The sequence below is a fragment of the Anaerostipes butyraticus genome (assembly GCF_016586355.1).
Classification (GTDB): domain Bacteria; phylum Bacillota; class Clostridia; order Lachnospirales; family Lachnospiraceae; genus Anaerostipes; species Anaerostipes butyraticus.
Map to the genome: position 1 here is coordinate 57,672 of NZ_BLYI01000023.1, position 81,667 is coordinate 139,338.

87 protein-coding genes and 1 pseudogene (1 of these 88 running past the window's edge) are annotated in these 81,667 nt (G+C 44.6%); 64 read left to right on the plus strand and 24 right to left on the minus strand.

The window, feature by feature from the left end; genetic code table 11:
* Window positions 1-576: the end of a DUF6382 domain-containing protein gene (locus JMF81_RS04060; protein ID WP_201310188.1), read on the plus strand. The gene continues 594 nt to the left of window position 1, outside the view; only the last 576 of its 1,170 coding nucleotides appear in the window; its start codon lies beyond the left edge, outside the window; its stop codon occupies window positions 574-576.
* A 50-nt stretch (window positions 577-626) separates the two neighbouring features.
* Window positions 627-1,553 carry a rhomboid family intramembrane serine protease gene (locus JMF81_RS04065; RefSeq protein ID WP_201310189.1) on the plus strand — a complete coding sequence of 309 codons (927 nt, stop codon included), beginning with the start codon at window positions 627-629 and terminating at the stop codon, window positions 1,551-1,553.
* On the opposite strand, the gene JMF81_RS04070 is transcribed toward JMF81_RS04065, so the two are convergent.
* The gene (locus tag JMF81_RS04070) at window positions 1,504-2,196 is read right to left on the minus strand and encodes a sensor histidine kinase (RefSeq protein WP_243282532.1); all 693 of its coding nucleotides are present in this window, start codon (window positions 2,194-2,196) and stop codon (window positions 1,504-1,506) included. The two genes, JMF81_RS04065 and JMF81_RS04070, sit on opposite strands and share 50 nt — an antisense overlap.
* Window positions 2,197-2,360: 164 nt before the next feature.
* Between JMF81_RS04070 and dnaX the strand changes: the two genes are divergently transcribed.
* The 11 genes from dnaX to guaA all read left to right on the plus strand — a co-directional run bounded on the left by dnaX (window position 2,361) and on the right by guaA (window position 13,418).
* Entirely contained in the window at window positions 2,361-3,956 is a 1,596-nt protein-coding gene (gene dnaX / locus JMF81_RS04075; protein ID WP_201310190.1) for a DNA polymerase III subunit gamma/tau, read from the plus strand.
* A 56-nt stretch (window positions 3,957-4,012) separates the two neighbouring features.
* A complete protein-coding gene (putP, locus tag JMF81_RS04080; RefSeq protein WP_201310191.1) occupies window positions 4,013-5,578 on the plus strand; it encodes a sodium/proline symporter PutP in 1,566 nt (521 codons plus the stop codon).
* Between the two features lie 48 nt (window positions 5,579-5,626).
* Window positions 5,627-5,980, plus strand: a complete 354-nt coding sequence (locus JMF81_RS04085; protein WP_201310192.1) for a YbaB/EbfC family nucleoid-associated protein — start codon at window positions 5,627-5,629, stop codon at window positions 5,978-5,980.
* A gap of 6 nt (window positions 5,981-5,986) precedes the next feature.
* Window positions 5,987-6,583: a recombination mediator RecR gene (gene recR, locus JMF81_RS04090; protein WP_201310193.1), complete on the plus strand. Its 597-nt coding sequence runs from the start codon at window positions 5,987-5,989 to the stop codon at window positions 6,581-6,583.
* Between the two features lie 347 nt (window positions 6,584-6,930).
* A complete protein-coding gene (locus tag JMF81_RS04095) occupies window positions 6,931-7,347 on the plus strand; it encodes an HIT family protein (protein WP_201310194.1) in 417 nt (138 codons plus the stop codon).
* Window positions 7,348-7,356: 9 nt separating this feature from the next.
* Window positions 7,357-7,953 carry a flavin reductase family protein gene (locus tag JMF81_RS04100; RefSeq protein ID WP_201310195.1) on the plus strand — a complete coding sequence of 199 codons (597 nt, stop codon included), beginning with the start codon at window positions 7,357-7,359 and terminating at the stop codon, window positions 7,951-7,953.
* Window positions 7,934-8,437 (plus strand): shikimate kinase, encoded by a 504-nt coding sequence (locus JMF81_RS04105; protein WP_201310196.1) that lies wholly within the window; start codon window positions 7,934-7,936, stop codon window positions 8,435-8,437. Before JMF81_RS04100 ends, JMF81_RS04105 begins: the two co-directional genes overlap by 20 nt.
* 91 nt (window positions 8,438-8,528) lie before the next feature.
* Window positions 8,529-9,824, plus strand: a complete 1,296-nt coding sequence (locus JMF81_RS04110; protein WP_201310197.1) for a UDP-N-acetylglucosamine 1-carboxyvinyltransferase — start codon at window positions 8,529-8,531, stop codon at window positions 9,822-9,824.
* A 16-nt stretch (window positions 9,825-9,840) separates the two neighbouring features.
* The gene (locus JMF81_RS04115) at window positions 9,841-10,482 is read left to right on the plus strand and encodes a phosphate-starvation-inducible PsiE family protein (protein WP_201310198.1); all 642 of its coding nucleotides are present in this window, start codon (window positions 9,841-9,843) and stop codon (window positions 10,480-10,482) included.
* Between the two features lie 126 nt (window positions 10,483-10,608).
* The gene (gene metK / locus JMF81_RS04120) at window positions 10,609-11,793 is read left to right on the plus strand and encodes a methionine adenosyltransferase (protein WP_201310199.1); all 1,185 of its coding nucleotides are present in this window, start codon (window positions 10,609-10,611) and stop codon (window positions 11,791-11,793) included.
* 77 nt (window positions 11,794-11,870) lie between these two features.
* On the plus strand, window positions 11,871-13,418 hold the full coding sequence (gene guaA / locus JMF81_RS04125) for a glutamine-hydrolyzing GMP synthase (protein WP_201310200.1): 1,548 nt from the start codon (window positions 11,871-11,873) through the stop codon (window positions 13,416-13,418).
* Between the two features lie 77 nt (window positions 13,419-13,495).
* On the opposite strand, the gene JMF81_RS04130 is transcribed toward guaA, so the two are convergent.
* From JMF81_RS04130 to JMF81_RS04140, 3 genes are all read right to left on the minus strand, one after another.
* Entirely contained in the window at window positions 13,496-14,677 is a 1,182-nt protein-coding gene (locus tag JMF81_RS04130; protein ID WP_015573092.1) for a site-specific integrase, read from the minus strand.
* Window positions 14,678-14,714: 37 nt separating this feature from the next.
* Window positions 14,715-14,906, minus strand: coding sequence for a DUF3173 domain-containing protein (locus JMF81_RS04135; protein WP_015573093.1), 192 nt, complete (start codon window positions 14,904-14,906; stop codon window positions 14,715-14,717).
* A 376-nt stretch (window positions 14,907-15,282) separates the two neighbouring features.
* Window positions 15,283-15,600 (minus strand): helix-turn-helix domain-containing protein, encoded by a 318-nt coding sequence (locus JMF81_RS04140; protein WP_015573094.1) that lies wholly within the window; start codon window positions 15,598-15,600, stop codon window positions 15,283-15,285.
* A 197-nt stretch (window positions 15,601-15,797) separates the two neighbouring features.
* Between JMF81_RS04140 and JMF81_RS04145 the strand changes: the two genes are divergently transcribed.
* The 11 genes from JMF81_RS04145 to JMF81_RS04195 all read left to right on the plus strand — a co-directional run bounded on the left by JMF81_RS04145 (window position 15,798) and on the right by JMF81_RS04195 (window position 26,440).
* Window positions 15,798-16,004 (plus strand): 2-ketoisovalerate ferredoxin oxidoreductase, encoded by a 207-nt coding sequence (locus JMF81_RS04145; RefSeq protein ID WP_201310201.1) that lies wholly within the window; start codon window positions 15,798-15,800, stop codon window positions 16,002-16,004.
* A 429-nt stretch (window positions 16,005-16,433) separates the two neighbouring features.
* Complete coding sequence (locus JMF81_RS04150) at window positions 16,434-17,573, plus strand: transposase (protein WP_201310202.1); 1,140 nt, start codon at window positions 16,434-16,436, stop codon at window positions 17,571-17,573.
* 10 nt (window positions 17,574-17,583) lie between these two features.
* Window positions 17,584-18,627, plus strand: a complete 1,044-nt coding sequence (locus JMF81_RS04155; RefSeq protein WP_243282533.1) for a YqaJ viral recombinase family nuclease — start codon at window positions 17,584-17,586, stop codon at window positions 18,625-18,627.
* Window positions 18,627-19,043, plus strand: a complete 417-nt coding sequence (locus JMF81_RS04160) for a DUF7768 domain-containing protein (protein WP_015573099.1) — start codon at window positions 18,627-18,629, stop codon at window positions 19,041-19,043. Before JMF81_RS04155 ends, JMF81_RS04160 begins: the two co-directional genes overlap by 1 nt.
* Window positions 19,006-21,240 (plus strand): SF1B family DNA helicase RecD2, encoded by a 2,235-nt coding sequence (recD2, locus tag JMF81_RS04165; protein ID WP_201310204.1) that lies wholly within the window; start codon window positions 19,006-19,008, stop codon window positions 21,238-21,240. The genes JMF81_RS04160 and recD2 overlap by 38 nt, the downstream gene beginning before the upstream one ends.
* A gap of 82 nt (window positions 21,241-21,322) precedes the next feature.
* Window positions 21,323-22,261, plus strand: a complete 939-nt coding sequence (locus JMF81_RS04170; protein ID WP_201310205.1) for a hypothetical protein — start codon at window positions 21,323-21,325, stop codon at window positions 22,259-22,261.
* A 61-nt stretch (window positions 22,262-22,322) separates the two neighbouring features.
* Complete coding sequence (locus JMF81_RS04175) at window positions 22,323-23,537, plus strand: CHC2 zinc finger domain-containing protein (protein ID WP_201310206.1); 1,215 nt, start codon at window positions 22,323-22,325, stop codon at window positions 23,535-23,537.
* A complete protein-coding gene (gene srtB, locus JMF81_RS04180) occupies window positions 23,534-24,307 on the plus strand; it encodes a class B sortase (protein ID WP_201310207.1) in 774 nt (257 codons plus the stop codon). The genes JMF81_RS04175 and srtB overlap by 4 nt, the downstream gene beginning before the upstream one ends.
* 84 nt (window positions 24,308-24,391) lie before the next feature.
* On the plus strand, window positions 24,392-24,829 hold the full coding sequence (locus tag JMF81_RS04185; protein WP_201310208.1) for a hypothetical protein: 438 nt from the start codon (window positions 24,392-24,394) through the stop codon (window positions 24,827-24,829).
* A gap of 23 nt (window positions 24,830-24,852) precedes the next feature.
* Window positions 24,853-25,050 (plus strand): hypothetical protein, encoded by a 198-nt coding sequence (locus JMF81_RS04190; RefSeq protein WP_015573104.1) that lies wholly within the window; start codon window positions 24,853-24,855, stop codon window positions 25,048-25,050.
* Between the two features lie 175 nt (window positions 25,051-25,225).
* On the plus strand, window positions 25,226-26,440 hold the full coding sequence (locus JMF81_RS04195) for an IS256 family transposase (RefSeq protein WP_087175595.1): 1,215 nt from the start codon (window positions 25,226-25,228) through the stop codon (window positions 26,438-26,440).
* A 275-nt stretch (window positions 26,441-26,715) separates the two neighbouring features.
* Here the strand turns inward: JMF81_RS04195 and JMF81_RS04200 are convergent, their stop codons facing one another.
* Window positions 26,716-27,201 (minus strand): helix-turn-helix domain-containing protein, encoded by a 486-nt coding sequence (locus JMF81_RS04200; RefSeq protein WP_201310209.1) that lies wholly within the window; start codon window positions 27,199-27,201, stop codon window positions 26,716-26,718.
* A gap of 287 nt (window positions 27,202-27,488) precedes the next feature.
* On the opposite strand from JMF81_RS04200, the gene JMF81_RS04205 reads away from it, so the two are divergent.
* Both JMF81_RS04205 and JMF81_RS04210 read left to right on the plus strand, forming a co-directional pair.
* Entirely contained in the window at window positions 27,489-28,421 is a 933-nt protein-coding gene (locus JMF81_RS04205; RefSeq protein ID WP_201310210.1) for a ParM/StbA family protein, read from the plus strand.
* 4 nt (window positions 28,422-28,425) lie between these two features.
* Window positions 28,426-28,827, plus strand: coding sequence for a hypothetical protein (locus tag JMF81_RS04210; protein ID WP_201310211.1), 402 nt, complete (start codon window positions 28,426-28,428; stop codon window positions 28,825-28,827).
* Window positions 28,828-28,957: 130 nt separating this feature from the next.
* Here JMF81_RS04210 and JMF81_RS04215 read toward each other — a convergent pair whose 3' ends face one another.
* Entirely contained in the window at window positions 28,958-29,302 is a 345-nt protein-coding gene (locus tag JMF81_RS04215) for a helix-turn-helix domain-containing protein (RefSeq protein WP_087416661.1), read from the minus strand.
* 410 nt (window positions 29,303-29,712) lie between these two features.
* On the opposite strand from JMF81_RS04215, the gene JMF81_RS04220 reads away from it, so the two are divergent.
* Complete coding sequence (locus JMF81_RS04220) at window positions 29,713-30,153, plus strand: sigma-70 family RNA polymerase sigma factor (protein ID WP_201310212.1); 441 nt, start codon at window positions 29,713-29,715, stop codon at window positions 30,151-30,153.
* Window position 30,154: 1 nt separating this feature from the next.
* Window positions 30,155-30,343 carry a helix-turn-helix domain-containing protein gene (locus JMF81_RS04225; protein ID WP_201310213.1) on the plus strand — a complete coding sequence of 63 codons (189 nt, stop codon included), beginning with the start codon at window positions 30,155-30,157 and terminating at the stop codon, window positions 30,341-30,343.
* 120 nt (window positions 30,344-30,463) lie between these two features.
* Here JMF81_RS04225 and JMF81_RS04230 read toward each other — a convergent pair whose 3' ends face one another.
* Window positions 30,464-31,456: a helix-turn-helix transcriptional regulator gene (locus JMF81_RS04230; protein ID WP_243282534.1), complete on the minus strand. Its 993-nt coding sequence runs from the start codon at window positions 31,454-31,456 to the stop codon at window positions 30,464-30,466.
* Window positions 31,457-31,651: 195 nt separating this feature from the next.
* On the opposite strand from JMF81_RS04230, the gene JMF81_RS04235 reads away from it, so the two are divergent.
* The 5 genes from JMF81_RS04235 to JMF81_RS04255 are packed head-to-tail and all read left to right on the plus strand — an operon-like array spanning window position 31,652 to window position 37,982.
* The gene (locus JMF81_RS04235) at window positions 31,652-32,233 is read left to right on the plus strand and encodes an MptD family putative ECF transporter S component (RefSeq protein ID WP_087283947.1); all 582 of its coding nucleotides are present in this window, start codon (window positions 31,652-31,654) and stop codon (window positions 32,231-32,233) included.
* Window positions 32,233-32,970, plus strand: a complete 738-nt coding sequence (locus JMF81_RS04240) for an energy-coupling factor transporter transmembrane component T (RefSeq protein ID WP_201310214.1) — start codon at window positions 32,233-32,235, stop codon at window positions 32,968-32,970. Before JMF81_RS04235 ends, JMF81_RS04240 begins: the two co-directional genes overlap by 1 nt.
* 4 nt (window positions 32,971-32,974) lie before the next feature.
* Window positions 32,975-34,489 carry an ABC transporter ATP-binding protein gene (locus JMF81_RS04245; RefSeq protein ID WP_201310215.1) on the plus strand — a complete coding sequence of 505 codons (1,515 nt, stop codon included), beginning with the start codon at window positions 32,975-32,977 and terminating at the stop codon, window positions 34,487-34,489.
* The gene (locus JMF81_RS04250; RefSeq protein WP_201310216.1) at window positions 34,486-36,231 is read left to right on the plus strand and encodes an ABC transporter ATP-binding protein; all 1,746 of its coding nucleotides are present in this window, start codon (window positions 34,486-34,488) and stop codon (window positions 36,229-36,231) included. Before JMF81_RS04245 ends, JMF81_RS04250 begins: the two co-directional genes overlap by 4 nt.
* 14 nt (window positions 36,232-36,245) lie before the next feature.
* Window positions 36,246-37,982, plus strand: coding sequence for an ABC transporter ATP-binding protein (locus tag JMF81_RS04255; protein ID WP_201310217.1), 1,737 nt, complete (start codon window positions 36,246-36,248; stop codon window positions 37,980-37,982).
* Window positions 37,983-38,117: 135 nt separating this feature from the next.
* On the opposite strand, the gene JMF81_RS04260 is transcribed toward JMF81_RS04255, so the two are convergent.
* Window positions 38,118-39,455 (minus strand): IS110 family RNA-guided transposase, encoded by a 1,338-nt coding sequence (locus JMF81_RS04260; protein WP_201310218.1) that lies wholly within the window; start codon window positions 39,453-39,455, stop codon window positions 38,118-38,120.
* 366 nt (window positions 39,456-39,821) lie between these two features.
* Here JMF81_RS04260 and JMF81_RS04265 point away from each other — a divergent pair, with 366 nt between their 5' ends.
* The 3 genes from JMF81_RS04265 to JMF81_RS16635 all read left to right on the plus strand — a co-directional run bounded on the left by JMF81_RS04265 (window position 39,822) and on the right by JMF81_RS16635 (window position 42,484).
* Window positions 39,822-40,481 (plus strand): response regulator transcription factor, encoded by a 660-nt coding sequence (locus JMF81_RS04265; RefSeq protein WP_201310219.1) that lies wholly within the window; start codon window positions 39,822-39,824, stop codon window positions 40,479-40,481.
* Window positions 40,472-41,836 (plus strand): sensor histidine kinase, encoded by a 1,365-nt coding sequence (locus tag JMF81_RS04270; protein WP_201310220.1) that lies wholly within the window; start codon window positions 40,472-40,474, stop codon window positions 41,834-41,836. The genes JMF81_RS04265 and JMF81_RS04270 overlap by 10 nt, the downstream gene beginning before the upstream one ends.
* 399 nt (window positions 41,837-42,235) lie before the next feature.
* Window positions 42,236-42,484 (plus strand): winged helix-turn-helix domain-containing protein, encoded by a 249-nt coding sequence (locus tag JMF81_RS16635; protein WP_330611466.1) that lies wholly within the window; start codon window positions 42,236-42,238, stop codon window positions 42,482-42,484.
* 182 nt (window positions 42,485-42,666) lie between these two features.
* Here JMF81_RS16635 and JMF81_RS04280 read toward each other — a convergent pair whose 3' ends face one another.
* Complete coding sequence (locus JMF81_RS04280; protein WP_201310221.1) at window positions 42,667-44,418, minus strand: IS1182 family transposase; 1,752 nt, start codon at window positions 44,416-44,418, stop codon at window positions 42,667-42,669.
* 423 nt (window positions 44,419-44,841) lie between these two features.
* Here JMF81_RS04280 and JMF81_RS04285 point away from each other — a divergent pair, with 423 nt between their 5' ends.
* The 10 genes from JMF81_RS04285 to JMF81_RS04330 all read left to right on the plus strand — a co-directional run bounded on the left by JMF81_RS04285 (window position 44,842) and on the right by JMF81_RS04330 (window position 53,675).
* Entirely contained in the window at window positions 44,842-45,453 is a 612-nt protein-coding gene (locus JMF81_RS04285) for a TetR/AcrR family transcriptional regulator (RefSeq protein ID WP_201310222.1), read from the plus strand.
* 72 nt (window positions 45,454-45,525) lie between these two features.
* Entirely contained in the window at window positions 45,526-46,128 is a 603-nt protein-coding gene (locus tag JMF81_RS04290) for an MptD family putative ECF transporter S component (RefSeq protein WP_201310223.1), read from the plus strand.
* 2 nt (window positions 46,129-46,130) lie between these two features.
* Entirely contained in the window at window positions 46,131-46,877 is a 747-nt protein-coding gene (locus tag JMF81_RS04295) for an energy-coupling factor transporter transmembrane component T family protein (RefSeq protein ID WP_201310224.1), read from the plus strand.
* Window positions 46,878-48,356: an ABC transporter ATP-binding protein gene (locus JMF81_RS04300; RefSeq protein ID WP_201310225.1), complete on the plus strand. Its 1,479-nt coding sequence runs from the start codon at window positions 46,878-46,880 to the stop codon at window positions 48,354-48,356. It begins immediately after the preceding gene.
* Window positions 48,353-50,116: an ABC transporter ATP-binding protein gene (locus JMF81_RS04305; protein ID WP_201310226.1), complete on the plus strand. Its 1,764-nt coding sequence runs from the start codon at window positions 48,353-48,355 to the stop codon at window positions 50,114-50,116. Before JMF81_RS04300 ends, JMF81_RS04305 begins: the two co-directional genes overlap by 4 nt.
* Entirely contained in the window at window positions 50,113-51,861 is a 1,749-nt protein-coding gene (locus tag JMF81_RS04310; RefSeq protein WP_201310227.1) for an ABC transporter ATP-binding protein, read from the plus strand. The genes JMF81_RS04305 and JMF81_RS04310 overlap by 4 nt, the downstream gene beginning before the upstream one ends.
* A gap of 24 nt (window positions 51,862-51,885) precedes the next feature.
* Window positions 51,886-52,473 carry an MptD family putative ECF transporter S component gene (locus JMF81_RS04315; RefSeq protein WP_201310228.1) on the plus strand — a complete coding sequence of 196 codons (588 nt, stop codon included), beginning with the start codon at window positions 51,886-51,888 and terminating at the stop codon, window positions 52,471-52,473.
* Between the two features lie 45 nt (window positions 52,474-52,518).
* Window positions 52,519-52,881: a metal-dependent transcriptional regulator gene (locus JMF81_RS04320; RefSeq protein ID WP_243282535.1), complete on the plus strand. Its 363-nt coding sequence runs from the start codon at window positions 52,519-52,521 to the stop codon at window positions 52,879-52,881.
* Window positions 52,882-52,891: 10 nt separating this feature from the next.
* A complete protein-coding gene (locus tag JMF81_RS04325) occupies window positions 52,892-53,281 on the plus strand; it encodes a metal-dependent transcriptional regulator (RefSeq protein ID WP_201310229.1) in 390 nt (129 codons plus the stop codon).
* A complete protein-coding gene (locus JMF81_RS04330) occupies window positions 53,271-53,675 on the plus strand; it encodes a winged helix-turn-helix domain-containing protein (protein ID WP_015573119.1) in 405 nt (134 codons plus the stop codon). The genes JMF81_RS04325 and JMF81_RS04330 overlap by 11 nt, the downstream gene beginning before the upstream one ends.
* Window positions 53,676-53,823: 148 nt before the next feature.
* Here the strand turns inward: JMF81_RS04330 and JMF81_RS04335 are convergent, their stop codons facing one another.
* Window positions 53,824-54,561 (minus strand): ATP-binding protein, encoded by a 738-nt coding sequence (locus tag JMF81_RS04335; RefSeq protein WP_087173043.1) that lies wholly within the window; start codon window positions 54,559-54,561, stop codon window positions 53,824-53,826.
* Window positions 54,548-55,384 (minus strand): Mu transposase domain-containing protein, encoded by an 837-nt coding sequence (locus JMF81_RS04340; protein WP_118445387.1) that lies wholly within the window; start codon window positions 55,382-55,384, stop codon window positions 54,548-54,550. Before JMF81_RS04340 ends, JMF81_RS04335 begins: the two co-directional genes overlap by 14 nt.
* 227 nt (window positions 55,385-55,611) lie before the next feature.
* Between JMF81_RS04340 and JMF81_RS04345 the strand changes: the two genes are divergently transcribed.
* From JMF81_RS04345 to JMF81_RS04355, 3 genes are read left to right on the plus strand one after another with little or no spacing between them, the layout of a single operon-like run.
* The gene (locus JMF81_RS04345) at window positions 55,612-57,354 is read left to right on the plus strand and encodes an IS1634 family transposase (protein ID WP_087177758.1); all 1,743 of its coding nucleotides are present in this window, start codon (window positions 55,612-55,614) and stop codon (window positions 57,352-57,354) included.
* A 17-nt stretch (window positions 57,355-57,371) separates the two neighbouring features.
* Window positions 57,372-57,596: a hypothetical protein gene (locus tag JMF81_RS04350; RefSeq protein WP_162611184.1), complete on the plus strand. Its 225-nt coding sequence runs from the start codon at window positions 57,372-57,374 to the stop codon at window positions 57,594-57,596.
* Between the two features lie 35 nt (window positions 57,597-57,631).
* Window positions 57,632-58,177 (plus strand): hypothetical protein, encoded by a 546-nt coding sequence (locus tag JMF81_RS04355; protein ID WP_087177672.1) that lies wholly within the window; start codon window positions 57,632-57,634, stop codon window positions 58,175-58,177.
* On the opposite strand, the gene JMF81_RS04360 is transcribed toward JMF81_RS04355, so the two are convergent.
* Both JMF81_RS04360 and JMF81_RS04365 read right to left on the minus strand, forming a co-directional pair.
* On the minus strand, window positions 58,150-58,947 hold the full coding sequence (locus JMF81_RS04360) for a DDE-type integrase/transposase/recombinase (protein WP_201310230.1): 798 nt from the start codon (window positions 58,945-58,947) through the stop codon (window positions 58,150-58,152). The genes JMF81_RS04355 and JMF81_RS04360 overlap by 28 nt on opposite strands.
* A gap of 189 nt (window positions 58,948-59,136) precedes the next feature.
* Window positions 59,137-59,979 (minus strand): hypothetical protein, encoded by an 843-nt coding sequence (locus JMF81_RS04365; RefSeq protein ID WP_201310231.1) that lies wholly within the window; start codon window positions 59,977-59,979, stop codon window positions 59,137-59,139.
* A gap of 467 nt (window positions 59,980-60,446) precedes the next feature.
* Here JMF81_RS04365 and JMF81_RS04370 point away from each other — a divergent pair, with 467 nt between their 5' ends.
* The 5 genes from JMF81_RS04370 (at window position 60,447) to JMF81_RS04390 (ending at window position 63,880) form a co-directional block, all read left to right on the plus strand.
* Window positions 60,447-60,677, plus strand: coding sequence for a DUF5348 domain-containing protein (locus JMF81_RS04370; RefSeq protein WP_087162982.1), 231 nt, complete (start codon window positions 60,447-60,449; stop codon window positions 60,675-60,677).
* A gap of 19 nt (window positions 60,678-60,696) precedes the next feature.
* Complete coding sequence (locus JMF81_RS04375) at window positions 60,697-61,002, plus strand: hypothetical protein (protein ID WP_201310232.1); 306 nt, start codon at window positions 60,697-60,699, stop codon at window positions 61,000-61,002.
* Window positions 60,999-61,487, plus strand: coding sequence for a hypothetical protein (locus JMF81_RS04380; RefSeq protein ID WP_201310233.1), 489 nt, complete (start codon window positions 60,999-61,001; stop codon window positions 61,485-61,487). The genes JMF81_RS04375 and JMF81_RS04380 overlap by 4 nt, the downstream gene beginning before the upstream one ends.
* Window positions 61,488-61,724: 237 nt before the next feature.
* Window positions 61,725-62,561 carry a tyrosine-type recombinase/integrase gene (locus JMF81_RS04385; protein WP_330611462.1) on the plus strand — a complete coding sequence of 279 codons (837 nt, stop codon included), beginning with the start codon at window positions 61,725-61,727 and terminating at the stop codon, window positions 62,559-62,561.
* Window positions 62,562-62,635: 74 nt separating this feature from the next.
* Window positions 62,636-63,880: an ATP-binding protein gene (locus JMF81_RS04390; RefSeq protein WP_201310235.1), complete on the plus strand. Its 1,245-nt coding sequence runs from the start codon at window positions 62,636-62,638 to the stop codon at window positions 63,878-63,880.
* 93 nt (window positions 63,881-63,973) lie between these two features.
* Here the strand turns inward: JMF81_RS04390 and JMF81_RS04395 are convergent, their stop codons facing one another.
* Together JMF81_RS04395 and JMF81_RS04400 are read right to left on the minus strand one after the other, a co-directional pair.
* Window positions 63,974-65,272, minus strand: a complete 1,299-nt coding sequence (locus JMF81_RS04395; RefSeq protein WP_201310236.1) for a sensor histidine kinase — start codon at window positions 65,270-65,272, stop codon at window positions 63,974-63,976.
* A complete protein-coding gene (locus tag JMF81_RS04400; protein WP_087282385.1) occupies window positions 65,265-65,954 on the minus strand; it encodes a response regulator transcription factor in 690 nt (229 codons plus the stop codon). Before JMF81_RS04400 ends, JMF81_RS04395 begins: the two co-directional genes overlap by 8 nt.
* Before the next feature lie 162 nt (window positions 65,955-66,116).
* Here JMF81_RS04400 and JMF81_RS04405 point away from each other — a divergent pair, with 162 nt between their 5' ends.
* From JMF81_RS04405 to JMF81_RS04425, 5 genes are read left to right on the plus strand one after another with little or no spacing between them, the layout of a single operon-like run.
* Window positions 66,117-66,626 (plus strand): hypothetical protein, encoded by a 510-nt coding sequence (locus JMF81_RS04405; RefSeq protein ID WP_201310238.1) that lies wholly within the window; start codon window positions 66,117-66,119, stop codon window positions 66,624-66,626.
* Between the two features lie 16 nt (window positions 66,627-66,642).
* On the plus strand, window positions 66,643-67,863 hold the full coding sequence (locus JMF81_RS04410) for an ABC transporter permease (protein ID WP_087282381.1): 1,221 nt from the start codon (window positions 66,643-66,645) through the stop codon (window positions 67,861-67,863).
* Window positions 67,864-67,867: 4 nt separating this feature from the next.
* The gene (locus tag JMF81_RS04415; RefSeq protein WP_201310239.1) at window positions 67,868-69,313 is read left to right on the plus strand and encodes an ABC transporter permease; all 1,446 of its coding nucleotides are present in this window, start codon (window positions 67,868-67,870) and stop codon (window positions 69,311-69,313) included.
* 11 nt (window positions 69,314-69,324) lie between these two features.
* Window positions 69,325-69,957 carry an ABC transporter ATP-binding protein gene (locus tag JMF81_RS04420; RefSeq protein WP_201310240.1) on the plus strand — a complete coding sequence of 211 codons (633 nt, stop codon included), beginning with the start codon at window positions 69,325-69,327 and terminating at the stop codon, window positions 69,955-69,957.
* The gene (locus JMF81_RS04425) at window positions 69,935-70,429 is read left to right on the plus strand and encodes a winged helix-turn-helix domain-containing protein (protein ID WP_087282377.1); all 495 of its coding nucleotides are present in this window, start codon (window positions 69,935-69,937) and stop codon (window positions 70,427-70,429) included. The genes JMF81_RS04420 and JMF81_RS04425 overlap by 23 nt, the downstream gene beginning before the upstream one ends.
* A 37-nt stretch (window positions 70,430-70,466) precedes the next feature.
* On the opposite strand, the gene JMF81_RS04430 is transcribed toward JMF81_RS04425, so the two are convergent.
* The 9 genes from JMF81_RS04430 to JMF81_RS04470 form a co-directional block, all read right to left on the minus strand.
* Window positions 70,467-70,700, minus strand: coding sequence for a hypothetical protein (locus JMF81_RS04430; RefSeq protein WP_201310241.1), 234 nt, complete (start codon window positions 70,698-70,700; stop codon window positions 70,467-70,469).
* A 7-nt stretch (window positions 70,701-70,707) separates the two neighbouring features.
* Complete coding sequence (locus JMF81_RS04435; RefSeq protein ID WP_201310242.1) at window positions 70,708-71,376, minus strand: macro domain-containing protein; 669 nt, start codon at window positions 71,374-71,376, stop codon at window positions 70,708-70,710.
* Between the two features lie 20 nt (window positions 71,377-71,396).
* On the minus strand, window positions 71,397-72,128 hold the full coding sequence (locus tag JMF81_RS04440; protein WP_201310243.1) for a YodL domain-containing protein: 732 nt from the start codon (window positions 72,126-72,128) through the stop codon (window positions 71,397-71,399).
* Between the two features lie 66 nt (window positions 72,129-72,194).
* Window positions 72,195-72,641, minus strand: coding sequence for an LPD11 domain-containing protein (locus JMF81_RS04445; RefSeq protein WP_201310244.1), 447 nt, complete (start codon window positions 72,639-72,641; stop codon window positions 72,195-72,197).
* 15 nt (window positions 72,642-72,656) lie between these two features.
* Window positions 72,657-73,181, minus strand: a complete 525-nt coding sequence (locus tag JMF81_RS04450; protein WP_243282536.1) for an NADAR family protein — start codon at window positions 73,179-73,181, stop codon at window positions 72,657-72,659.
* Between the two features lie 59 nt (window positions 73,182-73,240).
* Window positions 73,241-73,489 (minus strand): hypothetical protein, encoded by a 249-nt coding sequence (locus tag JMF81_RS04455; protein ID WP_054353166.1) that lies wholly within the window; start codon window positions 73,487-73,489, stop codon window positions 73,241-73,243.
* A gap of 3 nt (window positions 73,490-73,492) precedes the next feature.
* Complete coding sequence (locus JMF81_RS04460) at window positions 73,493-74,182, minus strand: DUF3990 domain-containing protein (RefSeq protein WP_201310245.1); 690 nt, start codon at window positions 74,180-74,182, stop codon at window positions 73,493-73,495.
* A 170-nt stretch (window positions 74,183-74,352) separates the two neighbouring features.
* Entirely contained in the window at window positions 74,353-76,350 is a 1,998-nt protein-coding gene (gene ligA / locus JMF81_RS04465; RefSeq protein WP_201310246.1) for an NAD-dependent DNA ligase LigA, read from the minus strand.
* A gap of 36 nt (window positions 76,351-76,386) precedes the next feature.
* A complete protein-coding gene (locus JMF81_RS04470) occupies window positions 76,387-77,289 on the minus strand; it encodes a DUF5688 family protein (protein ID WP_201310247.1) in 903 nt (300 codons plus the stop codon).
* 409 nt (window positions 77,290-77,698) lie between these two features.
* Here JMF81_RS04470 and JMF81_RS04475 point away from each other — a divergent pair, with 409 nt between their 5' ends.
* The 5 genes and pseudogenes from JMF81_RS04475 (at window position 77,699) to JMF81_RS04495 (ending at window position 81,577) form a co-directional block, all read left to right on the plus strand.
* Window positions 77,699-78,973, plus strand: coding sequence for a DNA polymerase Y family protein (locus JMF81_RS04475; RefSeq protein ID WP_201310248.1), 1,275 nt, complete (start codon window positions 77,699-77,701; stop codon window positions 78,971-78,973).
* Window positions 78,974-78,985: 12 nt separating this feature from the next.
* Window positions 78,986-79,303 carry a hypothetical protein gene (locus JMF81_RS04480; protein ID WP_201310249.1) on the plus strand — a complete coding sequence of 106 codons (318 nt, stop codon included), beginning with the start codon at window positions 78,986-78,988 and terminating at the stop codon, window positions 79,301-79,303.
* A 27-nt stretch (window positions 79,304-79,330) separates the two neighbouring features.
* Complete coding sequence (locus JMF81_RS04485) at window positions 79,331-79,912, plus strand: SOS response-associated peptidase (RefSeq protein ID WP_201310250.1); 582 nt, start codon at window positions 79,331-79,333, stop codon at window positions 79,910-79,912.
* A 239-nt stretch (window positions 79,913-80,151) separates the two neighbouring features.
* Window positions 80,152-80,374 (plus strand): annotated as a pseudogene (locus JMF81_RS04490) (helix-turn-helix domain-containing protein).
* A 90-nt stretch (window positions 80,375-80,464) separates the two neighbouring features.
* Window positions 80,465-81,577 (plus strand): hypothetical protein, encoded by a 1,113-nt coding sequence (locus JMF81_RS04495; RefSeq protein ID WP_201310251.1) that lies wholly within the window; start codon window positions 80,465-80,467, stop codon window positions 81,575-81,577.
* Window positions 81,578-81,667 lie beyond the last annotated feature (90 nt).

Consider the following 81,667-nt stretch of genomic DNA (forward strand, 5'->3'; position numbering starts at 1 on the left):
AACAGGACAGTTCTGGTGAAAGAAATCATTTTGGTAATTCTGTCTTTTTTATGCATTGGAATCGCTGCTTTTTTCACTGTAAAGCTGATGGTCTATGGTCTGTATTACAAGTTTGTTCTGGGGTTTCTCGGAGCTGTTTTGGGATTTGGAGTGGATGCTGTCTGTCTGCTTAAGATCTTTAAGGAAGAAAATTCAGAAGAAGAGATGGAAGAGGAAGAGACAGAGTTTACGAGAAAGCTGACAGAAGATGATCAGAAAACGGTTCTTTTGCTGGAACTGCCCATGGGATATTTAAGAAAGACAGATCAGGATGAGCGGATTGAGCTGACAGGAAAAGAGTTTGTTATAGGCAGTCAGGAAAGAGGGACCGATTATCAGTTAAAAGAGGTGGGAGTCAGCAGGAGGCATGTCCGGTTTTGGGAAGAAGAGGGGGAAGTATGGGCAGAAGACCTGAACTCTACCAATGGTACGAAAGTGAATGGAAAAAGAATTCAGAGACAAAAACTGAACCATGGAGATGTTGTTGTCATTGCAAGAGAGGAGTTTTGCTATGAAGAGGCAGTTGGGACATTCTGATAAATGTGGTACAATAAGCAAAATATTGAATCAGAATGGGAGAGTGCAGAATGTATCAGAAAATCATAGAACTGCTGCGGATCCATGGATATATAAAAAATGAAACGGCGGCTGGTCCGGTTTATGTAAAAACCATAGGAAAGAGCAGCAAAGGCGTTTTTGTATCATATGATGAAAATCCGGATGGAAGCAGGGTGACTCAGGAAGAAATAGAAGATATGATACGCGAAGGAAAACGGATGCTCGGAGATCAGACGCCGGTCATGGTTATTTTATTGTCGGAGCATGGAAATCATGTATTTCTGGATCCGGAACATCAGTTTGACGAGCTTTACGGGCCGGTTTCCGCTGTCCTTCAGAGCAGCAGGAAAATACAGCCGGAAAAAGAAAAGCGGACATGGGCGGCTGGAACTTATAAGGCAACAATTTTAATTTTTGCGGTGAATCTGATTCTGTTTATTTTGTCAGAAGTATATGGGGACATTGTTTACTATATGGGCGCCAGCCGGCCGGATCTGGTGCTTTATGATCACCAGTTTTACCGGCTTCTTACGTCCAATTATCTGCATTTTGGTTGGGATCATTTTTATGGAAACATGGTAACTCTGATCATTCTTGGAACGTTCCTGGAGAGGATCATGGGCAGCCTGTCTTATTTCCTTTTATATACCGGTTCCGGGATTCTGGGATCACTGATTTCCGCATTTTATTATGAGGCGGCTGGAGAAATCGCCTGGAGCGCGGGAGCCTCCGGAGCGATTTACGGCATTATCGGCGGTCTGATCGCGCTCCTCATTTTCCAAAGAGAGAGAATCCGGAGGATTGATGGAAGATGGCTGGCGTTTGTCGTATTTGGAAGTTTATTTCACGGATTTCAGAGTGTGGGAACTGACAACGCCGCTCATATCGGAGGATGTGTCAGCGGATTTATACTGGCAGTGCTTCTACACGTTCTGTGGACGGGAAAACAAGGGTAAATGTAGTTCCGTGATTGAGGGCAGAATCCATATGGATTTTGATATGAAGTTCTTCGGCAATCTCGTGAACGACCGACAGGCCGATCCCGTTTCCTTTTGGGATAAAGGAAACACCCCGGTAGAAAGCCCGTGCCTGCTGTTCCCTGGTCATGCCGATGCCGGTATCGGATAAATTCAATACGATGTGCCCTTGTTCCCGGCTCAGGGTAACTGTAATATTTGGCGCCTGACTGGCGCCTTTTTTTCGTTTGATTGCTTTTACCGCGTTGGACACCAGATTATGAAACATCTGGAGCAGTTTTGCCTTGGCTCCGTACACATAATACGGACCTGGCGAGTCGGTCTGGAGGCGGAAGTGAATGTGTTCACGGTCCATCTGATAAGACCAGGATGACTGGATCTCGTGGAACAGGTCAACCAGGTCCAGAGGTTCCATGGCAGCGGATGTGGTGTCAGAAGGCCTGAGAGTCTGCCGGATCATTTCAAACAGCGAAGCAAAGTCCTCCTTCATCTTCAGCCAGTGCTCGTCTTTCTTTAATGTGATATTTTCGTTCTCTATGTACTGCAGCTGGCCGTAGATCAGGGTCAGACTGTTCTTTATCTCATGTGAAAATGCAGCAAGTTCATAAGATTTGTTCATCATTTTCATTCTCCTGTTTTTTCTTTCTGTTTTTATTATGAAGAAATTAAAAATCACTTTCAATGAAAACAGTGGGTAAAAGTTCGATGGTTTTTTCCCTTTTACAATATCTGCGATTATGGTACAATAGCAGAAGCGAAAAAACTGGAAAGAAAGGGGCATGCGCCATGTCTTATATGGCTTTATATCGAAAATTCCGGCCGACGACTTTTGACGAAGTGAAGGGACAGGATCATATTGTTACGACGCTGAAGAATCAGATCAGGACCGGAAGAATTGGCCACGCATATCTGTTTTGCGGAACCAGAGGAACCGGAAAGACCACGGTTGCCAAGATTCTGGCGAAAGCCGTCAACTGTGAGAATCCACAGGACGGGGAACCGTGCAATGAATGCGAGACCTGTCGTGAAATTATAGAGGGAAGCTCCATGAATGTGATGGAAATTGATGCAGCTTCCAACAACGGCGTAGACAACATCAGAGATATCAAAGAACAGGTACAGTATTCACCGGCTTCGGGAAAATACAAAGTGTATATCATCGATGAGGTGCATATGCTTTCCATAGGAGCGTTTAACGCCCTGTTAAAGACTCTGGAAGAACCTCCGGAATATGTGATCTTTATTTTGGCGACAACAGAAGTACACAAGATTCCAATTACGATACTGTCCAGATGTCAGAGGTATGATTTCCATCGGATCACTACAGATACCATCAAACGGCAGCTGGCGGATCTTATGGAGCAGGAACAGGTGGAAGTGGAAGATAAAGCGCTGGAATATATCGCCAGAATGGCAGATGGATCCATGCGTGACGCCCTCAGTCTTCTTGACCAGTGCATCGCTTTTTATTTAGGAAAGAAACTGACGTATGATAATGTACTGGAAGTGCTCGGTACAGTGGATATCCAGGTATACAGCCGTCTGCTGGATTACATTATGGAAGAAAATATTTCAGATATGATGGATCTTTTGGATGATGTGTCCAGTCAGGGACGGGAATGGTCACAATTTATCACAGACTTTCTGTGGTATCTGAGAAATCTGCTGCTGGTCGGAAAAGGAACCGCGGCAGGTGAAGCACTGGAAGTTTCTACGGATCAGCTGAAGCTGCTCCAGGAGAAAGCAGCGGGCATAAAAGAAAACACATTGATCCGCTATATCCGTATTTTGTCAGATCTTTTGAATGAGCTGCGCTATGCCACATCCAAGAGGATTTTAGTTGAGGTAGAACTGATGAAGATGTGCAGACCGCAGATGGAAACAGATCAGAACAGTCTGCTGGAGAGGATTCGGCAGATGGAAGAAAAAATGAAGGAATTAATAAAAAACGGAGTCCGGGTGCAGCAGGAGCCTGTTTCAGTTTCCGCAAAACCGTCACCGCAAAAAAGCGTGGAGGAGCAGAAACAGACTCTGGAAGAACGTTTGCCAAAGGCAAAGGCAGAAGAACTGACGGATCTGATCAGACACTGGAAAGATATCAGAAGAAATCTGTCGCCGCAGATGAAGTTTGCGCTTCAGAAAGCAAGCCTGATGGTAAATACAGAAGGAACTGCGTTGAAAATCATGTTTCCAAAAGAAATGAATGTGGAGAGCGGATATCTGCTGGAGAAGCCAGAGCGGATTGAAACTCTGAAACAGGAAATCAGCCGGCAGACCGGCCGGGAAATCGAGCTGGAAGTCGGAATACTGGATCAGTCAAAATCAGAGGAAGATATGATCGATCTGGGATGCATCCATATGGATGTGACAATTGAAGACTAAGGCAGAATGGAGTGTGCGTGCACACTTCATTTGCTTAAAAAAGCAGGAGGATTAAAATGTCGGGAGATACACTAAAGATATTGTTTGCGATGATCGGATATATGCTGGTTGTCATCGGAATCGGCTTATATTTCGCAAAACGTGCGCAGGCAAATTCAGAAAATTACTTTTTAGGAGGCCGTTCCCTTGGACCGTGGGTTGCGGCCATGAGCGCAGAGGCGTCAGATATGAGCGGATGGCTGCTGATGGGACTGCCAGGAGTCGCATACTGGTGCGGACTTGCAGATGCCGCATGGACAGCGGTCGGACTGGCGCTGGGAACTTATGTTAACTGGCTGATCGTAGCAAAACGTCTGAGAAGATATTCAGCGGTTTCCGGAGATGCCATTACGGTGCCGGACTTTCTGAGCAACCGTTTTCATGAAGACAGAAAGATCATTCTTGCGATTTCCGCAATTTTTATTTTGATCTTTTTTACTGTTTACGCAGCAAGCTGTTTTGTTACCTGCGGAAAACTGTTTTCTACTTTATTCGGACTTTCTTATCATTCCATGATGATTGCAGGAGCCGTGTTTGTTGTAGTCTATACGTTTATCGGAGGATTTCTTGCAGAGAGCGCTTCTGATTTTATGCAGGCAGTAGTCATGGTAATCGCGCTGCTGACGATCCTGATTCTTGGAACATCCGCAGCCGGAGGTCTTGACGCAGTGATCGCCAACGCAAAAGAAATACCGGGATATTTCTCTATGACATCCATTGCGACACCGGAAACGGATGCCGCAGGAGTTCAGAATGTTGTCGGAGGAATTCCTCAGTTTGGAGGAGCAGGAAGCTATGGGCTTCTGACCATTATTTCCACACTTTCCTGGGGGCTGGGCTATTTTGGAGTGCCGCAGGTACTTCTCCGGTTTATGGCAATCCGGAAAGAAGAAGAACTGAAGAAATCAAGAAGGATCGCGACTGTATGGTGCTTTATCTCTCTGTCAGCAGCCGTTATGATCGGACTGATCGGAAGGGCGTTATTCCCTGCAGAGACCAGTCTGCTGACAGCAGGTGGAGCAGAAAATGTATTTGTGGTTCTTTCACAGGCACTGCTTCCGGCTGTAATGGCAGGAGTTATTATGGCAGGAATCCTGGCAGCAACGATCAGTTCTTCTGATTCTTATCTTTTGATCGCGGCATCCGCGTTTGCGAAAAATATTTATGAGGGAATCATGAAAAAAAATCAGGCAGATGATAAAGTGGTTATGAAAGTATCACGTATTGTACTGCTTTTGATCGCATTGATCGGTATTGTGATCGCGTGGGATGAAAACAGTGTGATTTTCTCCATCGTATCCTTTGCGTGGGCAGGATTCGGAGCAACGTTCGGTCCGGTTATGCTGTTTTCACTGTTCTGGAAACGAATTAACCGCGCAGGAGCGATTGCGGGAATGCTTTCCGGAGGAATCATGGTATTTGTATGGAATCGGTTTTTAAGTCCGCTGGGAGGAGTGTTCGCAATCTATGAACTGTTCCCGGCATTTGTGATTTCCTGTATCGTCATTGTGATCGTATCTCTCTGTACCAAAGAACCGTCAGAGCAGATCATAAAAGAATTCGAGCAGGCGGCAGGAAAATAAAAACGGCAGTGATTTAATTGATATAAAAATTTTCAGGAGGGAAATGAAATGGCAAAAAGAAGAGGCGGAATGCCTGGAATGGGCGGCAACATGAATCAGCTTATGAAACAGGCCCAGAAAATGCAGAAACAGATGGAAGATACAACAAAAGAATTAGAGGAGACCACATATGAAGCAACAGCCGGCGGCGGAGTTGTGAAAGTAGTTGTTTCCGGAAAGAAAGAAGTTGTTTCCGTGACTCTGGAAGAAGAAGTGGTAGACCCGGATGATATTGAAATGTTAGAAGATCTTATCGTTGCAGCAACCAATGAGGCTCTTCGCAAGATGGAAGAAGATTCCCAGGCGCGTATGGGCAAGATTACCGGAGGCTTAGGAGGAATGGGCGGCGGATTCCCATTCTAAAGTGATATGGAATATTACAGCAATCAGATTACGCAGCTGATCGAAGAACTGGGAAAACTTCCGGGAATCGGACCGAAGTCCGCAGGACGCCTGGCCTTTCATATTATCAATATGCCGAAGGATCAGGTAAAGAAGCTTTCTGATACGATCATCAGCGCAAAAGAAAATGTGCATTACTGCAAAGAATGCTGCACGCTGACAGATCAGGAAATCTGTCCGATCTGTGCCAGCGATGAAAGAGATCACAGCACGATCATGGTGGTGGAAGACACAAGAGATCTGCTGGCCTATGAAAAAACAGGAAAATATAACGGAGTTTATCACGTGCTTCACGGAGCGATTTCTCCAATGCTTGGAATCGGACCGGATGATATTCGTCTCAAAGAACTGATGGCAAGACTTCAGGGAAATGTGAAAGAACTGATCATTGCGACCAACTCAAACCTGGAGGGAGAAACAACAGCGATGTATATCAGCAAGCTGGTAAAACCGACGGGAATCAAAGTCAGCAAGATTGCCAGCGGAGTTCCGGTAGGCGGAGATCTGGAGTATATTGACGAAGTGACGCTGCTCCGGGCTTTGGAAGGACGTACAGAAATTTAAAGAAAAAGGAAGAATCCAAAAAAGTGATTCTTCCTTTTTTTCTGCGGTTAATTTCGGACAAAGAAAAAACCGGCTTGCGCCGGTTTTTTCTCTTAAAACAATAAGGAGAGGATTTTCATCCTCAAGAGGGGTAGGATTTGAAAGTATTAACTACTTTACGATGTTTATTATAAAACAAAAATGTGAACAAAAAGTGAACTTTTGTAAGAAATTTTAAAAAAATGCATATTATATTTACAACGTATTAAATAAAAAAGAATTCTCTCAGGTTTCTTGAAAAAAAAGAAGCAATAAGATAAAATACATCACAGATACAGACACATAAAGCAGAAAGGAAGTTACAGAACATGAAAAAAGAAGATTGCGTTTTTTGTAAAATTGTGAATGGTGACATTCCGTCTAATACGATTTATGAAAATTCAGAGTTCAAAGTTATCATGGATATTTCACCAGCGACAAAAGGTCATGTACTGGTTCTGCCGAAGGAACATTTTAAAGATATCTATGATATTGATGCGGAGACAGCAGGAAAGTTATTCCAGCTGGCAGCGGTCGTAGCAAGGGCATTAAAAGAAGTACTGCACTGTGATGGACTGAACATCATCCAGAACAATGGAGAAATCGCAGGACAGACCGTATTTCATTTCCATATGCATCTGATTCCGCGCTATGAAGGCGATGATGTAACAGTAAAATGGAAAGAACATTCCATGGACGCGGAAGAGATGGATCAGCTGCGCAAAGATATCCGCAAAGCGTTGTAGGAGAATGTCATGAGCAAGATTTCATGGAAACCAGGTAATATGATTTATCCTCTGCCGGCAGTGATGGTCACCTGCCGGGACAGAGGAGAAGATAATGTACTGACGATCGCATGGACAGGAACGATCTGTACGAATCCTCCGATGACTTACATTTCAGTCAGGCCGGAGAGACATTCTTATGATATGATCAAGAACAGCAAAGAATTTGTAATCAACCTGACGACAAAGGCTCTGGCAAAAGCGACTGATTTCTGCGGCGTACGTTCAGGAAGAGATATGGATAAATTTAAAGAACTGGGTCTGGAAAAGGAAGAGGCGCAGGCAGTAGACGCGCCGGTACTGGCAGCAAGTCCGGTAAATATTGAGTGCCGGGTCGAAGAGATCATTCCGCTGGGATCTCATCATATGTTTGTGGCAAAAGTTGTGAATATTATGGTAGACGATGAATATATGGAAGAAAACGGAAGATTTGCCCTGGAGAAGACGAATCCTCTGGTTTATTCCCACGGCGGTTATTTTGAGACAGGAAAACAGTTAGGAACATTCGGATATTCGGTAAGGAAGAAAAAGAAGAGGAAAAAACAGCATGGCGGGAAAAGAAAATAATTATACGTTAATTGGGATGCCGGGCGCCGGGAAAAGCACCATCGGCGTGCTTCTTGCCAAGGCATTAGGCTGTGAATTTATTGATACTGATCTGGTGATTCAGCAGAGGGAAGGAAAACTGCTGAAAGAGATCATTGCGGATGCCGGCAATGATGGATTTAAAAAGATTGAAGAAGAAGTAAATGCTTCCATAGAAGCCAAAGGAGCCGTCATCGCTCCGGGAGGCAGCGCGATTTACAGTGAGAAAGCGATGAAGCATTTCAGAGAAATAGGAAAAGTAATTTATTTGAAACTGTCTTTTGAGTCTGTGAGAAAACGTCTGGGAGATTTAAATGCCAGAGGTGTTGTATTAGAGAAAAATCAGACGTTATATGACCTGTATTGTGAGAGGACGCCGCTGTATGAAAAATACGCGGATCTGACTGTAGAGCTGGATGGACTGGATATTGGCAGCTCATTGGAAAAAGTATTTGAAAAGCTATAAAGTTATGTTATAATGTAGAATGTATGATTTTAAAAATAATTACCAAAAGATGAAATTAAGGTTTAATAATATAGATTAATTGAGGTGTATCATGAAACAATATGTCATTAAAGGCGGAAACCCGCTGGTTGGAGAAGTAGTCATCGGCGGAGCAAAGAATGCAGCACTGCCGGTTTTGGCAGCAGCAGTTATGACCGATGGAAAATGCATGATTGACAACATGCCTGATGTAAGAGATATAAATGTACTGCTCCAGGCAATGGAAGGAATTGGAGCAACGATTGATAGAACTGGAAAACATGAAGTAATTATCAGTGGAAAAGGAATTCACCCAGAGTGTGATGTAGACAATGAATATATTCGAAAAATCCGCGCGTCTTATTATCTGATAGGAGCGCTTCTTGGAAAATATAAGAGAGCAAGAGTTGCTCTTCCGGGCGGATGCGAAATTGGAAGCCGTCCGATCGATCAGCATATTAAGGGATTCAAGGCCCTTGGAGCAGAAATAGAGATTGAAAATGGAATGATCAGCGCGAAAGCGGAAGAACTGAGAGGATGTCACATTTACATGGATGTTGTCTCTGTGGGAGCGACAATCAATGTCATGATGGCAGCGTCTCTGGCAAAAGGAGATACCATCATTGAAAACTCTGCGAAAGAACCGCATGTGGTAGATGTTGCAAACTTCTTAAACAGTATGGGAGCAAAGATTCGCGGAGCCGGTACAGATGTGATCAAAATCCGCGGAGTAGAGCGGTTTGGAGACTGTCAGTACTCTATTATTCCGGATCAGATCGAGGCCGGAACATTTATGACAGCCGCAGTGGCTACAAAAGGTGATATTACGATCAAAAATGTCATTCCGAAGCATCTGGAAGCAATCAGCGCGAAGCTGACAGAAATTGGAGCGCAGGTAGATGAATTTGACGACACTGTCCGTGTATCAGCGACAAAACGTCTGGAATCTACCAATATTAAAACGCTGCCATATCCGGGGTTCCCGACCGATATGCAGCCTCAGATGGCAGTTACACTGGCTCTTTCCAACGGAACCAGTGTCATTTCAGAGAGCATTTTTGAAAACCGATTCCGTTATGTGGATGAATTGACAAAGATGGGAGCCACCATCCAGGTTGATGGAAGAACTGCCATCATCACAGGAGTGGAAGGCTTTACCGGCGCTGACGTGGAAGCTCCGGACCTGAGAGCAGGAGCGGCTCTGGTCATCGCAGGACTGGCGGCCAAAGGATTTACAACTGTCAGCGAGATTGGATATATTTCCCGCGGTTATGAAGATTTCGAAAAGAAACTGAGAAGTCTCGGCGGAGAAATCAAAATGGTCAATGATGAAAAAGAAATTGCAAAATTCAAATTGAAAATAGGATAAGAGGAGAATTGCCTTCATGAGACAATATCTGAAGAATGAAGTGTTCAAGATTTCAAAATGGGTGGAACTGATATTATCGGCAATCATAACCATTGCGGTGATCGGGGGAACCATATGGCTGGTACGGGATCTGATCCAGCTTATGATGGAACATCCGGGAACAGATGAGATTTACCGGTTCGTAGGAGTGGCATTTAATCTGGTGATCTGCATTGAGTTTATCAAAATGCTCTGCAAACATACACCGGATACACTGGTGGAAGTTCTGATGTTTGCCATTGCCCGTCAGATGATCGTGGAACATACGACGCCGCTTGAGAATCTGCTTGGAATCCTGGCCATTGCGATTTTATTTGCGATCAGAAAATTTTTGTTTGGAGAATTTGATGATGTGGATAAAACCATTTTCCTGCCGTCACAAAAGATTGCAGATATCAATCAGCTGATTCATGTGGGCATTCCGGAAGAATTTCAGGGAGAGACCCTGGAAGATTTAATGGAAGAATATGTTGAAAAGGGAGAACGAGGATTTCAGGTAGGGCAGTGTTATTTTTTCCTGGGCGGAGCTTTGCGCGTTGAAAAAGTGATCAACGGACGAATTGCGGAGATTGAGGTTATCCGAGACCGGTCAGTTCCGTTTATGCCAAAAGAACATTAGGTCCGAAATGATTCGGGCCTTTTCTTTATCTCAGAATCCTTCTGGAATTTTATGAGATAAAAATAAAGAAATATAAAAATCGAAACAGTTCAGTTGTTTCAGTAAAATCAGCAGAAAGGATAAGATATGGATAAGTTACTATTTACATCTGAATCTGTAACAGAAGGTCATCCGGATAAAATCTGTGACCAGATTTCAGATGCCATTTTAGATGCCCTGATGGAACAGGATCCAATGAGCCGTGTGGCGTGTGAAACCTGTACGACAACCGGGATCGTTATGGTCATGGGAGAAATTACAACCAATGCCTATGTCGATATCCAGAAGATCGTCAGAGACACCGTACGGGAAGTTGGATATACAAGAGGAAAATACGGATTTGACGCAGATACGTGCGGAGTCATCACAGCCATTGATGAGCAGTCTTCTGACATCGCCATGGGAGTGGACAAAGCGCTGGAAGCAAGAGAACATGAAATGAGTGAAGAAGAACTGGATGCCATCGGAGCCGGAGATCAGGGAATGATGTTCGGATATGCAACCAATGAAACCGATGAATATATGCCATATCCGATTTCACTTGCCCACAAGCTGGCAAGACAGCTGACCAAAGTCAGAAAAGACGGAACTCTGCCGTACTTAAGACCAGATGGAAAAACTCAGGTTACTGTGGAATATGATGAAGACGGGAAACCGTTCCGCCTGGAAGCAGTTGTTCTTTCAACCCAGCATGATCCTGATGTGACTCAGGAACAGATTCATGAGGATATTAAGAGAGAAGTCTTTGACAAGATTCTTCCTGCAGAGATGGTGGATGATGAGACCAAGTTCTATATTAATCCGACAGGACGTTTTGTCATCGGAGGTCCTCATGGAGACGCAGGACTTACCGGAAGAAAAATCATCGTAGACACTTACGGCGGATATGCCCGCCACGGCGGTGGAGCGTTCTCTGGAAAGGACTGCACGAAAGTTGACCGGTCTGCGGCCTATGCGGCAAGATATGTGGCCAAGAACATTGTAGCGGCAGGACTGGCAGACAAATGTGAAATCCAGTTATCTTACGCGATCGGTGTAGCAGAACCTACATCTATCATGGTTGATACTTTCGGAACCGGAAAGAAGAGCAGTCAGGAACTGGTGGATCTGATCCGCAGACATTTTGATTTGAGACCTGCAGGCATTATCAAGATGCTGGATCTTCGGAGACCGATTTACAAACAGACAGCAGCCTATGGACATTTCGGACGCAATGATCTGGATCTTCCATGGGAGAAACTAGATAAAGTTGACATACTGAAAGCCGATTAAGATACAAAGGAATTCCTGCGGATTCCAAAACCACTGCCGGCACAGCCGGATGATTCTGCAACTTAGGAGGAGAATGAGTGAAAAACGAATTAGTGATCGTAATCGATTTTGGAGGACAGTATAACCAGCTGGTGGCACGCCGCGTTCGTGAGTGCAACGTGTACTGTGAAATCTATTCCTACAAGATCGACATTGAAAAAATCAAAGAAATGAATCCGAAAGGAATCATTCTGACTGGCGGACCAAACAGCTGTTATGAAGAAGGAGCCGCAACGTATTCCAAAGAATTATTTGAACTGGGAATCCCGGTTCTCGGATTATGCTACGGAGCACAGCTGATGCAGCATATCCTGGGTGGAAAAGTTGAGAAAGCTCCGGTTCGTGAATATGGAAAGACAGAAGTCATCGTAGATGATGAGACATCTCCAATCTTTGAAGGAGTATCCAAAAACACGATCTGCTGGATGAGCCATTTTGACTATATTTCAAAAATTGCGCCGGGATTTGTAACAACATCCCATACGGCAGACTGCCCGACAGCGTCCGCAGAAAACAAAGAAAAGAATTTATACGCAATCCAGTTCCATCCGGAAGTACTGCATACAGAAGAAGGAACAAAAATGCTTTCCAACTTCGTTATGAAAGTCTGCAAATGCTCCGGCGACTGGAGAATGGATTCTTTCGTGGAAGAATCCATCAAAAAGATTCGCGAAAAAGTCGGAGACGGAAAGGTATTGTGCGCATTATCCGGAGGAGTGGATTCCTCTGTAGCAGCGGTTATGCTTTCCAAGGCAATCGGGAAACAGCTGACCTGTGTGTTTGTTGACCATGGTCTGCTCCGTAAAAATGAAGGAGACGAAGTAGAGGCTGTATTCGGACCGGAAGGACCGTATGACCTGAACTTCATCCGCGTCAACGCACAGCAGAGATATTATGATAAATTAAAAGGCGTGGAAGAGCCGGAACAGAAACGTAAGATTATCGGAGAAGAATTCATCCGTGTCTTTGAAGAAGAAGCAAAGAAAATCGGAAAAGTGGATTTCCTTGTACAGGGAACCATCTATCCGGACGTAGTAGAAAGCGGACTGGGGGGAGAATCCGCAGTGATCAAATCCCACCACAATGTGGGAGGACTGCCGGATCATATTGATTTCAAAGAAATCATTGAGCCGCTGCGCGACCTGTTTAAAGACGAAGTCCGCAAAGCAGGACTGGAAATGGGACTTCCTGAATATCTTGTATTCAGACAGCCATTCCCGGGACCGGGACTCGGTATCCGAATCATCGGTGAAGTCACTGAGGAAAAAGTAAGAATCGTGCAGGATGCAGACGCAATTTACAGAGAAGAAATTGCCAACGCAGGACTGGACCGCAGCATCGGACAGTACTTCGCGGGACTTACAAATATGAGAAGCGTAGGTGTTATGGGGGATGAAAGAACCTATGACTACGCAGTCGCTTTGAGAGCGGTAAATACCATTGACTTCATGACGGCAGAAGCAGCAGAGATACCATATGAGGTACTCAATAAAGTCATGACAAGAATCATCAATGAAGTAAAAGGAGTCAATCGGGTAATGTACGATCTGACCAGCAAACCGCCGGGAACGATAGAGTTCGAATAGTCGGCGGTGGGCCAGAAAGCCTTTATTTACGGGCTTTTCCGGCACCGGTGCCTCTGGATTGCATTATCATTGCATTTTTACATTTGCCTGTGATAAGAAGCGGTGAACTGATTGTGTGTGTAATCAGCCACGCTTTCCGTAGCAGGTGTGAAGTTAATAACTCCGCCTAACATTTTAGCAACCTCAAAGTTGCTGTTAGGATATAGATGTCCATAGGTCCCTAAAGTCGTCTGGATTTTTTCGTGGCCGAGACGGTCTTTAATGATCAATGGATTCACCCCCATGCTGATTAAGAGTGCAACATGAGAATGACGTAAAGCATGGATTTTAATTCGGTGAACGCCGGCAAGCCCTGCCAGCTTTTCCAGGGCTCTTGGCAGGGTATGCTTGCTGGTGGGAATCCCATTGTAGCTTAGTACAAAGTTACAGTCTTTCAAAACTTTTTTCTGTACTTCTTTCCACTCTTTTAATTCCCTGATAGTATCATCATCAAGCACAACTGTTCGGACACTGGCAGATGTTTTGGGTTCCACAAATTTGTATTCCGTCATTGATTTGTAATACAGTGTTTTGGTTACACTGATTATTCCGCTTTCAAAATCAATGTCATCCCACTGTAATGCAGCAGCCTCTCCGATCCGCAGTCCTGTTGTGAACAGGAGCCAGAAGCAGATGAACAAATAATGTTCATAGTAGTCACCCTTGTATAAAAGAGAAATGACTTTCTGAAATTCATCCAGCGTCCAGAAATCTATCTTCACTTTTTTTGACTTAATATTGCCGACCATACGTGACGGATTTTTTGAAGCAAGACCAAGGATAATTGCACGGTCAAAAGCGAGCGACAACATGCCCTGGATAATCCGTACATAATTTGGACTGTACTCTTTTGCCAGCTTCAGCTGCCATGCCTGTACATGAATCGGCTCTATTTCAGCAACCTTTTTCCTGTAAAAAAATTTAAAGTGCTTTTCAATAGTATTTAATCGGTTTTTATAGGTACTTTCTTTGACCTGCGTTTTATACCATGGAAGATAAATTTCCTCAATGTACTGCTTAAACGAGGGCTGTTTCTTTTCCATAGCCAGTCCTTCTTCTGCCGCCAGCACCAATCGGGAATACTCTGTACGAGCCTCCTTTTTTGTAGAAAAGCCGCTGCGGTATTTCTGGATCTGCTTTCCGGTTACAGAATCATAGCCCAGGTTTGCCCTGAAATAATAGGTTCCGTTTTCAGCTTTTTTAATTGGATCTTTTGCCATAAAGTTTACTCCTTACATTTCTGCAAGAAGTGTGTCATTACTGCTCATCTGGAAGTTTGATACCGAGCAGTTCTTCTACGGCCTCTTTTGGAACTCTGTCCAGCTTTCTTGACTGATAGTAGGTATGTCCTTTTTCCACCATTAACTTTTTAGCCTCACGAATAATGTCAGCAGCAAAAGAAGGACCATATCCAAGTGCAATTAAATCTGATTTCGTTACAGTAACCATAACCCTCCTTTCCATGAACAGAGTACCATTCTCAATACCTGTTCATTATTATACCAGAATTTGAGTAAAAGGTCTTTAGGTTCAGATACCTCTTGCAAAAATAAATTATAGTTATGTTTAAGATACCGTTTTTCTCTATCTCCCTGGAAGCCAGTTCCTGCGCCTTCCCAAGCCGCGTCTTCGGCGTTGCTATGCAATCTTAAAGCCTGCAGGCACGCATCATGCTGCACTATCTGCAGGCACCCGTATCCCTCTTCCGGGAGGGTATGAAATTTTCAAGGTACTCTATTTTGCCATTTGTAAGGGAAATAGCGGAGAAAATGCAGAATGTGTAAAAAATAGAAAAAAAGCTGTCCGTGTGGACAGCCTCTGAAAATTATTTATGTCTGGCAGCGAGCCGATGTAGTATACTGATTACAGCGATCATATCCTCATCGTCGAGCTGCTTTAATAAGTCAGCCGCTTTTTCGTATAGAGGAAGATTGTGAAGAGCTGTATCGAAGAACTGGCAGGGAGTTACTTCCAGATATTCGCAGATTTCCAGGAAGTTCTCCATGGTAGGCAGGGAGCGCCCGGAAGAAATGGACTGGATGTAACTTTTGTTTTTGCCGAGATCCAGGCTCATCTGATATTCGGATACATTCTTTTTTATCCGCAGTTCGGTAATCCTGTCACCGATAAATTTTTTCTCCATGTCATCCACCTCTCTTCCTACATCTTCCTTCGATTTTAAACTATTTACTTCCGGCAAATTACGGAATAAAATAGAGTTATTCACTATATAAATGCTTATATTACGGAATATAACCGGAATTTACTGCTATATACCTGATTGCAAAAAAATGTGATAGAAGCGCTGTTTTAGGGTATGATGTTAATGAGGTGTTTTTAATGAAAATCATAGGTACGCAGGAAGAATTGAAATGGGTCCGCAGGGCGCTGGCAAACAACTGTGAGGGATGTATCTTTGAAGAACGATGTAATCAAAATGCCAGTGAGGAGCAGAAGAAGCATGGAAAAACTCTGACAAGCTGTGAGGAATTTATGGCAAGACAGATCACGTTTGTCAGCGAGGAGAGAACAAAAACCACAAAATAGGATATTTATACCGTTATTGATACCATATATAGTATAAAACAAATTGACAGCACCTATATCCTGTGCTACTATACTGATATAGTTCTTTTTTATGCGTTCCCCGGCGGGGGATCATGTTTTGGGATTTTGAGAAATCCCGTACATGAAGAGGAAAAGCAGGAGCTTTTCCCGGCATAAGTTGTTTATGTTTGTAGTGAAGTGTCACCGTATGCCTGAAATGGCTGTGTGGCACTTTTTTTGTTTTATCGGTGAAGAACCAGATTGGAAAAGGATGAATGGAGAAAACAAGAGGTTTCTCTTCTCATCCTTTTTTATTGCCGTTTATCCGGAAGAAAATGTTTCTGCCGGATTTTTGTGTATGTGTGTGGCCTGCCACAATCAGCTTCGGCTGTTTATGGAAAAATATTTTAAAGAAAGGTGGAAGAAACAATGAATGAAACAATGGTTTACGCAGATGGTTTTGAAAAGACATTTGCCACGGCGGAGGAGATGCTTGATTTTCTTTCAAGAAGAGGGAAAGCCTCAGAGTGGATCCGCAAGCCCATCCGTGCCCTCCGGCTGGTGCCGCTCGAAAAAGAGGCGGGCAACCTGGAGAACGGAGACGAAGAGATGGAGGAGATCCTGAAGGATACGGAAAAGCACACCCGGCTTGTACTGAAGGTACGAGGCGAGGCATATCCGGTCCGGAACTGTGCGATCCAGACAATCTTAGGACGTGCCGGTATTGGCGGGGACGGCCTGCGAAAGCTGGATCTGGCAACTTATGCAAAGGTTGTGAATTGCTGCCTGAAAGCAGCGAAAGGGGAATGCCTCATCAAGATTGCGGATGGAAAAGTCTCTGCAGTCCACGGGGGAGACGCCCATGATTACAGCGTACTGGACATGAAAGCAATCTTTGAGATGACCAGCGAATATCTGCACACGAATTTCAAGGGAAGCGCTTATCTGGAAGGCTCCGGAACCTATGACCATTCCGTCATGAGTGCCATGTGGACGCTTTCCGGGAACCAGGAGCTTCTGGACACCTACAGGGATGCGCTGGACCGGTACGGAGTAAGCAGAAAGAATCTTACGCCGGCGCTGCGCCTGACCACTTCTGATGTTGCAGCCAGCGGTGTCAATCTGTATCCTATGCTGCTGACAGACGGGAACAACCATACGCTCAGCCTGGGAAGCCCGATCACTCTGGCGCACAGGAACCACAGCACAATCCTGGATTACCGCAACAATTTGAAAGAGGTGTATGCAAGATACAAGGATGCCACAGAACGTCTGGCAGCGCTTCTGGAAATTGAGATCCATAACCCGGTGAACTGCTTAAAGTTACTGATGAAAAAGCTGAAGATCAAAGCGGCGATCCGTAATGAAGTGGTGGAGATGTATGTGGCACAGAACGGGGAACAGACCTGCACGGCCCATGACCTTTACTATGCCATGAACGAGGCACCCTTCTATGCCGCCTGCCAGGGATTTACCGGCAGCCAGCTTTTGCGGATGGAGGAAAACCTGACCAGGGCCCTTGCCATGGACTGGAAGGAGTTTGATGTATATGGCGCCGTTAAGTGTTAAGGAGGAGCTTATGAAACAGACGTTACGAATGGATTATGAACCGGAACAGGTCGTGGATATCAGCACCCTTTCCAGAGAGCAATGGCTTGCATTCCGCCGTCTGGGAATCGGAGGCAGTGATGTAGCTGCCATCATGGGGATCTCGCCTTTTGTTACCAGCCGTGATCTTTACTATGACAAGATCGGCGTTACCCCGGTGATCGAGGAACCAGAAGCAAACTGGGTTGCCAAGGAATTTGGACACAGACTAGAGGATCTGGTAGCGGAGATTTTCTCTAAGAAAACCGGCCTGGAGGTGTTTCCCGTGCGGATCATGTTCCGGCATCCGCTTTACCCGTTTATGCTTGCCGATATTGATTTCTTTGTGCGTATGCCGGATGGCAGCTTTGCCATACTGGAGTGCAAAACCTGTAATTATAACGCCAAAGAGAAGTGGGATGACGGGAAAATCCCGGAGCACTATGTCTATCAGGTGCGGCACTATATGTCGGTGGTGAACATCAGTCATGCATTTATTGCGTGTCTGTGGGGAAATAACGAGAACGACTTTGTATACCGTTCTCTGGAGCGTGATCTCATGGAAGAGCAGGATATCATCGAGCAGGAAGGATATTTCTGGCGTGAATTTGTGGAGAAGAAGGTGGAACCGCCGCTGGTGGGGAAACCGGATCTGGTGCTTGCCAGCATCCGCCGTTACAGCGGCTATGCTGATAAGTCGATCCCGGAAATCCCAATCACGACGCTGGATTCCAAAAGCCTGGAAAAGTATCTTGCTTTATCAGATGAAAAATCACGCTTAGAGAAGCGTAAGAAGGAAATTGACGCTGAACAGCGTTCGATCAGTGTTCCTTTCGTGGAGTTGATGGGACAGGGATGCAAGGCATTTCTGGAAGACGGAACCAACCGTTACAAGATTACCTTTAACCCGACCCGCAGGACGATGATCGGGAAAGAAAATCTTGAAAAGCTGAAAGTGCAGCATCCGGATATTTTCAAAGAATATGCTACAGAAACAGAAAACCGGATCTTCCGGTTAAAGAAGGAGGCGGCGTGATGTTAAAAGGAAAAAGAGCGTATATCTGCTCTCCGTTGTCTGCAAAAACCCGGGAAGAACGAATGTTTAACATGGGGCTTGCGAAGGCGTATCTGGATACGATCAGAGAGGTATTCCACTGCCGCACGTATGCCTCCCATGCCTATCTGCCGCTGATGCTGGATGACACCATACCAGAGGAACGGAAGCTGGCGCTTTCCATTGGAAAACAGCTTTTAGACTTCTGTGATGTGCTGATTATCTGTGGCGGCAGGATTTCTTCCGGCATGGAAGGAGAAATCCGTTATGCCCATGATACCGGGAAGGAGGTGTACTGGCTCGAAGGAGGCCGGGATCCGTTTCAGTTACGGAAGATAAAAAATTGGAAGGAGATCGAATATGCGGTGCAGATACCGGAAAACCATATTTCTGAATGAGGAGAATGGATACACCATTGCGGTGTTTACGACGAAGGATGCTTCTGTACCGCTTGCTGCCAGAGACAAATACTTACAGGGCCAGAAAGTGATCGGGTTTACCGCTATAGGCTTTGACCTGCCCCAGTCTGACCAGATCGAGATTGAGATGGAAGGACAGTGGGAAAAGTCCAGCCACGGCCTGCAGTATCAGGTGGAAAATTTCATGGAGATCGTGCCGCGCACGAAGGAGGGGATCTTAGGCTACCTCTCCTGCGGTTCTGTAAAGGGTGTGGGGCCAAAAGTTGCAGAGGCCATTTACAAAGAATTTGGCCTTAATACGCTGGAAATCATGGAAGAACATCCCCAGGAGCTTCTGAAGGTAAAAGGAATTTCCCAGAAAAAGCTGAAGGGGATTGTGGAGTCCTACGGAAAAAATAAGGTGTTCCGGGAACTCATGACATTCCTGGCACCCTATAAGGTAACGCCTAAAAAGGTGAACCTGATCCTCCAGCGGTTTCGCAATGAGTCCGTGGAGATTGTCCGCCACAGGCCTTATCAGCTCTGTGCTGTGAAAGGGTTTGGCTTTTTAACGGTGGATGCTATTGGACGGCAGAACTGCCAGGCGCTCAATGATCCCATGCGGATTTCAGGCTGCCTCTCCCATCTCATGGAATCAGCTATGAAGGAGCAGGGGCATCTGTACCTGGAGCGCCCGGAGCTGATCCAGCGGGCCTATACCATGCTGAACCAGGATCTTCCGAATCAGGCAGTAACAGAAACAGATATCCAGAGGGTACTCTACCGGCTGGTCATGCAGGAAAGCATTGTGGTAGACGGCGAACGTGTGTATGTGAAGAAACAGTATGAAGAAGAAAACCAGACTGCTTCCATGATCGCCCGGCGTCTGTTGGATCAGGGAGAGGCGTATGACATCGAAAAGGAATTGGCGCAGGCCCAGACTGCCCTGGCGATTACCCTGTCAGAGAAGCAGAAACAGGCAGTGCGCATGGTGTTCCGAAACCAGATCAGCATTATTACCGGCGGGCCTGGAACCGGAAAGACCACCGTGTTAAAGGTCATCCTTTATATCCATGCCATTGTCTGCCGATCACAGGTACAGCTCATGGCTCCTACGGGGCGTGCGGCACGCCGGATGGCGGAAAGCACCGGGCATGAAGACGCCTCAACGATGCACATGGCTCTGGGGCTTCTGGGTGACTTTGCCGATTATGAAGACGCAGTAGAATATCTGGAGGCCGGATTTCTGAATCTGGATGAAGTATCCATGGTAGATATGCATTTGGGATATGAATTTTTCCGCAGGGTAAAGCCTGCCTCCCGTATCCTGCTGGTAGGCGACGTGGATCAGCTCCCGTCTGTGGGGGCCGGTGATGTGTTCCGACAGTTGATCGGCTGCGGGCTGATCCCTGTGACGGTGCTGGATCTGGTATTCCGCCAGGGAAAGACCAGCAACATCCACTTAAATGCCCGTAAAATGTTGGCAAACCGGACGGATTTTGGGTTTGGAGATGATTTCCAGTTTATCTCCTGCAATTCGGCAGATGAGACAGCAGCCATGGTACGCCAGCTTTACCAGGAAGAGGCCGCAAGGAACGGCCTGGACCATGTGCAGATTTTGACACCCTATCGGGTAAAGACGGTAAACGGCGCTAACGAGCTGAACCGGAGCCTGGAGGACCTGATCAATCCGCCAAGTCCTGGGAAAAAGGAACTGTCCGCAGGAGGGCAGACCTACCGGGAAGGGGATAAGGTGCTTCAGAACAAGAATACGTTGATGGCCAGCAATGGGGACCTGGGAAGGATTACGGATTTTTATACGGATGAGGAAGGAACCGTAAAAACGGTGATCGAATTTCCGGATGGACGTGTCGTGACCTACGAGACGGAAGATCTGGAGATGATCGAACACGCCAATGCCATTACCATACACAAGTCCCAGGGATCCGAGTGCGATATTGTCATCATCCCCTGGGTGAGAGCCTTTTATATGATGCTGAAGCGGAATATCCTGTACACAGGCATTACCCGTGCAAAGAAAAAGGTGTATCTGGTGGGGCAATGGAACGCAGTCTGCCAGGCAGTCCATACGGACGATGCCGGCAGGCGCAATACAGCTCTTGGGGAGCGGATCACCCGTTACTATTATCAATACCTGAATGAGCGTGAGCCGAAACAGCTTCGGCTTGCGGTATAAAAATAATTTCCACTTATGGAGAAAGGCAGGCTATTCCTTATGTAGAGGGATATCCTGCCCTGTTTGTGAAAGGAGCAGATGTATGAACGAATTACTGTATCAGAAAAATCAGGCAGTGGCGGCTTTGAACCGGGTGGAGGGATTTGAACCTCTGGAATTTGCCCGGACGATCAAACAGGAGGATCAGGAGGACCAGCTTTATCTGGATGTGAAATACCGGAAACTCTGGTTCCGTCTGGCGAATCCTTTGGGGCGGATCTCCAGTCATATTGTCTGGTTTAATGAGAACGTGGCGCTGGCGGAGGCAAAGATCTATCTGAACTACACGGATGCACCGGAGAATTACATTGCCAATGCGTTTTCCATGAAATTCCGCTCAGAGGATCCAAAGTTTGGAGACAAGTTCCTGGAGATGGCAGAGACTGCCGCCGTGGGACGTGCGCTCTCTGATGCGGGTTATGGCGTCCAGTTTGCGGACGTAGGAGAAAGCAACGATCCGGCGCAGGTGGATGCGGGGATCCCCGTACCAATGCAGTATCCGGAAGCTGCCGCAGGTGCTCCCTCTTATGGAGGGCAGCCGGTTTCTGCCGGACAGCCGGGCTACAATAGCCAGAATCACTATGCAGGGAATACGCCTGCAGGAAATATGGTGTATCCGGGAAGTACGGCAGAATCCAGCCCCAGCCAGAGCATGATGAACCAATTTTATCATCAGGCACAGGCGCAGGGAAATATGATGGGAGCGTCTGTACAGCCGATGCGACAGCCTGCACCTGTGAAGAACACTCCTCTGGATGGAAACCTTCCTGTGGAGGAGCTGGCAAACCGCATGACCTATGAGCAGGCGAAAGCCGTGGTCATTGGCGGAAAAGGAAAATTTGGCGGGAAATCTATGGGGCAAGTGGCTGTGGAAAGCCCTTCCAGCCTGGATTATTTCGCTAACAGCTACCGGGGGCATAACAATCTGATCCCGGCGGCAGCCAGGGTTCTTTTGAGCCAGGCACTTCCAAAGGCCGGTTAATCATTAAATACAACTTTCCGCAGTCTTCTTTAGGCTGCGGAAGAAAGGAGGTCGGACCTGGATGTATGATATGACCGGGTTTGATTATGACATCACCGATGTTGCCAACCTTCTGCGGCTGCATAAGCGCCGTGGAAATTACTACGACTGCCCGTTCTGTGGCGACACCAAAGGGCGGCTGAATATCAATCCGGCAAAAAACGTCTTTCGCTGTAACCGCTGTGACAAATCCGGCGGGATGCTGCAGCTTTATGCGGACCTGCATAACTTGACCTACCGGGAAGCAAATGAGGAAATCCGGGAGGCTTTGAATAAAGGGGAATACCGGCAGGTGCGCCAGGCAAAGGTACAGGAAGAAAAGGAAGAGCCTGTGCAGTCGAAGCTGGCGCCACTGGATGAACGGCACCGTACCTATACGGAATTACTGGATCGGCTTCCCCTTTACAGTGTACATAGAGAAAACCTGAGATCCCGGGGCCTTACAATCGAACAGATAAAAGAGCGGCGCTACCGGAGTGTTCCGATGTACGGGCTGCATAAGATTGCAGAGACAATTCAGGAGAGCGGCTGCGTGCTGGAAGGCGTACCGGGATTTTATCGGGATCCGGAGGAGCGTTGGACATTGAATTTCAAGACGAAGAACTCCGGCTTCCTGGTTCCTGTGGAGTCCATGGACGGAAAGATCCAGGCGTGTCAGATTCGTCTGGACCATCCCAGGGATAACAACAAATATCTCTGGTTTTCCAGTGCTGGCTATCCACACGGTGTTTCCTCCGGAAGCCCGGTTCATGTGATCGGAGATCTGGATGCGGAAAACGTCTATCTGACAGAGGGCGGGCTGAAAGGCTCGATTGCTCATTATCTGTCTGGGCATACATTTATCTGCCTGGCAGGTGTGAATATGTACCGGAGCCTGCGCCCGGTGTTGGAGGAATTTCAGCAAAGAAAAATGAAATTTCTCTTTGAGGCGTTTGACATGGACAAGAAGCTGAAAACCGACTGTGATAAGCATTATCATAAATGTTCGGTCTGCAGTGAAAAGGGTACGCCGGAAAACTGTCCGTACAAGGTGGAAAAGCGCCGGATCATCCAGAACGCCTGTGGAAAAGTCTATGGGATCTGCCAGGAGCTGTCCCTGCCGGTCAGCCGTATGGTCTGGGACCAGGATGCGGATGGAAACTGGAATGGAAAACTCAAAGGCATTGATGATTATTATTACGCAAAGCGGGCTGCACAGACAGCCCCTTTGCAGGAACAGAAGGGAGTGGACATATGAAAAAGGGAGAAAAGCTGCTGTTTCTGGCAGGGATCCTGCTTGCCATCGGCGCTCTTGCTTTTTCCGCATGGAAACTAAGAGGAATCTATGGTGAATACCAGGAGGGCGAGGATACCTACGAAGAGCTTGCTTCATTTGTGGAGGAGCCGGAGGACACACCAAAACCAGACGGGGGCGAACCAGATGCAGAACCGGACGGATATCTGAAGATTGACTTTGAAGGACTGCAGGCTGTGAACCCGGACGTGATCGCCTGGATTGATATTCCCGGCCTTTCCATTAGTTATCCGGTGGTACAGGGAACCGATAATGCTTATTATCTGCATCATCTGTTTACCGGGGAGTACAACAGCAGCGGCAGTATCTTTGCGGACTGGCATAACCAGCCGGATTTTGCGGATCCGAACACCATTGTATACGGCCACAATATGAAAAACGGCAGTATGTTTGGAACCCTATCCCATTATCAGGATCAGGCTCTGTGGGAGGCTTCTCCTTACTTTTACCTGTATGTGCCGGGGAAGGTACTGAAATATCAGATCTTCTCCTGTTATGCCGGGTATGTGGGGAGCGAGGCTTATACCTATGCGTTTCCGGAAGAGGCAGACTTTCAGGCTTTTCTGAAGCAGATCCGCTCCTATGCGGGATATGATACCGGTGTGGAAGTCGTGGAAACAGACCGGGTGGTGACACTTTCCACCTGTGTCAGCTCCAGACGTGATTATCGGTATATTGTCCACGGGAAATTGACAGAGGAAATAGCAAATTGAAGAAGAAAAGTATAGGAACAGAAAACAGCGCCGGTATGGAAAAGGAAGACACCATGCCGGTCTTTTTTTATGGAGGAAAGTATCATGTTGGAAGCTGAATATGAGAAAGAACGGGAGAAAATTGAAGGAAAAGAAGATGACAGGCTTAAGGAGGAGCGGATACAAACACTCCAGACAATTTTTCAGCGGGCATGGCGTTATCAGGAGCGGGGGATGCTGGAGGAGATTATCTTAGGATTTGTTCAGAAAAAGACAGCGATGCTTCAAAATGCCAGGACAAAAGGCGAACTGCAGGAAATCAGCAAACCGCCTAAACCGGTTTATAACGGAAATGTCTTTACCACCGGAAAGTATGACACAGAGGAAGAAGAATTGCTGGTCTGGAGCCTTACTTGTTTGCAAGCACCGCTCAACAACCAGGCATATGAACGGTACAAAGAGCTGTTCTGCCGTCTGTTGCAGGAAAAGGCGAAGATATTATTCCCGGAAATGAATGAGAATAATCAGGCAAAAGTTGCCTGAAGAATGAAGAATGGAGGATGGATATGACGATCAGAGAAGCAGGAAAAGGAATTGTGACAACCGTGGGAGGTACTTACAGGATCGGATTTATCAACATGGATGGTCAGGAAGATGAGACGGAACTCGATGCTTACAACATGACGGAATTGGAAGAATTATACAGGGATTTTTGTAAAGAGAATGGATTTAGACAGAATACCGTCACCTATATGGAACGGTAAATGAAACGCAGGCACCGGGAAACCGGCGCCTGCCTTGATAGAGAAAAATTAGGATTTGTTTGTATCTTTATTGCTCCTTTTGGTAGTGTAAAAAACTTTGTGGCTTTGGTAAAAAATGGCTCCTTTTTGGTAAGAATTACAGATATGATAATTCTTATCGAAAAGGAGTTTATTTATGGCAGTAGCAAAAGACCAAATCCGACAGATTATTACAGAAAACAACATTACCAGTGTGGCTGATGTTTACTCCCTTCTCAAAGACAGCTTCAAAGATATATTGCAGGAGCTTCTGGAAGCCGAGATGGATGCAACTCTGGGCTATGAAAAAAATTGTAAAGGTGATCTTAAGAGCGATAATAAGAGGAATGGCCACTCTCCCAAAACACTCAAAAGCCAGTACGGGGAATTCCAGATCGATGTTCCCCGTGACCGCAATGGTGAGTTTGAACCAAAGCTGATCCCTAAATATCAGCGGGATATTTCCGGGATTGAGGAGAAAGTAATCTCTCTCTATGCCCGCGGAATGAGTACAAGGGATATTCATGACCAGCTCCAGGAACTTTATGGGATTGAACTTTCCGCCGAAATGGTCAGCAAAATCACGGACAAAATCCTTCCGGAAGTGAAAGAGTGGCAGTCTCGTCCACTGAACCCTGTATATCCTTTTGTTTTTATGGACTGTATCCATTACAAAGTCCGGGAAGACGGCAGGATCCTCAGCCGCGCTGCTTATATTGTACTGGGAGTTACCGTGGAAGGATACAAGGATATTCTCAGTATTACCGTAGGAGCGAATGAGACCAGTAAGTTCTGGCTCGGAATGCTCAACGACCTGAAAAACCGTGGCGTGCAGGATGTCCTGTTCTTCTGCGTAGACGGTCTCCCCGGATTTAAAGACGCAATTCAGGCCGTTTTCCCACAGGCACAGATCCAGCGCTGTGTCATCCATATGCTGCGCAATTCTTTTAAATATGTGAATTATAACGATCTGAAGAAGTTTTCCGCAGACTTCAAGGCTGTCTATAACGCGCCCAATGAATCCGCAGCTCTTTCGGAATTGGAAACGATCAAGGAGAAATGGGGAAAGAAATATCCCTATGCGATCAGTAACTGGGAAAACAACTGGGAAGATGTGAGTTCTTTCTTCCAGTTTTCCGGAGATATCCGCAGAATTATGTATACCACAAACATCATAGAAGGGCTGAACCGTCAATACAGGAAAGTCACAAAGACAAAGAGTGTGTTCCCAAGCGATACCGCTCTTGAAAAGATGCTGTTTCTTGCGAGCAGAAATGTAACAAAGAAGTGGACGCAGCGTTATCGGAACTGGGATCAAGTGTTGAACCAACTGATTCTTTTATACGATGAGAGACTGACAGCATACCTGTAAAAGGAAAACAGGAGTGGATGAAAAACTATTCCGCTCCTGTCTTCCCCTTATTCCTTCGGCATTTATAGTATTCCCAGAAAATCCCAGCTTATTCCTGAGGCCGGGTGTGGGCAGAGCCCACGAAAAAGGGATTACAGATGCCGTTATTTGTGCTGCAAAAAATCTTAAAATTCATGTATAACATGAGTCAAATGGGTAATACTATAAACAGATAAGTAATTCGACAGCCAAAAAGCAGAAGTTCCGACAAGACAATTATACATATCTGTTTCTTATCAAAGAAGAATTTTTCCCATAGACACAGAAAATTTTACGCCCTCCTCCTTTTCTTGCTTTTCCAGATACTTAACAACCTCTTTGTCCCATCTAAGTTTCTTAACTCCACCAATTAAAAACATCGCAATCCCAATGCAAAGTATAACCGTTTTTCTAATTGAATCTGGAGAAATACAACACGAAATCACTAGTCCTGTACCAGCACCTGTAAAAAAATCAATAATAGATTGCTTATGTTTATAATACTTCCCGTATAATCTTTCCTTATCTATTGTTTTTACCATTTGTTTGTCCTCCTTCAATAATTTATCCAGAGAAATTTCAAACATATCACTCATAGTTACTAACGTATTCAAATCTGGATAGTTTTTTTCATTCTCCCAATTTGATACCGTCTGTCTGGTAACATGAAATAATTCGCCGAATTCCTCCTGTGACATTCCTTTTTCCTTTCGAACATTTAATATTGTTTTTCCAATACTCATCGTTTTACCTCCTAAGGATATTATCAGTGGAATGTAACAAAAAGAAAAGCAATCCATCTTTTACAGTCCGCTATTATAAACGCAAAGATTTTTTGACAAGGAAATTTTTATTAGTTTATAGCCTTCAGTCCTGCAAATTCCAATTTGTTTCTGCCTACATTCTACCAAAGACACGTCTGGAATACTATCCTAAATAAAAAGTCTCAAAAAATTTTCTCTCCAGAGTTGCTATCTACATATCTCATACGTATGGAATAAGTAGAAATCAATATAAGGAGTGACGCATTATGATAAAAAAACTGACTATCCCCGTGGATCACGGGAACCGGAACATGAAGACCACCCATTTTCTTTTCACTACGGGGCTCTCATCCACTGATCGTAAGCCTGCAGGCCGGGAGGATTTCCTTCAGACTGACGGGAAGTTTTATGTTTTGAGTGACAAGCGGATCCCGTATCAGAGGGACAAGACGCAGGATGAGCGTTTTTCCATCCTGACGAGGTTTGCTATTGCAAAGGAACTGGAGCGTACCGGTCAGGTAACGGAAGAAGATGTGGTGCAGGTATCGCTGCCGATTGGTGTGCCGCCTAAGCATTACTCAGAGCTGGCAGAGCGGTATCGGGAGTATTTCCTGGGTGACGGAAAGATGCAGAATCTGGTGTATAACGGAAGAACCTATCATATCTGCATCCAGGATGTAGCTGTATATCCCCAGGCGTATGCCGCAATGATGACAGAGGGAGAAAAAATCCGGCAGATCCCCAAGGCCGTAGGGATTGATATTGGCGGATTTACTTCAGATTTTCTGCTGATGCGAAGCGGAAGCCCATGTCTGGACTATTGCGATTCCATGGAAAAGGGTGTCATCACCATGTATAACGATATCATTTCCAGTGTCAACGGGGATCACGATATGCTGCTGGAGGAAACTGACATTGACAGTATCCTGGAAGGCAAGACGGAATATTATCCGGAAATGGTGGTACATACCGTGGAAGAAATGGCCCGGAATTTTGTGACCGACCTGCTCAGCAGTGTCCGGGAACGGGGCATTGACACGAAATCTACCTATACTATATTCATCGGAGGCGGAGCCATCTTACTCCGGCGGTTCCTGGAAAGTTCCAGCCGTCTGATCAAGTATCAGTTTATTGATGATATTTTTGCAAATGCGAAAGGGTACGGCATCCTGTACCGCAGTTCTTTAGCAGGGAAGTGATGATGTGGGAAAGAAAAATCCATATGTATTTACGATAGGGTTTGACAAGAAAAATCCGGAGCATTTGGAAGTCGTAGAGATCCTGAACGGGACGGAGAAAAAGGCGGCGCTGATTGCGGAAGCAATCCTGCAGTATACGGGGAAGAAGTCTGGAGGAGATACTGGAGTCTCCCAGGAAAACATCCAGGCAATGGTGCGTCTTCTGGTACGGCAGGAAATGGAACGGATCACTGGTGAGGCTCCCGTTTCAGACATTGGAATTTTAACCGGCCAGCAGCTGCAGCCGGAGTCAGATAAGAAGCCTGCAGAGGCTGTAATCGAGGATCTGAACGAAGAAGGCCCTCCGATTGATGAAAGAACGATGCAGGATATTGCGGATGCCATGGCAGCATTTAGAAATATGTGATACAGGTCTTTGGGGAGAACTCGCATGGGTTCTCCCTCTTTTCACCGTTTTTTCAGAATTTCCATAGAAAATCCATAGAACTTCTATAAAGATTTCCGAGAAGTGTATCTTACAATGGCAGAAGAGGTGGTTATGTGGGGTTCTCTGTCCGGGTATGTAGTCCTTTCAAGAGGCCTCGCAGCGTTTGCAGCACAATAACCTGCTCTTCTTCCGAGCAGGACTCCAATTCTATTAGGATCTGCTGCATCGTCGTACTGCCGCTATTGTTCTTACGGTCTTTGATCACCGCGTCAATAGAAATGTTCAGATAGGACGCCAGGGAGCAGAGACTGTCAAAACGAGGGTTCGCCTTATAAGTTTCGATATCTGAAATTGTACGAAGGGATACGTGGGACCGTTCCGCAAGCGTATTCTGCGATAAATCCAAATTCATTCTGGCTTCTCTTACAGCATCCCCCAATCGTTGTCTATACATCCAATCACCTCATTTCCTGCATATATTTTACCGCAGACAAGCAGTATATGAAATGCGCTATTATGCGTGTTGGAAGGCGATATAACGCATACATAGAGGGGGAATCTACGGAAGATAAGGTGTGAACAGCCGGATGGATCAGACGCTATCTGAAACAATTTCAAAAAAATCCTGCTTCTTTTTGCAGGTGAAGAAACTCTTTTACACGCAGTATATGTGTTGGTTCCGACCACATATACTGCGTGTTCTCATGTAAAGTTAAATCCGCCGGATAGGATCGGGCTGCCGTTGGCAGCTTTCGGTCTTATTTTTTTGCCGTGGGAACGGAACGAAAGACTGCCAGGGTGCCGCTCGCCGCCGGCCTTCTGAATTTCTTTGGAACTACAGATGAAATTCAGGAGGAATCACATATGAATGAAAAACATACCTATTCAGGAGATCGGACAAAGAACCATTTTACGGCATACTTACTGGAGTTTATCAAAGGGCGCAGGAGCAGTTACCTGGACAAAAAGATCCGGACAGAGAAGGACTCCTTCTTGATGGAGGAAATTGCGGAGATTGAAGAACGGATCACATTTGAAGAAATGAGGGAGAACCAGGAGCGGGAAGAGATTCTGCTCAAAGAGGCTGCAGGTGAGTTCCCGGAGTGGAACGAACTCTCGGATGAAAAACTTGTGAAATCGCTGCTGATGCTCAATGAGAAAGAACGGGAGCTGATCTATCTTCACGTATTTGAGGAGCGCTCATTTAAAAAGATTGGCGAGATGACCGGGATGACAGCAGAGCGCTGCAAGGATGCGTACTTCTATGCAATCCGTAAAATACGCAAAAGATTGGGGGATAAATAAGATGAGCTTTGATGAATTATTATACCGGGCAAAAGCCGGGGACATGGATGCGAAGGCAGAGATCTTTGCAATGTACAGGCCGCTGTTGATTAAGTATTCATTGGTGAACAGAAGATTTGATGAAGATCTGTACCAGGAGCTGGCAGCGGAGCTGATGAAGTGCATCCGGTATTTCCGGGATGCGGAGTAATTAAGAAGGGACCGGGCGGCGTAAGCTGCCCGGTCTTCATAATAATGAAGAAAATGCGATCAAAAACGATACATTTTTTCGAGCTATTTTACGATGACTTAATCTTTAGAACAGGTGGTACTAATTCTTTTCTAAATTTCTCAGTCGCCGGTATTCTAGCGGCGACAATCCATACTGTTTTTTGAATACAGCTGCAAATTTCCCTTGATTGGAGTAGCCAACCTGCTCTGATATTTCGGCAATCGGACGCTTTGTGGCAGAGAGAAGTCTGGCGGCTTCATTCATGCGGATTTCTCGCAGCCAAGTAGATATATTTTGACCATATACGCCTCTAAAATAATTTTTCAGGCTGGTTTCACTGACCGAAAAGCGTTCTGCAATCTGCCTTACAGGGATGTGCTGGCGAAGGTCATCTGACAGAATTTTTGCTGTCCTTTTTGCAAGCTCCACTTGGGTTTCCGTGTAGAAGCCGCAGGTTTTCGGAGGCCGGATTTCCATGTTGAGAAGCCGGTGGATAAGTTCAAGCGTATAGATTTGCAAATGGAAGGCAGACGGTCTTTCCGAAAGCCGCCAGAGTTTTTGAAATATATTTTCCAGTTCGCTGTCCGCTTCGTTGATATATGTTTTATGGTTCGCGCAATAGTTTTCTTCCAAGCGCATGAGATCAATCGAAAAAGATTTCATCAATTCGCCGCAGGACTGTAATAGGAGCGAAAGGTCAAAGTATATTTTTATGCCCTGATATTGCCGTGTGGGAAAGATGTACTCTTTCTGCGCTGTCTGCCCACTGATACAAAAGTCGTTTTCCTTTAGGTAAATGTATGAGCCATCATCGAGAAGCAGTTCACTTCTGCCAGAAATACAATAGTTTATCAATAATGGCCTTAACTCTGAGTTGGCTTCTGACTCCGGCCACACAGGAGCATTTACAAAAATAAAAGCTAATGTCAGGCCCGGAAAGAGCGTATGGAATGTCATGCGCCCTTTACCATTTGCCTGATCTAATAGTAGTTCGCTGCTATTTGGACTGTTTTTCAAAGTCACACCTGAAACGGAATTGCTGTTTTCCAAAATGCTGTATATCATATCACGCAACTGCTTCGCCCCTTTCATCACGCAAAATCGTTGATATTATTATACCGGCGCAAAAATTCCCGGTCAATGGGTATTCCGGCCAAACGGAAAAACTCCTTGCTATACGGGCCTAAAATACCGATATGTGCATAGAAGCATAATCGAATATGTGCTACCATTAGAGTTGGTTAGCGAGGTCTAACCGAGAAAGCAATCATGTTAGGAGGTTTCGCAATGAACAACAAATTGCAAGGAAAGGATCTCATCAACATCGGTATTTTCACGGCGATTTATTTTATCGTCATTTTCGCGGCGGCGTCTATCGGCTTTATCCCGATTTTCATTCCGCTTATCAGCGTGATCGTGCCGCTTGTAGGCGGTATTCCGATGATGTTGTTCTTCTCCAAAATCAAGAAATTCGGTATGCTTACCATCTGCGGGGTGCTGCTCGGTATCATCATGCTGCTGACCGGCATGGGCTATTGGTGCATTCCCACCGGGCTGATCTTCGGCCTGATTTCCGATTTTATGATGAAAGCCTGTGACTACAAGAACGCTAAGCGTGAAGTGCTGATCCACGGCGTTTTTTCCATGTGGGTAATCGGTGCCTTTATTCCCATCGTTGTGACGCGTGACGCTTACTACCAGAGCCTGCTTCCCGGTTATGGTCAGGAATATGCCGACACGCTCATGGCCTATATGCCTGACTGGATTTTGCCGGTACTTCTGGTAGCTGCTTTTGTCAGCGGTCTTGTGGGTGGCCTGATTGGACAGAAGATTTTCAAAAAGCACTTTGAGCGGGCGGGAATTGTGTAATGAGCCGCGAACTTCTTGCAAGTCAAAAAAACAACAGTGGAATTTTATTAGACCCCCGGACAAAACTGGCGGTACTGATTACCATAGCCGTTTTTATTTTAGGCGGTTCGTATGAAGGTATCATGCAGTATTACATCATCGTGCTGGCGGCCATCCCTCTGCTGCTTTTGTTAGCGGCCAGGAAATGGAAAGGCGCTGTTCTCTATATCCTGATTTTTGGAGGCAGCTTGTGCCTGGAAATGTTTGGCCTGTCCCGCCTGACCAGTGTAGCAAACTATATTGCAGTAGCCATCGTTGGTATCCTACTGAGGTTTACGCCCAGTGTGGTTATGGGATATTTCGTTGTGACAACAACAACGGTCAGTGAATTTGTCGCGGCAATGGAACGGCTCCACCTGCCGCAGCAAATCACTATTCCCATGTCCGTGATGTTTCGTTTCTTCCCTACGGTTGCAGAAGAATGGAGCGCCATCGGGGACGCCATGCGGATGCGTGGCGTCCGCTTTGGCGGCGGAAAAGCCGGTGCGATTTTAGAGTATCGGATTGTCCCCATGATGATCTGCTCCGTCAAAATTGGCGAGGAACTCTCTCAGGCAGCTCTCACACGGGGATTGGGCGGCCCGGTGAAGCGGACAAATATCTGTAAGCTGGGCTTTCATGTGCAGGACATTCTTTTTCTGCTGATCTGCCTCGGTGCCTTCGCAGCACAAATTTATGTGCTGGCTACAAGGGGGTGATGAAGTGATTGAATGTAGGGATGTGTCATTCTCCTATCCAGCGAGCGGTTTGCCTGACAGTGAAAAGCAGGCCGAAGGCGCTTTGAAACATATTTCCTGTACCATTGAGGACGGTTCTTTTGTCCTGCTTTGCGGAACTTCCGGCTGCGGGAAAACAACGATGACCCGTCTGTTCAACGGCCTTATTCCTCATTACCATGAGGGGACTTATACCGGCTCCGTCTATCTGGATGGAAAGGATACTCGCGACCTGTCACTGTTTGATATTTCTCTAAAAGTCGGTTCTGTATTTCAAAATCCGCGTTCTCAGTTTTTTAATGTGGACACGACCAGCGAACTGGCTTTCGGCCCGGAGAACCACGGCATGGCTGAAGATATTGTGCGCGAACGGGTAAAGCGTGTAGCTGCACAGCTAAAGCTGGAACCGCTGCTTGATAGAAGTATTTTTTCTTTGTCCGGGGGTGAAAAACAAAAAATCGCCTGCGGATCGGCAGCAGCGATTGACCCGGATGTTTATGTGCTGGATGAACCATCATCCAACCTTGACACATACGCTATCGCTGATTTTCGGCAGCTTCTCTTTGCTTTGAAATCGCAAGGAAAGACCATCATCATCTCTGAACACCGGCTGTACTATCTGTCTGGCCTCTTTGACCGCGTTCTGTATCTGAAAGACGGAGAAATTGAAGGAGATTATACAGCGGAGGAGTTTTGCCGCCTGTCAGCAAAACAGCGAGAGGAAATGGGGCTTCGGCCTCTTGAACTTGCAGGGCTTTCAGAAGTTGAAGGGCCGCCGCAGCGAATAAATGAGGCGGTTTGGACGATAAAGAATGTGTCCTTTGCCTATAAGCATGAGTCGGAAACCTTGCATATAACGGAAACCACTTTCCCATCCGGCAGCGCCACGGCTATTATCGGACATAACGGTGCGGGAAAATCCACCTTTGCCCGGTGCCTCTGCGGATTGGAAAAGCACTTCAAGGGGACAGTGCAGGATCGGAGCAAGATTTATTCCAGGAAAGAACGATTGAAACTCTGCTATATGGTTATGCAGGATGTAAACCATCAGCTTTTTACCGAAAGTGTTCTGGATGAAATTCTGCTCAGTATGGGAACCGAGGATAAGCAAAGGGCAAGAGAAATCTTAAAAGAGATGGACTTGCTGCCTTATGAGGACTGCCACCCGATGGGGCTGTCAGGCGGCCAAAAGCAGCGTGTGGCAGTTGCCTCTGCGATTGCTTCGGAACGCCCTCTGATTTTATTCGATGAGCCAACAAGCGGCCTTGACCTTTTTCACATGAGGCAGGTTGCCAGTGTTGTCAATCAAGTGGCAGATACTGGGAGAACTGCGCTTGTAGTGACCCATGACCCGGAATTTATTTTACGGTGCTGTAATTATGTCCTTCACTTAGAAAACGGGCAAATTCAGGAAAGTTATTCCATAGAGAACAACGATGGCCGAAACCGGCTACTAAAGTTTTTCCTGAATGATATGGAGAAGGAGGTGTCCACAGAATGAAGGAGGAAAAGAAAGAATCACCCATAGGTGTCTTATGGGGATGGGGCAAACCCTATCACGGGAAATTCATCGGTAGCATTATCCTTGCGGTATTAGGCGTGGCCTGCCAGATGGTGCCCTATTTCTGTGTGGCGCATATTGTCACGATGATGTTGTCTGGGGAGCAGAACTTTTCCCGATATGTGACCGCTGGCATTATTGCATTGTGTGGTTACTTTGGAAAGGTGCTGTTTTCCTGCCTTTCTACAACGATTTCCCACACAGCGACCTATTACACACTGCGCGATTTACGGGAGAATATCACCACTAAACTGGCCCGTGTCCCGATGGGGACGATTTTAGATACTCCGTCCGGCCAGTATAAAACGACGATTGTTGACCGGGTAGAAGGCATGGAATCGACCTTCGCGCACCTGATCCCGGAAATGACTGCAAATGTGCTGGTGCCTTTGGTGATTGTTGTATATCTATTCGTCGTGGACTGGCGCATGGCTCTCCTGTCCCTTGTCACGCTGGTGGTGGGCCTTGCTGTTATGTCTGCTGGCATGAAGAATTATCCCGTCAAATGGGAGGGCGCGGTCAAAGCAGGAAAGCAGATGGCAAACGCCATTGTAGAGTACATTGGTGGGATTGAGGTAGTCAAAGCGTTTAGTCAATCCGCCGGTTCCTACAAAAAATATTCTGACGCAGTAAACTATAACGCTAACTACTATGTGGACTGGATGAGAGAAAACCAGAAAACCATGAGCGCCTACAACGCCATTCTGCCCTCGGTGCTGATTTGTGTGCTACCCTGCGGCTTCGCGTTCTGGCTCTCCGGCAGCCTGGAACTTTCTGCCTTCCTGTCTATCGTAATTTTTTCGCTGGGACTGATTGGGCCGATTATCGCGGCCTTTACCTTTACGGACGATTTGGCCGTATTGGGGACAAATGTGGAAGAAATCAGCCAGCTTTTGAACGCTGAAGAACTGAACCATAAGGATACGCCGGTCAAGCTGGCAGACACCGGCATTTCTCTTAGGTCTGTGTCTTTTTCCTATGACGGGACAACAGAGGTTTTGCATGATGTGAACCTTGCCATTCGCCCCGGAACCATGACCGCCCTTGTGGGGCCGTCCGGCTCCGGTAAATCCACGGTGGCAAAACTGATTGCCGGGTATTGGGATGTTACATCCGGCAGCATTACCCTCGGAGGTTATGAATTGAAAGATATTCCGCTGTCCGAAATTTCAGACCAGATTTCCTATGTGTCCCAGGACAACTATCTTTTTAACCGCAGTATCAGGGAAAACATCCGTATGGGAAAGCCCAGCGCCACAGACGCGGAGGTAGAACAGGCCGCCAAACAAAGCGGTTGCGATACCTTTATCCGCAAGCTGGACAATGGCTATGATACGGTTGTCGGCAGCGCCGGTTCCCATCTTTCCGGCGGTGAACGCCAGCGGATTGCCATCGCCCGCGCCATGCTGAAAAATGCGCCGGTTGTCATTTTGGACGAGGCAACTGCCTACATCGACCCCGAAAATGAGGCGCTGGTGCAGAAAGCCATTTCCGCTTTAACTGTCGGCAAGACCCTGATTGTGATTGCACACCGGCTGTCTACCATTGTTGGCGCAGATAACATCGTTGTGGTGAAGGATGGAACCATCCACGCACAGGGTACGCATGAGAAGCTGCTGGAAACCTGCCCCCTCTACCAGGATATGTGGCAGGCGCATATCGGCGCGAAAGACCAGATGTAAGGGGGTGTTGTCAGATGTATGGAACATTGAAAAAAATCTTTGCTTTTGCAGGCAGCAAAAAGGGGCTTTTGAAAAAATCCCTGTTGTTTGCGTTTCTGTCTGGGCTGTTTTCAGCCATGCAGTTTGCCGCCCTCTTTGTAGTGATTGGTGCGTTGGTATCTGACAACCGGGACGGAAGTATTGTCTGGATTTCGTTGGGAATTATGGCGGTATCCCTCATCGGGCGTATCATCACGACCTACTTTTCCACGATGGAGCAAACGGAAACCGGCTATTGCATGGTAGCGGAAAAGCGTATCCACATCGGAGATCGGCTTCGCTATATCCCGATGGGCTACTTCAACAAGAATAGTATCGGGAACATTACCGCCATTGTCACAACGACTTTGGACGATGTAGAAAACTCGGCGGCTCGTGTCCTGGTGTCTGTACTGGGTGGATTTTTCAACTCGGTGGCTCTTGTCATTGTCCTGCTGATATTCGACTGGTGGATCGGGCTTGTGGCTGCTGTCGGTGTCCTTCTTTATCTTGCAGCGGCGGAACTGGCCCTCCGCAAGTCTGCGGCCCTAAGCTCGGTGCGCCAGCACACGCAGGAGTCCCTTGTGGAGTCCGTGTTGGAGTACATTCAGGGCATGGGGATTGTCAAAGCATTTGGCCTTGAACGGGACAGCACACAATCCATTGGAAACGCTATACAGGCAAGCTGCCGGGATAACCTGAAACTGACAAAAGCCAGCGTTCCCTATGACGCTATCAAGCAAGTGGTTGTCCGGGTGTTCAGCGTCCTGCTGTTGCTGGCCTCGGTCTGGTTCTGGCTGGATGGCTCTCTGCCGCTGGCCTACGGCCTGATTTTGGTAATCGCTTCTTTCATGGTGTTCAACGATTTGGAAAACGCCGGGAACATGGCTTCTCTGCTTCAAATGCTGGTGGCCTCGATGGATACGGCAAACTCCATTGATGACACGCCGATAATGGACGAGAAAGGCACTGACATTACGCCGAAGTCCAGCGAGATCGTGTTTGACAAGGTGGATTTTTCCTACGCAGACCGCAAGATATTGGATCAGGTTAGCTTTACCATTCCCGAAAAAACGACTACGGCCATTGTCGGCCCTTCCGGGGCGGGTAAGACAACGATGTGCAACCTGATTGCCCGCTTTTGGGATGTGAACGCCGGGAAGATTACCATAGGCGGTACGGATGTGCGGGATTTCAAACTGGACAGCCTGATGAAGAATATCTCGATGGTGTTTCAGAGCGTGTATCTCTTCGCCGATACGATTGAGAACAATATCAAGTTTGGCTGCCCGGACGCTACCCATGAGCAGGTGGTTGAGGCGGCGAAAAAGGCTTGCTGCCATGACTTTATTTCCGCTCTGCCGGAAGGTTATGATACTGTGATTGGCGAGGGCGGCGGCACTTTGTCCGGCGGAGAGAAACAGCGTATTTCCATCGCCCGCGCCATGCTGAAAAATGCGCCCATCATCATCTTGGACGAGGCAACAAGCAGCGTTGACCCGGAGAATGAGGATGAATTGCAGCGGGCTATTGAGGCGTTGACCCACGACAAGACCATCATCATGATTGCCCACCGGCTGAAAACTGTTCGGAACGCCGACCAAATCCTTGTGTTAGACAATACCCATATCGTCCAGCGCGGCACTCATGCAGAGCTGATCCAGCAAAAAGGCCTGTATGCTGACTTTGTATTGACCAGACAGGAGGCCATAGGCTGGAAACTGAATCAGTAAAGTCCAGCTAAGAAATGTCAAGAGGTGATATGAAAAAATTAAATTTATTACAGTAGAGCGAAAAAGGGTAACCTTAACAGACCATTCCCCAATATAGGACTGGTCAGAAACTAAATATTCAGAATACCGTGTTGATTACGCAGCCTTCCTTATCTTGTCGGGATGTTCTGTGGCAAAGCGTCTGCAGTGTTCTTCCGGAGTGATGATTTCAAAAGGTTTGTTATCCCGAAGCATGGCAAAGATGATGTTACAGATCTTATGCATGACAGCGCCCATTGCTACTGGCTTTTTCTTGCCGGAGCACTTCCGGGTGTAATAGTCGTAGATCACAGGATTCACAGGTGTGCCGCTCCCTTTATCAACCTTTACGTTATTGAGCGCGGCCATGTGAAGAACACGCCTGGCAAGGCTGGAGCCACGTTTGGACATATGGACTTTATCGCCATTGAGTTTTCCGGATTGTTTGACAGCGGGGTCAAGCCCAAAGTAGGCATAAAGCTTTTTCGGGGAAGAAAAAAGTTTAAAATCCCCCATCTCTGCAATCAGGACGACTGCGCTTAAGAATCCAATCCCGCGCAGGGACTGCAGAAGGCAGATCTGATCGTAGATCAGGGTATCCTGCAGTTTCTCTACCGTCTCATGGAGTGCTTTCAGGAGCGCGTCCAGATGCTTCTGGTATTCCTGATAAGTGTCGATATAAAGACGGATGCGAACAGCATTGCTAGGAAGAGCCCTGCTGAAAACAGCGGCATCCTGTGCGGCAGCGATAATGGCGTCATACTTACGCAGGGCATAAGCTTCGCCAAAACGTGCGGTACTGCGGATGATATCCACAATGTCCTCTTTGGAAGCGGCAAGCATGTCCGCAGGAAGAGGATAAGAGCTTAACAGCTTTAAGGAAGACTGTGTGGTGACTTTGCTGAAGACCTTAGCATAAGCAGGGAAAGATACTTTCAGTTCCGCAGTGAGCTTCAGAGCGACAGCAGACTGGAGATCCTTGAAATAATAATAATCACGGACCAGGTTTCTCAGATCGACAACGGAATCATCCGGGAGGATGGAAGTCTTGAGAGAAACGTTCAGTCCAACAAGGGCAGCCTTTTTTGAATCGAATTTATCATTATGCAGTTTCCTTATGTTGATATTTGTGCTATTCTTAGTGATGATAGGATTTATGACCGAGCAGTCAAACCCCTTATCACGAAGGAAGCACAGGAGCGGGATGTGGTAGATCCCGGTAGACTCAAGGAAGCAGCGGCTTTTGAGAGAATACGTCTCTTGTGCTTCTTTTATTTTTGTGACAGCGAGATCTCTGGACCGAGAATCAGAATGGATGATCTTAAAGGGCTTCCCGACAAAAGAACCATTGGGGAGAGCAATTGACATCCAGGTAAAATCAGCGCCAACATCAAGGCCGACAGAAAGGTAAGAAGAAACGCCGTCAATAAATGTAAGTAATCTTTTGTAATGCATGATAAACATCCTTTCCGGCAGGCATCCATTTCCATAAGGCGGATACACAACCTAGCGGCTTATACAGGTATAGCCTGAGGCTTCCCAACCAGCCAAACCATAAATCACCACCGAATGGACAGACAGACTTTCTAAGAGGTTTTCCCGGCGGAAGGCCGGGTCCCAAGGAGGCGTCGTCAATCGCCCTGCCTCAGTGATTATACCTCAGGATCTGATCTGGTGCATTATGGAAGCCACAGACACAGTAAGGAAACAATAACTTCTGATGGAGAGGGAATCCCTCCTTCAGTTATTCATTTAGATTTTGTAACTATTAACTCGTAGTCATTATTGACTACACCATTATTATACTAGGGAGGTGATCTCTTGACGCATATACTTGTGGTGGATGATGAACAGCCCATTTTAGAACTGATAAAGAATGGGCTTAGAAAAGATGGTTATTTGATAACAGCCTGCCAAACTGCCGCTGATGTAGATATGCAGAAACTCCATTTATACGACATTATCCTTTTAGATGTGATGATGCCGGGAGTGGATGGCTTTGAATATTGTAAAAAAATCAGAAATATAGTTGATTGCCCTATTCTCTTTTTAACGGCAAAAACGCTGGAAGAAGATATACTATATGGTTTGGGGATAGGTGCTGATGATTATATTACAAAACCGTTTCGTATAGCGGAATTAAGGGCCAGAGTAAACGCGCATTTGCGTCGTGAACAGCGAGAACGACATTCCACCCTCACATTTGAGAGAATTAAATTTGACTTGGCAGCGAAAGAACTTTGGGTTGCGGGAAATCGAGTAACTTTGACGAAAAGTGAATATCTTATTTGTGAGTATCTTGCCCGAAATAAAGGTCAAGTGTTTACCAAAGAACAGATTTATGAAGCTGTTTTCGGTTTGGATGGTGATAGCGATAATTCTACCATTGCTACTCATATAAAAAATATTCGTGCCAAACTGGAAAAGCTAAATATTCAGCCAATTTCTACAGTTTGGGGGATTGGGTACAAATGGGAATGAAAAAATCACATACCGTAAAAGCATTATTCCATAGATTTGCTCTATCGCTCGTTGTACTATTGGGCGTTGCTATTTTAGTTCCTATTCTGCTGCAAACAACCGCTGTCAATATGGGGATAGCCACAAGAGCTAATCAAAGTGAGCTACAAGTAAGAGAGATTATTCCGACACTGACGGTTGCACCTGATGTAACCAAAGTGGTATTGCCGCAGGGGTGCCGTTATCTAATTTTAGACAAGAACTTTAACGAGTTATACAGCAATATGGCCGCTGACGAAAAGGAAGATGCACTATCTTATGCAAAAGGAGAATATATCAATCAAGGGAGCAAGCGGCAATATGTCCTTGTTGTTAGGGATAATGAATTGTGCGTTTTGCAATACTTTATAGGCTCACAGTTTACTGTTTCGTGGCTGCCTGATTTTTTTCCATCCCCAGATACCCTTATGCTGGTTTTGATTGTTGTTAATTCCTTGCTGGTTATTACTCTTTTAACAGCAAGGTTCGCAAAGATATTTCGCAAACAACTTCGCCCACTTATGGAAGCTACAAAAGAAATTTCTGAGCAAAATCTCGATTTTGATGTGGGGCATTCAAACATCAAAGAATTTGAGGATGTCCTATGTTCTTTTTCTTCCATGAAAGACAATTTGAAATCGTCTTTGGAAAAGCAATGGAACGCGGAAAAATTACAGAGGGAACAGATTGCAGCACTTGCCCATGATCTGAAAACACCCCTGACAGTAATTCAGGGAAATGCTGACCTTATCAGCGAAACAGAGCTGAATAAAGAACAGCGTTTATATGTTGAATATATTAGCAGCAGTTCCGAACAGATGCGGTTATATATTCGGACATTGATTGATATTTCACGGGCAGCGACCGGCTATCAGCTCCACATGGAGGATATTGATCTGCCTGCCTATGTGGAACAGTTACGGGGGCAGATTGATGCTCTGTGCCAGACGAAAAAAATCGGATTGCAGGTGGAAATAGAACACTTACCTGCCGTCCTGCCTGCGGATAAATTACTGCTGGAACGGGCAATTATGAATATAGTAAATAATGCGTTGGATTATTCTCCGCAGGACAGCCCCATTTTAATCTCAATGACGGGTGACAAAGGAAGTCTGACAATTTCGGTAACAGATGCAGGCCCCGGCTTTTCACAGGAAGATTTGCTGCACGCAGAGGAACAGTTTTACATGGCAGACCGCAGCCGTAGTTCTAACCTACACTTTGGAATGGGGCTGTTTATTACAAAATCCATTGTCCAACAGCATGGCGGTCAGCTTATTTTGAGCAATTCCGAAAAAACTGGCGGCGCACAGGTCACAATCTCAATTCCATATTGACCTTATGGGCGGCTTTGAGCCGCCCTTTTTTCAAATCTTTATGAAATCTTCAAAATTATACTTTACGATGACCATGTAAGAAATCATCTACCGGGCAATGGTAAAGAAACATCTGAAAAACTTTTTTTGGGGGGGTGATAACATGGAAAATTAGCCGTACTGGATTTAAAAGATTCCGGCAGGCAGATCGGTGAAAAGCTGTTTACCCTGCTTTCTGCCAGACAAAAGAAGGAACTGGCTCAGTTTGTTCGTGACTATGAGGCTGGCAATATTCCGGCTGATGTCCCATGCACAACACTCCTTCGAGGGCAGTATTTTATCCCTCCGCAGACAGATCAGCCATTGACAGAAATCCGGGAAGGTGATTTATATTTCTGCTTGGAGCAGCGCCTTGTCACTGTGCGGGGCCAGGTAATTCCGCTGACGGTCAAGGAATTTGAAATCTTTGCTTTGCTCATACTGAACCCAAAGCGAGTGTTCACTTATGAAATGCTCCTGGAGCTGGTATGGCACGAGGACTATTCTTACTATTCCCGGAAAGCGATCAACAACCATGTAAGCAACCTGCGAAAGAAAATTAGGATTGCCCCCGACTTGCCGGAATATGTGAAAAGCGTTTATGGAATAGGCTATAAATTCGATATATGAAAAAGGAAGGGGCTGTCGGTTAATACCGAATTTTAACCCCTGACATGCAATGAAGAGACAATCCCAGAGAATTCGGACTTTTTTAGGATCTGAATTCTCTGCCGGATTGTCTCTTCCTTTTTCTCCCTTGTATTTTAGGGCGCAAAAATCCCTTGTTTGGATTTTGGGGAGCACTCCTTCGGCTAAGCTGTTTTCTGCTCCTTTTTCCCTTCGTATTTCTCGATTTCATGGTGTAAGAACCGGTGGTATTTCAAGATGTTCCGACCGATTGCATACAGCATGAACTCTTTATATACTTTTTCCTCTGAGCGGTAATGAAAACGCCGGAAGTTTTCATTCTCTTTGATATCTCCAAAGTGCCCCTCTGTCTGGATCGATCGTGTCTGCCGTTTCAGGATCCCTTCTTCACTCTGGATATTCGCATTGGATTCCTCCCGCAGCGCTTCCCACCGTTCGTTGATCTTCATGACCTTATTCCGGTCCGGATTCTTTTGGGCATTGTATCTGTAAAGACAGGATTTATGCTCACAGCCGCTGCAGTCCGCACAGCCGTATACTTCCACCGTCTGGGTATAGCCGTCCATCTCTTTGCTTTCCGTCCGGATATGGCGCAGTTCCCTTCCATCATGGCAGATGTAATAATGCTCATCTTCAAAGACTGCGTATGTCATGCTGGTATACTTCCCGATGTCCTCTTTGTATGCCCGTGTCTTCCGTTTCTCATGGTCCTGGAGTTTGATGAAGCTTTTGATCTCATTCTCTTTCAGATACAGCAGGTTCTTCTCACTGCAGTAGCCGCTGTCTGCTGTCACCGCCTCCAGCGTATCTCCAAACGCATTCCGGTGCTTTTCTAAAACCGGGATCAGCGTATGATAGTCTGTCCGGTCATTGCTCACATACCCGTGGACAATGAAGTAATTCTCTACTGCGATCTGGACATTGTATGCCGGTTTTAACTGCCCGTTCATCATATGGTCTTCTTTCATCCGCATGAAGGTTGCTTCCAGGTCTGTTTTGGAATAGCTGTTGCGGTCTTTCCCCATGATCTCAAAGCATTCCTTATATTCCATCAGGCGGGTCCCGCATTCTTCCAGTTCCTCGTAGAGTTTCTGGATCTCTGGTTTATGCTTCCCTTTCCCGTAGACGAATCCGATCCCTTCTCCCTGCGCGATCCGCATCAGGTTCTTCTGCAGCTTCAGGATCTCAAGCGGGGAACAATGGTCGATCTCGATGATCGTGTTATTGGGGAGCTTCTTATGCTTTGTCAGCTTTCGTTTCCTGTTTTCTTCGATGACCTTCCGGACTTTGGCCATTCCTTCGATCACAAACATATGGGCTTCTCCCAGATCGTATTTGGGGCCATACGCATGCTCCGACAAAAAGGCATTATACTTTGCGTAAAGGGCGTCAATCGTATCCAGCAGACCGGCAAGATGATAGTTGAGGCTGCCCCGCCAGACGAACGTGTACCGGTTTGCGTTCGCTTCGATCTTTGTCCCATCGATATACAGCTCTTTCAGCGTGATAAGGCCTTCCTTTTCCAGACGGCGCATGAACTGGTAATTCAATTCATCCAGGACTTCTCCCGTCAGCTTTTTCCCTTTAAAATCGTAAAAAACATCCCGCTGAGGCTTCTGCCCTTTGGTCAGCCAGAGAAAGGCAAGATCTCTCTGGCATAAGTCTACAATACGGTCAACAGCCCTGACCCCGCGCATGTTTGCGTAGGTAACAACAGCATACAGCATGATTGGGTTAAACCCGGTTCTTCCCTTATCTGAATAACAGGCCAGCAGGCCTGAAAAATCTAATTCCTCCATCACGTTTTTCAGGGTATAGACTGGATCGTCGTCGGGTAAACTCAATTCGAAGAAACTGAAGTTCATTTTCTGTTGCCCAAAGTCAAAAAAATCGTTATAATAATCTTGTTTTAGCATAGTTCCATTATAACATGGAACGGAGAGAAAGATGGTTGTCGTTAGCCATCTTTTTCTCTTTTTAGCGGATAAATTCAGGGGCAGATGTGAATTCGTATGAAATCACACCTGCCCCTGTGTAGGGCTATCTATTTCCCGACAGCCCCTTCCTTTTGAAGATTTTTTAGCGTCCGTAGGACGCGTGGCCGTCACCGAAGGTGGCGATCTTGGGGGCTTGGGGGTTATCCCTCAACAAGCATTTTGGCCGGATTGCTCCGGCCAAAATCGCAAAACATGTATATGTTTGCATTGCTTGCCGATTTGTGCTAATTCGTTTGAACCAACTATTATATAGTTTCTATTGACAAAGAAGAATATAACTGCTATACTGATAACATCGTTATTAGTAACAACGTTATCAGACTGATAGAAAGGAGGAATCTTATGTCTTTGCCAGATCACAGCATAGACCCCAAAATTTTAGAGAGTGCAAAAATAGAATTTCTATCTAAAGGCTATGTAGACGCTTCTCTAAGAGAAATCTGTAAAAATGCCGGTGTAACTACAGGCGCACTGTATAAACGGTTTTCAGGAAAAGAATCACTTTTTAAAGCCGTCTTAGCTCCTACACTCCAAGACCTAAATGCTATTTATTCAGATGTAGAGAATTTCGATTATGAGAAGCTCAATCTTAACGAAATGCAAACCGTTTGGAATATGTCTGAAGAAACACTCAGTAAGTTTATGGATTTTCTTTACTCTCATTATGATGGCTTTAAGTTGCTTTTATGCCGTTCGGAAGGCTCTATGTACTCTAATTTTCTAAATGATTTTGTTGACGAACACACAAAAAAGACGATGTGCTTTATGGAAATTGCATTTCAAAAAGGAATTGCACCAGAGTGTATAGACCAAAATGAAGTTCATATGTTATTAACAGCATTTTGGTCTACAATGTTTGAACCTATTGTGCACGATCTTAATAAGGAACAGGCTATGTATCATTGTAAGGCAGTTTCTAAGTTTTTTAACTGGCAGGCCGTGTTTGGATTTTAGACTTGGTTCTTGCATGAATCAAGTCTTTATTCCGATTCATAGGTTAGCTTCAACTAATTAGGAGGATTCATCATGGAAACGAAAAAAACAAAAAAAAGGAATAGTGAGCGTATGAATGTGCGGGATTATATCACCACAGCCATAATGTTTGTTTTGATGTTCATTGTCTTTTCAGCAGTAGGAACACCAGTAGGAATGTCTGTAGTAGGAAATTTATTTGTTTTTGCTGTTTGTGCAATTCTTTGGGGAACGATTTATTTATTATTGTATACAAAGGTAAATAAAAAAGGGGTTCCCCTTCTGTTTGGTATGATACTGGCTGTTTTAATGCTTATGAATTTTTGGGCGGTGTCTTTAGTTTTAGCAATAGGAGCCATACTTGCAGAATTTGTTTGGAGAAAATTAGATCGCCGCAAATTTTCTACCATGTTGATTTGCTTTACTATTGAAACTGTCTTTTGGTATTTAGCAATGACATTACCGCTTATCTTTTTGAAAGACCTTTACCTTGCTGCCGTTCCTGCTTATGCTGATTTGTATGGGGCAGTATTCAATCTCGTTATTGGACCTATGTTTTTTGTTGGACTTGCGGCCACTATTTTAGGTTGTGTCATAGGTGCTTTTCTCGGAAAAGTATTACTGAAAAAACATTTTCTTAAAGCGGGGATTGTTTGATTATGGGAATAGGCATGAAAACCAAACGAGAAGATATTTATACAGCGCTTGATCCTCGTATGAAGCTGATATTGCTGATACTATTTACAACAGCCACTTATATTTCCCGAAGCACATGGGTTTTACTGTGGGATTACCTTTTAATTGTGGGGTTATATCTTGCCCGCCATTTATGGAAAGGAGCATGGAAAACCAGTATATTGTTTGGAAGTTTTTTGGTATTAGAACTTCTAATCAGCTATATTCCACATGAGGGAACCAAAGCAGCATTGGGCTTAATTATATTTTTTCTGGAGCGTACTTCCATTTTCTTTGTAATGGGAAACTGGATGGCAACAAAGCTCCGTATTAGTGACTTCTCAACAGCATTACAAAATATGCACTTTCCAAAGGGAGCAATTATAACATTGGCTGTTGTGTTTCGTTATTTACCAACCGTAAGCGATGAATTTCGCTCCATAAAAAACACTATGAAGTTAAGAGGCATTGGGTTGAACTTTAAAAATATAATATTACACCCAATTAAGACTGGCGAATATGCAATCGTTCCACTCATTATTAGAAGCATGAAAATTGCTGATGAACTTGCGGCTTCTGCTATGACAAGAGGATTGGATTTAGAAACCAAAAGAACCTCTTATCGGGAAATTCGTTTGAAAGCAAAAGATTTTATGGCTGCTGGTATCATTGTAGTGGCTGTAATTGGAGGAATTGCTGTTAATTCTATTCTCCAGAAAGGGGGAATTTGAATGATTCGTATTGAAGATGTTTCCTTTCGCTATTCAAATTCAAAAGACGACGCACTGGAACACATAACCTTACATATTCACAGGGGCGAGTTTGTTGTTTTGTTGGGAAGTTCCGGTTGTGGAAAAACAACCATAACACGCCTTATTAACCGCCTTGTTCCAGAATTTTTTGAAGGAGAATTGGAAGGAAAAATTTATATAGACGGTCAAGATACTTCTGATATGGATATACAAGATCTGGCTGGTATCGTTGGCTCCGTATTTCAAGACCCGCGATCTCAATTTTTTGCTACAGATACAACCGCAGAAATTGCTTTTTCTTGTGAAAATGTAGGTTTACCAAGAGAAGAATTATGCTGTCGTATCGAAAGAGCAGCAAATGATTTGCAAATTACAAGATTATTAGAAAGAAGCATTTTTGAACTTTCCAGCGGTGAAAAGCAATCTATCGCTATTGCTTCGGTTTATGCGTTATCTCCTAAAATCCTTGTTTTAGATGAACCGTCTGCGAATTTAGATTCAGCAGCAACTCAACATCTTATGAAGATATTAGATTCTTTAAAAAAGCAAGGATATACGATTGTAATTTCAGAACATCGTGTGCATTATCTTAAAGATATTGCTGATCGAGCAATACTGATTGAAAATGGGAAGATAAAAAAAGAAATTCGTGGAGAGGATTTTCGCAATCTTTCTAACAAAGAAGCAAATGCAATGGGATTACGCAGTATCAATTTGCTATCTGTTTCTCCACGAAGTGTTGACTATCACACGGGAGAAAACCAAATTGAACTGAAAAATATTTCGTATTATTACGGTAAAAGTGACGAGCCACTAAGAAATATAACTTTTTCAGCCGATAAAGGTGCTGTTATAGGTATTATCGGAAATAACGGAGTTGGAAAAAGTACCTTGCTGGAAATTACTTGTGGCTTAAAAAAAGAAATGTCGGGTAATTTTCTTATCAATGGAAAACCAGTTAATCCTAAAATAAGAAACCGTGATACTTTTCTTGTTATGCAAAACAGTGATTATCAATTATTCACGGAAAGCGTTGAAAAAGAATTATATCTTGGAAACACCGAAAATGAGCTTCTCCGTGAAAAAGGAATATCCTTATTGAAGCGAATGGGACTTTCTAATTATTTACAGCAGCACCCCGCTTCTCTTTCGGGAGGTCAAAAACAACGATTGTGTATTGCCGTTGCTTGTATGAAAAATACAGATGTTATTTGTTTTGACGAACCTACCAGCGGGCTTGATTACATAAGCATGAAGAATGTATCTTCTCTGCTTCACGAACTATCACAGGAAGGGAAAACTCTTTTAGTAACTTCTCACGACTATGAATTTCTGATGTCAACCTGTACACATATATGTTACTTGAACGCAGGGAAAGTGGAGGATTATTTTGAGGTAAGCAGAAAAACTGCACCTAAAATATATCAAATTTTGTTTCAGAAGGAGGAAAAGAGATGAAAGACAAAGGTATGCTTGGAAGTATCTTTTCTTATGCCAAACCGTGTAAAGGGAAATTAACCTTATCCGTCATTTGTGCCTTAATCTCTGTGGCAGGCGGCATTATTCCCTTTGTGGCAGCTTATCGTATTATTATTATGTTTTTTGATAATTCCGTTACCGCAGAAGATATTTTCTTTTGGGGAGGTATTTGTATTGCTGGATTTATCGTAAAAGTATTGTTCCATGCAATTTCAACGACTTTATCTCATATTTCAGCTTACACTATTTTGGAGCTTATGAGAAAACGTGTCGCTGAAAAGCTATTAAAAGCTCCTTTAGGAGTAACACAAAATATCAATGCCGGAAAAGTTAAAAACATTGTCGTAGATCAAATTGAAAATATTGAAATACCCTTGGCTCATGTTATACCGGAAGGCTCTGCTGCTCTTGTGTTGCCATTAGCAGTATTTGTCTATTTGTGTATGATTGATTTTCGTCTTGCTCTTGCCTCATTGATTACCATTCCCCTTGCAATGATTCCTTATGGAATGATGTTAGGTGGTTACAATAAAACATACCAAAAATACATGGAATCCAATGAGCACATGAATAATGTCGTTGTAGAATATGTAGAAGGAATTGAAGTAGTCAAGGCTTTTAATCAATCTACTTCATCATACGAAAAATATCGTAAAGCAGTTGAATCCTTTAAAGAAACAACTCTTAACTGGTATAAATCTACATGGAAATTTACAACATTGGGAGCAGTAATTCTTCCTACAACACTTTTGGGAGTATTACCTATTGGAACTTTAATGTATCTTTCTGGCGCAACTACCCTGCCTAAAATTACAATGGCCATGCTCCTTTCTATGGGGCTTGTAAGTAGTTTGGGAAGATTCATTTTGTTTTTTAATCAGCTAAAATCTATTCAGTATTCAATCAATACTGTTAATAAAACCTTCGATATTGGTGAATTGCCTTTAGCGTCCAAAGAAAAAACTATATCCCAACACGATATATATATGGAACATGTGTCATTTTCTTATACAGGGAAAGAAGATGTAATCCATGATGTTAGTATAAAAATTCCCGAAAAATCCTTTTATGCTCTCGTTGGACCTTCAGGGGGAGGAAAATCTACCCTTGCTCGTTTAGTAGCTCGTTTTTGGGATACAACAGAAGGAAATATTTCAATCGGTGGTGTAAATATAAAAGATATTCCATTAACACAGCTTGCCGACGAAGTAAGTTTTGTAACCCAAGATAACTTTTTATTTAATAGTTCGATTATGGAAAATATACGCTTGGGAAATCCAAAAGCTACTGATGCAGAGGTATTAGAAGCAGCCCGAAAAGCTCAATGTGATGAATTTATCAATAAGCTGGAACATGGGTATCAATCTACCGCTGGTGAAGCTGGCGACAAACTGTCCGGTGGTGAACGCCAAAGAATTGCGATTGCAAGAGCAATTTTGAAAAATGCTCCTATCATTATTCTTGATGAAGCAACATCTTTTACAGACCCAGAAAACGAAGCTAAAATTCAGGAAGCTATTGCTGAATTAACAAAAGGAAAAACTTTGCTGGTAATCGCACATAGGCTTTCCACAATAAAAAATGCAGACAAAATTTTGCTTGTGGAAAATGGGAAGATCATACAAAGCGGAACACATGAAGAATTATTGAAAAACAGTAATCTTTATAAGGATATGTGGCAGGCTCATATCGGTGCTAAAAAATGGTCCGTAAATGTAAGCGAGGAGGTGTTGGCATGATTCGTATTTTAAAACGACTTTTCTGTATGATGGCACAATATAAAAAGCGTTTGTATCTTGGAATCGTATTGTCCATGATAAATAACTTTCTTGGAATTGTTCCTATCGTATGTGGGGTTTGGGTAATCAAAACGATTTTAGATGATATAAATGGGAATACTGTTTTAAATCAAAATTTTGTTTTTATGCTTATAGGAATTATCGTTGGCACAATTCTTCTCCGTTGGTTACTTGCTTATATAAGAGCAACGAAGCAAGATAGTATCGCCCACGAAGTTACAAGTACCGAACGCTTAAAAATTGGAGATATTCTAAAACGTGTTTCTCTTGGCTTTTTACAGCGTAAAAATATGGGGGAACTGACAACCGCAATCACAACAGATTTGGCTTTTTTTGAAATGCAAGCCATGAATGTAATTAACAATATTGTAGACAGTTACATATTCTTGCTGATAACGATTGTTTTTCTGCTGTTCTTTTCGCCTGCACTTGGGATTTCAGCTTTAATTGCTGTAATTATATCTTCTATTGGCTTACAGCTTATTGAACATCAAAGCCGTAAAAATTCTCCTATTCGCCAGGAAAGTATTAACGAAATGGCCGATGAAATTGTTCAATATGTAAGAGGTATGGCCGTGGTAAAATCTTTCAAACAGGAAGGTGTCGCTTCGGAGGGGCTTTATCGAGCCTACAAAAAATCAAAGGACATCAATATCCGTATGGAGAAAAATTTTGCTCCTTGTGACGCGCTTCATCGCTTTGGTCTTTATATGGGGACAAGTGCAATTACCATTTTAACCGCGTTAATGGCACTACACGGAACGATGGAACTTCCCATGGCGCTCATGTTGATCGTTTACAGTTATGTTATGTTTAACACAATCGAGGCAGCAAATACTTCTCTGCATATTTTGGAAATGTTGGACACTGTTGCCGAAAAGCTACAAAGTATTGATAATGCTGAATTTATCGACAAAGACGGAAAAGATATTTCAATCAATCACTTTGATATTGAATTTAAGGACGTTTCTTTCGGTTATGACAGTCGTGAAGTATTAAATCATGTTTCATTTACCATTCCAGAAAATACGACGACTGCAATCGTTGGACCCTCTGGCAGCGGTAAAACCACTATTTGTAGCCTTTTAGCAAGATTTTATGATGTAAAAAAAGGTTCTATAATCGTTGGCGGACGGAATGTAAAGGATTTTACCTGTGATTCGCTTTTAAAAAATATAAGCATGGTATTTCAGAATGTTTACCTTTTCCACGATACCATACGCAATAATATTCTTTTTGGCGCACCCACTGCAACAGAAGAAGAAATGATTGCCGCAGCAAAAGCTGCGAGGTGTCACGACTTTATTATGGCGCTTCCCGATGGCTATGATACCTTGATTGGAGAAGGTGGCTCCACCCTTTCTGGCGGTGAAAAGCAAAGAATATCTATCGCCCGTGCAATATTAAAAAATGCACCTATTGTTATTTTAGACGAAGCAACGGCCAGTGTTGACCCTGAAAATGAACATCTTATCCAGCAAGCGATAAGTAATCTCACTCATGGGAAAACAATTATTGTCATTGCTCACAGACTTGCCACCATTGAAAATGCCGATCAAATATTAGTTGTAGATGAAGGCAGAATTACTCAACGTGGTACGCACAAACAATTATCTGTTCAGGAAGGCATTTATAAACGATTTATCAATATAAGAGAAAAAGCCGAAGGGTGGTCTATTGGATAATTAGCAGAAAGGAGTCATCATTTTATGGAAACAAAATGGACAGGAAAAGGATTTGGAATCACAGTTGGATTTTCATTGATTTACTTTGTAATTACTATGCTTGTAATGATGTCGGGTTCTTTTACCCCGCTTACATGGATTTTTATGACTGCATTGATCGGATTACTGGCCGGAGTTCCTTATATATATATTACCGCAAGAGAACAGATTTTCGGTGTTCCCATTATAATGAACCTAATCGTTGGTCTTATTTACTTCATTGCAGGAGAGTTATCAAATTTGGTTATTGTTACTTTGATTGCAAGTGCAATATTAGCCGAAATTATCAGGAAGTTAAGCGGATATAAAAGTTTAAAAGGCAATCTATGCAGTTATATTCTATTTGTATTTGGTATGTCCGGTTCACCTATCTATATTTGGGCTTTCCGTGATTATACCATTAGTAAGGCTACGGAAGAAATGTCGGCAGAGTACGCTGCGTCTATGGACGCAATGGCAACTCCTTTTATGTTGGTTATTATGATTATAGCTACAATTATTTTAGCTGTAATAGGTGGTTTAATTGGTAAAGCTATATTGAAAAAGAAACTTTCCACTGTTGGAGTAAAATAGTATATCTTGTAACAATATAATTCTTTAAAAAAGGGGGTATGCTACTTGTCCTTAACTTCATCAATGGAAGATTATTTAAAAGCAATTTTAGTGCTTCACCAGCGACATGGTAACGCCCGCTGTGTAGATGTTGCGGACTATTTAGGGGTTAGCAAGCCTTCTGTAAGTCGGGCGGTCAAGGAGCTTTCTAAATCCGGTCATATTATCAAAAAAGACGGTACTCTTTATTTGACGCAGCAAGGCCGACAATATGCCGAGCAAATATGTGAACGGTATCAATTCTTCACAGCAAGGCTTGTGGACGCCGGAGTAGACCGTAAAACTGCGGAGCATGACGCTTGTAATATTGAGCACGCCATAAGTGCAGAGGCTTTTCAAAAGCTAAAGGATTCTTTAGGGGAAAAATAAGGAGGTTCAGATGAAACTTCACGAATCTGGAGAAGATTATCTGGAAGCAATCTTTGTTCTGCAGCAGAAAAGAGGAATGGTTCGATCTGTTGATGTGTCGCAGCATCTGGGTGTGAAAAAGCCCAGTGTATGCCACGCGGTTTCTATTTTGGAGCGAGGCGGCCTCCTGGTTAAAGATGAGGACCATTTCCTTCACTTAACTGAAAAAGGCCGGGAGACGGCTGAGGCAATCTATGAAAGGCACTGCTATTTTAAAAACTGGCTGATTGAGGCAGGTGTGGAGGATGCCACAGCGGAACAGGAAGCCTGCAGGATCGAGCATGACATCAGTGAGCAGAGCTTCCAGAAATTGAAGAGATGGAAGGAGCTGGGACATTCTGAAGAAACAAATGGTGATTGAATTTCCAGAGGAGCGGCTGCCGGAGATCTGCAGCTTCAAGAGAAAACTCCAGACTTTGGAAGGTGTAAAAATCTACATGGAGCCGCAGCAGATCCGATATCCGGGATTTTTTCTGGATATGCTCCAACGTAAGGTTATGGTGGAGGAAAAAGAGGTGCCTCTGACTGCCAGGGAATTTGACATCCTTGCAGTCATGGCCCGGCATCCGGGACGTGTGTATACCTATGCTCAGATTTGCCACCTGATCTATGGGGAAACGGATGTCGGGGAAGAAATGTACAGTAGTGCCTACTGTCTGATCAGCAGCCTGCGGAAGAAGCTGGAGAAGGAACCACGGCACCCCCGGTATCTTGATACCGTATATGGTGTCGGGTATCGGTTTGAGATTGCATAATATAATAATCGTTATAGCCATCAAGGGGCGCTGTTTTTTACACAGCGTCCCTTGAGTGCATTCTGCGGAGCCTAGCGGACTCCGATGCGTTTCAGAGCGGACGCTGTGCGGAGCATAACGGACGCCCTGAAACACTTGCTATTATAAATTAGTTCCTGGGCTGGATCACTACGGTATAGTGCTTCGTTGCCCGTTTCAGTATCGCATTGGCTGATACCTCGTCATTGAGGATCATCGATGCCCAGCTGTTCGGCTCTCTCTGAGAGCATACAATCGTGCACCTTGACAATTCACTGCGTTTTTCCATGACTTCAAAGAGAACTTTGATCTCGCGTTCATCTGTTATGGTGTGAAGCAGGAAATCATCCAGTATCAGCAGATCCAGCTTCAAGTAGAAGCGTACCTTCTTCTGATATTTCGAATAGTCAGCCTGTTTCAGGGCAACCATCGTTTCAAGGAATTCTTCACAGTGGTGATACATTGCTCTGTAATTCAGGCAGGCCTGTATTCCAAGTGCTTTGGCCAGATACGATTTTCCGCTGTCGGAGGGGCCGAGAATACAGACGTTGAGACCTTCACGGATAAAATCCAGCGATGACAGCGTAGCGTTGATATCGGAAGGCAGGTAGACCCTTTCTGTAGAATCTTTACACTTATCCAATGATTGAGGCCCTCCTGCAAGATGCGCCCGTTTCAGTCTGTTCTGAAATCTCTGCGATGTTTTGTTCTGGTATTCCGGTCCGATCACCTGCTCTAGCAATGACACGGCATCCAACTCATCAAAGGATTTCGAGTGATACAGCGAATCAAGCGAAGCGGCCATACATCCAAGCTTCAGTTCATTGAGCTCATCTACAAGTTCATTGATTCGATCAAGCTTCTTCATCGCGCACCTCCCCGGCAAGTTTACTGCTCTTGGAAAGAAGCCGGTCAATGTCCCCGGCATGCGGGCTCATGACAAACGCCCCTTTGTTACGTTCTTCGTTGAGCTTTGTATTGAAACCGGCACTTCCGATTTCTTCAGCAACGGCAGCAATTGAATTCTTGATAAAGGAATACGAGATATGATTCGTATCAATTGCCAGCTTGCAGCAATCTTCCAAAGCAAGCTTGCTGTACTTCTTTGTGTAGTTGAGGATACCTATACACAGGCGGTACGTCTGAACTTCATGTTCACGGCTTCTCAGTATGTGTTCTATGACTTTGACCGTATTCGGACCTACTGTCATGGCTTTCCTGGTAAAATAAGTGGCATTCCATTCTGACATCTGTTTGTAGCTTTCGGGCAGATGTGCAGGATCTGTCAGCCATTCACCCCTGCGGGAAGCCCTTCGCCAGCTGACGATGAGTTTGCCTTTCATGGAATAGATATTAACTGTTGTTGCAGAGGCAGCAATCAGAACACTCTTGTGCAGATATGCTTTATCCACACTGTAATAAGCATTATCGAAGCGCACATGAAAATCCGCAGATACTTTTGCAGTCCGTCTTTCCATGTATTCGTAGGGGACAGCCGGAAGAGGAAGCAGCTCACTGCGTTCTTCCAGCCATTGATCGTATCTGCTGTAATCCTTCTTTTTGAAGTTTTCATGGTTCAAAGCATCCAGTTTCTCCCAGAGATCTTTGTTGAATTGCTCCAGAGAAAAGTAGCGGTTTTCTTCTAAATCATGGAAAAAGCCTTTTTCAAGAATACCTACAGCATTTTCCACACTGCTTTTCCACTTCGGTTTACGGACTTTGGCTGGCAGTATCACGGTGTGGTTATGTCTGAACTTCCAAAAAAATTGACACTCAATAAATTGGCGCTCATTGGGGAAGCTGAAAAAAGCCTGTAAAATCAAGGAAAATCCCATTTTTCACTTGTATTTTTTGGAAAAATATGGCATGATACAAGAGAGGCAATTAACCCTCAAATATTAAACGGATGGAGTGCCATATGTACCTGGACTGTACGATAAAGATACCTGATTCAAACGGGAAAATCACGAAGAAGACAATCAAGGGAACGACGTATATCTATTATGAATACGCGCGGATTTATCTGAAAGATAAGAAGTATAACACACCGAGACGGATATGTATCGGCAAGCAGATTCCGGGCCAGCCTGCACTCATGTTGCCGAATGACAAGTTCTTAAAGATATTTCCACAGGAAATCCTGCCGGAAGAGAAACAGGGATACCGAAGTGGCTGCCTTCGTATTGGGGCTTATATTGTGATTCGGAAGGTCATATCTGACTACAGATTGGATCTGATGCTTGCAAGAATCGTTGGAAAGGATGCGGGGCTGTTTCTGGATCTGGCTGCCTATACAATCATTACCGAAGGAAATGCCGCCCAGTATTATCCGGATTATGCTTTCAACCATCCATTGATGACAGAGGATATGCGTATATACAGTGATTCGAAAGTGTCCGATTTTCTTAGCCGGACTACGACAGACCAACGGATTCTGTTTTTGAATGAATGGAACGAGAAGAGAGATCATAGGGAAAGGATCTATATTTCTTACGATTCCACAAACAAAAACAGCCAGGCCGGCGACATCGATCTGGTAGAGTTTGGCCATCCAAAAGATGACCAGGGGAAAGAAATCTTTAATTATTCCATTGCCTATGACCGGAATAATAGAGAGCCTTTGTTCTACGAGTCTTATCCCGGAAGCATTGTAGACATATCCCAGCTTCAGTATACGCTTGGCAAAGCGAAGGGATATGGGTACAGACGGGTTGGGTTTATTCTGGACCGGGGATATTTTAGCAAGGAAAATATCCGGTTCATGGATGATAATGGATATGATTTCGTTATCATGGCCAAGGGGATGAAAAAACTGGTCAGCGATATCATACTGGAGCGAAGAGGACGTTTCGAGGATGATCGGAAAAACAGTATCCGCGCCTACAAAGTCAGTGGCACAACTGTTCGGCGGAAACTATATGCAGATGATGAAAAAGAGAGGTATTTCCATATTTATTATAGTGACAGCAAAAGGCAGTCTGAGCGGGAAAAATTTGAAGATAAAATTGACCAGATGGGAAAGAAACTAAAAGACTGTATGGGGCTGCCAGTTCGTCTGAGAGGAGATTTTATTAAATATTTCGATCTGGTGTACTGGCATGAAGGCCTGGAAGATGAGAAGTTCATGTCCGGAATCGAAAAGACAGAAATAATCAACCGGGAGATACAGCTTTGTGGTTATTTTGTGATTGTGACTTCGGATAAGATGACAGCAGAGGAAGCGCTGACGCTGTATAAGAGCAGGGATGGATCGGAGAAACTTTTCCGGGGAGATAAATCGTATCTCGGGGCGCGGAGTGAGCGGGTTTACTCTAATGAGTCAATGGATACAAAGATATTTATAGAGTTTGTAGCCACGATTATCCGAAGTAAGATATATACCTGTCTGAAAGACGAAATGGACCGACAGGAACATAGGAGAAATTTCATGACAGTGCCTGCAGCCATAAAGGAACTGGAAAAGATAGAGATGCTAAAAGGTGCTGATAATGAATACCGTTTGGATTATGCAGTTACTGCCAGACAAAAAGAGATCCTGAAAGCTTTCGGCCTTACAGCATCTAATGTACAGAAACAGGCGGCTGCAATCAGTTCAGATCTGGCAAGGATTGAGGTTGAGGAGTTTGAAAAAGCAGCAAACGAACAAATGAAAACACTGTGATATGGGAGGGCAGGAAGATGGCGAGACGGGTTGTGACATTAGAAGAAAAGATAGAGAAAGCTCAGATCAATGTGGCCGAAACAAAAGTGAAATACGATAAGGCAGTTGATGAATTGGAAAAGCTTCTGACGAAACGGAAGGAGCGGGATAACAAGCAGCTCCTGGAAGCATTCTCAAAAAGCGAGAAAACCCTTGCAGAAGTCATTGAATTCCTGCAAGGGAATAGGCCGTCAGAAGATTGAGTGTTACATAACAATTGGACAGGGGAAGAAAAAGCATGATGACACTAACGCAGTATAAAAAAGTAATTAAATCTTTAACCAGAGATGAATTAGAAGCGCATTTATTTGAAATGTTCAAATCTTCTAAAGTTTTCAAGGATATCGAAAGCAGTTGTTGGAGCGTGGAATCCAATGATGAATTGATAGCCAGTCTGCAGAAACGATTAGAAAAGGTTTTCTGGAAGGAACAGTTTTCTTTGAGTGAATGCAAAGGTGTGCTGAACGACTACCTAAGCAGAACTGTAGATGAAGGAACGAAGGCTCTGATGCACCTTGCTTTCGCTGCCGAAGCCGCAGAACTTAGTGCAGTATACGGTGACTATGGGGAAAGATTTTACAACAGCCTTGAATCCTCAGCTGAAAAATTTTTGAATTATGCGAAACTGCATCCGGATTTCTTCAGCCTCCACGAAACAGAATTCGAAAACCTCATATCTACTGCCGATCCTCTGGGGTATGGCGTATCAGATGATCTGGGATATATGATGGAAAACGTTCGCATAGAACTCGGGTATTATGATGATCCAGATGGGGACAAGTGATGACTGCAATTAGCGTTGAGGGTTAAAAAACTCAGGAAGTTAAGGTTATGATCAGCCCATGCAGCATAATCCTTATTCAAATCCGGATCGATCCAGTCTTTATTGGCGGAAACTGCCTGTTTACAATTATCACAAACAACAATCGTAGGCACGCCGCCAAAATAGGCAAGAGCGTGGTTATTGACCTCAATCCATTGCGGTTCACAGGAAGATACCATCCCTTCTGCATAGATGTACTGCGAATAGGGCAGAACAGCTACAAATACAACAATGGTCGTAATCTCGCCAGTAAGTTTATCGATCAACTCAAAGGTTTTACCTGCAAAATCAACTTCCATCTTCTGACCGATTACAGCCTGGATATGCAGGGTTTCACAGTTCTCTCTGCACCAGCGACCATACAGTTCACAGAACTGTCGATACTGGTATGGCTTTGCCGCTTTTGCTATACAGTCTTTCTGGTAGCGGCTCCACAAGTAAACGAGCGTCATGTTCTTCCGCTCATTCATCTGTTTAAAGATAGTTGGGAAATCGGGTTGTTCATAACTGTCATTCCGTCTGTTGGTACCTGGGTCATGGCCGTATACCAGCTCGTAGATTGCATAATTCGTGATCCCTTCCGGAAGCGGATACGACAGCTTCTCACACCTTTCAAAAGCGCGGATGAAGTCGTTGATTCCGGATTTGCTTGCACTGAATTCTTCAGCCAGTTCCTTGTAGCTCAGGCCCAGTGCGTACCGTTTGATAATGATGCTCTTGTAATCTAACATAAGGCATCCTCCTTAAATGATTCGTACCATTTTCCAATGGCCTTAATCATTATAAGGTACCCTCAGATTTCAATATCTACAGGTTAAGTCCGCTCGCTCCGCATCGCGTCCGTTTTGCTCCGCAAAACCGTCTGTTTGAGCCCGCTGATTGCACTTGAGTTCTTCATAAGATATTTACTACAGTTTCTATTATGAGAATGGTATGGTCGAGCCATGATAACCATCCACATGAAGCGGGAGGACTGTAGCTCCGGCTTCTATTTTTTTGATCTGCACGTCATGAGATAATCCCAGGACAGCGCAGCCACACGAAACCTTTTCAATGACTGACTGGCCCGATGCCAGGTCAACGATTGCATGGCCGTTCATTGTTCCAATCCGTGTATTTCCATTCAAGCTCAGAATACGGGAGTTGTCCTGCATGGTATGGATCTGGCTATCCCTATATACATGACGAATAAGTGAAATATCTTTCATCTTATGGACAACTGCATTCTCGCACAAATTAGTGATCATAGCATGGTCATCCAGGCATTGGATTTGAGCGTTTCCCTGAACATTCTTAATGAAAGAGTTTCCTGTGATGACCTCTGCCTGAGCGTGATCCTCTATGGTATCTATGACAGAATCAAAACAGTAGATTTCTGCATCTCCACATACGCTTTCCACCTCACAGTGATATAAGATATGTTTACCGCTGCTGATCAGCTTGATTGTCTCATTTGCCCGCAGGTATTTCTTCTGCCAATCTTTCAGTGCGGCGATTAACCGTTGCTGGATAGGTTTGTTCTTCCATAAAGGTCTGTCCAGCCAGGAATCGGGGGTGAACATAGAAAAGTTCATTTCCTCCTGCTTCGGGCTGATCCACCATTTCCAACAATATGGATGCAATCTAAAAATAATGGGATAGGTGCCGTCCTTAATATATCCGGCATCGGCTGAAGATGCCAGAATATCCTGTACCCCTTTATCCCCTCTTGCTGTTGCGTAACCTTCATTTTCAAATAATACAATACTAAATTCTAAATCCATTCTTTTCTCCTTTTTTGTGGGTGTTCCTCCGGAAATTTAATTCAATCCTCATCTCCTGCTTTCAGGCATAAAAAAAGAGAATGATGCGGATGCTCATTCTCAAACTTCGTACAGAGATCTCTGCAAAATAAAAAGCCAGAAGGTACTGCCCTGGTGGCAGAATATCCCTCTGACTGATTACAAACCTAAACAGCATATCCTTTTCCGGATAAACACAATTAATGATTACAGAATAAGTATATTACTATATCTGGTATATGTCAAATTATATTGCAACAAAATATAGGAATATTTCTGCTTTTTCAATAAAAGTTGCTATCTGCATATCCCATACGTATGAAATAAGTAACAGAGCCATATGAAGCGTTAAGGAAAGATATAGTATTGAACAAACAGAAAATCATCCACTCTGCGAAAATGCAGCCCTATTATTCTTATGAAAAGTAAAAATACAGGAGGAAATTACTATGGTAAAGAAAAAAGGCGTTTTATGTTATGACCGGGAGTCTGGGAGGTATGACATCTATTTTGGAAACGGGAGCTATTACGGTGGCCTGCATTGTGGGGACTGCTTTGATGTGGAGATGGATGGAGACTGGGTGCCAGTCCGGATTGAAATGGATGACGACTGGTATCTTGTGGGAGTTCCGAAGATCCGGCTGGACGGCCTGACGGTCCGGGCAGATTGGTACGAGTAATCTTGTCAGGAGGGCGAACATGAAAAAGGAATGGGTGAAACCTGAGATCAAGTTTATCACGGATCCGGATATTATCCGGGGATGCCTCTATGAAGTGTATGGACAGGAACGGAAGACTGTATTGGCTGGGAAGAATATCCGGCATACGATGATCTTCCCTTTTCTCCGGATGCTGGCAAATAACACACAGGGAGATATCAGGGATCTGGAGACTCTGCATCAGCGGCTCTGGAAGATATATGAAAAAGAACCGGAAAAGCAGGTGTTTGTACAGCAGGGAGAGAAAATCCTGGAAGCTGTCAGGAAAGGAGAAGATGGTGGATGATTTCCTTTGAAAAGGCAAAAATGGGGAAACGGCTGATGAAACAATTCATTGCGGAAGGGGAACTGGAAAAAGCGGCGTTTATCGGGCTCATGTACCAGATGCCGGTCCGGATAGTGGATGCGGTAACGCTGCGGAAAAGCGACCTTGCCGGAACGATTGTATTAAAGACTGCCAGCAAATACGGAAGAATTTATACAAATCTGTATGGCAAACCTTATCGGATCATCAGGCAACTGCGGAGTCTTCTAAACTCCATCAACAGAGACTCGGATATGATCTTTACACGAAAACCGGAATATTATATGCGTGTATTCCGTAGATACCAGGAGAACTTTCATCTTCATGACTTCCGGAGGGAACGTTTGGCTAACGAGGAACTTTTTGAGAGTCGGAGATGGAGAAAACAGTCCAAACTAAGACGAAGGTTCTCTGTTGGGATAAAAGATGGCAAGAGAATTTACAGAAGGGTGAGACGACTCCCGTAATCATCCAGATTGGACAGTGGAAAAATCTGCTGTCCTTTTTGCGTTTTTATGGTGTGAAACGTATGGATTATATATAGGAAGTGTATCAGAACCGTGCCAATTCCTGAACGCAACATAATAGCAATTATGTTGTGTTAGAGGCATGATAGACAGAAGAACTCCTATCTGAACGCAACATAATTACACACATCTCACAGAGAAGTGAGCGCAACATAATCGCAGAGAGGAATGAGAATTGTGCCATTACTGGATGATTATAAAAAGTTCCTGAGAGAACGGGGCAAGTCAGAGAATACCATTAAGACCTATAGCGGTCATGTAAATGAATATTACCGGTGGTATAAAGATACCTTCGGGGAGGAGCTGACACTGCTTTACCATACCAACATTTTGGATTTTCGGTCATACCTGCAGAACATCAAGAAGTTGAAATTCAAAAGCATTGATACGAAACTTTCTTCTTTAACCAACTTTAACGAGTTCCTGGTGCAGATCGGAGTTCAAAAAGATCTGGTCATTACGGCAGAGGACCGGCTGAAATTCCAACAGGACATTGCAAGCCCGGCGGAAATAGAAAAGAAAGATGTGGAGGCGTTTCTCCAGAAGGTACTTGTTGATACTGGAAAGAGAAACTATGCGATTGCGGTGATCCTTGCATATGCCGGCTTGCGTGTCAGCGAGTGCATCAGTATTGGTCTAACAGATATTGATTTTCAGGCACGGGAACTGCTGGTGATTGGAAAAGGCAATAAGCAGCGGATCGTATTCATCAATGACAAGATCATCCATGCGGTCCGGGAGTATCTGAAGGTAAGAAACTCCCAGTCTGAGTACCTGTTTATCAGCAGGAATGGCGGAAAGCTCCACCGCAGCAGTGTGAACCGTTTTTTCAATCAGTGTTCGGACCGGATTACCCCGCACAAGCTCCGGCATTACTTCTGCTCTCATGCCCTGGAGATGGGATATACGATTGCGGAAGTCGCAAATCAGGCTGGCCATGCCAGTGAGCGGACAACGTTGATTTATACTAATACGAGCCGTGAAAAGATGAAGGAGAAATCGAACCTGCTGTAAGTAACTATAAGAATATAATTGTCCTTGTATAAACAGACAATAAGTTGATTATAATAAAAGTATGAGGTATAATAATGACAAAACTAGTAAAGGACGTGGAATGTATGGAGATGATAAGACGAAATTTGTATCTGGATAAGATACGTCCATTCATTGACCAGGATCTGATCAAGGTATTGATTGGCCTTAGAAGAAGTGGAAAGACAATCCTGCTTTCGCAGATCCGTGATGTTCTTTTAGAACGTGGAGTGCCAAAGGAAAATATCATAGAGATCAATTTTGAGTCCCGGCGTTTTAAAAAGCTGGAGGATGCAGATAACTTCTATCAGTACGTCACGGAACGGGCAGAGAAGGCGGATGGAAAAGTATATCTCTTTTTTGACGAAATCCAGCATGTGAAAGAGTGGCACTCAGTCATCCCTTCCTTCCGAATTGATTTTGACTGCGATATCTATGTGACAGGCTCCAACAGCAAATTGCTGTCCGGTGAACTGGCGACCAATATGGCAGGAAGATATGTTTCTTTTCATGTGTATCCTTTTGTGTTGTCCGAGATACAGGAGTTTTATGAGATCAATGAGCTTCCTTATACAAGGGAACAGCTTTTTGTGGATTACCTGAAATATGGCGGCCTGCCGATGCGCCTGGTGCTTCCGGATGAACATTCCGTTCGCACATATCTGGAGGATGTCTATGATTCTGTTGTGATGAAAGATATTCTCTCCAGGTATGCCATCCGGAATGAGAGCCTGCTTAGGAAACTTCTGGAATTTCTGCTGGACAATATCGGTAATCCGTTCTCCGCACGCTCGATCAGCCGTTCCTTGCTATCAGCCGGCCAATCGACCACCGTGGATACGGTGCTGAACTATATTGATAAGCTGCAGGCAGGTATGATCCTTTCCAAAGCGGAAAGATATGATATTAAGGGGAAAAACATCCTGGCATCCACAGAAAAGTATTATGCGGGGGACATCGGGCTTCGCAATGTGAGCAAAGCCAGCGAGCAGATCGACACAAGTAAGCTGTTGGAGAATGTGGTATATCTGGAAATGTTAAGCCGGGGCTATGACGTGAAAGTAGGCAAGCTGGATACCCAGGAAATTGACTTCGTATGTTACAAAGGACAGAAAAAACTCTATATCCAGGTGGCCTATGTATTGTCAGAGGACTGCATTGCAAGGGAATTTGGCAATCTGGAGAAGATCGATGACAATTATCCGAAATATGTGATCAGCAGTGACATTATAGATATGAGCAGGAATGGCATTGTCCATTATAATATCATTGACTTTCTGCTGGATGAGAAGGATATATAACTCAGTGATAATAAAGAGCCGTCCAAAGTGGGCGGCTCCAATTAATATCCCGTTTGTTTATACATATAATTAATCTTTGACTATTTTGTTTCATTATTTCAGAGGTATAGTCAAATAAAATGTGGCCCCGCCACCAGCCGTATCTTCAAATCCTATTTTGCCTCCAAGTATTCTTGAGAGTTCTTTCGCAATACTTAATCCCAGGCCAAAATGAGATTTATCTGTTCGTGATTTATCTGCACAGTAAAAACGGTTAAATATAAAAGGTTTGTCTTCTTCAGCCACTCCGCACCCATGATCAACAACATAAAAGGTCAATTCTTTAGAAGTCTGTTTTGTTCGTATCTCAATGGTGCTGTTTTCTGGTGAATAGTAGACTGCATTATCAAGATAGATACTTAAGATCTGGAACAGTCGTTCCCGGTCTGTATAGAGTACAGGGTAGCTTTCTTCACTAATATCAAGTTTTAAGAAGATGGATTTACGGATACATACTGGCTCAAACGCTTCATACAGTGTAATCAATAGTGTATCAATATTTACATCATTCTTCTGGATGGTCCATTTATCAGCATCAGAAGACGCAAGGAGAAGCATATCTCTTACGAGCTTAGACATTCTGCTACATTCTGAGTCAATCGTTTTCAAGCAGGTTTGTGCCTGGGGGTCTTGTATTTCTGTATTATGGACTGCTTCAACATTTGCCATGATAACAGCCAGCGGTGATTTTAATTCGTGTGAAGCAGCGGCAACAAAATTTTTCTGGCTCTGCAGGATCTGCTCAGTTGGCTCAAAGGCTTTTCGCAGGAGAAACCTGCTGATAAAGAGGATGCTGATCAGGGAAACGATCCAAATAGATAAATACTTTGGCGCTTCCCGTAACAGCAGGTCTACAATAGATGTCCGCTCATAGAATAAAGCTAATGTATAAACTGTTCCCGCTTTCGTGCTGACTGTAGCCGGGATAGCATAATAGTGGTCATAATCTGCTCCATCCATTTCTATAAATCCGCCCTGTTCCGTTACCGTCTGAAATTTCTGACTGTCCGCTGCGCTTTCCGTGGAAATGCTGTTACTTATTTTTTGGAAGAGATTGGCAAAGTCAGTACCGGTATCAGGAATACTTTGATATAGCACCTTTCCTTCAGAATCTTCTAAAATGCTGTAAACATTTGTCCCACTTTCATAGTTTGAGAGAACCGCTTGCGGGTTAGAAGTATCATCCTCCAACTGATAGATGATCAGGGAAGTCATACGTTGAATATAGGATATATCAGCAAGCTGTTGTGACTGATACATATTCCAGAGGGAAAAACACAGGATCAAAGTAATGATGACCATTAGGATTCCTGCTAAAAACAGATGTAGTCGGTTGGATAATTGTTTAAGCATGAGTGTTCTCCAATCTGTAGCCTGTAGCATATACTGTTTTAATGATACAGGAGCTTTTAAGCTCTTTCAGCCTTTTTCTTAGAAAGGAAATATAATTATCAATATTTCCTGGAGTAATATCCGAGTCAGTTCCCCAGACCTTTAAAACAAGCTGTTCTTTTGTAAAAAGGGTTTCCGGCTGTTTCATAAATGTATACAGAAGCTCCGCCTCTTTTCCTGTCAGGTCTAATTTTTGCTCATGGCAGGTCAATTCCCTTATTTCTCTGTCAAACTGCAGATCCCCGTAAGTTAATATTACATCGTCATGGATCTCTTTGGAGCGCCTGGTTAATGCCCTTATCCGGGCAAGTAACTCCCGGATATGAAACGGCTTAACCAGATAATCGTCCGCTCCGCCGTCCAGACCATCGATCCGGTCATCGAGGGCAGACATACCGGTAATAATAATAACCGGAATCTGTATGTCCTTTCTTCGCATCGCCTTGATTATTGTCAGTCCATCTATAATGGGGAGCATCCGGTCAACAAGGGCAAGGTCATAGCCATAATCTTTATTGAGTGCGTAAAGCATGGCTGTTTCCCCGTCATTACAGCAGTCTACGGTATGCCCGCTTTTGGACAATTCTTTCTGTATCAGATCGCATAGATCCAGGTCATCCTCCAGAAGCAATATTTTCATAATCCATTCATCCTTTTTTAGTTCATATCATCAGTATAACAAGTATAGCAAAGAAATCCTCTAAAAGTTCTCTAAAAACTGAGGTCGATTTCTTTATTTCTTAGATGAGTTTTACAGAAGTTTTTTTGTATGATAGGCCCATAAAACAGAAAGGAGCTATGTCAAATGAAACATATGAAATTAGTAATGGTAACTGGAGTCTTGATTTTTGCACTCTCACTGGCAGGCTGTGGAAATTCCAAAGGGGAACAGGCCGCAGATAGTGGGACATCTGTGAACAGTCAGAGTGAGAATCAAGCTGGTGACACAGGAGCATCGGACGATGGCGGCGAAAACTCAACAAATCTGGACAATTTGATAGAGACAGCTAGTTTAAGAGGCAGCGTAGCTGATTTTCAGGATGGAAGTTTTCAGGTCGTTCCCGATCAGGATGATGGGCAGATAGCAAAATCAGCGGCAGAGGGAATGGAAAGCGGCATGGAAAGCACTACGGTTTCTTATGGAGAAGATTGTACCTTCCAGATTGCCAACATCAACAGTTCCACCGGCGCAGTGGAATTAGAAGCGGCTACGGCTTCCGATGTAAAAAAATCTACGTCTGTTTATGTTTATGGAGAAACACAGGATGATGGGGAAATCCATGCTACAAAAGTGCTGATTACCCGGTTTAATTAACAGGAGGGATAGATCGATGCCTTTTTATAAGAGAGGCTTCCTTTATCTGATGCGGAAACGCGGAAAGTCGGTGCTGCTGCTGTTGATTTTCCTTTTTGTCAACAGCATGATCCTCAGTACAAACATGATTTTACACGCAACAGAAAGCACAGAGGCTGCCATGCAGGAAAAAGCAGGAGCAAAAGTGGTATGTGAAATTTCAGACACCGCCAATCCGATTACAGACAAAGAAGCCGAAATGATTAAAAATTTAGCGGAGGTAACGTCCATCAATCGAATGGGGCAGCAATCCGCATATTTAACAGATCTTGCGCCTGTGACCGCAAGCGCTTCCACAGAACCGGACAACTTGAAAGTCAGCCTGCTATCCTTTGATGATATGGATACAGACAGTCCCTTTGCGGATCAGTCTTATCGACTGACAGACGGTGAACTGGTCAAGCCGGAAACCAAATATGGCGCCGTCATTAATGCGGGATTTGCAGAATACAATGGTTTGCAGATTGGCGATACACTTTCTTTTGAAACAGAAAACGGAAAAGCTGTTACCGTGGAAGTGATTGGGGAATATCTTACTGGCAATGAAAGCCAGCAGGAAAACAATACACTTGCCGTCTATCGGATGGAAAATCAGATTTATATAGATAATACGGCATATTTAGAATTATTTGACGGCAGCGGATTTTATAAAGTATCGGCATATACCGGTCAGCCGGAGCTTTTAGATCCATTGGCAGAGAGCATACAGGGCATTTTGCAGGATAAAGCGGACATTACCACGTCGGATGCCCTGTATCAGCAGATGAAAGCTCCATTAACACAAATAACAAGGGTGGTATCACTGATGCGTTTGCTTACCTTTTTCGCCGGCACGGTGATTGTCTCCCTACTGCTTTGTATGTGGATGCGGAGCAGACAAAAGGAAATGGCTGTATTTATCAGCTTGGGCGAACAGAAAGCCACTATCTTTTTGCAGGCTCTTTTGGAAGCGGCAGCCGTGTTTCTCATTGCCCTGCTTTGCTCCTGCGGTCTAGGTTCGCTGGCTGCAGGAAGCCTTACAGAACTGTTGCTGTCTTCTGTGGAAACAGGCGTTTCTCTGCAGGTTTCCTTACAATTTACCGATATCGCATTGCTATTGGGGATTGGCAGCGGAGTGGTTGTAATTGCTGTATTGCTGTCTTTGCTGCCAGTAATCCGTGCAAATCCGAAAGATATTCTGTCACGAATGGAGGGATAATACGATGAACTTATTGCAACGGGCAATTCGTTCCTGTTTTAGAAAGCCGGTTAAAAGTCTGCTGCTTCTGCTTGTAGTTTGTATCATCAGTCTGCTTTTCCTGTCTGGTATGGCAAGCCGTTCTGCAAACATTGCTACGAAAGACAGTACACGGCAGGCCATCGGCGCAGGATTTTTACTGGAATATAATCCAGAGAGCAGAAGCCAACGATTGGAAGAAGCCAGTCAAAAAATATTAGAACGCAATCCGGACGGTCAGGGAAGTTATGGTGGAGTCCATTTGAAAAACGTGACTGTCATGGGTTCCGAAAACCTGATGGTAACGACGGATCATTCCTTTGAGTCATTAAAAGCTGATGATATTGAAAAGATTGCTGCTGTGGAGGGAATCGCCGACTATAATATAACCACGGTTCCTACTGCGGTAAAACAGGCAAATTTTGAACGGATTGAGGATGCCGATGCAGACCAGACCAATGATTTTCAGGGTGTAGCCTTGATTGGTAATCGGGATATGTCAATGGACGCCAATGTCCTCAGCGGCAATGTTACCATCCTGGAGGGACGGATGACGACAAAGGATGATACAAATGTTTGTGTCATTTCCGAAGAACTGGCAGAAAAAAACCAGCTAAAGGTCGGCGACCATCTGCAATTTCATTCAGTAAAAGCGGAGGAACCCGTGCAAGAGGCAACGATTGTAGGAATCTATCAGGTAAAAGAACAGATGAAACCTTATATGTCCGGTGATACTTACCGCTCTGAAAATGTTATTTTCACGGATTTACATTTTCCTGAGAAGGTGGAGCAGGATGATCCGCTGTATGAAAAGGCTTATTTTAAAGTGGCAAATGTGGATGATTACGATGCGGTAAAGGAGGCCATCAAGAAAACGGATATTAACTGGCAATGGTATGATTTGATCGACAACAACGGAAATCTTGACACAATGGCTTCCAACTTCAATGATTTGGAAAAAATCAGTAACACGCTGCTTCTGGTCGTGACCGGAGCAAGCTTTGTGATCCTGTTTTTGATTTTTATTTTCTGGATCAGGAACAGAACAAATGAGATTGGCATACTTCTGTCCATTGGAATTGCAAAGGGAAAAATATTTTTGCAGATTTTAACCGAAGCTGTTCTGATCGGCGTTTTGGCGCTTGCACTTTCGTTCCTGATTGCTCCGGCAGTTTCCAATGCCGCTGCTGATTATCTGGTGGGTCAGCAGGCACAACAGGCCGAATTGCAGGATGAAATGGATACGGGCAAAGTTGCCACCGATTATCAGGCGCCGGAACTTACCGTCACGGATGTAGAAACAGAGATTACCTCTACTATGCTGCTTGCAGATAGTCTTAGCGTAGGTGTCTTGATTGTTTTATCTACAGGTGCGGCAAGCGTCCTGATTTTCCGCAAGAACCCGAAAGATATTTTAAGCGAAATGAGTTAGGAGGAATGGAAATGATTTTAGAGGCGAAAAATGTCTTATATTCTTATAAATCGAAGCGGGATAAAATAATTCTAAAAAATGTATCTGCCACTTTTGAGGAAGCTACGTTCTATGCGATTGTCGGTTCCAGTGGTTCAGGAAAAACCACATTTCTTTCCCTTTTAGCGGGCTTGGATAACCCGGTATCAGGAACCATTCTTTATAATGGAGAGAATATTCGTAAAAAGGGGCTGAATTATCACCGGAGGCACGATATCTCTCTTGTTTTTCAGAACTACAACCTGATCGATTATTTGACAACGGAAGAAAATGTGAAGCTAGGTGGAAAGAAAGATGCAGAGAAGCTATTACAGGAAGTCAGTATTCCAAGGGAAGACTGGAAGCGGAATGTGCTGCAGCTTTCCGGTGGCCAGCAGCAGCGTGTGGCGATTGCCCGTGCTTTGGCAAGTGAAGCCAAGGTGCTCTTAGCGGATGAACCCACTGGAAATTTGGACGAGGATACGGCAGGGGAAATTATTGAATTGCTAAAGAAAACTGCACACGAATTGGGAAAAAGTGTAATTGTGGTAACTCATAGTAAACTACTTGCAGAAGAGGCAGATAAAATTTATGAAATAAAGAATGGCAAATTGTGTACAGAGTAAGGGCTGCAATCTATATGAACCCGTTAGAAAAAGTTATTTGATTGGAGATGGGAATATAGGATATATTTTACTCGCAGAATTTGATGATACAGAAAAGGCTATTTTAAATGAAATTATGGCTGTATTAAAAAGATATTCTGCTAAGTATAAATGTGAGGAAGAGAACATAAGAAAGATCGTTTTTCGTGGGCTTGTTATTTATCCAGATCAGCGGAGGATATTAGCAGCGGAGAATGAAGTATTTCTATCACATTATGAGTTTGATATCTTACTGCTTCTTGTAAATCATCCAGGCTGGGTATTTACCAAAGAACAGATCTATGAAGCAGTCTGGGATGACATCCCTGTAAGTGTGGATGCCAAGGTTGAGTGTATGATTTACAGCATCCGGAAGAAGTTTCGGGAGTATACTGACAGGCAATACATTCGGACTGTCTGGGGTGTAGGCTACAAATTCGATCCGGAAACATAGAAAGGAGCCGTCCGTGAGGGCGGCTCCAAGTCATTTGTTATTTGCTTTTCTTCTTCGGACACCATGCCGGAGAGGTCTTTAGCGGAACCTCATCGGACCAGGCCTTTCCATAATCCAGGAATTCTGGATCTTTCGACATTCTATGTTCCTGAAAATAATCAAAAATATAATGCTGATCCGGATGCTTACAGCGAAAAGATGCCCGGCTGTTACCGTAGGGACGAAAGGAATTGCAAAATTCACATTCACTGCACTTCATCTTTTCTTTCATATCGTTATCACCTCATAATTTTCTTTTTATTATTTGCATACATGAGAGCTTCCGCCACGCTGATCTGAAAGGTTTCTTCAAACCAGTGCCAGATTTCTTCCCGGTGTGTTCCAGCTGAAAATCCGTGCCAGGCTTGCTCAATACATTCTGTTTCCGGGTTCATAGGGATGTCTCCAAATTCCGTCCAGAGACGCCGGATGCTGTCCGGCAGGTACAGGATGGTAAGGGTAAAGCAAGACTCGGAAAACAGGGGCATAAGGATACGGCTGTAGACTGTCTCCCAGTCGCCACCTGCAAGCCCGCATCCCAGATAACCGGGAATGGCAACCTGCGACAATTCCCGCTGTGCTGCCAGGAACATCATGGCAGTCAGGCTCTGTCTCAGTGCTGCATAATCGGTATCTAATCCTCTGCCTGTGGGAATATTCTCGGCAAACAGATGCGCTACATACTGAGTGACGTCAGTATCCATCCGCAGCATCAAAGAGCAGGATCCTAAAAGTTCCTCTTTATTTTTCCTGCAAAGCTGCTGGTATGCTCGATACTGTTCTGCCGTCAAAATACGATGCCGGATCTGCCTGGCTACGCCTGCCCCCATAACACCCTGGCAGTTGACCTGGTGGGCGATAATGGCAGCATCAGAACGAAGCAGATCCCCTTTCCTTTCTTTGATCATAGATTTTCCTCCATTTGTTTTTAAAGATATTCATAGGTTACATTTTGGCTCTGGCACCATTCTTCCACCAGCTTCAGGTTTAGCGGGCTGTGTGCCGGGTGACGGGAGATCCAAACCGAAGGTTTAGGGCTGTGATACCATAAATCTTCCGGAGCCGGCCCTTGCGTATCCTCGAACAGAAGGACAGTAGGACGTTCTAGAAAATCTCGCTGCCGCCAAGGGGACTCTTCCTTCTCCTGGTGACGGAGCCGGTATCCGAGCTGGCATTGACTGTATTTGCAGCGTTGGAGCTGGACCTGGATACAGGGATGAATAGAAATTCCCCCGTTATCCATATAGGCCAGATAACCTGGCTTGGACCGATTGACCTGCTCAAAAGGGATATTGTCATGGTTCTGAACTGGCAGCATGGCGTTTTCCTTCTGAAATGCTATTTGAGAAAAACCAAATGTATCACAGAAATAGAAACGGCTTTCTCCCGGTGAGTGCTGTATTTCCAGAATGTCGGAGACTGACATGGAATGTCCGGTGAAACCGATCTTTTCCAGATAGCAGGCATCCGCTTCATCTTTGCGGTTGAATATCCGGTAGATTTCTTCCGGTGTGGCGACTTCCGTTTCTCCGCAGAATACGGATTCATAAATTTCTGCAGGCGATGATGGATACCCGGTTTTTTGAAAATAGGAAAGGGGCATAAACATCAGCCTGTCCTGATCCAATTCCGGGATGATCTGATAGATCGTTATTTTCATAAGGCATCGTCCTCCTTTGCAAAAGAAGGACCTCCCTGGTTGGAAGATCCTTCGTAATCATTATGGTTATTCGTTACACAATTCTTTTTCATAGTTCAGGAGCTGCTCCCAGGTCAGCCATTCCGGTTTCCCGTCAGCAGGAAGCTCCTTCCACAATTCTTTCATGCGGTTCATATGATGCTGGGGATCACTTTCGGATAAGATGGTAACGCTCCGGTTCCCGTAGCCGAGAAAATATTCGCAGTCACGCTGCATCCGGCTTAACATCATATACTGGAACTCATACGGGTTTCTTCGGAACGGTTCTGACTCAAAGGTATATTCCTGCTGGATGTGGGATACTGGCTCCCCATCCAGGTCGTTCCTCGTAGTAGAATATAAGTCCGGCTTTTCGGATTTCCCCAGGTTAAGGTCTTTCCAAAACCGTCCGTACTGATCCTCATAAGTTGGACAAGAAAAATCATCTATGCCGATGAATTTCAGCGTCAAGACCGTCTGTTTCTTTTCTTCCATAGTTCATTCACCTCGTTATGCAATCTCATTTTCCATTCCCATGCTCCATTTCAGCTTTTCACGCACGTCCATCAGGATAAGCCCTAACTGGTTTTCCCCGTGGCCGTTGACTTTGCCCCAGAAGTAATCGCCCCAGGTATTGCCTTCCTCAAGAACACTGTTTCCTGTGGCAAGCAGGGCATCCCGCAGCTTTGGGTTCTGCATGAATTTACACATACAGATTTCATACATCAGGGAAATCTTTACCTTATCCCAGTCCGGGCGTAGCGTGAGGTTCTTTCCACGCTTTTTGGCTTCTGCCGGATTGTGCAGGCGGAAAATAGAGAATTGCTGCTGCTCTTTTGCACAGCAGGTCTTCTGCGCCTGGAAAGCTGCTTCATTATTGGCGTAGGTCTGCCCCATGTAGGTAACAGGAGCCGGATAAAAATTACTGAGAAATGCGTATTTTCCTGTAAAAGAGGAGATGACATTCCTGTGAGTTTGTTTATGGATAGTTTCTTTTGGTTGATCATTGGATTTCATGCACATTCCTTTCCGCACAAAAAAAGGAACCGCCTATCCTATAGGTAGTTCCCTTCTTAAACAAAGTGCTTAAATCTTCAGTTTGTCTGTAATTCTTTTTGTTCCTGTTCTTCGTAGAACCGGTCTGCGATATAGCCCGCTGACTCCGCCCAAAGCGTATTCTCGGTATTCTGCAGAGCCTGATACGTCTTAGAATGGTAAAAGGCTCCGGCGGCATCTTGGAAAGAAAGATGGCTCCGTTCCTTGATGATGTCGATCACATCCCGGATCTGGATACACAGGTTCATCGTGATATCTTTGTTATTGAAAAAATATTTTCCTTCCATAGTTTACGAAACCTCCCTTCGGGATTCCAGCGTCAGGTGCTCCAGGGCAAGGGGCGTATGGAAAGACACCTGGTTGTTGACTTTATTATAGCGAAGCCTTTCCACTGCTTCCTCGGCTTTTAAAATACCTGACAGGTATAACTGCACAGTCTCCATTGTATTGTCATCTGCAACAGGCCCTACGACCACATCATAAGCGTGCTGGATGCCGCCTTTCGTGCGGTTTTCTTTGATAAACTCCAGCCACTCCCGATCCAGAGCAGCAAAGTGCTTGATCTTCAGGTCCTCTGTCTGGTGGAACAGGTAACGGTAAACATATCTGCCGCCTTTGTGGGAGCGCAGATAAAGACGTTTGGCCCATTCCTCCGCCTGGCTTTCCAAGACGGTACAGTAAAATCCCCGGCCAAAGTCACGGCGATTATGGGATTTTCCCAGGTCAATCTCATCAAATGCGATGTTGGAACCGTGGTAAAGTACCAGTTCCAGAGCATTTTCTTTGATGATTTCCTCCACATATTGAAAAGTCTCTTCCATATCTAACTGATGAAGCGTTTCGTGCTGTATCAGAATTTTTTCAAAAACCTGATGCTTACAGAAGAGATCAAAGACGTCCCCTTCAGACAGATGATGCTTTTGTGCGTAATACTCGACTGCTTGTACAGATAAGATTTCCACATCGGATTGAATACTCATACTCATCATTGCCTCCATTTGCCTCTATTATACCCAAAGGAAACGGGATGTTCAACGTAAAAAAACAAGCGTAAAAAAACAAGCGTATCTGCCCTTTCCATACTGCCAGACAGGTAATTTTTGGAGAAGCTGCTTGTCAGGCAGCTTCCCCAAGTGGATCATGTACAATCTTATGCAATCATTGCTAAAAACTCTGCTTCTGACAGGATCGTGACGCCAAGAGCCTGGGCTTTGGCCAGCTTACTGCCAGCTTTTTCCCCGCAGATCAGGTAGTCGGTCTTTTTGGATACCGAGCTGCCCGGCTTTGCGCCAAGCGCCAGGATCTGGTCGTTGATCTCTGAGCGGGTAAAGTTTTCCAGCTTTCCGGTTGCTACGATTGTCTTTCCTGCAAATACATTGTCTTTTGTCATAGTGGTTTCTTCCTTTCTTTCTTCAAATGTAAATTCTTTCTGTAACGTGTCCCACAGCGCCAGGTTTTCTTCATCCGCAAACCAGTCATGGATGTTCCGGTTCAGGGTGGCGCCAAAATCCTCTAACTGCGTGAAATCATAGCCATCCACAGCAGCCGCCCGGAAGGCATCCAGGCTGCCGGAGAATACGGTATCCAATACCCGGCTTTTTGTACGGCCTACCATGGGAATATCCATGCTGATCAGATAGCGGACAAAGGTGGTGCTGCGGCTGGCCTGGATTGCGTTCCAGAGCCGGTCAAAGGATTTCTCCCCGAACCCTTCCAGCCGGATGATTTCTTCCCGGTGCTGATCCAGATGGTAGATGTCATGGAAGGTCTGAAGGTATCCCAGATTCAGGAATTTCTCCAGGGTAGCCTCACTTAACCCTTCAATATTCATGGCTTTCCGGCATACGAAATGGACGAATTTTTTCAACTGTTGGCTTTCACAGGATGGATTGCTGCAGTGTACGGTTTCAATGATCCGTCCTTTTTCTCCTTTTTTTCGATGGAGTTCTGTTGGAGCGCCGCAGCACGGGCAGATAGCAGGGGCTGCATCCCGGTAATGTCCACGGTCCAGGTTCTCCTCTACATGGGGAATGATCATGTTCCGTTTGGATACCAGGATACGGCATCCCGGCACCAGCTCCAGTTCCCGGATAAAGGTGAGGTTATGAAGCGTGGCCCTGGATACGGAGCAGCCGTCAATCTCCACGGTGTCAAAGACTGCCACAGGTGCCAGTTCCCCAAAACGGGAAGGCGTCCATTCAATACTCCGAAGGATAGTCTCGTAGGTTTCATCCTCAAACTTATAGGCAAGTCCGTCCTTGTAGTGGTGACCGGTTCTTCCGCAACTTGCAGAATAAGCCAGGTCATCGAAGATCAGTACCATTCCGTCAATGGGAAGATCCAGTGTTTCTGCCTTCTCCTTCAGGTCCTGGATACGAAGCTCCAGATATTCCGGCGAAATCTGATCCGGATTGAGGGGAATATACGGGCAGGAACCAAAGCCCAGTTTTGATAACTGATACAGACGTTCCTCCCGGCTGTTGCTGTGTTCTCCCTTATCCAGTCCTTCCAGTACGTTGAAGGGAAGGAAGGTGACACAGCGGCCTTTACAGTTCTCCGGATCCAGGCTCCGCACAGATCCGGCAGCCAGGTTCCGGGCGTTTTTATAAGGTTCCCCGTTTCTGTCCCGGAGTGTGGTGTTCAGCCGTTCAAAATCCTTTCTGTGTATGAAGGCTTCCCCGGTGACAACCAGCCGCTCTTTATAAGAGATAGCGAGTGGCACATTCTCAAAGGCGGGAATGTTGTGGGTGATATCTTCCCCGATCTCGCCGTCTCCCCGTGTGGATGCCTCTGCCAGCCAGCCGTTTTCATAGGTGAGTTTTACCGTAAGGCCATCCAGCTTCAGCATAAGCAAAGCTGCGTGATTGCCACAAAAACGGCATAAATCTTCCACCTGCTTTGTCTTATCCAGAGACAGAAGCGGATGGGGATGCGGTACTTTCTCCAGTTCGCTGACCGGCGGGTAGCCTACGGTCTGGGTTGGGGAATTGGAGTAGATGATCCCTGTCTCCTTTTCCAGACTTTCCAGCTGCTCGTACATCCGGTCATACTCCGCATCGGAGATTTCCGGTGTGTTCAGGTTATAGTAGGCGTGCCGGTGTTTGTTAAGGTTGTCTACAAGCAATTTTACTTCTTTTACATGGTGCATGATTGGATGCTCCTTTCTTGGGATTCGCATAAATTATTAAGCGCATTTTAAGGTATGTAAATTACAGTCATAGTAGTATGGATGTGATGACAGAATGTCCGTATCCAACACGGTTGTCTGATTGACAGATGTAATTAACTCTGAAAGACCTCCTTCTTCTGGAGACAAATGTTTACGCAGAATCAGAAGCTCGTGGATACTACTGGGAATTACATAGAAATCCTCCTGTAATACTTCTGCTATTTTTTCCAACATATTGTCATACAGGATACAAGCTGCACCGTCTATACGGCTTTGATTCGTTAAGACCAGAAGGTCTTCCTCCGGCATTACAGATAATGGGGCGGTAAGATTTTCTGACATTTCGTTAAGCGTGGCGCATACCGACTGAAGTGAATAGGGAAACAGTCGGCAAGTGTTCTTATGGGCATACTTGTATAATTCGTTTTGCGGGATTCCCCAGAGATCCAAATGGGAATTATGAATGAGAAAACCAGCAGTCTGTTCATCCGTGTTCGCAATGCAGCAATAGAAAACGATTGCCAAATCAAGATACGGGATATAAGGAATATCGTCCAAAAGATCCTTGTTCATATCCAGATTGATTAATTTATAGATGATTTTTTCCTTCAGTTCCTCGAAATTAGTTAAGTCCTTCAGCTTAAAATCTCCAGTCTGCTTGGCGTTCCGATATAACTTATATATGGTTTTTGCTATCTCTTCAAAAGATGATCCATTACACAAGTCGCTATAGAAATCATCCAGATAGATAACCGGGGATGCTGAGAAACGCTCTCCATCGGAGGCGTCTTCAATGAGAAGACCTTGGCAGAGGGTTTGATTGTTCTTTCTTGCCGTGTATGTGCTGACAGTAACGTCAGCACCGAGGTTCTCCTCCAGATACGTTTTTACTTGCATTTCAAATTCTTTGTAAGTCATTTTGATTCTCCTTTCTGTTACTATGTCCATCCGGAGCATTGAAAAACAACCCTCCTTTCCCATGTTCAGGCATAAAAAAAGAGAATGACGCAAAATGTTCATTCTCTGACAGCGTGCAGTTCTCTGCAAAATAAAAAAAGCCAGAAGGTACTGCCTGATGGCAGAGTATCCCTCTGACTGATTACAAACCTAAACAGCGTGTGATAAATCCTTTCCGGATAGACACAAAATATATGGTACAAATTTAGTATAACACTAGATATAGTGGTGGTCAAATAAAAAATAGCTTTACACACCTATATATAGCATAACAAATAAGCAGCCCCCCTTTGTACGTCAGGTTTTGACAGAAAAATCCTCTTGACGAAAGAACGTATGTTCGCCATAATAAGAGAAAAAGGAGGCGAACATGAGTTTGGAAAGAAGAAACGTTATTTTTCATATTGATGTAAATTCCGCATTTCTGAGCTGGGAAGCTGTTTACCGCCTCCACCATTTAGGCGGGAAGGAGGATCTGCGGGAAAAGGTGTCTGCTGTTGGCGGTGATATGGCAATGAGGCACGGAATTATATTGGCGAAATCCATTCCGGCCAAAAAGTTCCATATAAAAACGGGAGAAACTATTCTGGAGGCGAAACAGAAATGTCCGGAGTTGATCCTGGTTCCGCCTAACTATGGGCTATATGAAAAGTGCTCCAAGGCATTTATGGATATCCTGCGCCGGTATTCTCCAGACGTAGAGCAATACTCGATAGACGAAGCCTTTGTGGATATGACAGGTACGGAAGGACTCTGGGGCGATCCGGTGACGGCAGCATACAGGATGAAAGATCAAATCCGGGATACGCTGGGATTTACCGTCAATATCGGGATCTCGGAGAACAAGCTGCTGGCCAAGATGGCATCAGATTTCCAGAAGCCAGACCGGGTGCATACGCTGTGGCATAATGAGATTGAAGATAAAATGTGGCCGCTTCCGGTGAGTGATTTGTTCTTTGTAGGCAGGGCGACTGCAAAAAAGCTGTTTAACCTGGGGATCCATACCATAGGGGAACTGGCCCATGCGGAGCCGCATCTGCTGAAAGTCCATCTGAAAAAGCACGGGGAGGTCATCTGGGCGTTTGCCAACGGGATGGATGTATCCGTGGTACAGTCGGAAGCCCCGGCCAATAAAGGATACGGGAACTCCACCACCATTGCCTTTGATGTAACGGATGCGTCCACTGCGAAGCTGGTGTTGTTGGCGTTGGCGGAGACGGTGGGAACCAGACTGCGGGCAGCAAAGGTGCGGGCGGAAGTGATTGCTGTGGGAATCAAATCTCATGACCTGCGTTATGCCAGCCACCAGATGACGCTGCGGAACACTACGAACATTACCATTGAGATCCATCGCTGTGCCTGCCAGCTTTTTGACCAATTATGGGACGGGACAGCCATCCGGCATCTGGGGATCCACACCAGCCGGGTAAAGGATGGGTTCAACATGCGCCAGTTGGATATGTTTGACACGACAGATTATGAAAAGCTGGAGAAAATGGACGCAACGGTGGACCGGATCCGTGGACGGTATGGGATTGACTCGGTAAAGCGGGCGGCATTTGTGGGAAGTCCGATTGACCACATGAGCGGGGGCATCTCAAGGGAAAAAAGGACTGTTGATTATAAGAAAGTCAGGGTAAACTAGAGGTGAAGAAGTATGAGTATGGGAATAGGTACAAATACACAAAATCCCGATGAGGGGGAGTTGAAAAGGGATTTAGAAAAGATTGCATGCGGTGTCTGGTTTACAAGCACCGGATCCGTCATGCCCAAATTGGTCAAGTACCAGGATGAGGAAGGTCTGCTTCATACGATCAGCCAGATCCATGTGCTGACACAGGAAAAGAAATATTACTGCGGCATCCCCATCCAGGAATACCGGTGCAGTACGGTTCTGGAAAATCAAGAGTATCTATTTCGGCTGTATTATTATCTTGAGGAAAATTGCTGGAAGATCAGCTGGGAAGGAATATAAGCCTGCAGGCGAAAGGAGAAAAAACCGATGTGTGGACGTTATTATGTGGATGATGAGACTGCCAGGGAAATTGAGAAGCTGGTGCGGGATCTGGATAGGAAACTGCAGATAGAGCGCACCGGGGATGTCTTCCCTTCGCAAAATGCTATGATCCTAAAGGGGGAGGGAAATCATCTGGCTGCAGAACAGATGAAATGGGGCTTTCCAGGGTTTGAGAAAGGAAAACTGCTAATCAATGCAAGGGCAGAAAGCGTCCTGGAGCGCAGAACCTTCCAGGACAGTGTGCAGCACAGGCGCTGCATCATTCCAGCACGAGGATTTTATGAATGGAATAAAAGCAAGGAGAAATTTTCATACGAGCGGAAGGACGCACCGGTTCTTTTCATGGCAGGATGCTATAACTGGTATGAGGATCAGGTAAGGTTCGTTATCCTGACAACGGAAGCCAATCCTTCCGTGGCGCCGGTCCATAACCGGATGCCGCTGATCTTGGAGCCGGAAGAACTGAAAGACTGGGTGCTGGATGACGGGGCGACAGAATATTTGCTGCATAAGACGCCAGTGCTGTTAGAGGCACACGCAGAGTATGAGCAGATGCGATTATTTTAAAAAGATATAAACAACATAAAGATTTAAGCCGTTCAAAAATGGACGGCTTTTGTTATATCCAAACCAATTTTAAGAAGACGGATACGGAGGGGATATATGGATACTACAATTTTATTGAATGGCTGAATAGTAGCTGTTATAATGTGAATATTCAAAAGACAGGGTATGCTATTGTAAAGGTGACAGGCCAGGTCGGTCATGCAAGCGAGCAGGATACGGCTAAAAGACAGGAGGAATAAATGAACATGAGCTATAAACCCCTCTGGCATACGCTGATTGAGCGCAACATCAGGAAAGAGGACTTGCGTGCCGCCGATCTATCACGAATTTGATTGCCAACATGAGTAAAGCAAGAATATCAGCATGGAAACGCTGGTTCGTATCTGCGAAGCCCTGAATTGTGGCATTTTGGATGTGATTGAGTTGGAGCAGGATGAAACCAACGAAAGCAATCAATATTAAAAAACTTTTAAGACTTATGATAGCAGAAATTTAAGGCGTACTGCTATAATATTAAGAAGGACATCATTTTTTTTGAGGGGGATACAGCGTATGAAAAACTTTTTGAAGATTTTCGTTTTCCTTGAGATATTGCTATTCGCATACATTTTCAATAGCTCAATCTACAATATATATGAAAAAAACAATATTGCCACTGGCAATTTAAGTGGTTATATGCTTGAAGAACCATCTCCGGAAATACTCAATCAACTTTACAATACATTCATTGAGAATTATCCAAACAACAAGTTAGAAATCATAAACAATACACTTACTACGACAGATAAATCTGTTTATGATTTATATTGTTATCCCATTGATGAATTTTCACAAAAGCTACCCATATCCAGCACAATCGAATTGCAGTTTTACGAACTTACAAAAGAGGATTTTTTGGATAGTGTCGGTATCTTTTACACAGATTTATCTGATGAAGAAATAAGTCAGCTCGCAACACAACTATCTACACAAATAATTGAATATGAAGATGAATCTATTCCATATAGTATGATATTAGAGTTAAATCTTTTTAATTTTCTCATTTTATTCATTGTCATTCTGATAATATACGGTATTTATACATCTTATAGTTTAAAAAGAATCGGCATCAAAAAGAGTATGGGTTTTTCCACCTTGCGTATATTGAAAGAACAGATCATCAGCATAGTAAGGTATTACTCTATTGTGTGTTTTGCCTTGTTGGCTGTATTGAATTTGTATTACGCTTTTACAAACCGCTTTGATTTTTCCTACTTGATTATGAGCATATTCTTCTTTGGAATTATCTTAGTTGTAAATGTGTTTTGTTTGCTTCTTACGAGCGTTTTAATAAAATTTGTTCGTTTGGAAGCAATGATAAAAAATAGAACATTAAACAAAAGTACCAATGTGATTGTCCAGTTTATAAAAGTTGTGTTTTCTGTTGTAATTGCTACTACTATCATCTCTTTGCTTGAACAAAGCGGGGAATTTACGAAAAGTCAACAGGCGGTTTTAGATTACAAATATCTTGATGGATATTATACGGCCAATGGGTTTAATTCAGCAGAACATGATTATGCGTTAGAAAATCCAGAACGATTTGAAGAATATTCTAATTCGATGTTTGGAGTTGTCAATATTTGTGCAGTCTTTAAACCCACAAAATTAAGCAGCTTCTGCTAACGGTTGTTCCAGACGTCTCCTGTAAGCTGCTGGCGGGAGGCCATCCGGATTTGAAGTGTATATCCTTATCCGGTTGTAGTAGATAAAGAC

Coding starts and splice junctions, on each gene's coding strand:
- JMF81_RS04070 (WP_243282532.1), bottom strand. CDS start 2,196: ATGATGAACAAATCTTATGAACTTGCTGCATTTTCACATGAGATAAAG.
- JMF81_RS04215 (WP_087416661.1), bottom strand. CDS start 29,302: ATGTATAGACAACGATTGGGGGATGCTGTAAGAGAAGCCAGAATGAAT.
- JMF81_RS04260 (WP_201310218.1), bottom strand. CDS start 39,455: ATGCATTACAAAAGATTACTTACATTTATTGACGGCGTTTCTTCTTAC.
- JMF81_RS04115 (WP_201310198.1), top strand. CDS start 9,841: ATGAGACAATATCTGAAGAATGAAGTGTTCAAGATTTCAAAATGGGTG.
- JMF81_RS04295 (WP_201310224.1), top strand. CDS start 46,131: ATGGGAATAGGCATGAAAACCAAACGAGAAGATATTTATACAGCGCTT.
- JMF81_RS04185 (WP_201310208.1), top strand. CDS start 24,392: ATGTTGGAAGCTGAATATGAGAAAGAACGGGAGAAAATTGAAGGAAAA.
- JMF81_RS04475 (WP_201310248.1), top strand. CDS start 77,699: ATGAGTTTGGAAAGAAGAAACGTTATTTTTCATATTGATGTAAATTCC.
- recR (WP_201310193.1), top strand. CDS start 5,987: ATGGAATATTACAGCAATCAGATTACGCAGCTGATCGAAGAACTGGGA.
- JMF81_RS04195 (WP_087175595.1), top strand. CDS start 25,226: ATGGCAGTAGCAAAAGACCAAATCCGACAGATTATTACAGAAAACAAC.
- putP (WP_201310191.1), top strand. CDS start 4,013: ATGTCGGGAGATACACTAAAGATATTGTTTGCGATGATCGGATATATG.
- JMF81_RS04190 (WP_015573104.1), top strand. CDS start 24,853: ATGACGATCAGAGAAGCAGGAAAAGGAATTGTGACAACCGTGGGAGGT.
- JMF81_RS04370 (WP_087162982.1), top strand. CDS start 60,447: ATGGTAAAGAAAAAAGGCGTTTTATGTTATGACCGGGAGTCTGGGAGG.
- JMF81_RS04130 (WP_015573092.1), bottom strand. CDS start 14,677: ATGGCAAAAGATCCAATTAAAAAAGCTGAAAACGGAACCTATTATTTC.
- JMF81_RS04355 (WP_087177672.1), top strand. CDS start 57,632: ATGATGACACTAACGCAGTATAAAAAAGTAATTAAATCTTTAACCAGA.
- JMF81_RS04375 (WP_201310232.1), top strand. CDS start 60,697: ATGAAAAAGGAATGGGTGAAACCTGAGATCAAGTTTATCACGGATCCG.
- JMF81_RS04480 (WP_201310249.1), top strand. CDS start 78,986: ATGAGTATGGGAATAGGTACAAATACACAAAATCCCGATGAGGGGGAG.
- JMF81_RS04485 (WP_201310250.1), top strand. CDS start 79,331: ATGTGTGGACGTTATTATGTGGATGATGAGACTGCCAGGGAAATTGAG.
- JMF81_RS04280 (WP_201310221.1), bottom strand. CDS start 44,418: ATGCTAAAACAAGATTATTATAACGATTTTTTTGACTTTGGGCAACAG.
- ligA (WP_201310246.1), bottom strand. CDS start 76,350: ATGCACCATGTAAAAGAAGTAAAATTGCTTGTAGACAACCTTAACAAA.
- JMF81_RS04415 (WP_201310239.1), top strand. CDS start 67,868: ATGAACTTATTGCAACGGGCAATTCGTTCCTGTTTTAGAAAGCCGGTT.
- JMF81_RS04160 (WP_015573099.1), top strand. CDS start 18,627: ATGTTAAAAGGAAAAAGAGCGTATATCTGCTCTCCGTTGTCTGCAAAA.
- JMF81_RS04365 (WP_201310231.1), bottom strand. CDS start 59,979: ATGGATTTAGAATTTAGTATTGTATTATTTGAAAATGAAGGTTACGCA.
- JMF81_RS04445 (WP_201310244.1), bottom strand. CDS start 72,641: ATGGAAGAAAAGAAACAGACGGTCTTGACGCTGAAATTCATCGGCATA.
- JMF81_RS04170 (WP_201310205.1), top strand. CDS start 21,323: ATGAACGAATTACTGTATCAGAAAAATCAGGCAGTGGCGGCTTTGAAC.
- JMF81_RS04240 (WP_201310214.1), top strand. CDS start 32,233: ATGAGCCGCGAACTTCTTGCAAGTCAAAAAAACAACAGTGGAATTTTA.
- JMF81_RS04290 (WP_201310223.1), top strand. CDS start 45,526: ATGGAAACGAAAAAAACAAAAAAAAGGAATAGTGAGCGTATGAATGTG.
- JMF81_RS04460 (WP_201310245.1), bottom strand. CDS start 74,182: ATGAGTATTCAATCCGATGTGGAAATCTTATCTGTACAAGCAGTCGAG.
- JMF81_RS04390 (WP_201310235.1), top strand. CDS start 62,636: ATGACAAAACTAGTAAAGGACGTGGAATGTATGGAGATGATAAGACGA.
- JMF81_RS04205 (WP_201310210.1), top strand. CDS start 27,489: ATGATAAAAAAACTGACTATCCCCGTGGATCACGGGAACCGGAACATG.
- JMF81_RS04470 (WP_201310247.1), bottom strand. CDS start 77,289: ATGACTTACAAAGAATTTGAAATGCAAGTAAAAACGTATCTGGAGGAG.
- JMF81_RS04345 (WP_087177758.1), top strand. CDS start 55,612: ATGTACCTGGACTGTACGATAAAGATACCTGATTCAAACGGGAAAATC.
- JMF81_RS04140 (WP_015573094.1), bottom strand. CDS start 15,600: ATGGAGAAAAAATTTATCGGTGACAGGATTACCGAACTGCGGATAAAA.
- JMF81_RS04310 (WP_201310227.1), top strand. CDS start 50,113: ATGATTCGTATTTTAAAACGACTTTTCTGTATGATGGCACAATATAAA.
- JMF81_RS04325 (WP_201310229.1), top strand. CDS start 52,892: ATGAAACTTCACGAATCTGGAGAAGATTATCTGGAAGCAATCTTTGTT.
- recD2 (WP_201310204.1), top strand. CDS start 19,006: ATGCGGTGCAGATACCGGAAAACCATATTTCTGAATGAGGAGAATGGA.
- JMF81_RS04430 (WP_201310241.1), bottom strand. CDS start 70,700: ATGAAAGAAAAGATGAAGTGCAGTGAATGTGAATTTTGCAATTCCTTT.
- JMF81_RS04155 (WP_243282533.1), top strand. CDS start 17,584: ATGAAACAGACGTTACGAATGGATTATGAACCGGAACAGGTCGTGGAT.
- JMF81_RS04250 (WP_201310216.1), top strand. CDS start 34,486: ATGAAGGAGGAAAAGAAAGAATCACCCATAGGTGTCTTATGGGGATGG.
- JMF81_RS04235 (WP_087283947.1), top strand. CDS start 31,652: ATGAACAACAAATTGCAAGGAAAGGATCTCATCAACATCGGTATTTTC.
- JMF81_RS04300 (WP_201310225.1), top strand. CDS start 46,878: ATGATTCGTATTGAAGATGTTTCCTTTCGCTATTCAAATTCAAAAGAC.
- JMF81_RS04420 (WP_201310240.1), top strand. CDS start 69,325: ATGATTTTAGAGGCGAAAAATGTCTTATATTCTTATAAATCGAAGCGG.
- JMF81_RS04135 (WP_015573093.1), bottom strand. CDS start 14,906: ATGGTTACTGTAACGAAATCAGATTTAATTGCACTTGGATATGGTCCT.
- metK (WP_201310199.1), top strand. CDS start 10,609: ATGGATAAGTTACTATTTACATCTGAATCTGTAACAGAAGGTCATCCG.
- JMF81_RS04085 (WP_201310192.1), top strand. CDS start 5,627: ATGGCAAAAAGAAGAGGCGGAATGCCTGGAATGGGCGGCAACATGAAT.
- JMF81_RS04065 (WP_201310189.1), top strand. CDS start 627: ATGTATCAGAAAATCATAGAACTGCTGCGGATCCATGGATATATAAAA.
- JMF81_RS04455 (WP_054353166.1), bottom strand. CDS start 73,489: ATGGAAGGAAAATATTTTTTCAATAACAAAGATATCACGATGAACCTG.
- JMF81_RS04175 (WP_201310206.1), top strand. CDS start 22,323: ATGTATGATATGACCGGGTTTGATTATGACATCACCGATGTTGCCAAC.
- JMF81_RS04100 (WP_201310195.1), top strand. CDS start 7,357: ATGAGCAAGATTTCATGGAAACCAGGTAATATGATTTATCCTCTGCCG.
- JMF81_RS04305 (WP_201310226.1), top strand. CDS start 48,353: ATGAAAGACAAAGGTATGCTTGGAAGTATCTTTTCTTATGCCAAACCG.
- JMF81_RS04350 (WP_162611184.1), top strand. CDS start 57,372: ATGGCGAGACGGGTTGTGACATTAGAAGAAAAGATAGAGAAAGCTCAG.
- JMF81_RS04255 (WP_201310217.1), top strand. CDS start 36,246: ATGTATGGAACATTGAAAAAAATCTTTGCTTTTGCAGGCAGCAAAAAG.
- JMF81_RS04435 (WP_201310242.1), bottom strand. CDS start 71,376: ATGATCAAAGAAAGGAAAGGGGATCTGCTTCGTTCTGATGCTGCCATT.
- srtB (WP_201310207.1), top strand. CDS start 23,534: ATGAAAAAGGGAGAAAAGCTGCTGTTTCTGGCAGGGATCCTGCTTGCC.
- JMF81_RS04315 (WP_201310228.1), top strand. CDS start 51,886: ATGGAAACAAAATGGACAGGAAAAGGATTTGGAATCACAGTTGGATTT.
- JMF81_RS04495 (WP_201310251.1), top strand. CDS start 80,465: ATGAAAAACTTTTTGAAGATTTTCGTTTTCCTTGAGATATTGCTATTC.
- JMF81_RS04105 (WP_201310196.1), top strand. CDS start 7,934: ATGGCGGGAAAAGAAAATAATTATACGTTAATTGGGATGCCGGGCGCC.
- JMF81_RS04425 (WP_087282377.1), top strand. CDS start 69,935: ATGGCAAATTGTGTACAGAGTAAGGGCTGCAATCTATATGAACCCGTT.
- JMF81_RS04405 (WP_201310238.1), top strand. CDS start 66,117: ATGAAACATATGAAATTAGTAATGGTAACTGGAGTCTTGATTTTTGCA.
- JMF81_RS04200 (WP_201310209.1), bottom strand. CDS start 27,201: ATGAGTATTGGAAAAACAATATTAAATGTTCGAAAGGAAAAAGGAATG.
- JMF81_RS04360 (WP_201310230.1), bottom strand. CDS start 58,947: ATGTTAGATTACAAGAGCATCATTATCAAACGGTACGCACTGGGCCTG.
- JMF81_RS04410 (WP_087282381.1), top strand. CDS start 66,643: ATGCCTTTTTATAAGAGAGGCTTCCTTTATCTGATGCGGAAACGCGGA.
- JMF81_RS04440 (WP_201310243.1), bottom strand. CDS start 72,128: ATGAAAATAACGATCTATCAGATCATCCCGGAATTGGATCAGGACAGG.
- JMF81_RS04395 (WP_201310236.1), bottom strand. CDS start 65,272: ATGCTTAAACAATTATCCAACCGACTACATCTGTTTTTAGCAGGAATC.
- JMF81_RS04150 (WP_201310202.1), top strand. CDS start 16,434: ATGAATGAAACAATGGTTTACGCAGATGGTTTTGAAAAGACATTTGCC.
- JMF81_RS04335 (WP_087173043.1), bottom strand. CDS start 54,561: ATGAAGAAGCTTGATCGAATCAATGAACTTGTAGATGAGCTCAATGAA.
- dnaX (WP_201310190.1), top strand. CDS start 2,361: ATGTCTTATATGGCTTTATATCGAAAATTCCGGCCGACGACTTTTGAC.
- JMF81_RS04095 (WP_201310194.1), top strand. CDS start 6,931: ATGAAAAAAGAAGATTGCGTTTTTTGTAAAATTGTGAATGGTGACATT.
- JMF81_RS04145 (WP_201310201.1), top strand. CDS start 15,798: ATGAAAATCATAGGTACGCAGGAAGAATTGAAATGGGTCCGCAGGGCG.
- JMF81_RS04110 (WP_201310197.1), top strand. CDS start 8,529: ATGAAACAATATGTCATTAAAGGCGGAAACCCGCTGGTTGGAGAAGTA.
- JMF81_RS04220 (WP_201310212.1), top strand. CDS start 29,713: ATGAATGAAAAACATACCTATTCAGGAGATCGGACAAAGAACCATTTT.
- JMF81_RS04225 (WP_201310213.1), top strand. CDS start 30,155: ATGAGCTTTGATGAATTATTATACCGGGCAAAAGCCGGGGACATGGAT.
- JMF81_RS04330 (WP_015573119.1), top strand. CDS start 53,271: ATGGTGATTGAATTTCCAGAGGAGCGGCTGCCGGAGATCTGCAGCTTC.
- JMF81_RS04230 (WP_243282534.1), bottom strand. CDS start 31,456: ATGAAAGGGGCGAAGCAGTTGCGTGATATGATATACAGCATTTTGGAA.
- JMF81_RS04380 (WP_201310233.1), top strand. CDS start 60,999: ATGATTTCCTTTGAAAAGGCAAAAATGGGGAAACGGCTGATGAAACAA.
- JMF81_RS04270 (WP_201310220.1), top strand. CDS start 40,472: ATGGGAATGAAAAAATCACATACCGTAAAAGCATTATTCCATAGATTT.
- JMF81_RS04285 (WP_201310222.1), top strand. CDS start 44,842: ATGTCTTTGCCAGATCACAGCATAGACCCCAAAATTTTAGAGAGTGCA.